This is a genomic window from Rothia sp. HMSC069D01 (assembly GCF_001810135.1).
Classification (GTDB): Bacteria; Actinomycetota; Actinomycetes; order Actinomycetales; family Micrococcaceae; genus Rothia.
Map to the genome: position 1 here is coordinate 98,259 of NZ_KV800108.1, position 96,346 is coordinate 194,604.

A 96,346-nucleotide genomic window follows, 5' to 3' on the forward strand; every position below is an offset into this window, starting at 1 on the left:
GGCGGGAAAGCTTCAAACTTTCCCGCCGCTTTTGCGTTGGTGCCCGAGGTGGGACTCGAACCCACACTCCGAAGAACCTGATTTTGAGTCAGGCGCGTCTGCCAATTCCGCCACTCGGGCGTATCACGCATTTGTGCGTAACACCTTTAGAATTCTAACCCAGGCTGTCTAGAAAATCTAATCTATCTGACGTGTTGAGCAGGCTGAGGCGGGGTGCGGAACATCTACTGAGGGTTTCTGCTGTGCCTCTATGAGGGGGTAAGTCTGGAACCTGCCGCGCATTTGCTGAGGGGCGCGGGAGGGGACGTTGAGTATAAATCCTGGGCGTAAATCCTGAGCTCAGGGTGAACCGGCGCCACTTATCCACAGGTGGAGGCGGGAGAGAAAGCGCGCATCCTGTATCCTTAAAGACTGACTAACCATCCCCGTTCGCCTTCGCGGCTGGGGGCCACCTCAACGTTAAGAAAGTGATCACGGCTCGTGTTCAATTCTCTCTCCGACCGCTTGACGGCAACTTTTAAGAACCTGCGCGGCAAGGGCCGCCTCTCCGAGGCAGACATTGATGCAACCGTCCGCGAAATCCGCCGCGCCCTGCTCGACGCTGACGTCGCCGTCCCCGTGGTCCGCGAATTTACCGCCCACGTGAAGGAACGCGCTCTCGGTGCGGAAGTTTCCGAGGCGCTGAACCCCTCCCAGCAGATCGTCAAGATCGTGAACGAGGAGCTGGTGAGCATCCTCGGCGGTTCGACCCGCCGCATCAACATGGCGAAGAGCGGCCCGACCATCATCATGCTGGCGGGTCTGCAGGGTGCCGGTAAGACCACCCTGGCTGGCAAGCTGGCTCACTGGCTCAAGGGCCAGGGCCACACCCCGATGCTGATCGCATCCGACCTGCAGCGCCCCAACGCGGTGACCCAGCTGAAGGTCGTTGGTGAGCGCGCGGGCGTGCCCGTGTACGCGCCGCACCCCGGTGTGACCAGCGAGTTTGACGTGCCCACCGGCGATCCCGTGCAGGTGGCGCGTGACGGTGTGGCTGAGGCTCGCGCTAAGCTGCACGACGTGGTGATTGTCGATACCGCGGGTCGTCTGGGTGTTGACGCTGAGCTCATGCAGCAGGCACGTAACATTCGTGACGCTATTGAGCCGCACGAAGTTCTGTTCGTCATCGATGCGATGATCGGTCAGGACGCCGTGAACACCGCTAACGCCTTCAACGAGGGTGTGGACTTCACCGGTGTGGTCCTGTCTAAGCTTGATGGTGACGCCCGCGGTGGTGCGGCGCTGTCGGTGGCTTCGGTGACCGGCAAGCCGATTATGTTCGCGTCCACCGGTGAGAACGTCACTGACTTTGAACAGTTCCACCCGGACCGTATGGCGAGCCGCATCCTGGATATGGGTGACATCCTGACTCTGATTGAGCAGGCTGAAGCTCAGTGGGATAAGGCTGAAGCCGATCGCATGGCGAAGAAGTTCATCGATCAGGAAGACTTCACGTTTGAGGACTTCCTGGCTCAGATGCAGCAGATTCGTAAGCTCGGTTCCATGAAGAAGTTGCTCATGATGATGCCCGGTGCGGCTCAGATGCGTCAGCAGCTTGAGGCTTTTGATGAGCGCGAGATTGACCGCGTGGAGGCGATTGTTCGCTCCATGACCCCGCACGAGCGTGTGGCTCCGCGCATCATTAACGGTTCTCGCCGTGCCCGTATTGCTAAGGGTGCGGGTGTGACCGTGTCTGAGGTGAACCAGCTGATGGAGCGTTTCGCTCAGGCTCAGAAGATGATGAAGAAGCTCGCTTCGGGCAAGATGCCCGGCATGCCCGGTGGTATGCAGATGCCCGGTATGGCGGCTGCGGCGGGTGGCGCTCGTAAGAACGCGAAGGGCAACAAGAAGAAGAAGGCTCGCTCCGGCAACCCGCAGAAGCGTGCGGCGCAGGAGGCGGCAGCAGCTAAGGCGCAGCAGGCTCGCGCCGGTGCTGCATTCGGTCAGCAGGCTCAGAACCAGGAGATGGATCTGTCCAGCATGAACCTGCCGAAGGGCTTCGAGAAGTTCCTGCAGTAAGAGCAAATATAAGCCCCTAAAGGGGTGGTACGGGTGCGCACGTGGTGACGGGGCGCACCCGTACCGGTATGGTGCCCGGTTTGGGCATGTAAACGGGTGTGTGAAGGGAAGGTATCAATGGCTCAGAACGAGCAGAATTGGGATCGAGAGAACGCGGATAATCAGCTGAATGAGCAGGTTGCGCCGTGGTCTCAGCGCGCCTTCGCTGATGATGCTGTAGAGGACCCCGCCGGTGAATCTGCTACCGAATCTGCAGACGAGTCTGTAGCTGAGGAGGGCTCGCTGGGCTTCTCCGATGCTCCCGCAGAGGATAGCGACGACGACCTTTCGGGCGACTTTGCGGACGATTTTGCGGACGGCTTCGATAATGATTCGAGCAGCCTTCCCGGGTACATCCCCGTCTGGGCGCGTATCGCCCTCGAGTACGGGGAGCACTCCGCCGAACTGGCGGGCGACCTCGTCTACTCCAGCGAGAGTGACGACCCCGCCGTTGACGACGTTGCCGCAACCATCCTGAACCTCATTCGTGAAGCCCGCAGCATGCACGATGAGGTGAAGGCGGAAGACCCCGATAAGCAGCGCGCCTGGAACGACCGCACGAAGGTCGACCGCCTCGCTGCAGCCCTTGAGAACGAAGAGTGGACCGTCGATAAGCTCACCGGCATGTGGGATGAGGCCCCCGCACCTGCCGGAACCGGCGAATCGGATAGCCCCGAGTACCTGCGCGCCCAGGACGAGGAGCGCACCGCCGAGAAGCAGCGCAATGAGCGCATCGAGCAGACCATGGAGCTGGAGGAGAAGATTCAGCGCCGCCGCATCATGGCTCGTTCCACTACCGATGAGGAGCTGATTGCCGCCCTCATTGAGGCGACCGCCGCCTCCCCAGAGCTGATTGCCTACGAGATGGGTGAGCATCAGGTGCAGCTCTACGTGCTGTGCGCCGTGGACGATGAGGGCTACATGAACGTGCTGGAGGTCGCTGACGGTCACCTGCACGTGGGTACTCCCGTTGAGGATTACGTGGCGCAGCTGGTGGATCAGCTACCGGTTACCGGTGCCGCCCTTGAGGGCGAGGCTACCGTGTGGGAGGAGCTGCCCAATGGACAGGGTGAGCTGGAGTTCCTGGTGGACGGCGACGCCGCCATGCTCGTTGACCTGCCCATTGACATGATTACCGGGCTTCTTTTGGCGTACCTTCCTGCCGGTACTCGGCAGGTTGTTGCCGCGCCGGCGGGGGAGTGGACCCTCATTTCTGCCGACCCGGTGGACCTGATGGCGCTACTGGGCCTGCTGAACTGCAACGCCCTGATTGCTGAGGGCAACGCGAACCAGCAGCACCTGGTGGTCTATGAGGAGCCCGCCCGCGAACCCTACTCGGATGAGGAGTGGTACCTGGAGGCGTTCGGCGAACCCTACGAGAACATCGTGGAGGAGTTCACCTGGCAGCGCGTGCCTAAGCGCCTGAACCGTGCCCTCAGCCGTGAGGAAGTCGCACGTTTTGGCGGCGTGTTGGAGGATCTGCTCTCAGAGCTTCCCGGTAGCGCCCCGGAGCTTTCGGGTTCGAAGATTTTCGGTTCCGATGAGGATGAAATCGAGCAGGGCATCGCTAATGTCATGGCGATGTTTGGGGTGGAAGCTGATTCCATTACCGGTCGCCGCCTGAATGCGTACCTGCGCGATACGAGCAACACCCTGGCGCTGGAGTCGGTGCTGCAGCTGCTGGATGTTCCTACGGAGCTGGCGCTGGTTCCGACCACCGGTTTTGATGTGGCGTCGATTAGTACGGCGCGCATCTTCGGCAACGAGGATGAGGGCTTCGCGCAGCCTGCAGATGCGGCTGATTCGGCTGATGAGATGCAGACTTCTGAAGCTTTGGACGTTACCTTCCCGCTGGATAACTCCGTTGCCGAGGCTACCTTCTCTGAGAACACTTTCCCTGAGAACAGCTCTGCAGAGGAGGATGCATTTGAGGATGAATCCTTTGAAGATGACGAGGAGATTGAGCCCTATCCGGGTAATTTCCCCTCGCCCATGGAGCGTAGCTACCGACTGGTTGCGACCGGTCGCCGCGTGACCCTCGCCGAGTGGATGGATGCCATTAGCGAAGGTCATATTCCCTTCGAGTACACTCATATGTCTTTCCCGGAAGACACTCTTGATGAGGAAGAAGACTTCCTGGACGCTGAGGCGTTTGACGACTTCGAGGGTCCCTACGAACAGGACCGTGATTCCGATAAGGACGACGCGAACCGGCCTACGGGTGGCAGGAATTTCACCCCGGAGGAAGAAGAAGCTATTCTTGCGCATTTGAGGGCTGCCCTCGCACCGCACTCCGCCAAGTCCGCAACAGAACAGCCTGCTGTCTCACAGTCCGAGGCGACCCCGGTTGAGGACGCGCCTTCTGATGCCGCGGGATCTGATGATGCACCGTCTGAGAACGCATCTGCTGAAGATGTTCCGTCTCAGGCAACGCAGGCATCCCCCTCCGCGTGGTCTGTCTCGAAGAAGCCTGCCTCGAAAAAGCGCCTGACTCCGGAGCAGATTCGTGCGAAGACCCGCCGCGTGGGTCTGGTCCTGGGTGCGGATGTGACGGCTCAAAGCGCTATTGCCCTGACCCTGGCGAATGTGGCGCGCCGCCGCCGTGCGCAGGGTAAGGCGAGCCGTAAGTTCTCGGTGGCTGCCGCACTCTTTGCGCTGAATGCCACGGTTGAGACGGCTCTGATTCCGACGATTCTGCATTCTTTCGACGAGATGCAGCGGAAGAAGCATGCCCGCCCGGTGGCGGATGCTGAGCTGGTGCATCCGGGCGACACCGCAGGGGAGCAGCCCTCGACCAAGAAGCGTACTCTGATTGATGACCTACGTGAGGGCCACTACCGCACGGTGGAGGATGCCGCCCCGTCCATGGAGCAGGCACCCTCTGGACTGCGTGAGCGTGCCCTGGGTATAGTGCGTAGCATCAGGCAGCGCGCTGCGAAGAAAACCGACCGCTAAAGGAAAGAAGCCATGAAGGATTCCTATCTGAGCGATGAAGAGCTGAAGGCTTTTATCGCCACCTTGCCCACGCGCCGTTTGGCGGCGGGCGCGCTGATTCGTAATGAGCGCGGCGAGATGCTGCTGGTGAAGCCGAACTATAAGGACGGCTGGATTCTTCCCGGCGGCACCGTGGAGGCTGGCGAGGCTCCCAAGCCCGGTTGCGAGCGCGAGATTGTGGAGGAGCTGGGCCTGGATGTGAAGCTGGGCCGCGTGCTGCTGATTTTCCACGGCTTGTCGCTGGGCGTGTGGGGCGATTCGACCTACTACATGTATGACGGCGGCGTGATTGCGGCGGATACGAAGATTACCCTGCAGGATGCTGAGCTGGTGACCTACGAGTGGGTTGCTCCGGAGAACCTGGAAGGCTACGTACGTCCGTCGATGGTGGAGCGTCTGCGTGAGTGCTACCGCGCCCTGGAGACGGGGGAGACTCTGGAGATGAGCAACCTCGACTCCTAACAACCTCGCCTAGCGGCGGCTACGCTGCGGCTCGCCGGGCGTAGCTATCTGAACCGAGTAACAGCCCAGTGGCCGGGCGCATCACGGGCGCAGAACACTGTTACAGAACGCTGTTTAAAAGTGATGTTCGGTGCCTTGGGCAATTATTTTTCCGTGTCGCTAGCTTAAAATCTTGGGCTCTGATACCCTAGCTGAGTACCCGGCGACGCGCGACCCCTCTCTTCGCGCGCCGTTGTGTCCATAGAGGCGCCGTGAATGGCCCGCCCCACGGGTGCTGAACCGTGTGCCTCGCACCAAATTATGAAACAGGAGTAACCACTAAAGTGGCTGTTAAGATTCGTCTCAAGCGTATGGGTAAGATCCGCGATCCTCGTTACCGCGTCGTGATCGCTGATTCGCGCGTCAAGCGCGACGGTAAGACCATCGAAGAGATCGGTATTTACCACCCGACCGAGCACCCCTCGCGTATCGAGATCAACTCTGAGCGTGCTCAGTACTGGCTCTCCGTCGGCGCACAGCCGACCGAGCAGGTTCTGGCTCTGCTGAAGCTCTCGGGTGACTGGGCTGCATTCAAGGGCGAGAAGGCAGAGTCCAAGGTTCTGCCCGTCGAGGCTAAGGCTGAGTTCGTTGTTCCCGAAAAGGGTTCCGTGATCCTGCCCGAGGCTATCACCCCCAAGGCTGAGAAGGCTGAAGAGGCTGCTGAGGAAGCAGCACCCGAGGCTGAGGCTGAGGAAGCAGCTGAGTAATTATGTTGGCTGACGCACTCGAACACCTGGTTCGAGGGATTGTCGATCGTCCGGAGGACGTGAAGGTGCGCCTGCGCACTCAGCGTCACCGTGAAACCCTTGAGGTTCGCGTGCATCCGGATGACCTGGGCCGAGTTATCGGCAGGTCTGGTCGTACCGCCAAGAGCATCCGTCTGGTGATGGACGCTATTTCTGATGGCGAGCCGATGCGTATCGACATTATCGACACCGACAAAAAGCGACGCTAGCTCGTAAACGCTTGAAGCCCCCGCTCCCGGAATTTTTCCGGAAGGCGGGGGCTTTCTCGCGTACCTGGGTCCCGGTGATAGTTCGGGCGGCAGAATGCGCCCGTCCTAAGTGCCCGGTAGAATAGTGGGAGCCGTGCACGTGCACGGCGTAGGTTTTTAGCTTGTATCCAGCGGAGGAAAATTATGCAGGTTGTGGTGGCTCGTATCGGTAAGCCTCACGGTATTCGTGGTGAGGTGACGGTTCAGCTCTTTACTGATGCCCCGCAGGAGCGTTTTGCCCGCGGTGAGGTGCTCGGTATCGAGAATTTCAAGCCCGGCTCTGCTGCCGCTTCTGTGGCGCCCACCGGTGAGCTGACGGTTGCCGGTGCCCGCTGGAACAAGAAGATTCTGGTGGTCCGTTTTGATGAGGTGACTACCCGCAACCAGGCTGAGGAGCTGCGCGGTAGCCGCCTGGTCTACGAGGTTCCCGAGGATGAGGGCGATGAAGAGGGCTTCTACGAGCAGGAGCTGGTGACCCTGCCCGTGTACCTGCTGGCGGATGTTCCCGAGGGTGAGAGCCCCGTGGATAATCCGGCTGTGGGTAAGCCGCTGGGTAAGGTGACCGGTCTGCAGACCATGCCGGTGCAGGATTTGCTGCTGATTAAGCTGGCTCGTTCGCCGCGTCTTGCATCCGGTGCGGGTGAAGAGATCATGATTCCTTTTGTTGAGGAGATCGTGCCCGAGGTGGTTCCCTCGACCGAGGATGAGCCCGGCTTTGTGCTACTGACCCCTCCGGCGGGTTTGATTGACCTGGTCGAGGACGCTGAGCAGGATTCTGCGCAGGCGACCGAGCAGGCGGGGGAGTAGTCCGTGCGCTACGATGTGGTCACGATTTTCCCCGAGTACCTGGAGCCGCTGAAGCTGTCTCTGCTAGGTAAGGCGCGCGAGAAGGGCCTGGTGGACCTGCACCTGCACGATCTGCGTGAGTACACCTTTGACCGTCACCGTACGGTGGATGACACCCCGTATGGCGGTGGCGCGGGCATGGTGATGAAGGCGGAGCCGTGGGGTTTGGCGCTGGATGAGGTGCTTGCCGCCTCCCCGCTAAACGCCGCTACCGAAGATGCGTCTGAGGGTGCCGAGTCTGAGGGCACTGGGCCCGCCGAACCCGCCGCTGATACCCGCCCGCTGCTGATTGTCCCGTCCCCGGCGGGTGCCGTTTTCGATCAGGCGATGGCGTACAAGCTGGCGGAGGAGAAGCATATTGTCTTCGCTCCGGCGCGCTACGAGGGCATTGATGAGCGTGTGCTGGACTGGGCGCAGGAGAGCTTCCGCGTGATGCCCGTATCCCTGGGCGATTACGTGCTCTACGGTGGCGAGGTTGCGGTCATGGCGATGATTGAGGCTATCACCCGCCTGATTCCGGGCGCGATGGGTAACCCCGCCTCCCTGGAGGAGGAGTCGCATACGGGCGGTCTGCTGGAGTATCCGGTGTACACGAAGCCCGCGGTGTGGCGTGAGCGTGAGGTGCCGGAGGTGCTGCTGTCGGGTAATCACGGTGCGATTGCGCGTTGGCGTCGTGACCGTCAGATTGAGCGCACCCTTGAGCGCCGCCCGGACCTGTTGGAGGCGTACCCGGTGGAGCAGTGGGATAAGAAGGACCGCCGTTTCTTGGCTGAGCGCGGGGTGCATTTTGCGAACCCGGCGAAGGCGGCTCAGAAGAAGGCGAAGAAGAGCCCCGCAACTCCTGCCGATACCGCCCAGCCCGAGGCAAATTCCTAGGCCTCGAATAGGCGCTCGCGAGCGCCTCGTAATCCTCTGAATGGGGGTTAGCGTCATATATCTGTTAGTTGGCGCTAACCTCTATTTTTTGTGCCCGTGAACCGTTATTCTGAGGTTAACCTCGCTAAGAACATAGCTCATCTATAGCTGATGCGAGGTTGTAGCACGCTTTCATCGTTGAAAGCACGTACTCAACAGAAGGAGGACACATGTCCGTTGTTAAGGTTCACCGTCTTGCTGTCGTTGGCGACAATCGTGCTGAGCTGGAGAAGCGCTTTGCCGCTGCCCGCCACATTGCTGACTCTTTCCCCGGCTTTGAGGGTTTTGAGCTGTGGCGCCCCCTGGATGAGGGCGGCGACTATTTCGTGGTGACCCGCTGGGTTGATGAGGCAAGCCACGATGCGTACGCGGCAGCTCGTCGTGAGCGTGACCCGAACACTGTTGTCTCGCACGCTGATGGCACCATGAGCTTCGAGAAGGTGGAATTCGACGACTAACATCTGTGTTTGTCTGCGTCTGACCGGATTTACGGTTGAAGCCCATGTGAGATGAAGAATTTATCTCATATAGTGAGGGGTCGCGCTGACTTTTCTGAATATTGCTTTAAGTGGGTATTAGCCCATGTGGAGGCGATATAAGGGAGGGTCGGCGCGGCCCCTCCTTGATTTTTCGGGGCATAAAATCTGCAGGTATTTCGTGGTGGTTGGATATGTGGGTTCGGTGCTATAAAACACCTGAATTGTGGTCAATAAATACCCTCTATATCCTTCAATCCGAAAGTGACACTTTAATGCAAAAAGGTTATTATTGTTCCCGAGAGCACACTTCGTCCGTGCCGGTAGTTCGGGCGAAGACGGCGATCCCCTCTCAGCTGCATCGCATGACGTAGCTGAGTCACTCAAGGGAAATATTCAGCGCACCCAGGTCAGCGCCTCCTCTGCATAGGAGGTTTGGCAAGGGTGCCGACTCAACTATCACGTATTCACACAAGTGGTGCATGGTGCGGAACCCCGCAATATATGGGATGGGAGCTTGGTGGTTCGAGCGTTCATCGTGGTTGATGACCCTCCTTATCGCGGACAGGAAAGTGCTTTGCTTAGCGGGTGGGCAATTCGGTGGTCCGGACCGAAGCTCACCCGCTCCGCTGTTTAAAAGATTCCTTCAGGCCGTAACGCTTTTCGGCTAGTGCTTTTCGGGTACCGGGCGCTCGCGGAACTCGATTGGCCGCTTCGCCTTGGGCAGCGAGTACATGACGCGCAGGTACGCATCCTCCACCAGCTCTTCTAGTACCCGCTCGGTTATGCCTTCGCCGGCGCCCACGGAAATCCAGTGCCGCTTATTCATGTGCCATGCCGGAATGATGCTCGGGTAGATGCGCTGTAGCACCTCGGATTCTTCCGGGTCGGTCTTCAGGTTCACAATGGGGTAGCCGATACCCTCCGTGTACATGGCGAACATCTTGCCGCCCACCCGGTAGACCGTGTGCTCGGGCCCGAACGGCTGATCGCGCGTTGCCAGCGGCATGGCGAGCGCGAGGCGGTCAACGGCATCTGCGAGGTCTTCGGGTGCCAGAAGTTTGGGGGAGGGGCTTGTGCTCATAGCTTCGATTCTATCCGGTTGTTGGTGGTTCTACAGCGTTGATACCTAAGGGCTGATACAAAAATTGGGGTGCATGCAATGGTTCGCATACACCCCAGAAATTTTTAGCGCTCTACTTATTCATGAGCTTGTGGTCAATTCCCTCGCGGGTAAAGGCCTGAATCGTATCCTGCAAGTCTTCACCCAGGTGGCCCCAGGAATCAGTGTGAGCAATGTACACCCGCTGGGCGCCCAGAAGCTTTGCTGCCTTTGCGGTATTCTCGGCGGTCATGGTTACGCTGAGCTCGGGTCCGAGGGGGCGTGCTGCACCCGCAAAAAGGATAGCGTCATCAACGGGCGCAATGCGCTGAGTAATTTCCTCTACAACGTGAAGTTCGGAGTTGTCGCCAGAAATGTAAACAGTCGGTTCTCCTGCGGCCTGCAGGAGGAAGCCAATAACGGGGCCGGTTACCTCCTGAATTTCGGGGATGTTCGGGCCGTGAAGTGCAGGCATTGCGGTGACGGTAACTTCAGCAGAATCCTTTGCCACGATGAAAGTATTCCAGGGAGCCAGTCCGATGACATTGGTGAGGCCTTCTGCCTGAAGGTTCTTTTCGCCGTCTTCGGTAGTGATGACGTGGCCGACCTTGGGGAGGAGGGCGCGGCCGCTGGTGTCGAGGTTGTCGGGGTGGGTGTCGTGCGAGAGCAGGACTGCATCGATGGGGAGAACCGATTCGGGGGTGATGGGGGCGCCGGCAGTCTTCTTGAGAACGGTAATGCCCATGTCGTAGTCCTGAGGGGCATCAAAGGTGGGGTCGGTCAGGAAGCGCAAACCTGCGTATTCGATCAGGACGGTTGGGCCGGTGATGACGTTAATCGTAGGCATAAAAGTGTTCCTCTCACGGATAAATTATGTTTTTGCCGTGATTAACCATAGGTGTTTTCACGGAAAAATACAAGTGATACCATGAGAAGTATGGAAAAATCTCACCGAACCGCCCACCTTCCTGCGGCACCCGGAAGCCAAGAACACCCCTGCATAGCACTAGCAAATACGCTCTATAAAACACCTAGCGGCAAACAATACGATCTGCTTGAAACCCCAGAAATAGCCACTGAATGGGCGCACGAATACCACATCGTGAATAACTCGTATGAGCTGCAACCCTATTGCGTCAGCAGATTCATCAGCTTTCGATACGTCATCAAAGAACTGTTTGACGCGTACCTAAACCAGCGCCCTCCCTATCCGGGTGCCCTTCACGCCGTCAACAAGACAGCACATGAGGCGCTCACCATGAACGCTCTAGCGTGGGATGCAGAAAACCGGCGGTACACGCGGCGAGTTGAAGACCCCCTCACCCAAGAGGTGGATTACGCCATCGCCCGCATCGCTTATGATGCCATCACATTACTGACCGGCGAAGAAGCAGATAAACTCTCTGAATGCGAAGCACCCGACTGCGACCGCATCATGCTGCGGACCCACGCGCGACGTAGATGGTGTAGCGTGCGTTGTGGTGACCGCATCCGAGCCGCCCGCTCCTATGAACGTAAACGCGCACAGGCTGAAGGTGACTAAAAACCTCGCATGCTGAATGTGGGGAATATTCGACTAAGCCGTCAGTGCGCCGCAGAATCACGCTAAAATAGGTAACTATGGCTGAATTTATTTATCAGATGATCAAGGCCCGCAAGACTGTGGGCGACAAGGTCATCCTTAACGACGTGACGATGTCGTTCTTCCCCGGCGCCAAGATCGGTATGGTTGGTCCGAACGGTGCGGGTAAGTCGACCATCCTGAAGATCATGGCTGGCCTCGACCAGCCCTCCAACGGTGAGGCACGCCTGACTGCAGGCTACACCGTGGGTATCCTCATGCAGGAGCCGCCGCTGAACGAAGAGAAGACCGTTCTGGGCAACGTTGAAGAAGGCGTGGGCGAAATCAAGTCCAAGCTGGACCGCTTCAACGAAATCTCCGCCCTCATGGCTGAGCCCGACGCTGACTTCGACGCCCTCATGGAAGAAATGGGCCAGCTGCAGGAAGCTATCGACGCCGCTAACGCCTGGGACCTCGACTCCCAGCTGGAGCAGGCAATGGAGGCGCTGCGCTGCCCGCCCGCTGACATGCCCGTCACCCACCTCTCCGGTGGTGAGCGCCGCCGCGTGGCACTGTGCAAGCTGCTGCTGCAGAAGCCCGACCTGCTGCTGCTCGACGAGCCCACCAACCACCTGGACGCAGAGTCCGTGCTCTGGCTGGAGCAGCACCTGCAGTCCTACGAGGGTGCCGTCATCGCGATTACCCACGACCGTTACTTCCTCGACCACGTGGCAGAATGGATCGCCGAGGTTGACCGCGGTAACCTGTACCCCTACGAGGGCAACTACTCCACCTACCTGGAGAAGAAGCGCGCCCGCCTCGAAGTTCAGGGCAAGAAGGACGCTAAGCTCGCTAAGCGCCTGAGCGAGGAGCTGGACTGGGTCCGATCCAATGCTAAGGGCCGCCAGGCTAAGTCGAAGGCTCGTCTGGCACGCTACGAGGAGATGGCTGCGGAGGCTGAGAAGACCCGCAAGCTTGACTTCGAAGAGATTCAGATTCCTCCGGGACCCCGCCTGGGTAACGTCGTTATTGAGGCTGAGAACCTGCAGAAGGGCTTCGACGGCCGTTCCCTGATTAACGGCCTGTCCTTCTCCCTGCCCCGTAACGGCATTGTGGGTGTGATTGGTCCTAACGGTGTGGGTAAGTCCACCCTGTTCAAGACCATCGTTGGCCTGGAGCCCCTCGACGGCGGCGAGCTGAAGGTCGGCGAGACCGTGAAGATCTCCTACGTTGACCAGAACCGCGCGAACATCGACCCGGAGAAGAGCCTCTGGGAGGTCGTCTCTGACGGTCTGGACTACATCCAGGTCGGCAACGTTGAGATGCCTTCGCGTGCGTACGTTTCCGCGTTCGGTTTCAAGGGTCCGGACCAGCAGAAGAAGGCGGGTGTGCTCTCCGGTGGTGAGCGTAACCGTCTGAACCTGGCGCTGACCCTCAAGCAGGGCGGTAACCTGCTGCTGCTCGATGAGCCCACTAACGACCTGGACGTTGAGACCCTCGCATCCCTGGAAAATGCGCTGCTGGAATTCCCCGGCTGTGCAGTGGTCGTCTCTCACGACCGTTGGTTCCTGGACCGCGTGGCAACCCACATCCTGGCGTGGGAGGGCACCGATGAGAACCCGGATCAGTGGTACTGGTTCGAGGGTAACTTCGAGTCCTACGAGAAGAACAAGATTGAGCGCCTCGGCCCTGAGGCTGCTAAGCCGCACCGCGTGGTGCACCGCAAGCTGACCCGATAGGGTTTGGTTCGGTAACGAGCCCCGCCTCCTGATGCTGTTATGACGCAGGAGGCGGGGCTTCGCTGTGTCTGCTGGGGAAGGGGTATAGTCCTGCTATCTCACGTGTTGTTCCGCTACGTGGTGGGTTATTCGTCGGTAGAAATAGTTCGCTCAGTGGCGACCGATATATCGTGGCGGATTTCATATTCACGGTTTATAATGAGTATGCACGTAAGTGCAACTGACACATGTGATTACGAAGAGAAGAGCATTATGCTTTCAAAATATAACTGGATGTCCTTGGTTACCGGTCTGTTGCTGATTGCAGCGGCAATCTACATGTTCGCCAATCCCGCTATTCCGCTGGTAGTTCTGGGTTATGTGTTCTCCATTTCGGTGTGGCTTGGTGGCGTGTTTGAACTGGTGCGTTACTTCGGCACGCCAAAGCAGGCACGTACCGGCTGGGACCTGGTTAACGGCATCCTGACCGTGGTGGCTGGTCTGATTCTGCTGAGCGCTTCGGCTGGTGCGCAGGCGACGTACATTCCGACTATTGTGGGCGTGTGGCTGATTGCGTGGGCGCTGATTCGTCTGATGACTGCCCAGGCCATGAAATACCTGAGCTACGCCGCCGGACGCCACCTGCAGCTCTCTGCTATCGGTACCCTGATCCTGGGTTTGCTCGTGCTGCTGTTCCCGATGTTCTTCGGTGCGGTGGCAGTATGGATGGCAGCACTGGGTCTTCTGGTGACCGGTCTGGTATTCGTGGGTGACTTCTTTGTTTCCCGCCGCACCAAGAGCACCGTGCACATTTCCCCGGACGGTGTGATTGACGTCGAAGCCAAATAAGAGCTTCCAAACGGCTTCTAGACCGTACACTAGAACATAAGAAAGACCGTGTGAGACAACCACCTCACACGGTCTTTCTGTATGCTCTAACGTTTGTATCGGAACTTTAGCGGTATTCCGGCAGGCGGAACATCATTTCCTGCGCCACGGTCGCCACCAGCTCACCGGAACGATTGAAAATCGAACCCTGCGCGAGCATCCTGCCACCCTGCGCGCTCGGGGAATCCAGCACGTACAGCAGCCACTCATCGGCACGCGCCGAACGGTGGAACCACATCGCGTGATCCAGCGAGGCGCTCTTGAGGCCCGGCTCCAGCCAGAACTTGCCGTGACGGCGCAGAGCCGGCTCCAGCGGCAGATAATCCGAAGCATAGGCGATAGCGGCGCGGTGCTCCGCCTCCGATGCCTCAGAACCATCAGCACGCACCAGGCGGTCAAAGGTCTTGAACCACACACAGGCACGCGGCTGTGTCGAGGAGGCATCCGCCTGAGTGTACAGGGGCGCGTCCACGTGTCGCATATCAATCGGACGTTCCCACGAGACCGCCTGTGCAATGGGGTGGGGGAGCTGACCCAGGTAGTCGCTGACCATCGGCAATGATTCGGGGTCCGGCACCTCCGGCATGGTCACTGCGGTGTGCTCCGGGCCGCGGCTATCGGACTGAAAAGACATAATCGCCGAGAACATGGGCGCCTCATCCTGGAACACCTGCACGCGGCGGGTCGAGAAGGAACGGCTATCATTCAGGCGCTGAGTGGCGAAGAACAGTTCACGCTCAATATCGCCGGGACGCAGAAAGTAGGCGTGAATCGAGTGGATGTCCTTGCCCTCCACCGTGCGGTCGGCGGCAATAATCGACTGGGCAAGAACCTGACCACCGAAAGTACGCGGCTGTTCGCGGGTGAGCGTCACACCGGTGGACACTTCATCACTACCGAAGGAGGCGGGCGCCGCCTCCACAGGGGAGAGGTCCAGCATCCGCATGAGGTTTTGGGTCACAGTGGGCTTGGTCATGGTTTTATTCTCGCACGTTTTCAATGAACCGGTTTCTGGCGTAGAGTGGGAGAGCATACTCTGAGACAACCACGACAGGTTGATTCGGAACATTGACTAGGAACAATGACCCGGATAGTCGATCCGGAACGTCTGCCTAACACACCATCGCAGATATCACCCACCAACTTGCCACCGAGCAGGCCTACGCCGAAAAGGAGCAGAAATGACTACGCCGTCTGAAACCACCCCTGACAATACCCCCGTGCAGGAGAACGCTCCCGATCAGAACAGCGCACCGAACGCGGCGGCACCCATTGAACTCAAGTACAACCCCCACGAAGGCGTGGAGGAGCCCTACCTGATTCTGCCCGGCGGAGCGCAGGGTGCCGCAGCGGTCAAGGACCTTGCCACCTACATTTCTCGCGCCCTGGCGGTGAACCCGGACGCCGCTATCCGCCTGACTGCGCGCGGCCGCGTGGTGGCGGTGTTCGCCTGCTCCCTGGAGCCGGAGGACGCCTCCTCGGACACCCCGGTCATTATGGGTCTGCGTGCCCTGCACCTGCTGGCTGACTCGACCCTGGACATGACCGTGCAGGCGCAGGCGTTGCTGGACCGTCTGGCGCGTCTGCAGAAGCAGGCAGAAGAACAGGGCAACGAAGAGAACCCGCAGCTGGTGCTGTTCATGCCGCCGGTGACCGTCAACGCTAGCTGGGCAGGTAAGTCAGCCCCGCTCAGCGGCTGGTACGAGGTCGGCACCGTCCCGGTTGAAGAGTTCCACCGCGCCACCGCAGAAGGCCTGGAGGCGGTAGAACGCGCCCTGCCCGAGAACCCCGGCGCTGCTGTGCTTTCTACGGTGCGCTCGCGTATTTGGTCCTCCGATATGGTGCTGGAGTACCTACCTGAGTTCGATACCGTGCTTGTGCCGACCGGCGCGGCATTCGCCCTGCGCGTGTTTGGTTTCATCCCGGAAGGCTTCACGGGCGATCTGCCGCTGTTCGCTGCGCATGTTGGTTCGGAGGAGTGGCTGCGCATTGTGGCGCCCGCCGGTATGGTGCTGGTGCGCCGCGGTTCCGGTTCGCTACTCTAACCCCCCCTCTCTAGGCTTTGCTAGATCTTTCTCAGCTGGCGGTACGGGTTCTGACCTGCGCCGCCAGCTATTTTTGCGTCTCATGACATCATCGGGGGATTTGTAATAATGACTTTCGATAAGGCATTACTTTACGAAAATAGGGTATTCTAGAAAGACTACGCCCTTTCACCGGGGCGTCTTTGACACACCGATTACCAGCCACACCGCACGGGAACTCTTCCGCCGCGCCCTCACCAGGCGCATTCTTCCCGTACGGATCGAAAGTGAGACCTATATGGATCTGATTGCAGTCGACATTGACGGTACCCTTGCCAGCAACCGAGATCAGATGGACAAGTACCTGACCGGTTTCTTCGCAAGCAACCGCCGATTCTTCAAGGCCATCCGCAACGCCACGGTCAATGTTGAAATTGCCGACCGTGTTCGCGAAATCGCGGCAGACACCGGCGCAGAGGTCGTAGTAATTACCGGCCGCGATGGCACCTACATGAAGGAATTGAACCAGTTCATCGCCCGCGCAGGTCTGGAACCCAAGCACGTGTTCGCTAAGCCCGGCAACGACGGCTCCAACAGCCCCGCATGGAAGGACTCCGTCATTGAGTCCCTGATTGCTGACGGCAACCGCATTATCCACGCTTTTGAAGACACCGACCACGAGGTGTACCTGCGCCGCGGCATTCCCGTCACCTGGGTCGCCCCGATTCGCGACTACATTGGCGAATGGCACTACGAGTCGATTGACATTGACCCGGTCGCCTGGGCTGCCGAGCAGCGTGAGAAGGAAGCCGCTCGTGAGCGTCAGAAGCGTCGCCTTGCGGAGGGCGTGCTCGCACACCAGAAGGCCGAGGCGAAGGAACGCCAGGCAAACGTCGCGGCATAAAACCCGCACACCAACTTGAGAGCTGCGGTGGGTAACCCACTCAAACGAATGAGGCGCCGGAAGGATTCAATCCTCCCGGCGCCTCATTCTAATGCTATATGCGTTAATCGAAGCTGATGTACTCGGCTGATTACACAGTTAGTTTACGCGGTGCCGAGCAGTTCACGCAGACGAGTCGCAAAGGGGCCCGCCAGCTTATGGTGCGCCTTCTCCTTCAGATGCACACCATCAGCCATGTCACCCTCAGTCAGGTAAATGGTCTGCCAATCAGCGGTGTCCATGAACAGCACGCCAGTCTCGCGGGCACCCTGCCTTGCCACTTCGTTTGCCACGTGACGCTTATGCGCCACCTGCTTATCCGTCGCCGCATCCTCACTCATCGACACCACGCCGCCGAACACGATCTTCGACGACGGGTACATGCGTCGTAGCTGCTCAATGACCTGAGTTTGGTGAGCGTTCACGTGTTCGCGAGCCTTCGTCTCATCCTCGTGAATGTAAATGTCATTGCCGGAGGCGTCCAGGTAAATCACGCCGGGGTTACCGTTCGGCAGAGCCCAACGGCCACCCATCACACCCTGATAGTAGGAAGGGCACACACCCTCGCGGGCGGTCACAAAACCGATGCCGCCGCAACGGAACAGGTACGGGACGAAACCTGCCTGCTTCAGACCCAAACCAACCCAGGAGGTTGCGGTCACCTGCGAGTCACCAATCACCAGGGCATCCTTAGCGCCAAGAACATTGGTGTTACGCGGCAGACCGTTCGCCTTATCCCAGTAGAGTTCAGCCTTCTCAAACTTGGTGTACAGAACGCCCTTCTTGGATCGCCAGCTCACCGGCAGACCCTCCCAACCGGCAAAGTCGCTGTACCCGCGCTGCTTCCACCAGTGCTCGTAGACGCCGGATTCCACCGCAACCGGACCGTACTTGGGGGTGTACATGACCACGCCACCCTTGAACTGCTGAACCAGCATGTCGGCGGCATCAGCGGAGGTGGGGAACGGCGCCTGAATCTCACCGGTTGCCTGCGCACCCTCCTTGCCGAAGGCGTTCTGCGCGGTGCGTTCCATCTTCTGCGCCGGGGTGGTCGGTTCCGGAGTCGGCTCGGGGGAGGGGGACTCGCTGGGGCTTTCCTGCGCCGACTGGGTAGGCTCGGCGCCCGCAGCAGCGGTAGCGGCAGTGCCACCGGGCGCGATGAAGCCTCCTGCGGAGTACACGCCAAAGGAACCGGCAGCAACCACAGCAAGGATTGTGCCGGTCAGAGAAACTTTCGCGATAGGAGACTTGATAGAAGGCATGCACAACAGTATACGATAGGCGCAACCCCAAGTAGAGAGCTTTTGAGGGATATTCAAATGAAAATACCAAAAAATATGCACCGCAGTGACAAGAATTAGACTCGGTGCGCAAACCGGTGCACAACTCAAAATAGAACCGGCATAAACCCCATATAGAAACGTCCCCTCCCACCCCGAATCTCGGGGTAGAAGGGGACGAATAAAAACTTATGAGAGCAGGTGGCGAACCTGCCTCAGCTCACAAGCATTGTTAGATGTCAGCCGCCTGAACCTTCAGCGCACGAGCCACGCCGTCGCGTGCCTCCGCAATCTGACGGTACAGAGCCGCAGCATCCTCAGGCAGAGAAGCCAGGTACGCCTCGGTACGCTCCAGCAGCTCAGCGGTCGGCTCGCTCGGGTACATGCCACCAATAATCTGCATGGAAATCTCGTGCGAACGCGAACGCCAAATACCCTCAATCTGCTCGAAGTACGGCTCATTGTACTGGGCAATCAGCTCGGGCTTGCCGGACTTGAAACCGGAAATAGCGTAACGCTGAATCATGTTCGACAGCTCGCCGGTCACCATGATCTTGTTCCAGTACTCAGCCTTAGCCTCAGCAGTCGGAATCGACGCGTATGCCTGAGCGGCGTACTGCTGACCGTTTGCGGTGTTGTCGTTCTCCAGCTCCGCAGCAATCTGCTCGGCGGAGAAACGGCCACCGGTAGCCAGGCGGCACACCAGGTTCCAACGCAGGTCAGCGTCAATATCCAGGCTCTCAAGGGTCAGCTCACCCTCGAAGAGACGCTGCACGTTGTCGTACTGCTCCTCGGTGCGGGTCTGGTTGATGAACGCCTGCAGCAGCTGCAGCTGAGCATCCGAGTCGGGCTCTGCAACGCATGCCAGCTCCCACAGACGGTCAGCGGCACGGTGGCGGGTCTCCTCGCGAGCTTCAGGAGCTACGAAGGAGTGCAGAGTAGCGGACAGGTTGTTGATCTGGGTGCGCAGAGCGGTGGAGTTGGTCTCCTTACCGATGTTGTTCAGCACCAGGTCAACGTACTTACGTGCCGGCATCTGAGCGTCACGCACAGTATCCCAGAGCGAACCCCAGACCACGCCGCGAGCCACGGACGAATCAATGTCGCCCAGGTGCTTGATAGCGGTCTCGATGGAACGCTCATCCAGGCGAATCTTAGCGTACGCCAGGTCCTCATCGTTCAGCAGCAGCAGGTCGGGGCGCTTCTTGCCGATAGCCTCCTCAACCACGGTCAGCTCGCCGTCAATGTCCAGCTCGATGCGGTCGGTGCGGGTCAGCTTGCCGTCCACCAGGTTGTAGAAACCAATTACCGCACGGTGCGGGCGCAGGGTCTCGAAGCCCTCAGCGTAGGACTGGCGAATACCCAGCGAAGAGATGTTGCCAGCCTCGTCGTTCTCAATCTCAACGGCGAGAGTGTTCACGCCGGCGGTCTCAAGCCACTTGGCGCTCCACGCACGCACGTCACGGCCGGAGGTGCGCTCCAGCTCAACCAGCAGGTCGTCCAGCACGGTGTTGCCCCAGCTGTGCTTATCGAAGTACACCTTCAGAGCAGCCATGAAGTTCTCCTGGCCAACCCAAGCCACCATCTGACGCAGCACCGAAGCGCCCTTTGCGTAGGTGATGCCGTCGAAGTTCACCTGAACGTCGGCGAGGTCGCGAATCTCGGCCACAATCGGGTGGGTCGAGGACAGCTGATCCTGACGGTAGGCCCAGGTCTTCTCCGAAGCGGAGAAGGTAGCCCACGCCTCCTTGGCATAGCGGGTGTTCTCCGCGGCGGCCAGGGTAGACATGAACTCCGCGAAGGACTCGTTCAGCCACAGGTCGTTCCACCACTTCATGGTGACCAGGTCGCCGAACCACATGTGAGCCAGCTCGTGCAGAACGGTGATAGCGCGGCGCTCACGCAGAGCCTCCGCAACCTTGGAACGGAAGACGTAAGTCTCCAGATAGGTCACGCAGCCAGCGTTCTCCATCGCACCGGCGTTGAACTCGGGCACGAACAGCTGATCGTACTTTTCGAACGGGTACGGGGTCTTGAACTGCTCCTCGTAGAACTCGAAGCCCTGACGGGTCAGCTCAAACATGTCCTCAGCATCCACAAACGGCATGAGGGACTTACGAGCGTACACACCCAGCGGAATCACGCGACCCTCAGAGTTAGTCAGCTCGCTGGTGACCTTCTCGTAGGGGCCAGCCACAATCGCGGTAATGTACGAAGACATGCGCGGGGTCGGCTTGAAGAACCAGGTCTTCGCACGGCCGCAACCGCACTCCTTCTCCTCAACCTTCACCTCGGGCTGGTTAGACACAACCACCCAGTGCGAGGGAACGCGCACAATAAACTCGAATTCAGCCTTCAGGTCGGGCTGCTCAAAGACGGGGAACACGCGGCGGGAGTCCGGCACCTCAAACTGGGAGTACAGGTACACTTCGCCGTCGGCGGGGTCCACGAAACGGTGCAGACCCTCACCGGTGTTGGTGTAGAACATCTCTGTGTCAATGACCAGGGTGTTCTCAGCAGCAAGGTTCGGCAGCTGGATGCGCTCGCCGTCCGCCAGGTCGGTGCTCAGCTCTTCGCCGTTGAGGTTAATGGACTTGACCGAGGAGGTGATGGCGTCAATGAAGGTGGAGGCACCTTCCTGAGCGTCGAAGCGAATTTCAACCTTCGAGGAGAAGACGTCTTTGTCCTTCGGCAGGTCGAGTTCAATACGGTACGAGTGCACGCGCTTAATAATGGATGCGCGTTCGGTTGCCTCATTGCGGGTTAGGTTCAGGCCGGGCATACAGCTCCCTCTCCTTAGATGTGAATAGCGTGCCGTGTTGACACGCCCTGTCATGGTGCGCTGGTTCCCGAGGTGCGCGGCTCCTGCGACGCTGCATACGTAGCGCTGGAGGCGTTCAAGCTTGGGCGCGGCGAATCGGGACACCAAAAAGTGCCATACCCCACAGTCTACCGTATAGGTGGGGGTTTAGAAGGTTCCGCATTACCCGAACCCGCGCGAATTCGATACAGTTAAGACAGAAAAAACCCAAACGGGGAAGCGTATCCCACCTGATGGATGCGCGGCGCACTCTAGCAACGGCGCTCAGAACTGAGAACCGGCGCCTCCCACGAACGCACAAACGCACGTCACACCAAGACAAAATCACCAGGAGAGTACCATGCGCGTACACATCGCAACCGACCACGCTGGCCTCGAACTGAGCCACTACCTAATCGAGTCCCTCACCGCTGCGGGCTACGAAATGATTGACCACGGCCCCGCCGACTATGACCCGCTGGACGACTACCCCTCGTTCTGCATTAACGCAGCCCTTGGCGTGAAGCGTGACCGCGAGGCTGGCCTGGACTCCCTGGGTATTGTGCTGGGCGGTAGCGGCAACGGCGAGCAGATGGCGGCGAACAAGGTTGATGGTATCCGCGCGGCTCTGGCGTGGAACCACGACACCGCGGCACTGGCTCGCGAGCACAACAACGCACAGGTCGTTGCTGTGGGCGGCCGCCAGCACAGCAAGGAAGAAGCACTGGAAATCATCAAGGTCTTCCTGGCTACCCCCTGGACCAACGAGGAGCGTCACGCACGCCGTATCGGTCAGCTGGCTGAGTACGAGCAGACCGGCGACATTGCCGGCAAGCAGATTGACGCTGCCTAAGCTCTAAAATCTGAGGCGCATAGTGCAGGCTATGCGCCTCAGTCGTCTTTGCACCCCATATAATCCGCACTATTTCTAGCCGACAAGTTTTCGAGGAGAACCCGTGCCCGAAGGCCACTCCATCCACCGTATTGCCCGCCAAATCAGTGACGTCTTCACCGGCGAGCGCGTGCAGGTTTCCTCCCCGCAGGGCCGCTACGCCGAGGGTGCCGCCCTGCTGGATGGGCACACCATCACCGGGGCGTACGCGCACGGTAAGCACCTGTTCGTGACCTTCGAGAACGACCTGACCCTGAACGTGCACCTGGGTATTTACGGTAACTGGAGCTTCGGTGGGGATGAGACGTTCACGGGTGCTTCGAGCATTGGCGCGCCCCGCAAGATCGGCGAAAAAGAATACGCGGCGGGGGAGGGGGAACCCTACGCCGGTCCTCCCGAACGGAAGAGTACGGTGCGTTGCCGTATTGTTTCGGAGCACGGCTGGGCGGACCTGGTGGGCCCGACTATCTGCCGCACCCTCACTCCGGAGGAGGTGCGCACCGTCCGCTCCAAGCTCGGCCCCGACCCGCTCAACCCGGATGCCGACCCCGAACAGTTCTACCGCGCCGCACGTAAGAGCTCCCGCCCGATTGGTGTGATTTTGATGGACCAGGCGGCAATCTCCGGCGTGGGCAATATCTTCCGCGCCGAGTCGCTGTACCGCCAGGAAATTGATCCGCTACGCCCCGGCAAGAGCCTCAGTGACGAGGAACTGGAGCGACTCTGGGAAGACAATAAGCACCTGCTGGTCATCGGCGTGCGCGTGGGGCGCATCATCACCACCGAACCCGAAGACCGCCCCGGCGTACCCGAAACCGAAGCGTGGCCCGACCACGCCAACTACGTGTACATGCACCACGGCGAGCCCTGCCGCCGCTGCGGAACGACCATCCGCATGGAGGAAATCGCCGGCCGCAAACTCTACTGGTGCCCCGGCTGCCAGGTCTAAAAACTGCTCAAATATTTGACAGTCCAGATGGAACCTCGATACTATAGTCAAGTTCCATTCCGGGGATGTAGCTTAATGGTAAAGCCTCAGTCTTCCAAACTGATTACGCGGGTTCGATTCCCGTCATCCCCTCGCACAATCCCCCCGACGTTGTCGGGGGGATTTTTTGTGCTCGGGGATGAAGGGAATCGCTTACGCATGCGGATTTATTTCCTCGCGCGCTCGGAATCCGCACGCTCCAGCTCGTCATCCCCTCCACCTCGCATCCACACAAAACACCCTACAAAACCAAGGGAGATAGGGGAGTACGCGCTCAGTGGAAATAAACCGCGCACGAGCCGCTGTGTTGGGCATTTAGCGGGAAAACAGGTAAACTAGGGCACTGACTGTGTTAAACACGCAAGTGCGCAACACGGTCGGTTTCACGGGGCGTGGCGTAGCTTGGCTAACGCGCCTGCTTTGGGAGCAGGAGATCGCAGGTTCGAATCCTGTCGCCCCGACGTGAAACGGTTGCCGCGACGCTACAGGGTCGTGGCGCTCTTTCCACTAAGCAACCGCGGCACACACGATTCGTGCCGCACCGAAACTATATGAGGAGATCACGGACGTGAAGACCGCCGTCGAGAAGCTCAACCCGACCCTCGCAAAGATTGAGGTCGAGGTTCCCTTCGCAGAATTCAAGCCCTACCTGGACCGCACCTACAAGAACCTCTCGGGTCAGATCAGCGTTCCCGGCTTCCGCAAGGGTAAGCTGCCCAAGCAGCTCATCGAGCAGCGTGCGGGCTTCGACTACATCGTCGAGGCATCCCTGAACGACGCTCTGAACGACTACTACGCACAGGCACTGGGCGAGAACGAACTCTCCCCCCTGGCACAGCCCGAGCTGGACGTTCAGTCCCAGCCCTCCACTGAGAACCGTGAGGCAGACCTCAAGCTGACCATCACCGTCACCGTCCGCCCCGAAATCGAGCTGCCCAACTACGAGGGCCTCGAGGTTGAGGTTGACGAGGTAGAGGTCACCGCTGAGGACGAGGTTCAGGCACTGGACGCTCTGCGTGAGCGCTTCGGCACCCTGAAGACCGTTGAGCGCCCCGCAGCTGACAAGGACTTCGTGACCATCGACATCGCCGCAGAAATCGACGGCGAGCAGGTAGACGCAGCAAACGACCTGTCCTACCAGATTGGTTCCGGCACCATGCTCGACGGCATCGACGAGGCTCTGACCGGCCTGTCCGCTGGCGAGGACGCAACCTTCGAGACCAAGCTCTCCGGTGGCGAGCACGCAGGCGAGCAGGCTGTCATCAAGGTCAAGCTCTCCGCAGTCAAGGAGCGCGAGCTGCCCGCAGCTGACGACGAGTTCGCACAGCTGGCTTCCGAGTTCGACACCATCGACGAGCTGAAGGAAGACATCAAGAAGCAGGTTGCAGAGGCTAAGGTTGCCGAGCAGGGCACCCAGGCACGCGACAAGGTCCTCGCAAAGCTCGTTGAGCTCGTTGAGATTCCCGTCCCCGAGAAGGTTATCGAGGACCAGCTCGAGCAGCACTTCAACAACCCCAACGCTGAAGCAGGCCACGACACCGAGGAGCACCGCGCCGAGGTTCGCGAGAACACCGAGACCGCATTCAAGAACGAGATGGTTCTCGACGCTGTTGCGGACAAGGAAGAAGTGACCGTTGACCAGGCTGAGATGATCAACTACATCATCACCATGAGCTCCCAGTACGGCATGGACCCCAACCAGTTCGCACAGATGCTGGACGGCTCCGGCCAGACTGGCGCACTGGTCGGCGAGGTTCGCCGCTCCAAGGCTCTGGCAGCAGTGCTGAAGACCGCAGTGGTCAAGGACACCAAGGGCAACGTTGTTGACCTGTCCAAGTACCTGGGCGAGGGCGAAGAGGCAGCTGCCTAAATCCCCGCCACGGTCTGCAAGAAGCCACTCCGCTAGAGGGTGTGAGCTGATTGCTTGAAATGTGTAGCCTCAGCGGGCATCCACCGAATTACCGGTTGGGTGCCCGCTGAGGCTCTTTTCACCCCAAACTATTCCGCCCTCAAGTTATTCCGTACCGAGGTTTTCGCCTCTGCTTCACCCCCTGGCGAACGAACAACCCGAAGGGAAGCGGGGGAGAGCAACTATCGGTAAGGTAGTAGCAACGAAACTTTTCGCGTGCGCTCCGGCGCGTAAATCGCGCAAAGATGCAGCGAAGACCCATTAGAGAAGAAGAGGAAGAATGTCCAGCTACATGCCTCTGCCCATCGGCGCCTCCCAGGCAGCCGGCGTGGCGCCCGCGCCGTCTATGGCAACCCCCATCGTTGGTGCCCAGGAAGATTACGTCTACAACAGCCTCCTGAAGGAGCGCATTATCTGGCTCGGCTCCGAGGTGCGCGACTCCAACGCTAACCTCATCTGCTCCCAGATGCTGTTGCTCTCGGCTGAAGACCCCGAGGCAGACATCTACCTGTACATCAACTCGCCCGGCGGCTCCGTGACCGCTGGTATGGCAATCTACGACACCATGCAGCTCATCCCGAACGACGTGGTGACCGTGGTGACCGGTATGGCAGCATCCATGGGTCAGTTCCTGCTCACCGCAGGCACCATCGGCAAGCGCTACGCAACCCCGAACGCCCGCATCCTCATGCACCAGCCCCTCGGTGGTATTGGCGGTACCGCATCGGATATCCGCACCCAGGCTGAGCTGATTCTGGACATGAAGAAGCGCCTGGCAGAGATTACCGCTGAGCGCACCGGCAAGAGCCTGGAAACCATCCTGAAGGATAACGACCGCGACAACTGGTTCAACGCGGAAGAGGGCCTGGAGTACGGCTTCTTCGACCACATTGCGACCACCGCCGGTAAGCTGCCCGAATCGAAGAACGCATAAGGGAGATGCACATGAACTACCTGCCGAACGATATCACCACCTCGGCGCCGGCTATGCCGAGCAACCGCTACGTGCTCCCCAGCTTCGAGGAGCGCACCCCCTACGGTTACAAGCGTCAGGACCCGTACGCAAAGCTGTTCGAGGACCGCATCATCTTCCTGGGCACCCAGGTGGACGACGCATCCGCTGACGACATCATGGCTCAGCTGCTGGTGCTGGAGGCACAGGACCCCGAGCGTGACATCACCCTGTACATCAACTCGCCCGGCGGCTCCTTCACCGCAATGACCGCTATCTACGACACCATGCAGTTCATCCGCCCCGAGATCCAGACCGTGTGCCTGGGTCAGGCGGCATCCGCTGCGGCGGTTCTGCTGGCTGCCGGTACCCCCGGCAAGCGTCTGGCACTGCCGAACGCTCGCGTGCTGATTCACCAGCCCGCTCTGAGCGGCCAGCAGGGCGGTCAGGCATCTGACATTGAGATTCACGCGAACGAGGTTATGCGTATGCGTGAGTGGACTGCACAGACCCTGGCGCTGCACTCGGGCAAGACCTACGAGGAAGTTGACCGCTCCATTGAGCGTGACAACATTCTGACTGCGGCTGCTGCTCTGGAGTACGGCCTGGTCGATAAGGTGCTGGAGTCTCGTAAGTTGCGTAAGCCTGCGACCAACACCGCTATTTCCCACACCTAAACTTTAGTTTTGAGGAATATCCCCGAGTATTTTTCGGGGGAGGGGCGGCATTGCCCCGTGTGCGAGCCTTCGGGCTGGTGCGCGGTGCGGTGCCGCTTCTTTTTGTGCACCGTGGGTGTATTTGGTGGGTCTCCGTGTGGTGCTTCAGTAGGTGACTCTGACCTGCACTTTACCCTTGTGAATCACCGTCATATCGGGGTGTGGAAGTTCCTGCCGCCGTCATAAAAGACGCGCTTTGTCATATGCCCGGTAAGTCCGTTCATTTGCGGTGCGTAATTCTTGGTTCCGGGGTGAACTCCGGTAGCCTTAGAAAAGGAGAAAATTCGAGTATTTCATACCGTTTTCTCACTCAAACTAGGGCGCCCACCACCCGCCGGTGCTCCTCCTGAGAAATCACCGCAGACATCAGGTCACTGACCCTTCTGCGCCGATTTCACCACGCCGATCGAAAGGGAATTTTCGTGGCCACAGACGTCATTGTGCCTCCCGAACAGCCCAACGCCAGCATGCGATGCTCCTTCTGCAAGAAGACTCGCGCGCAGGTTTTTAAGATTGTGCTCGGCCCGAATGTTTCTATCTGCGACGAATGCGTGGAGCTGTGCGAAGAGATCCTCGCTGAAGAGCGTCTGAAGGTGAAGGCCCCCGCCGCTGCGCCCGCGCCTCAGCTGGCTACTCCGCGCGAAATTTACAGCTACCTCAACGACTACGTCATCGGTCAGGACGCGGCGAAGCGCACCCTGGCGGTGGCGGTGTACAACCACTACAAGCGCATCCACGATATTGATAACCCGGTGTTGACCTCCCGCATTCTTTCGGCGACCGCGGGGGAGCAAGTGGAGCTGGGCAAGTCGAATATTCTGATGCTCGGCCCGACCGGCTGCGGTAAAACCTACCTGGCGGCAACCCTGGCGAAGAAGCTGGATGTGCCTTTCGCCCTGGTTGACGCAACCACCCTCACCGAGGCGGGTTACGTGGGTGACGACGTGGAGAACATTCTGTTGCGCCTCATTAACGCCGCTGACGGCGATATTGCCAAGGCTCAGCGCGGCATCATCTACATTGACGAAATCGACAAGATTGCCCGCAAGGGTGGCGAGAACCTCTCCATCACCCGTGACGTGTCCGGTGAGGGCGTGCAGCAGGCGCTGCTGAAGATTATCGAGGGCACCGTGGCGACCGTACCCCCGGAGGGCGGCCGCAAGCACCCGGCGCACGCGAACATTGAGATTGATACCTCGAACATTCTCTTCATCGTGGCTGGTGCCTTCGACAATATTGACGACCGCATTGCAGCCCGCGTGGGTGCCGGTGGCATCGGTTTCGGTGCCGAGCTGGGCGGTTCCGTAAAGAACCCGCTGGACCAGATCATGCCCGAGGACTTGGCGCACTACGGCATTATCCCCGAACTGATTGGTCGCCTGCCGGTCATCTCGACCCTGAACGAGCTCAACGAAGAAGAGCTGGCTCGCGTGCTGACCGAGCCGAAGAACGCGCTGCTCAAGCAGTACCGTCACCTCTTCGCCCTGGACGGTGTGGAGCTAATCATCGACGACGCAGCAATAACGGCTATTGCTCGCCTTGCCGCCGAGCGCGGTACCGGTGCCCGCGGTCTGCGCTCTATGATGGAGCAGATTCTGCAGCCGATTATGTTCGACATCCCGGACCGCACCGACGTGGTGTCCATCGTGATTGGTGAGGACACCGTGCTTAACGGTGCGGAGCCTCGCTACGTACTGCAGGCGCCCGACCCCGAAACCGAGACCACCCGCACCGTGAAGGGGGAGGCGAAGACCGCCTCCCTGAAGGCCGCGGACCGTCAGGCGGCATAACCGAATACTTCCAGCCGAACAGGCTAGGGAATAAAGAAGCCGTCGCCCCGGTTATACGGGGTGACGGCTCACTAGCAGGTACTGCTCTCGCTGGCATGTCCTGATGAGCGTGTACCGAAGAATAAGCGCCGGCTCATAGAAGCGGCTGGCGCAACCGTATGAGAGAGGAACACTCATGACTGAGAACGCACCCGCACAGATTGATTTCTGGTTCGACCCGATCTGCCCCTGGTGCTGGATTACCTCCCGCTGGATTGGCGAGGTGCAGAAGGTCCGTAATGTTGAGGTGACCTGGCGTCCCTTCTCCCTGTCCATGCACAACCAGGGCCGCGACCTGCCCGCCGACTACCAGGCAATGATGGACCAGTCCTGGGCGCCGACCCGCCTCATCACCGCTGTGCGCGAGCTGCACGGTAACGAGGTTATTAAGCCCCTCTACGACGCTCTGGGCGAGCAGATTCACCACAACGACAACAAGGCTGATTCCTACCGCGACGCAATCGTCAAGGCGCTGGAAGAGGTCAACCTGCCCGCAGAGCTGGTGGATGTCGCCTTCACCGACCAGTACGATGAGCAGATGCGCGCCTCCCTGGATCTGGCACTGGAGACCATGGGCGGCACCGATGTGGGTGTTCCGCTGATTTCCATTAACGGCACCGCTTTCTTCGGCCCGGTCATCTCCCCGAGCCCCGCCGGTGAAGAGGCTGGTAAGCTCTTCGACGGCGCCCTGGCGCTGGCTTCCTACCCCGGCTTCTTTGAGCTCAAGCGCCCCCGTAACGTGGGCCCGATTTTCCACGGCGAAAAGGGTGAAGCCTAAGAAGCCTGCAATGTGCTGAGATTCCTGCAATGCGCGCAGGCCCGGTAGAGTCTGCGGCTGCAGAGCAAAAAAGTACCGTCCGGTCATGAACTGACCGGGCGGTACTTTTTTATTCACTATGTTGCGCTGAAACGTGCAATCTACGCGCGGTGAGGGTTGCTTGCAGAGGTAGCTTTGCGTGCCTTCTGCGCATTGTGCGTCTTCTGTGCCTTGCGCTGTGCCCTGCGCTCCAGAACCTTCGGGTGCGTTGCCCGCTGCACAATCTTCGTATCACGCATATGGAAGGTGCGGGTTGCCGTGTACTGAACCGCCGCATCCGAGGTGAACGCCAACATTGCGAACACCGCAACGCCCAGCTGGAAGAAAATCGTGGACAGCGGCAGGGAGTGGCGCCCCCACAGCACGCCGCCGGTAATCGCCGCGAAGTTCAGTGCAGTCAACAGCAGAGCCAGTCGGCGCGCCTTCGACGAGCCGCGCAGCGTGCTCCACAGCAGGAACAGGTGCACCGCCGAATAAATCGCCACGAAACCAACCAGCACCGTACCGGTAATGGTCAGCAGCACGTCACTATCCACCTGATCGAAGAGGTCCAGCAACTCAATGTCGTTGCCGGAGCCTTCCTCCAGCAGCTTGGCACGCAGAGCTGGGCGGCTGAGCGCCAGAATGACGCTGTTGATAATGTCTGCGAGGGTCACGGCGATGAGCATACCCGAACCGACCAGCAGGCTCAGCGGCATGCGGTACGCCAGGTCGTGCGCGCTGGAGAGGTGAATTTCTTCCTGCTCCTGCGGCTCCAGACCCTCATTGTTCAGCACGATGACCGGGAGCGCGCCGTCCGTGCGGATCGCGTCGCCGCCGCCGTTACGGGCGTGATAGCCGGAGGAAAAATCGTGCAGAATCTCAACGTGAGTTTCCGGGTGAGCGTACTGAATGGACTCCACAATGTAGTCGCGTTCAAAGTCGGTTTCAGAGTCAATGCGGTGCGTGACCTGCAGGGTGAAGAAGCTGAAACCTACACCGGAGTCGTACGTGCCCGCCGCCAACCAATCCACCTGGTGACCGCCCGGCAGAAGCCAGCCGTCCGGGGTTTTCCAGAAACGCACGTGGTGGCGTTTCTCGGGGTTGCCGTCCACTTCCTTCTGGTAGGCGAAAGCCTGCGTCTTACCAAAAATTTTCAGCGGGGAGACCGGCGCCTCCGCGTAGGAGCGGCGGGTGATGGTGGAGAGAATAATCTTCCAGGAAGAGACGAGGGTGACGTTGTCAGCGCGGGTCCAGCCTGCGTCCTGCATGACCTGGTGAATCTGCTCCTCGGTGCCAATCAGACCGATATTGACCGGGTCACCGAGCAGACCGTCCGGGGTGCGGGTGCGCCCAATAAAGTAGTCGGGCACGTAGATGCGGGTCATGATGGCGTGAAAACGCGGTAGCGTCAGGTACGCGGTGACCGCCCAGAAAATGAAGGCAATGGGGAAACCCCAGAAAGAATGGCCGACCGTATTCGCCAGAATCATGAAGGTCAGCACGAGGGCCGCGATGCCGGCGAAGATGAAGAAGAGAGTGTCCCAGAAATCAACCCACAAGCTGCGCGGGACGAGGTCTTGCGCCGTGCCGCGCGCGTCAATATCACCACGGTAGACCGGTGGTGAGGTAACTGGGGGAGCGACATCGCTACGTATAGGCCGCAGGACGCGTTTTTGGTGGGACATTCCCGCCCTTTCTGCAACATAGTTAGGGTCTTTGAATATCCATAACTATAGCAAGGGGCAGGTTATGTGAAGTACGCATTCCGGGCAGGGCTTAATCGCTTGGCTCGATAGCCCCGCCGCAGAAAAACGCGGTACAACGCGGAGTGCTGGCGTTGCCGCGCGAAAGAAATAAAGGGTGACCCTACTCGGGGAGGGGCTTAGCCTCAACCGCAGCACGTGCGGCGGCAATGGAGCTTTCGTGGTGCAGCATATCGCGGCTTTCACGCATGAGGCGCACCCACTTGCGGGTCAGCTCCTCAAGCTGCTGAGCGGTCAACGAACCGGAGGCGATGCTCGCCTCATCGGTGGCGGCGCTGGTGGAAATATGCTGAAGCCAGAGTTCATACACTTCGTTGGTGTAGCTGGCACGCAGCGCCTGGGCATGTTCACGTGCCTGGCTGATGTACTCGTTCAGGCTCGTGTGATAGTGCTGAAGCTGATCGGGGGAAATGTTGGCTTGTGCTCCTGGCGGCGTGCTCGGGGTTGAGCTCTGCCTCGCCTGGGGTTTGTTCGGTAATCCGGAAGAGGATGAGTATGAATTCATGAGGATATGGGGTGCGCCTACTTTGGCGCGGGTCAGAGTCAGGACGCATCGCTGCGCCTGACGGGTGGTTTATTGTCGTGCGGTTGGTCGGGGTATGTCTTGCTCGTACCGGTGATTTGTCTGTTGCTGAAGTTGAATAGAGGGTTGTTCCCGATGGTAAAACCCTCGCATCAACAATCATACATAAAGTGACAGTCAATCTCATAAGGTTGATTATGCTCTTTGCACATTGATGAACAGAAAAAGGGATTGAAAATCCCACATAATCCCTACAGAACAGCAGACTAAAACCCACATTATTGGGGGAGGAGGTTGTGAAGGTGCTAGGGATGGGTACGGGCACCCGCGGGTACCGAATGTGTAAAGCCTCTAGTCAGAGTCGTAAAAGCGCCATACAAAGCACCGCCCGCAGTCGAGCATCACGCTCTCCGGGTACCTTGCCTGCAGAAACCAACGAACCGCAGACACAGAAAACGGGGCGGTACCGTCAATCGGTACCGCCCCGTCCTCAACACCAACTCGGTGTTATGTCACTAAGCAATGAACGTTAGATTCGATTACTCAGCTGCTTCTTCCACAACGAGTACAACGTCGCGAACCTCCAGCTCGCCCTCAGCTGCCACCAGGGACAGCTCACGAGCGTTACCGGCAGCCTTCAGGTCAGCCAAGCCAGCGGCAATGCGATCCAGCTGAGCCTGAGGAGCCGCAATAGTAGCGGACTCAACCTCGGTGCGCTGCTTGACCTTCGCGTCGCTCTTAGCCTTACGCAGACCACCCAGAGCCTCAGCAACATCCGGCAGGATCTGCTTGAGCGACTCAATCTGAGCCGGGTCAGCGTCCGCCAGGACCCACTGAGCAGAAATGCCAGCAGTCGGGTTCTGTGCGGAGTACTCAGCCAGCAGGGTGCCCTCCAGGATGGGCAGTGCCTGCGGCCACTCGGCGCGGTGTACGCTACCTGCACGCCACCAGGACCAAATCTCTTCGGTCACGAACGGCAGGAAGGGAGCGAACAGACGCAGCAGAGCATCCAGGGTGGTTGCCAGTGCGGCAAGAACAGAAGCCTGCTCCTCTTCGCCGCGAGCACCGTACGCACGGTCCTTAATCAGCTCAACGAAGTCGTCGGTGAAGGACCAGAAGAAGCTCTCGCAAATCTGCAGGGCACGAGCGTACTCGTACTTCTCAAACGCTGCGGTTGCCTCTTCAATCAGGTACGCCAGGCGAGCCAGCAGGGAGCGGTCCAGGGCGTTGATGAGCACGCGGCCCTGAGCCTGAGAAGTAATGACAGACTTCTCGGTAGCGCCCAGGTTCAGCACGAACTTGGATGCGTTCAGCAGCTTGATCGCCAGGCGGCGACCAATCTTCATCTGGCCTTCGTCGTAGGCGGTGTCAGCACCCAGGCGAGCGGAAGCAGCCCAGTAGCGCACAGCGTCCGAACCGTACTTCTCCAGAACCTCGTTCGGGACCACAACATTGCCCTTGGACTTGGACATCTTCTTGCGGTCCGGGTCGAGAATCCAGCCGGAGAGCGCGGTGTTGTACCACGGCACGGAGGACGCCAGGGTCTCCGCGCGAACAGCGGTGGAGAACAGCCAGGTACGGATAATGTCGTGACCCTGCGGGCGCAGATCCATGGGGAAGGTCTTCGCGTGCAGGTCCGGGTTCACACCCCAACCGGTCGCAATCTGCGGGGTCAGAGAGGAGGTAGCCCAGGTGTCCAGAACGTCCGGGTCAGCGATGAAGCCGCCCGCTACGCCGCGCTGATCCTCGGTGTAACCGGGAGCAGCCTGAGATGCGGGGTCAACCGGCAGCATCTCTTCGGTGGGCAGAATCGGGTTCTCGTAGTCCGGCTCGCCCTCAGCGTCCAGCGGGTACCAGACGGGGAAGGGAACGCCGAAGAAGCGCTGGCGAGAAATCAGCCAGTCGCCATTCAGACCCTCAACCCAGTTCTCGTAGCGGCTACGCATGAAGGAGGGGTACCAGTTCATCTCACGGCCGCGCTCGATGAGCTTCTCGCGGCGTGCAGCGTCACGGCCACCGTTGCGGATGTACCACTGACGGGAAGCAACGATTTCGAGGGGCTTGTCACCCTTCTCGTAGAACTTCACGGGGTGGGTAATCGGCTTGGGGTCGCCGTCCATTTCGCCAGCCTCAACCAGCATTTCCACGACGGTCTTCTGTGCGGTGAAGACGGTGGTGCCAGCCATACGCTCGTAGCGCTCGCGGCCCTCAGCGGAGGTGATCCACTCGGGGGTTTCGCGGGAGAAACGGCCGTCGCGACCGATGAGGGCGCGGGTGTCCAGCTGCAGTTCACGCCACCAGGTGACGTCGGTGGTGTCACCGAAGGTACAGATCATGGCGATACCGGCACCCTTGTCGGGCTGTGCCAGCGGGTGCGCCTTAATTTCGACCTCAACGCCGAACAGCGGGGAGGTGACGGTGGTGCCGAACAGCGGCTTGTAACGCTCGTCGTCCGGGTGCGCCACGAGAGCCACACAGGAGGGCAACAGCTCGGGGCGGGTGGTCTCAATCCAGACCTTCTCGCCGTTGGGGCGGTGGAAGCTGATGCGGTGGTACGCGCCGGGGCGTTCCTTGTCTTCCAGCTCAGCCTGTGCCACTGCGGTGCGGAAAGTGACGTCCCACATGGTCGGTGCTTCAGCCATGTAGGCGTTGCCTGCTTCCAGGTCCTTCAGGAAGGCGAGCTGGGAGACCTTGCGGGAGTGCGCGTCGATGGTGCGGTAGGTGCGCGACCAGTCAACGGACAGACCCAGGGTGGTGAAGAGGTTTTCGAAGACCTTCTCGTCTTCAACCGCGAGCTCTTCACAGAGTTCAATGAAGTTGTTGCGGGAGATACGCGGCCACTTTGCCTGGCTGCGGTCGGGCTTGGGGGTGCCGTCTGCCTTCCAGGTGATCAGGTCACGGAAGGAGTCGTTGTCTGCCACGGAGGGGTCGCAGAGAACGCCGTAGTAGTTCTGAACGCGGCGTTCGGTGGGCAGGCCGTTGTCATCCCAGCCGAGGGGGTAGAACACGTTCTTGCCGGTCATGCGCTGGTAGCGTGCAATGACGTCGGTCTGAGTGTAGGAGAACATGTGACCCACGTGCAGGGAGCCGGATGCGGTCGGCGGCGGGGTGTCAATGGAGTAGACCTGTTCGCGAGTGGTGTTCTCGTCGAATGCGTAGGTCTTCTCGTCGGCCCAGCGCTGCGAGAGCTTCTCTTCGAGGCCTTCGAGGGCGGGGCGGTCGGGAACGTTAATCTGTACGGGCGAGTCTGAGCCCAAAATGTTTTCAGCCATAACGGCTATTTTCTCATATTCACGGCATTCTCTCAGCTTCAGGGGAATTCCGCGCTGTGCTGTGCTGTTCGTACCGCTCGATGGCGGCTTCTAGACGCGCCAGGAGGTGCCGGTACCGGCGCACAAATTGTGCCCTGCGCACTGCGGCGCGTACCCCGCTGGAGGCGGTGAGCTCCTGCCAGCTGGCGGGGTCGAGGTAGCTCTGCCCGAGCAGTAGGTGAACTTCGGAACTGTAGGGGAGTCCGGTGGTGGCACGGATGCTGCGCGCCCGCTGCTGGAGGGTGCGGCGCTGCTCTTTAAGGTCGGTGATGTGCTGGTGCGGTGTTGCTGTCATGTGGAGGCTCCCTATATGAGGAGTAATTGGCGATTCAGTGACAAACTCGGTGGAAACGGTAATGGGGGAGAGACCCCCTAATATTGCTGCCCCTGATTACCTGCAGTGTATGCGCGAAAATCTGCAGTATCAATGCCCACGAATCCTTCTCAGCAGAGCGGGCGCGGCGTAGACTGAAGATACACGACCTTTGAGGAGTTGCCAATGAGTTCTCTGAGTATTTTTGGTTTGGGCACGTCTGAAACTGTTCTGCTGATACTGCACCTGGTGCTGGTTGCGTTGTGCGTCTGGCATTTGACGGTGCGTAGCGGCTATGGTGAGGCGCGTATGCGTTTCGTGCTACCGCTGATTATGTTCATGCCCGGCGCTGCGGTTCTTTATCTGCTGTCTGCGCGTGAAGGTACGGTCCCTCCGGACACGATTAAGACCGGCAGTAGCTCGCCCGTGTACTTTGAGCATCGCCTCGGATTCCGTGACGGCGGCAGGAGCCGCTGGGGTCTGCCGCGCCGCCGCAAGTAGCACGCGTGATGGTGTCTGTATCGTTTGTTCTGAACGGCGGCGGGTACCTATCTCACTATCGAAAATTTCAAAATACATGCCCGCGGGTCTGCTCGAACAGAGCACCCGCGGGCATCACTCTACTAGGATTAAAGTATGACTGAGAACACCCACATTCCTGCATCTCCTTTCCTGCCCCATACCGGCGACGGCAAAGTTGCCGTGGTGACCGGCGCCTCCAGCGGTATTGGCCGAGCCACCGTGCAGCAGCTAGTAGCAAGCGGCTGGACCGTCTATGCTCTGGCTCGTCGCACCGACCGCCTCTACACTCTCTACGCGGAAACCGGCGCTCACCCGGTGACCTGCGACGTGACCGACGAGCATTCCGTCCGCTTTGTTGCCGAGCAGATCCTGGAGGAGCAGGGCACCATTGACGCCCTGGTCAATATTGCCGGTGGTGCTATTGGCGTGGATAAGGTTGCCGACGGCAAGCCTACCGATTATTTGAAGATGTACCAGATGAATGTTCTCGGTATTCTGCACATGGTGCGTGCCTTCGCGGAGGCGTTGCGCCTGAACGGTCACGGCACGATCCTGAACCTGACCTCCACTGCAGCCGAGCACGGTTACGAGGGCGGTGCCGGATACAATGCGGCGAAGTTCGGCGCTCGCGGCCTGACGGAGGCGCTCCGCCTGGAAGAAGCGGAATATAACGTTCGCGTGATTGAGATTTGCCCGGGCATGGTGCACACCGAGGAGTTCTCCCTAAATCGTCTGGGTTCCAAGGAAGCCGCCGAGCGCGTCTATGCGGGTGTTGAGAAGCCGCTGACCGCCGAGGATGTGGCGCAGACCGTGACCTTTGCGCTGAACGTTCCGCACCACGTGAACCTTGACCGCATTACGATTCGCCCGGTGGCGCAGCCCAGCCAGTTCAAGGTGATTCGCAAGGAGAGCTAAGCTTTGTGCTCTTGCGTCCGCTGATGCGGGGTTTTGTGTTTGCCTCGCCTGCATTCCTGATTCTTGGGATGCGGGCGAGGCTTTTTTTGTTGGTGCGCCCGGTAGGTCTGTGGCTTGTGTGGAGCTTTGGTCCGGGTGCCATGCGGGGTGGGAATAGGTGGGGGAGAGGTATCAAGGAGTACTTGATGGAACTATAAAGTGGTACGTGAGACTTTAAGGTTTACTATGGTGAAATAGTTGGGGTGAAATTATCCATGGAAAGTATCATATTTTCTTCAAATGCAATCAAAATGTAGGGTTGCCGGCGTTCATATGTCAGTACATGACCACAAAACACCATAATTGGTCTGTATTAACTCTCAACTTTAGGGGTGGTTTTATAACGATTTCATTACAGTTACTTAAAGCGGGCATTAAGAAGGCAGAAGACTCAGAGTTGGGTGTTAGCCTTTTAGCAGTCACACCCATGTGTGAATCTGCGCGCCCCTCAAAGACGGAGGCACACCGCGTAGGTTCACCACCGATAATTCAGAGATCGAGGAAAAATGTCGAAGACTACCCGTCGCGTTTACAAGATCGCAGCAGCGGCAGCCTTTACTGCTGGTTCCGTGGCAGCAATCCCGGCAACTTTCGCGGCAGAAGCACCCGCTGATCAGCAGCAGCAGGTTGTCGACCAGAAGGCAACTGCTCAGACTTCTTCCCTGCCCGGCGGCAACGCAACCGAGACCCCCAAGGCTGAAGCTCCTAAGACTGAAGCACCTAAGGCTGAGGCAACCGAGGCTCCCAAGGCAGAGACTCCTAAGACTGAGGCTACCGAGGCTCCCAAGGCAGAGACTCCTAAGGCAGAGACTCCCAAGGCTGAAGCAACCGAGGCTCCTAAGGCTGAAGCTCCTAAGGCTGAGGCAACCGAAGCACCTAAGGCTGAGACTCCTAAGGCTGAGACTCCTAAGGCTGAAACCCCCAAGGCTGAGACTCCTAAGGCTGAGACCCCTGCTCCCGCAACCCCCGAGCCCACCACTCCCTCCACCCCGGCTCCCGAGGCGAAGCAGGCTAACCCCTTCGTCTCCATCGAGAACGCACGCTTCTCCGGTGATGCGCAGTTTAACACCGTGAGCGTTGTTGGTACCGGCTTCTACGGCGAGAAGGTCGGCCCCGGCGTTCAGGTCAGCATCTACGCGCTGGATGAGAACCAGCAGATTACCGGTGACGCCATCACCACCGTGTCCGTGTCTGCGGACCAGATTCAGGATGGCTCCTTCAAGACTTCCTTCACTGTCGAGGCAAGCAAGCTGCCCGCCGGCGCTTCCTACGCTCTGGTTGCTGTGAGCAACCCTCAGGCTGCTCAGGCTGACCAGAAGCTCGTGGCTCTCTCCTCCTTCAAGGTCACCGAGTCCACCTCTCCCGAGGCACCCAAGAACAAAGAGACCCCCGCTCCCGTGACCCCGGCACCGGAGACCCCCAAGGCTGACGAGACCCCGGCACCCGAGGCTCCCAAGACTGAAGCACCCAAGGAAGAAACTCCTGCTCCGGAAGCACCTAAGACTGAGACCCCCAAGGCTGACGAGACCCCCGCTCCGGAGGCTCCCGCAGCACCCGAGAACGCAACCCTCACCACCGAGGACGCTTCCCTGAACCCGAACGATCAGTACAACGTCCTGACCTTCAACGGCTCCGGCTTCACCCACGAGTCCGTCGCTAACGGTGTGCAGATCGCTATCTTCCGCCTGGATGCAAACGGCAACATCACCGGCGACGCTCTGGCAACCCACGACGTACCCGCTTCTGAAATCGTGAACGGCACCTTCCGCGTCAAGGTCAGCGTTCTTGCTGAACTGCTGCAACCCGGTTACGCCTACGCAATGGTGGCAACCAGCGACCCCAACGGCCCGGTACACCAGGTTGCAGTCACCACCGCCACCGTGAGCGATGCGAACAACCCCGCACCGACCCTGCCGGCAGCTACCGAGGACGAGAGCACCACCGTTCGCGATAACGGCGACGGCACCACCAGCGTCTTCACCGCTGAAATGCGCGAAGACGGTTCGGTTGTCGTAACCGAGACCCGCATGCCCTCTTCTCAGGCACCCAAGGCTAAGGTTGGTAACGCATCCGCTGCTACCTCCTCTAGCTCCAAGGGCCACACTGTAGGCGTCTCCGGCACCAAGGGCTCGGCTCAGGCTTCCTCCTCCTCGAAGCAGCAGCTGGCACACACCGGTGCTGAGGGTGTTGCAGGTATCGCAGGCGTTGGCGCCGCAGCTCTGATTGCTGGTGCCGCACTGATGCTCCTGCGCCGCCGCAGCCTCTAATAGCTCAGCCTCTATAGGCTAGGCTCTGAATATCTGATACTCGCCGTAAGGTGAGTGATTCAAGTGCCGTCAATACTCTGAAAAGGGTATTGGCGGCACTTTTGCGTGCTAGCAGTTTTGTGTTGAGCTGTTTTGAAATGGAGGGGGGTGGCAAAGCGTGTGCGGCAAGCTGGGGGAGAGGTGCGGGTGTTCTCTTTCGTGGTGGAGGTGCGGGGTGGAAGCGCGGGGCGGTGTAACGGAATGATTTTGTCGACTTATTTTGTGCGTGGTTATTGGTACGCACGCTTTTAATCAATGTGCGGGAAAAGGCGCTGTGACCTGCATTTTTTCACTTAAAAGAAATAAATTAAATGCATGAATGTGCAGAATATTTTTATCTCAAATCCATTAAAACTGCATATGCATGCAATAAAACCTTGAGTTTCAAGGGAGAGTTGAAAAATTTTGCCTAGTCCATGCAATTTGAGTGCTCTTGATGATGTTATAGAGAGTAAAAAATATGCTGTGTGGGTTATTGCACAGGAAAATAGTTGGGACGTAAAGCGTCTTTACAGCAATAACAAGAAAAGTATTGTTAGTGTGGAATTACCGATAAATAGAGCGATTCCCTTCGCGGTAACTTCCACCATTACATGAACGTTATGACTAGTCCGTACGTTATAGCGGTCAATCCCGAAGAGACACCCGTCCAGCTTCGATCCGTGGCACCCTCCGGAGGGTATCGTTCACACTCACAGAAGAAGGTGTGTTTCATGCCCGAACCCGCTCACTCAAAAACCCGAGCAACAGCCGCTATTGCTGCTTCCGTCCTGTCCGTCACCGGTGTTGGTGCTGCGCACGCAGATGTGCAGGTGCAGAATACCGGCGGAATGGCTTCACCGACTGCGGTGGAACTCGACAATCCTCCCTCCGCTGTAAACGCAACCCCCATCGAAAACGTTGCTACCCAGAACTCCCCGCAGGTGTACGTCGAGCAGGGTGTTGTCATTAACCCGGCGCGTTCCCAGAGCATTACCGTCACCGGTGAAGGCTTCACCGGCGGTGCCGTTGAACGTTACGGTGTGGCGGTGTACGTGAGCGAATACCGCCAGTACCCCCTCTACGCACTGGGTCGCGGCTCCGCAGTGACGATGACCCTCGTGCCCGAACTCGATGTGGACGGTGGCCGCTTCAGCACCCAGTTGACCCTGCCCGCAGGTACCCTCGACCCCAACCAGCAGTACGTTGTCGCAACTGCCGTGGTTGACCCTGCCAAGGGCTACGCGACGGAGGATCCCTCCTACAACTCCTCCGCACCGCTGGAGCTGCTGCCCGCAAATACTCAGGATGAGCCGCTGAATGCTCAGATTCTCTCGGGCCAGATGGAAATTCCACAGGAGAAGAACCTGGTGGTTTACAAGGTCACCGGTCTGGGTGAAGCGCAGGCATTTGAAGTGATGACCTACGTCTACGCCTTGGATAGCCAGGGTAACCGCATGCTGCTGGCTGTTTCTCCCGCGCGCGCCGACGTTGTGAACGGTACCCTCCTGGATGGCATTGAGGTGCCCGGATCCATGCTGGAAGAAGTTCAGAACGTCCACGAGAATCTGCGTTACGTGCTGAGCGTTGAGGTGGCTCCCTCTGCAGCTAATGGTTACACCGCCCAGGAAGTTGAGGTTCCCTTCATGAATGGTTGGAATGTACAGAATGGCTCCGCTCCGGTTGCCACCGCTGAGCGTGCAATGGCGGAGCAGGCACAGTTCAAGAAGAAGCAGTCTGCAGAGGAAGCGCAGCCCGAGCAGGCTACCCAGCCGACTCAGGGTGTTCAGTCCGAGCAGGTGGCCTCCTCGAATACTGCCGAGCAGTTCGACCACGTGCTGCCCGAGGATGATCCGCGCCGCCACTACGACCTGCCGCGTAACACCCTCTTTGACCGCGTCCATGACACCACCAAAGAAGACACTACCGAAGAACAGACCAACGACACCGCTAACCCCGTGATGACCGCCCGCCTGCACGTAGAAGAAACCGTAGTTCCTGAAAACGACTCAGCTAAGACCCTGACCCTGCGTGGCGAGGGCTTCACCGGTGTCAGCTCGGTACACCTGATGGTTAGTGCTGTCGACGAATACGGTGTGGCAATCGGCGGCGTGATTGCTTCGGCTGATGTCTCTGAGATTGATGCCTCCGGTGCTTTCACTGCCCAGGTGCAGATTCCTGGCTCGGCACTCAAGCCCGGCACTACCTACCGTGTGAGTGCTGTGGCGGAGGATGAGCAGGGTACTGTGCGCATGGTCAATGGCGGCTTTACTGTCGAACGCGATGGCGTGGATAGCCAGCCCGCAGCCCCCCTGCCCACTACCCCTGAGCAGGATGCGCCCACTGTCGAGGCTCCCGCAGCCGACACTCCCGCGGTCGATGCTTCGGTGCCTACTGAGCCTGCGGCTGATCAGGCTTCTGCTACCGAGCAGAAAGCGGGGGAGAGCGGCGCTGAGCAGAAGAATGACGCTCCGGCTAGTGATCAGGGTGCTCCCGCGCAGAATGTCCCTGCACAGAACGCCTCTGCACAGAAGGTTGAAGCGCAGAAGGGCAACGCGCAGAAGGCCGAAGCACAGGCATCTGGCTCCCAGAAGGTTGCCTCCGGTGCCCAGCAGAAGCGCGAGCAGTTGGCGGCTACCGGCGCCTCCAATATGTTGGTCATTAGTGCCGCTGGATCGCTGTCACTGCTTGCCGGTATGCGTTTGAGCCGCCGTCGCCGTAGTGAGATGCAGCTCAGTTCTCGCCGCTAAAACGGGGTAATTATTGCCCCACTAGGCAAAATACGCATATAGATGTAGGGATGTCCGAAATGCAAGATTCGGGCGTCCCTACATCTTTAACTTTTTCTAAGGTTATACCTATAATTTAGAGTGCTGTCATAGACGGTACTATCACTCTTTACCACCTCGTTCACCCGAGGTGAGGAGTCGCTGTGAAGCGCCTCCGGTCACCGATATCAGAGAACCGTTATTCTGCGCCTACTTCCGACCTTTGGGCGCAGGAGTCACACGACGATTCATCACACTCACTCACGAAAATAGGTGACCATGTTTTCCACGCAGCGAACTGCTCGCGGCGCGGCGCTAGTAGCGTCTGCCGCCCTCGGTTTGGGTGGCTCCGTCGCGCCTGCAACTCTGGCCCCCGCCACCTTTGCCTCTGCCGCTCACGCGCAGACTCAGCAGACCCCGAAGCCTGAACTTCCCATCGCCGTTGCCGCCGATGTGGTTAGCCACGACATTACCTTGGACCTGGTTGCTCAGAGCAATGACTACACCCTGCTGTCGTTGACCGGTGTAACCTCTTTGGAGAATCTGAGGGTTCGCCTGTCCGCCATCTCCGTTGAAGATGGCGTTGTGGCGACCATGACCGTACCCGCAGCCCAGATGACTGCCTCAAAGAATGAAGAAGGCAATATTGAGCTGAGCATCCACCAGCGCCTCAACGTTGAGCAGCCGTACATGGTGGAAATTGAGAATCTGAGCAACGGCGAGACTGTCTCCGTTGAGTTTATGCCCGAGTACGGTGTAACAGTCGACGAGATTATGGCTAGTAGCCAGAACATTTTCTTCCCGGACACCCCCGGTGTTCCCCGTGCTAACCGCGTGGAGGCGAATCCTGCCCCCGAGGTGTCCCTGAGCCCCAGCGCATCCCCGAGTGCCGCGAAGGATAGCCCGCGCCCGACGGTCGCCCCGGTACCTTCTGAAGCGCCGTCTGCATCGCAGAAAGTTTCGGCTCGTCCTTCTGCGAGTGCATCTGCTAGCGCCTCGGTGAGTGCGTCTGCCAGTGCTTCTGCTTCGGTGAGTTCTTCTACCAATGATGCGGCACCCGCTGAGGTGACCGAGGATCGTCTGTTGGTGCACTCCCGCTCCGATCGGGCTCCTGCGGAGACCCGTGAGGCGACCCTGGAAATTTCTACCGCAGAGCTGCGCGGATCGGATGAGCTGCAGCCGATTAGCGTGCGCGCTAGGAACGTTGCGGAGAGCGGCCTGGGCTATGACGTGATGGTCTTTGAAATGCCTGCTGACGGCGGTGCCGTGGGTTCACCGCTGGCGACCACGCATGTGAGCCCTCAGCAGGTGACTGATGCTTCTTTCTCTGCTGATTTGAAGGTTCCCGGTACCTCTTTGAATGCGGGTAAGCGCTACCGTGTGGTTGTGGTGGGTGGTAACTCCACTGAGGAGCTGCAGCTCATGGCGACCAGTGCTTTTGGTGTGAGTGTGATTCAGCGTGCGGTTCCTGTTGATCCGGCTCCGAAGCCTACGAATACTGTTGTTCACCCGCAGATTCCGATGATTTCTGATGCGAATCAGCGTGTGAGCCCATCGGCCCCTTCGGGTCGCGTGAGCACTGTGGATTCTTCAGATGCCTCTGCGGATGCTCAAGATTTGGTGACTGATTCTGTTGCTAAGATCCCGTCGGTGGATAGCGCTCTGGGCTATATTATGCAGACGCAGCAGTCGGCGCGTGCGATTACCGCGCAGGCTCGTAGTTCTGTGGCTGAGACTGCGGTGGTTCCTTCGACGATGGTGATGTCTGGTTATGCGGTGATGTTGCCGGGGCGTACCGTGGTGAACCTGTTGGGTTACCAGTCTGCTGAGGGGGAGACGGTGACTGTTGCTTCGCCTCAGGAGAATGTGGGTGCTGCAGGTTCGGGTAGTTTCTATACGCGTAGCTCGAAGTCGCGCGGTGATTCTGCCGGTTCGAAGCTGGAGGCGAGCGCTCAGGATAATGGCCCGCTGCCGGAGGGTACCTTGCCGCTGAGTATTGCTCTGCTGGGTTCGGTTGCCTTTGTGGGTACTGCTGTTGCGGTTAATGTGTATCGTCGCCGCCTTGAGGGTGCTGAGGAGCTGGGTGCTGAGTAGTTTAGTGCATCCGTTTCTTGGTGCTGTTTAGTGCTGTGAGGCGTGTGGGTGGCTCCTTGTGGGGGAGTTGTTGAGTGGGAGGCGCTCTGCGGAGTGCGTGCCGTGTGGGTGCGTGTTTGGTGGGGCGCCTTCTGCATGCCCCTTCTGTGTGTCCGAGTGTTGGCTCTGTTATACAGCGGCTCAATTCTATAGTGGCCCTGTTATACAGTGGCTCTGTTATACAGTGGTTCTGTCGCGCCTTGGGCGGTGTAAAAAAATCTTTTAGTGCACTGCTGGGAATATTTTATGGCATTCGAATTTTACGTTATTTATATCTCAGTAAAGTAATTAATTCCCTTTTATTTCGGTAATTATTGCGACATAAAGTTTTAGCACATGAATGCAATGCAACATTAAGTGCAATATCCGTGTTAGGCTAGGGTGTAACCGACGTACTGGTGCGCAAATACTTGGATAGAAACACCGGGCTTGTGGTGAGCCTTCCCTAGTCCAGGCTTTGCGCCTACATCGATCGAAATGGCGCACATGACTATCACTCGACTTCCGAAACGCATTCATGCTCTTTCGCTTGCAACCGCTTTAGGTGCAAGCGCTTTTGTGCTTCCTGGCGCCTCCGCAGTAGAGGCTGAAGCAATTAACGTGAATGATTGCCTGGCGGCTCTGGTTAATAGCGAATTTAATTCAAGCTGCCCCTACGAAGACCTCGAAATTGAGGTCGATACCATTGAGATTCAGATTCAGTCCATCAAGGACGGTCAGGCAACCATTAAGCTCGCGCCCCTCTATGAGGGCGGCTACGTGGGCGATGCCTCTAGGGTGTACCTGGTAATGCAGTACTACGACGCCACTGGCACGTTGCTTGGGTCTGACACCTACGAGCCCTCCGCAATGCAGGTTGAGCGTGCGGACGACGGCTCGATGCTTGTCACCTTTGAGATGCCGCAGATGCCCCAGGAGGGCTACTACTCCATGAGCGTCATGGACCTGACGACCTCTGACGAGGGCTATGGCGAATTCATGATTTCTGAGGGTTCCCTCGTTCCGCACGCTATCCCGATTGGGGATGACTCTGACGAGGTGATGGTGGACAAGAAGGAAAACGCCCACCAGGTGCCGACCATTGACGAGCTGAAGACGATGGAAAAGCTCCGTGAAGAGGAGCAGAAGAACCAGCAGGATGCAGATCAGAAGGGTAGCAAGGATAAGGTTAAGGCTGAGGTGCCTTCCGAATCTGCTGAAAACCTGAACCTCGAAACCCACACGCAGAAGCTAGAGCAGGTCCCCGGCGGATCGACCTCTTCTCGCGATACTCAGACCCTGAGTGTTGCGGAGCTGAAGGTCGCCTATGCTGAGGTTCGCTCTGATAAGGAAACCAAGCCGGTGACTATCAGTGCAGCGCGTCTGCCCGCGAATGCGGCTGGCTACGACCTAATCGTGGTTGAAACCGATATGAGTGGCAACCATAAGGGTGATGCGCTGTCCATTACACACATCAGCTCTGATCGCATCGTGAATGGCGCGTTCAAGGAAGAGGTTGGCATGCCCGGCTCTCTGCTGAAGACCGGCTCGGTGTACACCGCCTACCTGGTGCGTGCGGACGATACTGAGTATGCGGAAGAAGTTGTCTCGGTGCGATTCAAGGTCAGTGGCGAGGCGACCGGCAACTCAACCTCCTTGACGAAGGATGAGTCGCCCCGCCAGGATGCAAACGCATCGCTTACGCCCAGCGCCAATACAGCCGAGGCGACCGGCGCCACTCAGGGTAGCCCCTCCGCTGCTACTAACGCCGTCTCGACTCGTTCTGATGACACCCAGTCGGGCTCGGGTCAGTCTGCCGCGAGCGCACCCCGCTCCACTCTGGATGCGGTGAGCGCCATGTCCAAGGCAAAGGAAGCGAAGGCTGAGCGTCAGCGTCAGGCTCTGCAGACTTTGGCTCAGGCGCGCACGATGAGCCCGCGTTCGGCTTTTGAACCGACCCGCACTAACCAGATTTCGGCGTATAGCTCGGGTTCTGACCCGGCGTCTATTGCTGTTGCCGCAAACCTGGACGCTCTGACCGATGAAGAAAAGGCGGCTTCGTCGAAATCCGGTAATGGTAATAAGGGTTTTACTCCCGTCATTCACTCGGAGCCTAACACTCGTTCCGCTGCGGTGCACTCGAACACCACCCAGGTGTACTCGAACGCTGACCGTCAGGACGGCGTGAAGGCTGCGGTTTCCACTGCGGCTCCTGCGAGTGAAGAGGTTGCTCAGCACGGTGTTGCCTTCTGGGCTCTTGGTGGCGTTGGTTTGGCGCTCGTGGTTGGTGCCGCCTGGATGGCTCACCGCCGCGGTTTCTTGGGCGGCTAATGCGCTAGTCAGGCGTTTTCTGCCGGCCGTGTATAGTATGTTTTTCGTTTCATGAGGAATGCTCGCCCCCGCTATCTGTAGGTGCAGATAGCGGGGGCGAGTCGCGTGTTCAGGGTGTTCAAAAAAACTCTACCCTCGCGTGAATAAACCTTAAGGTTCGTGATAGGGTTGAAATAACCGATAAATAGATGCGAGCTATTGTCAGGTCTTCACCACCTGAAATACGAAGCGGAGCATGGTACGACAAATCCGGGTGCATGACGCGCCCGAAGGGCTCCACGCGGCACGTGAAGAACAAGCAATAGTGCGCACATTTCCACCACGAAAAGACGCATTGCATGAGTATTTATTCAGCGAAGCACCGTATTGTCACCGCAACCATTTTGGCTGCGGGGCTTCAGTGCGGGCTTGTTGTACCCTCTGTCGCGGCGGAGGCACCCGTCACGACGCACTCTGCCGTGCAAAAAACCGCCACCCTGACCGCAACCCCGAACCAGGCTGAAGACAATCAGCAGGTGCAGGGCGCAGCCTCCACAATCACCATGAAGGCGCAGCTCAAGGACGGCAGCTACCTCCTGCGCTGGACGGGCTTCCCTGAGGGGCTGGAGGCTTCCAGCGTGCTGGTTGACGTGAACTTCTACACCCCTTCCGGTGAGTACGGTGGCTCCGTTCTGGAAAGCCCGACCCTAGCTGAGGGGACCAAGGAGGGGGAGTTTCGCCTCCTGATGAGCCCGGCGACGGACTCTAACGTCGTGTACGTGATTGTTCTGGAGGATACCGCGCACGGTGTCTCCTACGAATTCTTTGTCACCGAGCGGGGGAACCGCCTGGTTGAGGCCGCTGACCCGCGCAACGGTAAGGCAAAGCCTACTGAACCGCCGGTCGACATTGAGCGTGAAGAGGCAGAAACCGCTGAGGCAAGTGCCACCCCAAGTCCCGAGGCGGTAAACCTGCCTTCGCCGACCGCTACGTCGTCCACCGATACGAACGGTGACACGGTTCGCCGTACCGTAGACAACCCGCAGAACAAGGATTCTGGCCAGTACGTTATCTCAGAAGACAATAGCGTGTATGACCCGATGAATCAGCGCAAGGGCAAGGCGCACATGTCTATTCAGGATTCGCAGGGTGACTCTCAGGATGATACGAAGCCTGTCACGGTCCGTGCCACGAACTTCCCCCAGAATGACAAGGGTTACGACCTGATCGTCATGGAAATCGACTCCAACGGCAACACCGTGGGCGATGCGCTCGCCATTGTGCACGTTGGCCCGGAATCTATTTCTGCGGGTGCGTTCGAGGCTGTGATTGGTGTGCCCGGTGCGTCCCTACAGATCGGTAAGACGTACCTGGTGGCGGCTTTTGACGCTGCCGGTGACGGTAACCTTCAGCTCAACACGGTGCGTTTTACGGTGACTCAGGCGTCCTCTGAGGGCGGTGGATCATCGTCCAATTCTTCGTCTGTGAACGAGGAGAAGCCGGTTACTGTACCTTCCGCGTCTGCCTCTGAGACTGCGGATGCACCCGCTGCGGGTTCTAAGTCTAAGACCCGCGGTATTCAGGCTGATACCGCCATGGCTCCGGGTACTAATGACGCCACGATTTCTGTTCCGCGCGCTGCCGGTAGCCCTGCCACCGCGTCTTCCTCGGCGCTGGGGTACCGCACCGGGGAGGCGCAGCCTGTTGAGGTGGTGACCCCCGAGTCTAATTTGCCCTCGGGTACCGATTCGGCGGCTCAGTCTCGCCGTGCCGCGATTCTGAACGGTTCTTCCTCTCAGGTTCGTACTGATCCCGGATCGCCGAATGGTGTGAAGGCAACGGAGGCGCAGATTACCCGCAACATGGATAAGAGTTCGCCGCTTCTGCCGATTTTGGTGACCCTGGGTGGCGGTCTGATTCTGGGTGCTTTGGGTATGTCACGTATGCATGCTTCGAAGAAGGATTAGTCGCGTAGGGGGTGGGGGAGTAGCGGCCCCTGTTGCCTGTTGAAGTGTGCTGGTACGGGGTGGGTTTATTGCCCTGTCAGTGTGCTGTGGGGTGGTTTGTCACAAAACGGTTTCTTGGAACCTGATGTTGAGAAATACTCACGCTATCGATATAGTAAGCCTGTCCTAACAATGTCGATAGTATGGATACACACCAATGAAGATTTTCACATCTGGCACCCGCCTCTCCAAGGGAGCCTGCGCCCTCGCCGTTGCTGGCGCTGTTGCCCTGCCCCTGGCACCCGTTCTCGCCGAGAACATTAATATCGCTGCCCAGAACGTTGCCGCACAGAATGTCGCTGCAGGCGACCAGGCAACCGCCGGCGCATCCTTCGGTTGGGGCGTGCGCGCCTCCTTCCTGTCCTACAACGGTATGCCCCGCGAAATGACCGACGGCGCAGCCTGGGACGCAACCGCAAAGCAGTTCACCTTCACCCCGACCTCCACCACCGTCTCTGAAGACGGCAAGCAGGTCACCCTGCAGGCTGCCGGCCGCCTCTGGTTCACCGGCCACTGCGCCGAAGGTCAGGACCCCGAAACTGGTTGCGCCCTGAACCTCACCTTCTCCAACCCCCGCGTGGAACTGAACCTCGCTGACGGCACCGGCTCCCTCTACATGACCGTGCGCACCAAGAACTACGCCTCCGGCAAGTTCGAGGGCCCCATGGAAGTCAAGATGGCGACCCTGAGCACCGGCACCGCCAAGCAGAGCGAGAAGGACGGCGTGGTCAGCATCAGCGGCATCTCCGCGAACCTGACCGCCGACGGTAACCACGCCTTCTCTGACTTCTACAACGAAGGCGCCAGCCTCGACCCGCTGAGCATCTCCTACAACGGTAGCGCAGCTAACACCCCCAAGAGCGCCTACAGCGTCGCCGAGTCTTACAACACCGGCGCGGGCGTGAACCAGCCCCAGAACACCGCACGTCTGGGCCAGAACCACATCGTGCACGTGGCACCCCCGAGCTTCAGCGGTGACACCACCTACACCGTGCTGACCAGCTCCAACCTGAAGATGACCGACACCGGCGTCCTGAAGGCAATCAAGGGCGTTTTCGCGGTAGACGCTGACGGCAACCGCATGCTCGTCATCGGCAGCGAGACCAACAAGCCCGAGCTGTACACCGTGACCGCCGAGGGTAAGCTCGTCTCCTCCGGTACCTACTCCGACGTAGACCTCGGCGCCAACACCGTCAAGGCAATCGGCTACAACCCCGCCAACAACACCTGGGGCATCCTCAGTATTGACGGTCAGGGCGGCGGCAAGCTGACCATTATTGACGCATCCGGCAAGGCAACCTCGCAGGCTCTGCCGAAGCCCGACTCCATCGACCCGCAGGTTGTGAACGCATACTCGCTCGACGAGTACTACGGCGACTCGTTCTCCAACAACACCGTGACCCTCGCACCGCTGCCCGACGGCAGCTTCGTGTACGCGCCGTCGACTTCCATCTACGATGCGGCCGGCGAAAAGGCGGTTCAGAAGGGTCACCTGCTGCACATGAGCAGCAACGGCGTGTCCCTGGTGCCGAACTCCTCGCCCGAGGGGTACACCACCGCCCTGCCCTCGACCCTGGTTAGCCCCAAGGGCTACATTTACCGTTGGAACAACTGGTACGGCGGTAAGGTGCAGATCCTCAAGTACGAGAACGGCACTTTCAGCGTGGTCCGCGAGTCCGCAACTCTTGAGGGCTTCGAGAAGACCGAGGTCGCCACCATGTTCCTGACCCGTGCGGGCAACGTGGTTGTGGTGGACGCATCCGGCTCCCGCCTGGTGTTCATGGATGACACCCTGAACAAGGTGAACGAGGTCGTGCTCTCCTCGATGCGCAAGACCGACAAGAGCGGCGGCTACAACGCCCTCGAGCTGCCCAACGGCGATATTATCTACCCGACCAGCTTCGAGAACCCGAACACCTACGAGGATCAGCTGTGGCTGAACCGCCTGGCAGCAAACTCGGCACCGGAACAGACCCCGGCACCCGAGCCCACTAAGTCTGCTGAGCCGACCGTTGCTCCCACCGTAGCTCCGACCGTGGCACCGACTGCTGAGCCGACTGCCGCGCCTTCTGCTGAGCCTACCGTCACTGCGGAGCCGACTGTTGCTCCGACCGAGGCACCGACCGCAGAGCCCACTAAGTCTGCTGAGCCGACTGTCGCGCCCACCGTGGCACCGACTGCAGAGCCTAGCAAGACTGCAGAACCGACCGTGGCACCGACCGAGGTTCCCTCTGCAACTGCTGAGCCGACCGTCGAGCCCTCGGCAACTGCAGAGCCTAGCGTGACCGCAGAACCTTCTGCAGAGCCGACTATGGAGCCTTCCGCAACCGCTGAGCCCACCAAGACTGCAGAACCCACCGCAGTGCCTTCGGAGGAGCCCACCTCGCCGTCTCTGCCGACCGCATCCGTGGCACCTTCTGTAGCACCTTCTGCAACTCCGAGCGCATCGGTGAGCGCTTCCCCGACCGCGGTTCCGAGCATTCCCGCCGTGACCCCCTCGGTGAGCGCGTCTGCATCGGCGTCCGCTAGCGCGTCTGCTTCTTCGAGCGCTTCTGCGAGTGCATCGAGCTCCGCAAGCAGCTCCAGTAGCGCTTCGGTGACCGCATCGGCTAGCGAGTCTGCATCTGCGAGTGCATCCGCGTCCGCGAGTGCTTCCGCGAGCGAGTCTGCATCCGCGAGCGCTTCTGCTTCTGAGAGCAGCACCGCCGACCAGAACGCAGCCGGCCACAAGGGCGGCTCCAACGGCGGTTCTGACGCAGGTTCCGGCACCTCCGACAACTTGGGTGTGAGCGGCTCCTCTAACGGTGGTTCTTCCGCAGGTGGTTCCTCGACCTCCGGTAGCTCCTCCTCGAAGCTGGCACAGACCGGCGCATCCGGCGCTATGTTCGCCGCAGCAGCTGGTGCTATCACCCTGGCTGCGGGTACCGCACTGGTCGTGGCTCGCCGCCGCAAGAGCTAAAATTTAGCCTTCGTGCAACACCCCGCTTCGCCACTCGTGTTCATGAGTGGGGGAGCGGGGTGTTCCTTTCATACAATGGAAATATGACTATTCTGAATGTAATCGCAACTTCGCACGGCACTGACTCGGTCGCCGGTCGTGAAGCTATCACGCTGATTCGTGAGCAGATCAAGTTCCTGCTTGCCCAGCGTAATGACGGTGTGGAGTACCGTGTCCACGCCGCATATGTGGATGTGGAATCTCCCAGCGTTGATGATGCCGCAGCCTCTCTGCCCAATGATGAGCCCTGCGTGATCGTGCCGATTCTGCTGTCGACCGGCTTCCACACTCAGGTGGATTTGCGCCGTGCTGCACGCAATAGCGGTATTGAGCGTATTAGTATTGGTGAGTCGCTGGGCCCGGATGCGCGCCTTGCTGCTCTGACTCGCGCTCGCCTGGAGGAAATTGGCTGGACTCCCGGCGATGGCCCCGTGGTTCAGGGGGCTGCCGGTTCTTCTCGTGCTGATGGTCGCGCGGATATGAGCCGTGCGGCTGAGCTGCTGGCTGAGGAATTGCACGTTCCGGTTCATCACGGCTTCGTTGCCGCTATCGATCCGAAGTTCCACGAGGTGGTTGCCGAACATCAGCCTAAGTTTGCCGCGACCTACCTGCTGGCGGAGGGTTTCTTCGCCGGTAAGATGCGCCGTGATGCTGAGTCGACCGGTGTGCCGGTGAAGGTTGCTGCACCGCTGGTGAACGCGCGGGGTGGCGCTTCTGCTGCCGTGGTGGCGGAGTGCTTTATTGACCGCATGGATGCGGCTATTGCGCAGCTGGACGCCGCCTAGCTGTTCGCCCAATTTAGTTTGGGGCTTCTGAAAACCCATACAAAAAACCTCGGGACTGTTACGTCCCGAGGTTTTTTGTGTTGCTGTCTTTGAGTGAGAAGTGTTGAGCGTTTAGGCAGTCTTGAGGTAGACGTCGCCGTCGCGGACCTCTACGGGGTAGACCTTGATGGAGTAGGAGGGGTCGGAGACGCACTCGCCGGTGGTCAGGTCGTAGACCTCCTTGTAGAGGGGGGAGGTGATGGTGGGGTTGCCATTCTTCTCGCCGACGATGCCGCGTGCGAGGACCAGTGCCTGGCTGTGCGGGTCGAGGTGGTCGCCGGCGAAGATGCCGTGCTTGGTCTTGTAGATGGCGTACTGGTAGCCGTCGACCAGGGCGACTTCACCCCAGTTTTCTTCGAGGTCAGATTCGGCGCAGATGCGTACCCAGTTCTCAGCCATGGGGGTTTCCTTTCGAAGTGGTGGTCTGCGCCGCGCGGGGTGCAGGACACAATAGCGGTTCGTGTGTTCTTTGTTTGGAGTTTACCTTATGAAACCCACATTTGGAAATGGGGCACGCGGAGGGTGCTAAAGGTTATTTTTACCCTAAAAGATGATCTCAAATTTCATAGATTAGCCTTACCTAAATTAGGTTTAGATAAGGTAAGAATACCCTATTCCAGCCCGGTATTCCGCGGATTTTTTGGAAAATTTTCCCAAAAAATACGGATTTTCGATGCTTCGACCCCGCGCTAGAGTGTACGATAAAAGTCGTAGTTAAAAACGCCTTTTGACTGCCTGGAAAAAACAACATAATCCCACACAAAAATGTTTCGTAATTTTCAGATGCATTCTAAAGAAGCGGGCGCTTCAACTACTCGGTACGCATCAGGTACGAGCCCAACGGTACGGAAACTAGGAGTTCCAATACCGGGCACGATCCAGCCGCACACTGAGGGTAGATAAGTGCCATGAACTACCTGCATTACAACTAGGAAGGAAAATCCATGTCGCACACCCCCCGCAACATTCTCGTTGTCGGCGCAGGCCCCGCTGCGTGGCGTTTTGTACGCGCGTACCACGAAGGCGCTGAAGCTGCCGGTCGCGCAGCGGACACCATCACCGTCCTCAACGATGAGCCCTACATCCCCTACGACCGCGTTGCTATCGAGAAGATTTTCAAGGACACCGAGAAGGACCTGACCCTCGGTGACCCCGAACTCTGGAATGCAGAGAACATCAACCTGGTCAACAACTGCCACGCAGAGAAGCTTGACCGCACCCGCCGCGTCGTCACCGACACCGAGGGCAACGAGTACCCCTACGACGTGCTGGTCTTCGCGACCGGTTCCCGCGCGGTTCGTATCCCCATTCTTAACTCGGACGCCGCACACGTCTTCCGCACCATTGACGACGTGAAGAACATGGTCTCCGAGGTTAACCGCCTGCAGGACACCCTCGGCCGCGCACCCCGCGGTATTGTCGTCGGTGGCGGTCTGCTCGGCCTCGAAGCAGCTGAGGGTCTGAAGGACCTGGGCGCAGAGCCCACCATTCTGGATGTGGCTCCCTGGCTGCTTTCCGTTGAGGTTGACCAGGGTGGCGGTTACGCCGTGAACGCCCAGATTAAGGCAACTGGCATTGAGATTGAGACCGGCGTGTACATCTCCGGCATCAACAAGGATGCTGACGGCAACGTCGTCTCCGTCTCCATCGCAGATTCTCCCTCCGAGGATGCAGAAATCCGCACCCTGCCCGCCGACATGGTGGTCTTCGGTGCCGGTATTCGCCCCAACGACGAGCTGGCACGCGACGCCGACCTGGCACTGGGCGAGCGCGGCGGTATTCTCGTCAACGACGCATGCCACTCCTCCGACGAGCACATTTGGGCTATCGGTGAGGTCGCCTGCGTACTGGGCCGCACCTGGGGTCTGGTCGCACCGGCTAACGCTATGGCTGACGCTGTGGCAGCTAACCTGCTCAACGACAACGAAGAAGCTCAGGTTGAAGAGTTCGACATCGCAACCAAGTTGAAGTTCTCCGGCGTTCAGGTCGCTGGCTTCGGTGACCGCCGCGGCACCACCGAGGGTTGCCTCGAGGTTCTGTTCGCAGACCCCGCACGCGGCATGTACCAGAAGATCGTGACTAGCGGCGACGCAAAGACCCTGCTCGGTGGCGTGTTCGTCGGTGACACCGCTCCCTTCGACTCCCTTAAGCCCCTGCTCGGCCGCGAACTGCCCGCTGAACCGAACGTTTACCTGACCGCAGCTGGCGGCGGCGACGGCATCCCCGACACCGAACTGCCCGACGACGCAATCCTGTGTTCCTGCAACAACATCAGCTTCGGTGCTGTCCGCGAGGCTATCGTTGACGGCAACCACGATGTTGCATCCCTGAAGTCCTGCACCACCGCGGGTACCCAGTGTGGTTCCTGTGTTCCGATGCTGCAGAAGACTCTGGAACAGCAGATGAAGAAGATGGGTCTGACCGTCTCCAAGGCACTGTGTGAGCACTTCGACTTCTCCCGTGCAGAGCTGGCTGAGGCTGTACGCCTGACCAGCCTGGATGACTTCGACTCCGTGCTGGCACGCTTCGGCCGCGGCGGCGACGGCTGTGCAATCTGTAAGCCGACCGTTGCGTCGATTCTCTCCTCCTTCCGCAACTCCTACGTCCTGGACGCTGGCCGCGGTGGTATTCAGGAGACCAACGACCGTGCGCTGGCAAACATGCAGAAGAACGGTACCTACTCCGTCGTTCCGCGTATTCCCGCAGGTGAGATTCCCGCTAAGAAGCTGGGCGTCATCGCAGAGGTCGCTGAAGAGTTCGGTCTGTACGTGAAGATCACCGGTGCGCAGCGTATCGGTATGTTCGGTGCTCGCCTGGAGCAGCTGCCCTACATTTGGGAGCGCCTGGTGGATGCCGGCTTCGAGTCCGGTCAGGCATACGGTAAGTCCCTGCGTAACGTGAAGTCCTGCATGGGTTCGACCTGGTGCCGCTTCGGCGTTCAGGACTCTACCGGCATGGCAATCCAGCTGGAGAACCGTTACCGCGGTCTGCGTTCCCCGCACAAGTTCAAGTTCGGTGTTTCCGGTTGTAACCGTGAATGTGCTGAGGCGCAGGGTAAGGACGTTGGTCTGATTGCAACCACCAACGGCTGGAACCTGTACCTGGGCGGTAACGGTGGTGCGAACCCCGCTCACGGTCGCCTCTTCGTCAAGGACGCCTCCAGCGAGGACATCATCCGCTACATTGACCGCTACCTGATGTACTACATCCGTACCGCAGACAAGCTGCAGCGTACCGCTCGCTGGCTTGAGGACCTGGATGAGGAGCACGGCGACGGTCTGGCACACCTGCAGTCCGTCCTCATTGAGGACTCCCTGGGCGTGTGCGAGGACCTGGAGCGCGACATGCAGCGTCACGTTGACTCTTACGAGGACGAGTGGGCAGCAACCCTGCGTGACGAGCGCCGCCTGCGCCGCTTCCGTGCCTTCATCAACGAGCCCAACGGCAGCGACGAGGGTTCGCACCTGTACGTGCTGGAGCGCGAGCAGATTCGCCCCGCAACCCCCGAGGAAATTGCGGCGGCAGAAGCTGGCGAGTCCGACACCGTCCTGCTGACCGGTACCAAGATTCCCGTGGGTAAGCCCAGTGACCTCAACCCGGTCCCGGCAGCATAGTATGTGCCCGAAGATTCCTCCGTTCCCGCCCCGCGAGTTCGCCACTATCGACGAAGTACTCGCGGGCGGGGCGCCCGGGCACAGCCTGGACGATAGCGTGACGGAACGCGGAATTCTTCTGCCCGGCGAGCCTGCTGAGAACCCCGGCAAGGTCTACATTGTGGGTGGCGGCCCCGGTGCCGCTGACCTGCTGACCCTGCGTGCGGCACGTGCCCTGAGCGAGGCGGACGTGGTCCTTCTGGATCACCTCGCCCCGCAGGAGTACGGCGAGTACGCACCGAACGCCCTCATCGTTGATGTGGGCAAGGTTCCCGGTAAGCACGCTGTTCCGCAGTCCCGCATTCAGCAGCTCATGATTGATTACGCGCTCTCGGGTAAGACCGTGGTGCGTTTGAAGGGCGGCGACCCGTACGTGTACGGTCGCGGCGCTGAAGAGCTGGATGCGTGCATCGCCGCCGGCCTGGAGGCTGAGGTTATCCCCGGCATTACCAGCGCCATTGCGGTTCCTGCGCGTGCTGCGATTCCGGTGACCCTGCGTAAGGTATCCTCGATTTTCACCGTCATTTCTGGTCACTCCGGCCTGTCGGAGACCGAAGTGTCGGCGGTTGAGGCGACCCTGCGTGCCCAGGGCACCGTGGTGCTGCTGATGGGCGTTCGTACCCTGCCCGATACGGTGGCGTCTCTGCTCTCTCGTGGGATTGAGGCTGACACGCCGCTGGCAACCATTGAGAACGGTTTCTCTGAGAAGGAGCGCGTGACTGTCACGACCCTTGAGAACGCTCAGGTAGATTGCGCATCGGTTAAGGCGCCGGCTATTACCGTCATCGGTGAGGTCGTGCATTATGCTCGCGATAATCAGAACCGCTTTGTGAGCGAGGTTCACGAGCGTCTGCGTGAGCGTTCCACCTCCTAGAGGCGGTGCGCCAGATAGTATTGCACGGCCCCGCATCCTTGGTTTTCCTAGTTGCCAAGGGGCGGGGCTGTTGCTGTACCGGGTTATATTGCTGCGCCGGAACGCCGCGGCACAAAAACATACGAAAGCGGGGCGGGTATCAGTTGATACCCGCCCCGCTTTCATCAGGGGCGCTGCGCTCAAATCCTAATCTTGGAGCTTAGAATCTCAGAGCCTAGACCTTGAAATCGCTGCTGCTACCGGAGCTAGAGCCACCGGAGCTACCGGAGCCGCCACCGCTGGACTTGCCTGCAGAAGAAGATGCGGAGGGACCCTCAAAGACCTTGCGGAATCGGTCGCTGTACTCCGACACAAAGTACTCGCGGCTGGTCACGCGCCACTTGCCCTCGGCGTACACCACGTAAATCACGACATCCAGGGTGCTTGCCTTCTGAGGCTCACCCGTGCCCTTCTGGTAGATGGTGTATTCCTTGACAACATCCCGGCAGGGGAACGCCACAACAGCCAAATCGGAAGAGGCAAGAGCCTTCGCATCGAGATCGTCACGGATGCTCAGCTTGCTCTCGTAGTCCTTAGTCCAACCGCCCGCAGCGTAGAGCTTAGCGATAGCCTTCAGGTTGTTGACCAGACCGCTGTCAGCGCCGTGGACCAGACCCTTGAGGTACTGCAGGTCGCCGTTGTACATCGCGGCAATATACGCGCTCTGGTAAGCAGCCAGGGTCTTGTAGGCGCCCTCGAGGGAGACGGTACGCTGAGCCACAGTATCAATGACCGGGATCGGAACGTTCTTCGCGGGGGAGGTGTCGGTCGGCTCAACATAGTGCGCAATGGCGGGCTTGTACTCGTACTTGACGTCGCCAATGTACTTCTTATAGTCCTTCAAGAACTCGTCAGACGGAATAATCTTCGCGCTGTTACGGCTTGACGAGGACGAAGACGAAGCGGATGCCGAAGCCGAGGCAGACTCAGAAGGCGAAGCCGACGCAGACGCCGAGGGAGAGGCGCTCGGGGAGCCGGAGAAAGTGTCGCCGCTACCGGTGGGGCGAATATCCTTGTTGAAGGCGCATCCTGCTAGAGTCAAAGCACCGGCGGTCAGACCGCCAAAAAGAACGGTGCGGCGGGTCAATCCGTTTCGGTCGTTAGCAGAGAAGCTGGTGTGTGCACTCGGCCGGAAGGACATGGTATCTCCTGAAAGTGGTTGATCGAGGTAACTCGCAACGCTGCGATGCGTACGAGAGACTCTTCCTCATCGTTTTGTATGGTGCGCGGTACAGGGGGGGGTACCGGGATACGGGTGTGCCGGAGCGTGAACTGCGGCGGTATGAAGTATCCACTTCTTACTATAGAAGATTGGTTTTAAAACTTCGTCAAAAAACCCTGGACATTGTCTTTAAGACGCAATAACCCAAAGTCGGTGAGGTGCAGGGGGAACTGTGCCTCAACGACTTTGGGCTAGCGCGTATGAAATTGGTGAGATGGGGCGGCTCTCGACCGGGGGTATTAGACCCCTGCGGATTTAGACCTTAGTGGAGCCGCGACCCGAAGAACCGCTAGAACCGGCAGAGCTGGAACCTCCGGAGCCAGAAGAGGCGGAAGAGCCCTTGCCGCCATTCAGACGCTCGTTCAGATAGTCGTTGCCGATTCGCCACCACTTACCCTCGGTGTAGAGCATCACGTGCGGAATGGCTACCTGAGTAATCGCCGGTATCTTGCGTTCGGAGCCGTCCGGTTGATGGATGGCGGTGGCAGAGTACTTGGCGTCCACCATGATTTCTACGTAGCCGTCACCGTTCTTCAGGGCAGTTCGCGGCTCCGTATTCCGCATGGAAATAGTGCACGTGAAGTCCATGTACCAGCCGTTCTGCTCATACAGTTCCTTGACTGCTTTAACCTCGTCGATGGCGCTCTTGTCTGCCGGGTAGGTCAGCTCAATCGCCTGATCTGCATAGTGACCATCCTTGAGCGCGGCAATCTGAGCACTGTAGTAGGCACGCAACGTCTCGTAGGCGCCCTGGAAGGTCGGTTCTTCACGGTGCGGAACGGTCTTGAGGGGCTTAGGTACGTTCTTCGCCGGGGAAGAATCCGTTGCGGACTGGTACTCGCCCATGTACTCGCCGGTCAGCTTCAGGGGGCCGGGGTACTTTTCCCAACCCTCGACAAGCGCATCCTTAGATACGGGTACGCGTGCCGCGCTGGACGAGCTGCTCTTAGCGCTTGCCGAAGCGGTTGCCGAGGAAGTAGCGGTAGCAGACGGCGAACTAGACGCAGAAGCGGAAGCGCTCGCGGAAGGAGTGGGGGAGCCGACCTTCGCTTTTGCCTCTTCGCTCAACGGGCGAATATCGGAGGCGCAACCAGCCATGAGGGTTGCCGCGCCACCGAGTAGCAGGGTGCGGCGGCTGACAAGGCGGGAAGTAGCGGAACGGGTGCTCGAAGAGGGCGAGAGCATCGGTGAACTCCTTGATTTATCGTGATCTAGTCCGAGGGCGGGCTCGGGGCACCCGGCGGCGGGCGCGTGGTTGTATGGCGTGTTGGGTGAGGCTACATAGAGGGGTGAAGCCATGCGTTGTCTGCCGTGGTTTCTGGCCCTGTCAGGTTTAAACTCTGTCCGGAAGGAGCCTCAGGTGCGTACATGCTGCTGTGGAGCGAACGGATACGCGGTGAACTCATCGTTGAGACTGCTGTCTTCACGCCCCGGTGAGAGGGCAGATGCTATCGAATCATCATTGATGTGTTGCACGATTCATTTTAGACTATTTTGAACTCAAAATGCACGAAAAGGCACCTTAGTAATTCCTGGGAGCCTATAGGTCGCTCAAGATATCAATCACTGTAAAGTATTACGAGTGCATTCTATTGGTGGGGAGCTATTTGATGGAAACGGCTGGTTGGTGAAGGGGTGCACGCATATCTAATTAAGTGATTTCAGTCATAATTATGGCTTGAGCAGTCGAAGGAACTGTGCCTTGATATTTCCCGAGGGTGGGGGAGGGGGCTGTGACTATCCCAGTCTTCGGGCATCGAGAAAGCCTTGAGTACCGCGGGAAAAATACTCGAATCGACAAGGGGAAACCCGCTCGGCAATCCCCAAATATGCACTCTATTCACCCGCTATGCATTGCTGAACCATCCGGAAAAACCGGTTCCCACACGGAATACTGAGGGGATGAAAACTTGCAGAGGTGAATATCTAGTGGAATTACATCGGTGTTCACCCCATATCTTGTGGTTGTACCGACACTAATCCCGCAGGCTCCCTTGAAAAAATCGAAACCCACTTAAAGCAACACGCAAGGAATGTAAAAACATACATCCTTAAACACGCCCGAGTGCGGGGTGGGGCAAGACCCCTTAAGCCCCCTACTCGCTCTAGATATCGCCGAACGAAGAACCATTCTGTTTTGCGCCTCCAGTATCGGTGCATTAGAAAAGTGCTGTTCAAACCCACACCCCGCGGGGTTGCATACAGACACAAAAGCCACATAAACTATTAGTGTTTGCAACGACCCGGCCATCACCGGCGAGCAATTCGGAAGAACGGACCGCACCTGCGGACACCCGCCAATCGCTGCGGCGAGGGTGTCTTAGCGGAAGAGATGTAGTCCCAGTAGAACCGGACGGTTAAGCCCGATATAGCTGTAATAAGCGACTGATACCCGCCCAACGCGCCGCTCTTCCGGTGGCTAGGTATCGCGGACATACACCGCGGCACCCCGTAGCCCCGGGAGGGTTCGGTGCGTTGAGCTGTTAAATCAGTAAGCAAGGTGGTACCGCGCCGCATCCTGCCCCCGGCACAGCCCGGATCAGTCAGTGATGCCCAGGCGTCCTTGCACCCGTCATGTCAATCCTCACCCGCTGAAACGATGGGACGACGAGTGCTACGTACCCTGTCGCCCCAACCTCTCAGCGTTGAGAACAACAGATAAGGGCGCACAAACACATGTCCCATGTTTACCCCAAGGCGAGCGCCTTCGAAGCCGCAGGAAGCGGCGTCACCGCATCGCCCAAGTTCCCCGCACTCGAAGAGGCAGTCCTCGACTACTGGAAGAAGGACAACACCTTCTCCGCATCCGTCGAGAACCGCCCGGCAGGCGAAAACGGCGAAAACGAATTCGTCTTCTACGACGGCCCTCCCTTCGCTAACGGCCTGCCCCACTACGGCCACCTGCTCACCGGCTACGCCAAGGACCTCGTCGCACGCTACCAGACTCAGCGCGGCCACAAGGTAGAACGCCGCTTCGGCTGGGACACCCACGGCCTGCCCGCAGAACTCGAGGCAATGAAGCAGCTCGGCATGACCGACAAGCGCGAAATCCTCGAAATGGGCATCGACAACTTCAACGACGCTGCCCGCGCATCCGTGCTCAAGTACACCAACGAGTGGGAAAAGTACGTCACCCGCCAGGCACGCTGGGTCGACTTTGAAAACGACTACAAGACTCTGAACGTTGAGTACATGGAGTCCGTCATCTGGGCGTTCAAGCGCCTCTACGATAAGGGCCTGACCTACCAGGGCTTCCGCGTGCTGCCCTACTGCTGGAAGGACGAGACCCCCCTCTCCAACCACGAGCTGCGCATGGACGACGACGTGTACAAGGACCGCCAGGACCAGACCGTCACCGTCGCATTCCGCCTCACCGCAGACACCGCCCTCGGTGCTGACGAGAAGGTCGCCGCAGAACTCGACGGCGTCGAAGCACTCGCATGGACCACCACCCCCTGGACCCTGCCCACCAACCAGGCGCTCGCAGTCGGACCCGAGATTGAATACTCCGTCGTACCCGGCGCAGGCAAGTTCGAGGGCCGCTCCTTCCTAATCGCCTCCGAGCTGCTCGGCTCCTACGCTAAGGACCTCGGTTACGAAGGCGACCAGCCCGAAAAGGACGCAGACGCAGCCGTCACCGCACGCTACACCGGTTCCCAGCTAGAGCACGTGCGCTACACCCCGCTGTGGGACTACTTCGCAGACGCCGAAAAGTGGGGCACCGAAACCTCCTGGCAGATCCTCGTTGCCGACTACGTCACCACCGGTGACGGTACCGGCATCGTCCACCAGGCACCCGCCTACGGTGAAGACGACCAGAAGGTCTGTGAAGGCTACGGCATCCCCGTGATTCTCTCCCTCGACGAAGGCGCAAAGTTCCTGAACCTCTTCGCCGAGCCCACCGCCTCCGGCTCCACCGCCCTGGCTGAGATTGCAGGCGTGCAGGCATTCGACGCGAACCGCACCATCATCAACGCCCTCAAGGCAGACGATGTGCTGATCCGCGAGAAGTCCTACGTGCACTCCTACCCGCACTGCTGGCGCTGCCGCACCCCGCTCATCTACCGTGCAATCACCTCCTGGTACGTGAAGGTCACCGACTTCAAGGACCGCATGTACGAGCTGAACAAGCAGATTAACTGGATCCCGGAAAACGTGAAGTACGGCCAGTTCGGCAAGTGGGTTGAGAACGCACGCGACTGGTCCATCTCCCGTAACCGCTTCTGGGGCTCTCCGATCCCCGTGTGGGTTTCGGACGACCCGAACTACCCGCGCATGGACGTGTACGGCTCCCTCGAAGAGCTCAAGGCAGATTTCGGCCGCCTGCCCCTGAACAAGGACGGCGAACCCGACCTGCACCGCCCGTACATTGACGAGCTGACCCGCCCGAACCCGGACGACCCGACCGGCAAGTCCACCATGCGCCGCGTGGAAGACGTGCTCGACGTCTGGTTCGACTCCGGCTCCATGCCCTACGCACAGGTGCACTACCCCTTCGAGAATCAGGAATGGTTCGAGAACCACTACCCGGCTGACTTCATCGTCGAGTACATCGGTCAGACCCGCGGCTGGTTCTACGTGCTGCACGTACTGGCGACCGCGCTCTTCGACCGCCCCGCGTTCAAGAACGTCATCAGCCACGGTATTGTGCTCGGCTCGGACGGCCAGAAGATGTCCAAGTCCCTGCGTAACTACCCGGACGTCTCCGAGGTCCTCGACCGCGACGGCTCCGACGCGATGCGCTGGTTCCTGATGTCCTCCCCGATCCTGCGCGGCGGCAACCTGATCGTGACCGAGCAGGGCATCCGCGAGGGTGTTCGCCAGGTCATGCTGCCGCTGTGGAACGTCTACCACTTCTTCGCCCTGTACGCTAACGCCGCCAACAACGGCGAAGGCTACAGCGCAAAGCTCAAGTACGACTCGCAGCACGTGATGGACCGCTTCATCCTCGGCAAGACCCGCGAACTCATCGAGCAGGTCACCGCAGCGATGGACTCCTACGACATCTGGAACGCCTGCGAATCCCTGCGCCAGTACGCCGACGCACTGACCAACTGGTACGTGCGCCGCTCCCGCGAGCGCTTCTTCAACGAAGACACCGACGCATTCGACACCCTCTACACCGCACTGGTGACCGTGTCGAAGGTCGCCGCGTCCCTGCTGCCGCTCAGCAGCGAGGAAATCTACCGCGGCCTCACCGGTGAACGCTCCGTGCACCTGGCTGACTGGCCCGAGGCATCCGCCTTCGCTGACGAGTCTGACCTGCTGGCTCTCATGCAGACCGTGCGTGAGGTCTGCTCCGCCGGTTCGGCACTGCGCAAGGAAAAGAAGATCCGCGTGCGCCAGCCGCTGCAGAAGATGACCGTGGCGATTGCACCCGAGCAGTTCGCAGCCCTGGGTACCGCTTTCGGTGAGAAGGGCGCGGAGTACTTCGCGAACATTGTCGAGGATGAGCTGAACCTGCGCCAGGTGGAGCTGGTCAGCGCCGACACCGTCGACCCCGCCGACTACGGCATCTCCCAGCAGCTGAAGGTCAACGCACGTGCGGCAGGTCCGCGCCTGGGCAAGCAGGTGCAGGTTGCCATTAAGGCATCCAAGTCCGGTGACTGGACCGTGACCGAGGACGGCACCGTCCTGGTCGGCGTGGCAGCTCTGGACGGCGGCCTGGCTCTGGAAGAGGGCGAATACGAGCTGGCAACCGTGGTTGCCGCTGACGCTGAGGGTGCTGAGCACACTGCGGCTGCGGTTCTGCCCGGCGGCTTCCTGGTCCTCAACATTGAGCTGACCGACGAGCTGGTTGCCGAGGGTATCGCCCGAGACACCATCCGCGCTATTCAGCAGGCACGTAAGGACGCCGACCTGAACGTTGCGGACCGCATCAACCTGAGCATCGCGGCACCGGAGGAAACTCTGGCAGCTCTGCGCGCCAACGAGGCACTGGTGACCGGCGAGACCCTCGCCGTGTCCCTGCAGCTGAGCGAGGCAGACGAGCTGAGCATTAGCGTCGCCAAGGCATAAAACGCCTGAACCGTACGGCCGTCCCGCCCCCTTGATTGGGCGGGGCGGCCCGTCGTCTATCCCGCCGCACGGTTATCCCGCCGCACGGTGGGCCCCCGCCGGCACCGGCCGGCTATCCCAGTGAGGAGAACAATGAGCGAGAAGAATTACCCCGCAATTCCCGACCCCGAGGGCGTGGAGCGGGTCTACGGTGAACTGCTGGCGCGAGCACCCGAAAACAAGATGGCGCCGCGCCTGGACGCCGTGGCGCGCGCCGTCGAAATCCTCGGCGACGTGCACCGTGCCGCGCCGGTCATCCACATCACCGGCACGAACGGCAAGACCAGCACCGCCCGCATGATTGAGGCGCTGCTGCTCGGCCACGATCTGCGCGTGGGCCGCTTTACCAGCCCGCACCTCGAAAGCGTCACCGAGCGTATCTGCGTTAACGGCGCGCCCGTACCGGATGCCACCTTTGTGCGTATTTGGAAGGAAATCGCCCCTTACCTGCAGATTGTGGACGCGGAGATGACCTCCCGCGGCGAGCCCGCCCTGACCTTCTTCGAGTCCGTTACCGTGCTTGCCTTCGCGATTTTCGCGGATGAGCCGGTGGATGTGGTGGTGCTTGAAGTCGGTATCGGCGGCACTTGGGACTCCACGAACGTTGCCGACGGCGTGGTTTCCGTGGTCACCCCGATCGGTCTGGACCACACCGATATGCTCGGCGAAACCCTCGCCGAGATCGCAACCGAAAAGTCCGGCATTATCAAGCCCGGCGGCTTCCTGGTTTCTGCCGCACAGGACCCGGAAGCGGCGGATGTGCTACTCGCCTCTGCCCGCGAGAAGGAAGCATCCTTCGCCTTTGAGGGCGTGGAGTTCGGCATTGTCTCCCGTGAGCTTGCGGTCGGCGGTCAGCTGCTGACCCTGCGCGGCCTGGCGGGCGAGTACCCGGATGTTCCGCTGTCCCTGCACGGTGCGCATCAGGCACAGAACGCCGTGGTGGCTCTCGCCGCCGTGGAGGCATTCTTCGGCGGTCAGCGTCAGCTACCCGAGGACGTGGTGCGTACCGCGTTTGAGACGGTGCGCTCGCCGGGCCGTCTGGAGGTTGTGCGCACCGAGCCGCTGACCATCCTGGATGCGGGCCACAACCCGCACGGCGTGCGTGCTTCCGCGGCTGCGCTGACTGAGGCGTTCAAGCTGTCGCACCTGCATTCCGTGGTCGGTATTTTGGGTGAGAAGGATGCTCTGGGCATGTTTGAGACCATGCGCGAAGAGTACGTGGACGCTTCGGACGGCACGTTCCGCCTGTACTTGGCGGCGTCGGATTCGCCGCGTGCGATTGCGCCGGAGCGTCTGCACGAGCTCGCCCTGGACGCTGGTCTAGACGAAGACTCGATTGAGGTGTTCGAGCACCTGGACGAGGCGATTGCCACCGCCATGGAGAACGCCCTCTTCGAGCAGGAGTCGGCGGGCGTGCTGATTACCGGTTCGATTACGGTCATCGGTGAGGCGCGTACCCTGCTGGCTGCGCATGAGCAGGCGAAGACCCCCGGCGCTGAGGCTGAGGAGCTGCCGGATGAGCTGGGCGCCGAGGGTGCTTATGCGGGTTCTGCGGGTGCGGCGTCGGCTTCGACTCTGGCTGCCGCTGCGGCTGCGGCTGCCTCTGCTGAGCCGGATGAGCTGCTGGACGGCATCATGGCTGAGCTGGGTGGCGAGTCTGCGGCGGGTTCTTCGCTGGAGGATTCGCTGGGTCTGCCGCTGGGTGACTCGTACACCGATGATTTCTTCGGTGACGATGATTCCGAAGACGAATAAAGCCCACTGAGGTTATTGATGAGAAGGCGGGGTGCCGCCCCCTAGTTGGTTTTACCGGCTGGGGGAGCGGCGCCCCGTTTTTTGTGCCCCGCCTTTTCGCGCCTCTGCCCTCGTGCTCCCACTCGAACGCATGATTTCTCACGTGTTCCCATGGGCTCTCACCTAACCCCAATCGCCCGAGTGCAACCGGTATCTTCCGCCTCCACCCACCCATAAATCGAAAATAACGAAAAATTGTGGGCACCGGGGGCGCAAAACCGGGCACGCCTTGGCGTCACGGTGCTATATTCGCTGAGGCGCCGGCCCCAACGCCTGAGGCCGCACCAACACACCCGCACACATACGCATACCAGCGACGGTATGCCACATAGTGAAAGGCACCCATCATGCCCGCACCCTTCAACGATTTGATCGGCACCGATTCGTTCACGGAGACGCTGCGTCAGGAGAACCTCGCCACCTGGCTTTCCGCCACGAATCACCGTTTTGTTGCTGAGCTTTTTGACGGCTCAATCGCCCCGCAGGTCATGGCGGGGTACCTGGTGCAGGACTACCGTTTCCTCGATACCTTCCTCGCCCTGATTGGTGGCGCGATTGCTAACGCTGATACTCTCGCGGGTCGTCTGCGCCTCTCCAAGTTCGCGGGCGAAATTGCCGGCGATGAGAACACCTACTTCCTGCGTTGCTTTGAGACTCTGGGCGTGACCGAACATCAGCGTGACTCCATGCCCGATACGGAGGCGACCACCGGCTTCAAGCGTCTCTTCCTCGACGCGGCGGCTAGCGGCAGCTACGCGGCGATCCTGTCGGTGCTGGTGGTTTGCGAGGGCCTGTACCTGGATTGGGCGTCGAAGGCTCCCGCCAAGCGTCCCGAATCGTTTGTGCACCACGAGTGGATTACCCTGCACGACTACCCGGAGTTCCGTGAGCTGGTTGATTTCCTGCGCCGCGAACTGGACCGTGTGGGCCCGTCGGATGCGCAGCGTGCCCGCGAGTTCTTTAGCCGCGCGGTGGAGCTGGAGCAGCAGTTCTTTGACGAGTCGTACACCCACCCGCTGCCCTAACGCACTGCCCTCACGTGCCGTCTGTGCGCTCCACGGTAGTTGCCGTGGGAGCCGCCGCGCGTCGATAAGGCGAATGCCATAGAAAACATGCGCACCATGCCCCGGAAGGTCCCGCCCGCCGCTACGTTGCGGGCTCCTTCCGGGGCTTTTGTGTTTAAGGTACGTCACAAAAATGCGCCTATTTGCATGATCTGAGGCGTCATATAGTAAATGTAGAAGCTAATGGCGTGCTATTGAGCAATGTGAGAGGCTAGGATAAATGGGGTACTGCTTCCGGGGTGCTGGCTATGCCGCGCCGGTGAGTATCACCGTAAAACACTATCTAAAGGAGTCGTATGAGTACCGCCGCATCGAGTACTACCGAGCCCACCCACGCTGAAAAAGAAGCGCAGCACGGGCACGCGGGAACCCCGGGCAGCTACTCAGACCGACAGCTCGGATTCTGGCTGGTTGGCGCCGGCCTGATCGCACTCATTTCTTCAGCGATTCTGGTGTACGAGCGCCTGCAGATTTACATTGATGCCGGCCACTCCACGGTCTGCGATATCAACGCCCTGCTCAGCTGCGGCACGGTGATGCGCACCCCGCAGGCGGAAGCTTTCGGCTTCCCGAACCCGTTCATTGGTCTGGTGGGCTTCTCGATTGTGGTGACTATCGGTGCCGCAATCATGGCGGGTGCACAGTTTAAGAAGTGGTTCTGGGTGTGCATGAACATTGGTTTGGCTGCGGCGACCGCCTTCATTATGTGGCTGTGGTACCAGACGACGTTCCAGATTAATGCCCTGTGCCTGTTCTGCATGATCGTGTGGGTTATGACCATCACGCTTTTTGTAAAGACCACGGTCCGCAATATTTCGGCGGGTGTTATTCCGGCGTCGCAGTCGATGCGTGAGAGCGCTCGCGGCTGGTCCTGGTTTGCGATTAGCCTGTGGCTGATCCTGATTTTCGGCATTATTGTGATCCGCTTCTTTGAGGTCATTGTGAATATGATGCGCTAAGCGTTCATCTCTGAGCTTGGTTTGAGGGCTGATGCCCCGAACGTGCAACGCCCCGGTGCCTGTTGGTGCCGGGGCGTTGTTGCGTCTGCGGGTGGGTGAGGCTGCGCAGAATACGCCGGGCTGATCGTGCCGGGCAGAATACGCCGGGCTGGGGCGCCGGGTAGCGGGGGAGGCGCCGGTGACTTTGCCGGCGGCGGTCAGCGGGGAGGCGGCGCCGGTGCGTATAATGGTCAGGTATATTCTTGAGCGGCGTCAGCTGGAGCCGTCCGCGGGGTTTGCCTGCGGCGTTGACTGCCTGCCGTTCTGCTGGACACTAGATTCTTGATACCCCTTCGAGGAGAACCGTGAAGACTGCCGGAATTGCCGCAATGGGCGCTGCTGCCGTTATTTTTCTGACTGCCCTGCTGTTGCTGACCGCCGGTCACTTCTCGCTGCTGTGGGTGATTCTGCTGGTGGTTTCTCCGTTTGTTTTCATTCTGGGTGTTCCGTTCGCGACCGGTTCCGGTCCGGAGTACCTGCCGACCGACCCGAAGCTTGCTCAGCAGGCTCGTGAGGCGCGCGATGCGGAGCTGGGTCTGAACTAGTCCCTTCTCTGAAAGTTTTTTGAAGCCGGGTGATGCGTAGTGGCACGCCCGGCTTTGCTGTACCCGCTAGACGACTGCCGCAATGTGCCCCGCTGCAATGTGTCCCGCGTATCCTGCCGGGAGGTGGAGCCCAGATAGGATGGGCGGGGTGGCTTAGAGGTACCCTCTACCGGGTATAATGGAACACGGTGTCTTGTGCGCCCCGCACGCGCATAAAGATCCCCACCAACGCATCGAGGGAGAGTACCCGAAGAGCGCCGGCTATAAGCCGCGGAGCATAACTGTCGCACCGCGCGGGCCGCCCGCCTCGGCGAAGAAACCCGAAGACCGGCAGGGCACCCAGGAAGGGTGTGAGCGTGCCGTGCTCGAGAGCGAGGTGGCTGTGACCGTCGCGGCGCGCTCTGCGTTCCGCCCGCTCGCCCCCTACGGCAGAAGCACTGAACGAGATAGTGCCCGCGATGAACGCGCACCGTAGGGTGAGGCTTGAGCCGCGGTGACAGCAACTAGGCTTTGCGCTGTATGCGCGCTGTTAAAATCCTTGCGGTGCGGAGCAGGGTGTAACGAAAGAAGATTAATGTCTGACGAGAAGAACGTCGAACTTGGGGTTTTTGAGGCGCTGAATGCCCTCGCGGAGGAGAAGAACGCCTCTGCAGAGACCCGTGAAACTCTGCGTAAGAATGTTCGTGAGAGCTCTGACGCCCAGCAGGGTACTGAGCGCCGCCGTCCGGGTCGCCCGAAGAAGGAGAAGGCTCCTGAGGTTCCCCTGGATGAGGCGATTGCTGCTGGCCTGACCAACCTGCGTAACGCTAAGGCTAAGCACGCGCCGGCACCGAAGGTTGCCGCTCCCGCTACGTCTGAGACCGAGGTCGCTTCTACCCTCGATAGCCTGTTTGAGGCTGCTGAGAAGAAGGCTGCTGAGCCTGCTGTCGTGGAGAACACCGCGAAGGTTGAGACCGTTGAGAAGACCGCTAAGGTGGAGGAAGTTGTTGCCCCCGCCGCTGAGTCTGTTGAGCCGGTTGCTGAGAAGAAGGCGGCTGAGCCCGCTGCCGAGTCTGCCGTTGAGGCGAAGGAAGAGACCGCCAAGGTTGAGGTCGTAACCTCCGCACCGGCTGAGAAGGCTGAAGCTCCCGCTGAAGAGCCTGCCGCAGAGCAGCCCGCCGAGGCTGCTGCAGCTGTTGAGGAATCCGCAACCGAAGAGGCTGCACTCAAGGCACCCGCAGTAGAAGAGTCTGCTGAGGAGCCTGAAGTAGCTCCCGAGCCCGTAAAGACCATTAGCGACCTGCAGCGCGAAAAGCTGCAGGAGCTGCGCTCGCGTACCCCCATGGGTGCGATGCCGCTGTTCATGGCACCCGAGCCGGAGGAGCTGAGCGAGCTCGCTGTTGCCGCCAAGCTGGAGCGTGAGGCACGCCGCGCCGCTGCCGAGGAGCAGAAGCGTAAGGAGCGCATGGAGCGCCGCCGTGAGGAGGCTGCCGCTGAGGCTGAGGTGACGAGCCACCGTCGTCGTCGCCGTCGCCGCGGTACCGAAGATATTGAGATTGAGGGCGGCGTTGATGACGACGTTGAGACCGTCACCAAGGTGCGTGCGCCGCGACTGGCTGACTCTCACGCATCCAACACTGTGACCGGTGTGCGCGGTTCTACCCGCCTGGAGGCGAAGCGTGTGCGCCGCCGCGAGTCCCGCTCCCTGGGCCGCCGCCGCCACATCGTGACTGAGGCTGAGTTCCTGGCTCGCCGCGAGTCTGTGGACCGTCAGATGCTGGTTCGTCAGAAGGACGGCCGCATCCAGATTGGTGTGCTTGAGGACGGCGTGCTGGCTGAGCACTTCGTATCCAAGACCCAGCAGGATTCCCTGATTGGTAACGTGTACCTGGGTAAGGTTCAGAACGTTCTGCCGTCCATGGAAGCTGCGTTCGTTGACATTGGACGCGGCCGCAACGCTGTGCTGTACGCGGGCGAGGTCAACTGGGATGTCACCGGTCTGGACGGTGCGCCCCGCAAGATTGAGAACGCCCTGAAGCCCGGCGATTCGGTTCTGGTGCAGGTCACCAAGGACCCGATTGGTCACAAGGGTGCCCGCCTGACCAGCCAGGTTTCCCTGCCCGGCCGCTTCCTGGTGTACGTGCCGGGTGGTTCGATGACCGGTATTTCCCGCAAGCTGCCTGACACTGAGCGTGCTCGCCTGAAGAAGATTCTGAAGGACAAGCTGCCCGAGGGTGCTGGCGTGATTGTTCGTACCGCGGCGGAGGGTGCTTCTGAGGAGGAGCTGACCCACGACATTAACCGTCTGCGTGCGCAGTGGGAAGAGATTCAGGAGAAGGCTAACTCCCGTAAGGTGCTGGCTCCGGAGATGCTCTACCAGGAGCCTGACCTGATGATTAAGACCGTACGTGACGTCTTCAACGAGGACTTCACCGCGATGATCGTTCAGGGCGAGAACGCCTGGGATTCCATTGAGGCGTACGTGACGTACGTGGCGCCGGACCTGGTCTCCCGCCTGCAGAAGTGGGATTCCGCGGATGACCTCTTCGATCACTACCGCATTAACGAGCAGCTGGCGAAGGCACTGGACCGTAAGGTGTACCTGCCTTCGGGTGGTTCGCTGGTGATTGACCGCACCGAAGCCATGACTGTGGTGGACGTGAACACCGGTAAGTTCACCGGTAGCGGCGGCAACCTGGAAGAGACTGTCACCAAGAACAACCTGGAAGCTGCTGAGGAGATTGTCCGTCAGCTGCGTCTGCGCGATATTGGCGGCATTATCGTCATTGACTTCATTGACATGGTGCTTGAGTCGAACCGTGACCTGGTTCTGCGTCGCCTGATTGAGTGCCTGGGCCGTGACCGTACCAAGCATCAGGTGGCTGAGGTGACTTCGCTGGGTCTGGTTCAGATGACCCGTAAGCGCCTGGGTACCGGTCTGCTTGAGGTCTTCTCGGAGCCCTGCGAGCAGTGTGCCGGCCGTGGCCTGGTGGTTCACGATCAGCCGCTGAGCGGTCGTAGCGGTGGCGCGTCGGATTACATCCACCGCCATGAGCGTAATGACCGTAAGCGTAGCCGTGCCGCTGCCCGCGAGGATTCTCGTGACCAGCAGAAGCAGGATGCTCTGGAGTCGAAGAAGGCTGAGCGCCGTAACGCTATGGCTGCGGTGGCTGCCGCATCCGCTCAGAGCGAGGACGTTTCGGAGGAGACTGCTTCGACCCGTAAGAAGCGTAAGCGTCGCAAGCGTTCGCGCCGCGCGGAGACCGCTGAGCTTTCGCTTGAGCAGGAGATTCAGGGTATTGCCGAGGCTGCCAGCGAGCAGGCTCACGCGGAGGTTGCTCAGCGTGAGGACAAGGTCGCTGAGGTCACCGAGGGCAACTGGATTGGTGAGCAGGGTGGTTTCTCCCTGGAGCAGCTGGCGAGCGCGTTTGACCGTGTGGAGGAGTCCGCTGAGGATTCCTCGAAGGATTCTGCTGAGGAACGTTCTGATCAGGACCGTTCTGAGGAGCGTCGTTCGTCCAAGCGTGGCGAGAAGAAGTCTTCTCGTAACCGTAAGCGCCGCGAGCTGACCGATGCGGATATTGCCGCTGTTGAGGATTCCGGCGCGGGTGCGCTGGAGGACGAGCACCACGTCGACCCGGAGCTCGACCCGCGCTTTAGCCGCTCCTCGGATCGTTTCGAGGCGATTCGCGCCGGCGAGGCGAAGGCTCGTGCTTCTCAGAAGGCTGGCCGTCTTGCCCGCACTGAGGGTGAGTCGTTCCGTTCGGGCCGTGAGGATCGTTCGGAAGAGCGTCGTTCGTCCAAGCGCCAGAACGCTGATTGGAAGAACGCTGAGCAGCAGAACGCTGAGGCAACCTCCGCTGAGGTAAACTCGGGTGTGCAGAAGGCTCAGGAGTCCAAGCGTGTTGAGCGTGAGGACCTGCGCATCGAGGATGTTCGTGAGACTCCGCGTGCCTCCCGCCGCCGTGCTCGTCGTGCCGCTGATGAGAAGCGTGCCGAGAAGGCAGCTGAGCAGAGCGTGGCATCCGAGCAGGCACCCGCAAAGGCTGATAAGATTGAGAAGTCTGAGTCTCGCCCGGTTGTGACCGGCGTGATTGGTGCTCCGGCTGTGACCGGTGTGGTGGGCGCAGCTCCCGCAGCGGTTGAGGCTCCGGTTGAGGATCAGACGCCTGCGGCTCAGGTGCCCGGTTCGACCCCGCGTAAGCGTCGCACTCGCCGTGCGGCTTCGAGCGCCGGTGCCGGTGCTCAGGTCGTGACCGTGGACGCTTCCGAGCGTGCTGAGGGTTCCGTGGTTGCTTCCGCTTCTGTTGCGGATGTGGCTCCGGTGGCTGATGACGCTTCGGCCCCTGTCTTGTTCGGCATTGGCGTTGCCGCTGCCGACATTAAGCGTGAAGGTAAGGACGATTAGTCTTTAGCTTCCGATCATCGGAATTCCGATGGTGTGTGTATATGAGATAGCCTCGGTAGGGCGAGCCGGAACTTCCCTACCGAGGCTATTTTTTTCTGTGCGTGTGCTGCGTCATTTTAAAGGCGCTACTAAGAGTGCGGTGCAGTATTAGAGGAGCATCACGTGGTGTCTGCGGATAATCCGTAAATTTATCTATTGCGCGGCGCGTAGATCATGCCGTATCCTTAAGGACTGGTGTTTATCTCAGTGAAGCCCTATCGACGCAGGGCCAGCGGGAGACACCGCTCCCACCCGCATCGTCTTCGGCGTGGTCGAGTATTCGGCTGAGTCGAAACGTGCGGGAGAGAGACACCACCGGTGAGCCTCGCGTGTTGGCTTCGGCGGGCAATCCCGCCGGAACGCACGGGCCGTTCCTCCTTATTCGCGGTCATTCGACTGGCGGGGGAGGGCGCACAGCAATGAAAGCGCAGGCTGCTCATTCGTGTGAGATCCAAGAAGCAAGTTGTCGAGAAAAGTGAGTCCCATAGTGGCATACGCGATTGTACGCGCTGGCGGCCGCCAGGAGAAGGTTTCCGTAGGCGACCTCGTTACCCTTGACCGTGTTGCAGGCGAGCCCGGCAGCACCATCGAGCTGCCCGTGCTGCTGCTCGTCGACGGTGACAAGGTCACCGCTGATGCAAAGTCCCTGGCTTCCGCCAAGGTTGTTGCTGAGAAGGTTGAGGACCTGCGCGGTCCGAAGATTGTTATTCAGAAGTACAAGAACAAGACCGGTTACAAGAAGCGTCAGGGCTTCCGCGCCGAGCTGACCACCGTCAAGATTACCGCTATCAACGCGTAATCGAAACGACCGGAATTCAAACCCTAAGGTAGGAATACAGAATGGCACACAAGAAGGGCGCAAGCTCCACCCGTAACGGCCGTGACTCGAACCCCCAGTACCTCGGTGTTAAGCGCTACGGCGGCCAGTCCGTCAACGCAGGCGAGATTCTCGTTCGCCAGCGCGGCACCCACTTCCACCCCGGCCTGAACGTTGGCCGCGGTGGCGACGACACCCTGTTCGCTCTGGCAGCAGGCACCGTCGAATTCGGTACCCGCAAGGGCCGCAAGGTCGTTAACATCCTGGCAGCAGCTGAGTAATACTCACCGCTAGGGCAGAGGGGGTAGGCGTTAGTCTACCCCCTCTCGCTATGACCTCGAATGCCGTGGATGCCCGCCTGTGCTGGGCTCCACGATGAGGCGCACCCCAACCCGGTCGCGCCTGCCGCCGCATCCGCAGCATGATGGGTGTGTGCCGTGCGGTGGCGAAGTGAAGATTTTCCAAGATAAGGAGAACCCGTGGCAGAATTCGTGGACCGCGTGGTCTTACATGTATCTGGCGGTCGCGGAGGTAACGGCTGCGTCTCCGTGCGACGTGAAAAGTTTAAGCCCCTGGGCGGCCCTAACGGCGGTAACGGTGGTAATGGTGGCGCGGTGATTCTGCGCGTGGATAACCAGACCACGACCCTGCTGGAGTACCACCACAGCCCGCACCAGCACGCCCCGAATGGCGATATTGGTCGTGGCGATATGCACCACGGCTTTAACGGTGAGGACCTGATTCTGACCGTGCCGCAGGGTACTGTGGTGAAGGACCGCGAGGGTAATGTTTTGGCTGACCTGCTGCGTGTGGGCGACGAGTACGTTGCTGCCCGTGGCGGTATGGGTGGTCTGGGTAACGCTGCGTTGGCTTCGGCTAAGCGTAAGGCTCCCGGTTTTGCTCTGCTGGGCACCCCCGGTGAAGAAGCTGATATTGTTCTGGAGCTCAAGTCCATTGCGGATGTGGCTCTGGTGGGTTACCCCTCGGCGGGTAAGTCTTCGTTGATTGCTGCGATTTCTGCGGCGCGTCCGAAGATTGCTGACTACCCGTTCACCACTTTGATCCCGAACCTGGGCGTGGTGCAGGCGGGCGATGTTCGCTACACCGTCGCGGATGTTCCGGGTCTGATTGAGGGCGCTTCGGAGGGCCGCGGTCTGGGTCACCGCTTCCTGCGCCATGTGGAGCGTTCTTCGGCTCTGGTGCACGTGATTGACTGCGCTACTTTGGAGCCGGGCCGCGACCCGATCAGTGACTTTGAGGTGATTCGCGGCGAGCTACAGAACTATGAGGTTGACCCGACTGCGGGTGTGACCGTGCCGCTGCATGAGCGTCCGCAGATTGTGGTGCTCAATAAGATTGACGTTCCTGAGGCTCGTGAGCTGGCTGAGTTTGTTCGCCCCGAGTTTGAGGAGATGGGCTTCAAGGTCTTCGAGATTTCGACGGCTTCCCATGAGGGTTTGAAGCCCCTGATCTTTGCGATGGCACAGCTCGTTGAGGAGGACCGTGTGGCTCGTGCCGCTGCCGAGAAGGAAGCGGAGCGCGTGGTTGTTGAGGCTCCTGTGGTTCGCCCGAAGGGCTTCCGCGGTAAGAAGAAGCAGGAGTTCACTATTCGCCGCGAGGAGCGTAACCTTGAGCCGCTGTTCCGCGTGATTGGTGAGAAGCCTGAGCGTTGGATTCAGCAGACTGACTTCAATAATGATGAGGCTGTCGGCTACCTGGCGGACCGCCTGGCGCGCCTGGGCGTTGAGGATGAGCTGTTCAAGGCTGGTGCTCGCGCCGGTGACGCCGTGGTGATTGGTGAGAACGACAACTCGGTGATCTTCGATTGGGAGCCGACCATGGTCGGTGGCGCTGAGCTGCTGTCCTCCCCGCGTGGTACGGACGCTCGTCTGGAAGAGATCATTCGCCCGACTCGTGCGCAGAAGCGTGTGGAGTACAAGGAGCGTATGGACGCGAAGGCGGAGGCTCGTGCCGAGCTGGAGTCCGAGCGCGCTGCAGGCGTGTGGACCGAGTCGGTTGAGTACCGCAAGAAGCTGAAGGAAGGCAAGGTCGACGAGAATATCGACATGCCGAACGTCGAGGACTAATAGCTGAAGCGTTAGCTGTTGCCTAGACAGCTGTTTCATAGACAGTGAGTGGTGCCGCGTACCGGGGTTTGGCTCCGGTGCGCGGCGCTTTCTTTTGCGTGCGGTGCTTTCTTGTAGGTTCTGTGGTTGCCGCTCGAGCCGGATGTGCGTGTCAGAACACGCGGGTGAGCCTGTGGAGAACTTGTGGTTGGGCGTGCTGGCTGGGTATTCCACTGGCGGCTTAGCTCACCCCCGTCATTTCGGTGTTTTTGACCGTAAGCAGGTAGCATAGAGGGGAATGTACGCGGGCACCGTTTTCGGTGTTGCGTACCTTCTGTGTACCTGCCCGCATCCGCACCTGTGGTGGCTCTTTAAGTTGCCGTGGTGCGGTCTCTGTCCCAGCAAGGACGGCATTTGTGACTGACCAACCTGTTCACCTTGATTTTGGTGCCCCGAGCACCGAGTCGATTCCCCCGCGTACCCCCGGTCGGGTGCGTCTGGGCGTGATGGGTGGAACTTTTGACCCGATTCACCACGGACACCTGGTGGCGGCTAGTGAAGTTGCCGCCGTGTTCGACCTGGACGAGGTCGTTTTCGTTCCGACCGGTCAGCCCTGGCAGAAGGTGGGGGAGCGGCACGTGAGTGACGCTGAGCATCGCTACCTGATGACGGTGATTGCGACCGCGTCGAACCCTCGTTTTACGGTGAGCCGTATTGATATTGACCGTGGCGGCGCCACCTACACCTTTGATACGCTTAACGAGCTGCGTGCCCTGCGCCCGGATGCTGACCTGTTCTTCATTACCGGTGCGGACGCGATCAGCCAGATTATGACCTGGCGCAATGCCCATAAGCTGTGGGATTTGGCGACTTTTGTGGGCGTGACCCGCCCCGATCATGAGCTGGATCCGCCGCTGGCTGAGGGTCGTCATATTACGACCCTGAAGATTCCTGCGATGGCGATTTCTTCGACCGATATTCGTCGCCGCGCAGCTGAAGATGCCCCCATCTGGTACCTGGTGCCGGATGGTGTGGTGCAGTACATTGCTAAGTACGGCCTGTACAAGAAGGACGCTTTGACGGCGTACCGTGACGGCTTGCCTCACGTGAAAGATGAGTCTGGGCAGGCACCCCAATCTACGAATAATGAGGGAACACATGAGTGAAGCTACGGGTTCGAAGCCCTATAGCGAGGACGAAGCGTACCTCTACGAGACGTACGTGACCGAGGACGGCATTGAGGTGCCGCCGCCTACTAAGGTGATGGGTCCGCGCCGTCTTGCCCGTTACCGTGAAGAAGTTGCCGAGTACCTGCGTGCGAACCGCCGCGGTGAGCCCGCGAAGCCTGTTGCGAACATGGGCTCCGTGATTCATACGGACGCTATTGACCCGCAGGTTTTGGCTGTTCAGCGTCGTTTTGCGGCGTTGGCGGCTCAGGGCAAGATTGACACTGAGGCGAACGATGAGGAGAAGCTGCATGAGCCTGCTCCTCTGACCAGTAGCCTGCGTGTTCTTCGCCCCGAAGAGATCGCGCAGAACCGTGTGGATGCGACTAGCCCCTCCGCGGTGGATAACCCGATGACTTCTTCGATCCCGGTCATTGCCGTGGTTAAGGAGGAGAAGCCGGAACCCGAGCTGCACCAGTACTTGGTGCGCGATGAGCCGAAAGTTGAGGAGCTGGACAGCTCCGTCGCTGAGGTTGAGGAGACCGAGGTCGCTTCCGCTGAGGGAAAGACCGCTGAGGAAGAGACCGTTGAGGCTGTCGAGGTTGAAGAGTCTGCTGACGAGCTACCCACCCGTGTGAGCGCCGTGAACGCGCAGGGTCTTGACCTGAGCGTGCTGGATAGCGCCTCCGCAGGGGATACCGTGGATTCGGTGGACGGCGACCCGACTGTTGCTCTGAGCCCGGATGAGGTTGAGGAGCTGCTGCAGCGCATGGTGGATCGTCAGGATCCCGAAGAGTCGGCTGCTCTGGTTGAAGAGGTTACCGAGGACGCTGAAGAGTCTGAGGAAGCCGCAGAAGACGGCGAGTCCAAGTCTGCTGAGTCCAAGTCTGCTCCGGTACCTTCCGCTGAGGCTTCCAAGGAGTCCGCTTCTAAGGGCGCTGTTGAGAAGGCTGAAGAGGTTCTGCAGCCTGCGCAGAAGGCCTCCCTGGCGTGGCTGTGGATTGTGCTGTTGCTCGCCCTGGTCGTTGTTGGTCTGATTATGATTTTTGGCCCTAAGTAGGCCGTGAACAATGCACCCCTGTTGCGGGGTGCTGCCGGCGGGTGTTCTGCCGGCAAGGAAGGAAAATATGACTGCTGCACAGTCCTCGATTGAGGCTCTGCGCATTGCCGCCCGCGCTGCGGAGGAGAAGCAGGGAACGAACCTGTTCGCTGTGGATGCATCCGACGCGATGGGTCTGATTGATGGCTTCCTGGTGGTTTCTGCCCACAATGAGCGCCTCGTGAACGCTGTTGCGGATGAGGTTGAGGACGCTCTGCGTGAGCAGGCTGACTTGAAGCCTGTCCGCCGTGAGGGTCGTTCCTCGGGTCGTTGGATTCTGCTGGACTTCGGCGATATTGTCGTGCATGTTCAGCATGAGGAGGACCGCGAGTTCTACGCTCTGGATCGTCTGTGGGCTGAGGCCCCGCGTATTGAGCTGGGGGTTGAGAACGAGGCTCCCTTCGACATTGAGGGTGAGACTGAGGAAGATGCTGCACGCATCATTCCCGCTCAGGATGAGGCATAGGCTTCTGCTTGATTTTTAGCTGATGAGGGGTGGGCTCTGCTGGCGCTGTATGGTGCCGCGGGGTCCGCCCTTCTTGCTTAGCCTTTGGCTTACCCGCCGGGAACTTTTTGGATTTTTGGGTGCGCTGGTTTGCATCGCTGTCCGTGGTGTGTGTAATATATTCATGTTGCCTCGTTGAGGTCACTAACAGAATATGGGGATATGGCGCAGCTGGTAGCGCACCTGCATGGCATGCAGGGGGTCAGGGGTTCGAGTCCCCTTATCTCCACGTTTTCCTCGGTTGAGGAGCTTGTCGCCCGGTTCTTGTGAATCGGGCGATTTTGCTATCTGCCGATAACTCTCGATAGTCAACAACACAGTTCATAGTTGAGGAGTCACTCATGGGAGCGCACGCACATCACGGCCACGGCGGGCATCACGGGCATCACCACGACCATTCGCATGCCCCGAGCCCGGAGGACGCCGCCTCGATGCGTCCGCGCCTGCTGATTGCGTTCAGTCTGGCGGTCGTTATTGTGTTGGCGCAGGCGATTGGTTCGTTGGTCACGGGAAGTCTTGCCCTGCTGACCGATACGGCGCACGCCATTACGGACGCGTCCGGACTGCTGGTGGCGCTCACGGCGGCTTCGCTGATGACGCGCCCGGCAACGTCCCGCCGTACGTGGGGTTTCCGCCGCATTGAGGTGCTTGCCGCCCTCGGGCAGTCGGTGCTGCTGCTGGCGGTGGGTATCTACACGGCGGTGGAGGGCGTGCATCGCCTGTTCGCCCCGCCGGAGGTGCCCGGCACCGAGCTGCTGATTTTTGGTGTGGTTGGCCTGGTGGCGAACGCTATTGGTATTGCGGTGCTGGCTACGGCGAGGAACGCGAACTTCAATATGCGTGCCGCGTTCCTGGAGGTGCTCAATGACGCCCTGGGTTCGCTGGGTGTGATTGTGGCAGCTATCGTGATTTGGCTGACCGGCTTCTACCAGGCGGATGCCCTTGCCGGCCTGCTCATCGCGGCGCTGATTGTGCCGCGTGCGATGCGTTTGATGAAGCAGACCACGGCGGTGCTCATGGAGTTCACCCCGGACGGCCTGGACCTGGACGCGATGCGTGAGCACATGCTGCGCGTTGACGGCGTTGTAGAGGTGCACGATGTGCACGCCTCGATGGTGGCGACCGGTCTGCCAGTGGTGACCGCGCACGTGGTGGTTGCCGATTCATGCTTCCATGACGGGTCTGCGGTGACGATTCTGGACCATATCCGTTCGTGTGTGGCGAGCCATTTTGAGGTGTCGGTTGAGCACTCGACCTTCCAGCTGGAGACCGCCGAGCTGGGTGGTCGTGAGCCGGCTTCGATTCGCCACCCGTAGGCTGGCTCGCGTAGGTTTTGCCTCGCGTAGGTTTTGCCTCGCGTAGATTTTGCCCATGCTTCGCCGGCAGGTCTGCCCGCCGCGGTAGATAGAGCAGAAATAGCAAGCCAGAACAGGTACCAGAACCAGAGATAGCGGGGGAGAGGCAACCGTTATATTTGGTGGCTCAACTATGCAAAAGATACACTCTTTAGGGAGCAAAAGGTGCTCCTCACCCGCACACTTTGACAGGTCCGCTGGCTGGCTCTTTAGTTTGGCAGTCGCGGTAGCCTGCAACGATGAGCGCCTCAGCCCAGCTGAAACGGAATAGCTGAAACGGAACAGCGGGCGGGCGCATCCTGGAATTTTTGACGAGAACAACCACGATTAGCAGCAGATACGGAACACTATGCATTCACCTATTGCCACTTACCTGACCGAGACCCTCGAGTCGGTCGCTTCTGATACCTCCGGTGAGTTGGCAAACTACATTCCGGAACTTGCCGCCGTGGACCCGGACAAGCTTGCCGCGTCTATCGCCATGGTTGATGGTGAGCAGTACGCCGCCGGTGACTCCGATGTGGAGTTCACGATTCAGTCGATTTCTAAGCCGTTCGTGTACGCCCTCGCGCTCGCGGACCGCGGCTATGATGATGTGCTTGCGAAGGTGGGCGTGGAGCCTTCCGGTGAGCCGTTCAACGAGCTGTCCCTGGAGGACGGCTCCGGTAAGCCGCTGAACCCGATGATTAACGCGGGCGCGATTACTACCCATTCGCTGGTGGGTCCTCCCGGTGCGACTCAGGGCGAGCGCATGGAGCGCGTCATTTCTGGTCTGTCTGCGTTTGCGGGCCGTCGCCTGTCGGTGAATGAGCGCGTGTACGAGTCTGAGCTGGAGCACGCGCACCGCAACTACGCGATTGCGCACATGCTGCGCGGCCACGGCATCCTGACCGGTGACCCGACCGTGGCGGTGCAGGGTTATACCCGCCAGTGCTCGCTGATGGTGACGGTCAAGGATTTGGCGTTGATGGCGGCAACTTTGGCGAACTATGGTGTGCATCCGGTGACGGGTGAGCAGGTGGTTCCTAAGACTGTGGTGCGTCAGGTGCTGAGCGTCATGTTCACGTGCGGCATGTATAACTCTGCGGGTGACTGGGCGACCCAGGTGGGTGTGCCGGCGAAGAGCGGCGTGGGCGGCGGCATCATTGGTGCGGTGCCCGGTCAGCTGGGTGTGGCGACGTTCTCGCCGCGCCTTGACGGTCACGGTAACAGTGTGCGCGGTGTGGAGCTGTTCGAGCAGTTCTCGGATGACATGGGCATGCACGTGATGAACGTGCCGACGGTGGCTCGTTCGGCGTTGCGCGCGAACTACCAGATTGGTTCGGGCGATGAGTCTATGCGTCTGATTCAGTTGCAGGGCCGCATCCGTTTTGCGGGTGTGGAGCGCGTGATTCGTGAGATTGTGGAATCCCCGATGGAGGGTTCCAAGGTTGCCCTGGATGTGACTCGCGTGTACGCGGTGGATGAGGTCGCTCAGAGCATGCTCCTGGAGCTGATGCGTCGCCTGCGGAATGACGGGTACAAGGTATACCTGATTGATAATGACGAGACAATCACGAATACGGATGCGCTGCGCAGCATGGGTGTGAAGGTTCTGACGAACCCGACGGCAGTGACTTCTGCTGAGTCGGATGCTGAGCGTGTGGCTGAGGCGGACGCCGAAGAGGCTGCGGAGGCTGCGGCTCTGGAGGCACTGAATGCGCTGGACTCTGCTAAGGCGGAGCAGCCGGAAGCTTCGGAAACTGAGTAGGTTTCTCTCCGCGTACTTGATCGTATCTGCGTACTTGGCAGTACGATTGCGTGAACTTTATATATTGAGGCCCCTTTCCCGGGCGCGTTGTGAACGTGTTCTGGGGGAGGGGCCTCGCTGTACTTACCTAGAGTTGCACCTTGCGCTGTAGCTGGAGCTGTACCTGGATTGCCTGGCGGGGGTAGCTTAGTGCGCTGAGCGTGGTCTTCGGTGAGTGAGGGGACTGAAAGTACGTAGAGGTTCTTTAATGGCGCAGTTGTTAATCATTAAGTAATATTTTGAATTTTTCGATAGCTAACAGTGGTCTCATCATACACTCGTAATATGAACACTGTTCCACACCCAGAAACACCTATCGCTCCTCGTCAATCCGCTATCGTCAACCCCGTTACTGACCACATGGTATCGGGCGCCTCTGCCCGCGCCTCCATGGGGCGACGGGAACTCTTACAACACGTTGGTACCTTTGGCCTGGGCGCGGTGAGCTTCGGCGTGCTGGGTCTTGGCCTCACCGGTTGTACCCCGTCGAACACCCCATCGAGCAGCCCGTCCGGTAGTGCGTCGGCGAGCCCTTCTTCGACCCCTTCGGCAAGCTCGGCGGCTGCCCCCTCCGCATCTGGCTCCGCAACGGGTACCCCATCCCCGACTGCCGCGGCATCTAAGACCGCTTCTGCGACTGCGACCTCGTCGAACCCGGTTCCCGAAGCTCGTGCCTGGACCGGCCCGCAGACCGGCCTGCCCGGTGAGGGCAAGTATATTGCGTGGACGGTCGATGACGGCGCCGACCCGGAGGTGGTACGCGCCTACGCGGAGTTCGCACACCGTACCGGCACGCGCCTCACCTTCTTTATCAACGGTCAGTACCCGGCGTTTAGGCAGCATCGTGACCTGTTGTTGCCGCTGGTGAAGAGCGGCCAGTTGCAGATTGCGAACCATACGTATAGTCATGCGGCGTTGACGAGCCTGACGGATGAGCAGATTGTTCAGGAGTTGACCCGTAATGATGAGGAGATTAGGCGCCTGTTTGGGGTGTCTTCGAAGCCGTACTTCCGCCCGCCGTACGGGTATTATGATGCGCGCGTGTTGGCGGCTGCGGCGTCGTGTGGTTTTACGCGCCCGGTTCTGTGGTACGGGTCGTTGGCGGATTCGTCTAATATTTCTTCGGCTGAGGTGTATGCCTATGCGGAGAAGTATGCGTTGGCTCAGCATATTGTGATTGGGCATTTGAATTATCGGGGTGTGGTGTCTGAGCTGGACCGTATTCGGGCGTTGTTGGATCGGCGCGGGTTGAAGACGGTGACGATTCGCGACTATTACGGGTAGTGCGGGGGAGCCCCGGCGAGGGGTTCCGGTGGGTATACTGGGAGGCATGATGAAGCTTCCTCAGAACCCTCTCCTTCGGCAGGTGCACCGCTTCCGTGAGTCGCTACTGCTTCTGCTGTACTATTCGCTGTCTTTTCTGGGTGTGCGGTGGGTGCGCACGGGGCATCCGCGTGTGGCGGCGGTGTGGTCTGTGGGTTTGTGGCTGAACTTGGTGCTGCGTGGCATGGGCCAGGTGGTGCGTATGCTGGTGCCGGTCCTGCAGGATGCGGAGGCGCGCCGTGCTCGCGCTGAGCGTGCCCGCGCCTACCAGCCGCGCTAACCTCACCGGCTGAGCTAACAGAACTGACAGAACGAGGCTGATACGACGAAGCCCCCTTGCCCCGGTTCAACTAAGAACCGGCACAAGGGGGCTTCGCCGCATCTGGGGGGGGGCGCCAGCCAGGGGCGCTAGTCGTCCTCGTGGGAAAACTCGTTGAGAATCTCGGGGGTCTGCATCGCAAACTCATCAGGTTCTGCAGCCTCGGGCGAGAAATCCAGATAGTAGTTGCCCTCAGAGGTGCGGCTGATGGTGACGTAGGTTCGACCGTAATCGAGCAGTTCGCGAATGCCGACCTTGGTACCCTCGTCGAGACCCATGCGCTTACGAATATAAGAGCCAAGTTCGGAATTCGGGATGGTTGACATGTCCTTACCGCAGCGGTCGGAACCACTGGCAACGCGCATGATGAGGTCTTCGCCGTCATCGCAGTGCACCACAATGGGGGTGTTCTTCACAGGGAAGAAGTTGGACCGCCCAATGTTCGCGGGAACCGCAAAGTAGGCTTCATCCTTATTGGCTCGGATATCTCGCAGACCCCAGTTAATGCCGGAACCGCAGTTGTACGAAGAACCCTTACCCGCATGGCTGTAGAGGTACAGCTTGATGGAGGAGAAGTCCTTCAGCCGTTCCTCACGTTCCGTCTCAGGCTCGGGGAGCGGAGGAACCGGAGGCAGGGACTTATTCGCCAGGACGTCCGCAGGCGCTTCAGGGAAGGTGAAGAGAGAATCAACCACAGGGTCGGTGCAGCTCAGCGAAGCGCCGAAAAGCGTATCGATATAGTTCTCCGCATACTCCACCGACACCGGCACAAGAATGTTTTCCTGCTGACATTCCGAAGGGTCACGACCAATGTTGAGACCATCCGTCGACAGGTTAGCTGAGCCAGCATAGGCAATATCGAAAGAGCCGTTCTGCGCCCAAGCGTAGAGCTTGGTATGCACCAGGGGAGAGACGCGAGGATCTGGGTAACGAATATCCAGGTACCCGCGACTAGCCTTGACCCAGCCCTTGAGGATTTCATGAGTCGTAATGCTCACTGCACCGTCTCGTGCCATGCCAATCAGAAGATGAATCTTAGGCGTGGTCGAGGTCGGGGTAAACTTGCTCATCTCACCCCAATGACCACCCTCCTTAGAGCGTCGTCCGGGGGTAAAGTCAGCCTGATACAGGGCGCTGAGAATGGTAGTTCGCGAGATATACCCGGTAACCGCCCACAGCTCGTGCCCGGCGCAATCGTCCTGAGGATACGGCGATTGGAGAACAAGCTCAGCGAGGTTGTCGCCCATGAGTGACGAATAAATTTCCACGGGAATACGTCCTTCTTTTACCTAGAAAAGAGTGTCTTCTTTATCTGCCTCGAGCCTATCTTCCATAGCCTGAATGCGCTTCTCTACATCAATATTCGGTTCAATGCTCTCGTAGGGGATTCCTTCAAGAGTCTTGAAAAGAGCCTCGAACACGACCTGCGCACCGTCCGGAGGAACCGCCATGCCAATCTGGCGACGTACGTTCTCCTTGCTGCCGATGAACTTGTACCAGTCAGGGAAAGTCTGCAGGCGTGCGCGCTCGCGGTTGGTGAGTGCGCGGGGCTCTTCCCAGTGGTAGATGTGCGTTCCGCCGCCACCGGAGCCGGTGACGGTGTACGCAGGCTTATTGGGGTCCAGACGCTTATAAATCTGGCTGAGCTTAGCGCCACGCACGTTGAGACGTAGCTCCTCGGGCATATCGGTAGCGTTGAAAGCGTTCTCGCCGGGCTTGATGTAGGCGAGGCGCTGCTTCACCACCTCAGACTGACGGGTCGGCTCGTTGTTGGTTGCCCACTCGGGGATGGGCGGTTCGGTAATCGCCTGTTTAGAGGTGCGCATCTTTGAAGGTTCAAGAGTGGTAGGAGCTGGAACCTTGAACTCTGCACCCTTCGCGGCAATGTCATTACGCAGGCCTACGATAATGATGCGGTGTCGAGCCTGGGGGAGGCCGTACTCTTCGAAGCGGTATTTGTGAGCGACAACGGTGTACCCTGCACGCTGCATTTCACGCAGGATGTAGGGGAACGCAAGGCCTTCATTAGCACCGGAGAGACCACCCACGTTTTCTGCCACGAACCATTCAGGCTTGTGACTCTTGAGCACGTTGATTCCGTAGGAATAGAGGGGACCGTAGGTACCGTCTAGGCCCTTCTGCTTTCCTACGAGGCTGAAGTCATTGCAGGGAAAACCGAACGCAAAACCATCAATCGGGGGTAGCGCGTCGGTATCGAGCTCACGGACATCACCAACGTACACGGTCTCTTCAGAAGCACCGGGAGTGTTTTCGCGGTAGGTATCTGCAGTCGTGGGGTCGTAGTCATTAGCCCAGGCATGCTTAACCTTGATTCCGGGAACCTTATCGGCAGCGTTGTGCGCGCCCAGGGCAATGCCGCCGGGGCCACAGAAGAGCTCACCCATTTTGTAGGTTGTGGGTGAGGATGATGTGTGCTTCTCAGCCATAAGGTTCTCCGAGTGTCGAAAATATCAAGTACCTACGTGTACTCGTAGGGTGTTGAGGTGTACCTGAAAATTTTAAATAAAAACACCAATTTTAGCAGCTTTGCCCGTATCTTGGATTCAGTGACGGGCTAGGCAGAGCATAGTTAGGGCGTTGTGCGTGCAATAAAGAGTCTACAAACCGAACTTGAACATACCTGGCTCATAGTAATGACGAAAACCTGTGCTGACGTGTGAGAACGAGTGCTAAACTCACAGAGGAAGCTAAACAACGGCTCCTGTAATCACTCACATCTCTATTTTTCAATGAGGAGAAAAATGGCTGAGGAAATTTCCAAGCCGGAACAGCAGATTTATGACACTGCTGCGCGTGAACTCATCTCGTATGAAGATGCATGCCGCCAGGTAATTGACGGTATGGTTGCCGCGGGTATTCCGGAAGACGCAATCGTTCCTGTCTACGAGAAGGCACTTCGTAGCATTCAGGAACGTGAAGCCGCGAACGCCAAGGGCGAGTTCGATGAGGCCGCTACGGCCAAGGAAGACTACCACCACTGGTACGATGCTGCAAAGCCCGATACTGCCGGATGGAGCCACCTGCGTAGGAAGCTTACCGAGAAGATTGGCGAGGACGGCACGTCCACTATTCACCAGGAATCCGGCAAAGTTGTCGGTCTTCTTGCCGATCCCGCTACGAAGAATCTGACCCACAAGGGCCTTGTTGTCGGCTACGTGCAGTCCGGTAAGACCGCGAACTTCTCGGCGGTTATCACTAAGGCAGTTGATGAGGGTTACCGTTTCGTCATTGTTTTGGCGGGTATGTACAACAACCTGCGTCGTCAGACTCAGGAACGTTTGGATGGCGATGTTGTTGCCGCGCTCCAGAATGCTGGGAAGTCTGTTTTCCCTCTGACCAGTGTCAAGGGCGATATCTCTTCGGATTCTGGCCTTCTCCTCAACGCTCTGCGCACTAAGGATAGTGTTGTTTTTGCAGTGGTGAAGAAGAACTACAGTCGTCTGGGCAACCTGCTCAAGCAGCTGGAAGCCGCAAACCGTGAGGGTCTGCTGGATGATACTCCCGTACTCATCATTGATGATGAGTCTGACCAGGCAACGCCCAACACTGCGAAGGAAGATGAAGCTTACTCCGGTATTAACCGACTTCTCCGTCAGATTTGGGACCAGGTCCAGCAGGGCTCCTATGTTGCGTACACCGCGACTCCCTTCGCAAACGTTCTGATGGACCCGAATGATGAGGACCGCTACACCGAGTATCTAGAGCCGGTTAATCCTGAGGAATCCGAGGGTGAGACCATCGAACGTTACCCGGGCCTGTACCCCTCCGACTTCATCTACGCTTTGGAGCGCCCGAATGGCTACATTGGTGCGTCCCGTATTTTTGGTACCCCTCTGTGGGCTACCGAGGACGAAGACGGCACCCTTAACGACGGTGTAGATATTGATGCATTGCGCGATATCGATACTGAGGAAGCCAAAATTCTGCGTCCTCCTACTCGTAAGGACGGCGGGGACTACATGCCTGAGATGGTTCCCAGCCTTGAAGATGCGGTGCTGTGGTTTATGATTGCCACGGCTCTTCGTCGTCGTCGTGCTCAGAAGAAGCAGCACAGCTCAATGCTGATTCACCTTTCGCACAGGGTTGACACTCACTTTGAAGCGGTGAAGGTGATTGAGGATTACATCTCAGCGCTGAAGGAAAACTACGGTAAGCCTGAGATTAACGATGCTATGCAGAGTCTGTACGAGCGCGAAGTTGCTCGTATGCAGGCTATCCGCCCTGAAGAGATTTACCCCGAATGGGATGAGCTGAAGCTTGCTGTGGGTCAGGTTGTCCGCGAGACCAAGTGCATTGTGGATAACGGTTCCTCGGAAGAGCGTCTGGAATACAGCGCAGATTCACCGGCCACCTATGTCGTTATCGGCGGTAATACTCTCGCCCGTGGTCTGACCCTTGAAGGCCTCATTAGCTCGTACTACCTCAGGACGAGTAAGACCTACGATGCTCTTCTGCAGATGGGCCGCTGGTTTGGTTTCCGCCCCGGCTATGATGACCTGATTCGTCTGTGGACCACTGCAGATCTTCAGGACTATTACCGTCACCTTGCCGGTGTGGAAGATGAGATTCGCGAAGAAATTCGTATCGTCGGTAGCACCCCTAAGACCGTTGGCGTGAAGATTCGTACTCACCCCAAGGCGCTACAGGTTACCGCTGCGAACAAGATGCGTCACGCCAAGGCGCTCACCGTCGATTACAGCGGCAAGCTCCATCAGCTGACTCGCTTCGAGGAGAAGAACGCCGAAATCCTGAACCACAATATTCAGGTATTCGAGTCGCTCATTGGCTCTATCTCGAGCACTCATGAGGTAGTGCAGGATAAGAACAACGGTAGCTACCTCTTCACCGGCGTGCCTGTAGATGTCGTGCTGTCCTACTTCAAGGACTTCAAGGCCCACTCCTCGCACTACGAAGCTGGCTCGGACAAGCTGGTTGAGTGGATTGAGAAGTACGCCGACCAGGACTGGAATGTTGTCGTCTACTCCGGTACCCAGAAGGATATGCCGCAGCAGAACTTTGCTGGTCTGGACATTCGTATGGCAACTCGTAGTGCGTACGACATCCCGGCTGATGACGGTATCGCGGACCTGGGTGCTCTTGCTGTGGGTGAGACTCCGATTCTGGACTTCAAGATTCTCGCTAACGCAGGAAAGCTAAACGAAGACACTCTCGAGGCCCTGAAGGTTTCTAAGAGCCGCGCAAAGCAGTTGGCACTACGCTTCGTCGAAGGAAACGTTCCTCTTTTGGTGATTTACGTGGTCAACCCCCACTCGAAGGCTAAGCCGGGCGCTCGCCGTCGTGACCTTGACGCTGTGGCACCGGTCATTTTGCACGCGGTGGTTCTTCCCCAGGTTGCAGGTTCCGACTACAACAACTTCATTTCGGTTGTTCCTGAACAGGTTGAGACTCTGGCGCTTGATGAGGAAGAACTGGATGAGAACAGCTCAATCCTGGCTGCAGCTGAAAGTGATGATGAGGGCGACTACAAGGAGTAACATCAGGTAGCTTCTTCACCGCCCAAAGAGGGTATAGGTTTCGGGGTGGCATTTCACCGGATAATGCCACCCCGGAGCTTTATTCCCTCAGCAACACACGCCCCATACGATTCAATAGTGCCCACAACTTCTACAGGGCAAGGAGATAACATCGTGAGCCTTAACTGGTTCCCCCTTCCTAAAAACACTGGTTCGATATCCGCTCGAGGTGCCTCGCGTACCCTCGGCCGACCCAATCTGAGCCCGCTTGCTCTGGTCACCCGAGAGATGGCCCAGAACTCATGGGACGCACGCCTCGAAGGGCACATGCCGGAGTTCGGTTGCTTGGTTCGGCACGCCAACCAGGGTGTACTGAATACCCTGAGGAACGAGGTGTTCGCAGCTGGTTTTGAGATCCATAGCAAGTACACCGGTCTCGACCAGACTTTTAACCGCGGCGACGTCTACTTCTTGGAATTTTGGGACCGCGGCACCGTCGGTCTTGACGGTCCGGACCGCCCGGATGAAGCCGTTGAGGAGGGGGAGAGCCAGAACTTCGTAAACCTCACGATGAACCTTGGTAGCGATAACAAGGGTCAAGGTAACGGTGGCTCATACGGCTTCGGTAAAACGGCTGCTTTCAATATGAGCGAGTCTCAGTCCGTTATTTACTGGTCTGCCTTTAAGACCAAAACTGGCGAGATTGATTACCGACTTATTGCTGTCGCTCTTGGCAAGGAATATACGTATGGCGGTCGAAACTACACCGGTCGTCATTGGTGGGGATATGAGGGACCCACGGTTAAGGGAACGGGTAACATTCTCCCGCTGACGGGAGAACCTGCTCGTCGGCTGGGTGAGGCTATTTTCTCTCGTCACTTTAATGACGGAGAAACCGGCACCTCAATTCTTATCGTTGATGCAAAGCCTGCAGAGCTTATGGAAGTATCAGACGATGAAGGTAAGATTCTGGACGACCCGGGTCGAATTATTGAGCGTTCCCACGAAAAGATTCAAAATATCGTGATGTACCATCTTTGGCCCAAATTGGATGTTGAAGATGGAAATAGGTCTATGGATATCAGGATTAACAATGATCCTGTCTTAATTCAGGACCTTAAGAATAAGCCTGAATATAAGGGAATCGAGCAGCTGTGCGCAGCTCTTATTGATGTTCGCAAAATGGCTGAGCTTCAAAGGATGAATTTTGATGCTGAGTCATTTGACGGTGTTTTCCAGTACAAGAGCTTTGTTTTTAAGCGAGCAAGGGATTCCTACAATATCGGATACCTAAGAATTGCTCGAGGTGCGTACGATATTAACGCTGAAAGGTCCATCTATCCGCAAAACACGGTGTGCTTGATGCGTAATGAGGCTGAATTGGTTGTCCAGTACCGAAAGGTAAATGACCTGGACGATTCAAAGGCCACCTGGTACGGCGTATTCAAGCCCGACCTTGAAACGGATGTTGCCTTCCGAGAGGCTGAACCTCCGGCCCATGACGAATGGAACCCGAGCTCTCTCGAAAATGCTAAGCACAAGAACATTGTTGTTTATGCTGCTTCGAATATCACTAAGAGCCTGAAGAGTCTTTTCGAATCGAAGGACACTAAGCGCGATAGCGGGTCACTGGGTTCTTTGTCGAAGATTTCGCAGAAGCTTGCTCGATTCAATCCGATTATGTCCTCCGGAGGTGGTGTCGTTACTGAGCTGACGGAGGAGGACGAAGGCAAGAATAAAAAGCGCCCTGGTGGCGTTGTTCGTCGCGCCTCGGTATCGATTGAGTCTGCAGCAATGACTGGTGTTCACCCGCAGGACCCTGATTACGTGCAGTATTTCATTAGCTTCTCCTGCAGTAGTGCTTGGAAGGCTGGTCAGCGTATCGGTATCAAGGTCTCTATTGCAACCGGTGATGAGAGGACTCTGGAGTACACGGACTCGCACGACCTTGAGCCTTCTTGGAGCGAAGGATGGGGCCCTGACGCTAATGACACCCAAAAGGCGGGTCATGTTTATGTGCAGTGGGACGGCCCTGAAGATTCCGAGGAGAGCCAGGGCTCCGTGGTCATCACGTTGCGTAAGGGTAAGACCTATATTTTTGAGGTGGAGGGCTAATAGCTATGGCAGGTAAGCGTGTAAAGGCATATCCTCATCTCACCCTTTTCCCGCATGAAGTGGAATGGGGCGAATGGGATATCCGTAATCAGAACGGCGAAATTGTTGACCCGGATAAGTTGCCCTCCACCTGGGATTACGACACTGATCTGGAACTCTCCATCTCCGTCAAAGTACGGCTTGAAGGAATCCGTCGAGTGCTGGGCAATGAGGAGTCTCTGCCTCGACTGATTTGTGAGGTCCAGTGTCGACCGACCCACTGGAGCGTCATTGAAGAGAGCCGAGATGTTCAGCTTGATTCGGAATCATTTGTCGCGGTTGTTAGCGCCAAGATTCCTGGACGTAAGGTTGCGGGAGAACTAAAGCTCCGAGCAGCTCTAGTGGCGGGTGCCCTAAATATCGATGGATATAACACCGATGAAACCGCCTATATTGCTGTGCAAGAGGACAGCCTGTCTTTGAGTGCTAAGGGTGCTGGTATGCCGTTCTCGCAGCTTGATTTTTCTCGAGTGCGAGAGTGGGATAAAAATGCTCCCTGGGTTGTAAGGTGCAATGCCAGTAATCCGGAAGCGTTGTATTCACGATGCGTGCGAGTATTTGTGAATACGAAACACCCGGTTTGTAAGGCTTTGGTGCGAGGGGATGAAAAGGATTATGAAATTCTAGAACCCGCTATTTCTCGAGATTTCTTGGCAACTCTTGTGCGAGAAATTTATGTTGCTCATTTGAACGAGAATTCTTTGTATACGTCGCAGAAAGAACTCACTGAAGGAAATTGCGAAGAGTTTCAAATCGTTACGCAGAGGATTATTAAAGAAAATTTCTCAATGACGATTCCGGAACTTATTGACGCGCTGAAAAGGGATTGGAATTCCGTGCAGAGCAAGATTGACGGTATTACCGGGTACATGCAGAAGGGATGGAAGTAGGTATGGTTCATCAGAGCGTAGAGCCTGCCCAGCAGGACACTAGCCCTGAGAATACTCAGGCGCCTGCAGAGCAGGAAGAACAGTATCTTTACTACCGCCTGGAAGAATTTCTAGCGGGTATAGAGTTGCAGGAATGGAAAAACTCTGGGGTTCCGCTACGCAATGTAGATTGCGGAGAAATCGACACGAATCTAGAAATCCTCAATATTGGCGGCAACGAGATTCCGATGCCGACTCTAAAGAGTCTCCGCAGAATTGTAGATAAAGAGCTCGAGAATCTTAAGGCTTTTGCTGATGATCGGGATAAGTGGAAGTACGAGTACTCCCACCGTATCGGTAAAGCTCTGCACAAGAACCTGCACATGATTCGTGGTGAAGCTGAATCTATTGAGGTGTGGCAGTTTATCGGTCTGAGGGTTCTTCCTGCGGCTGCTTTTGCACGTTTTGCCCCCTCGAAGGAAGTTCGACATATCGGTAACCTGCGCCGTCACGTGCTACGTCGAACCTGGCTGACCTACGACCTCCTGGGCGAGGTTATGGATGAGGGAGGCTACCTCACGGAAGATGACCTCAACCAGATTCTTGACCGAACCTCCATCTCGACGAACCGCGATTTGGCGTTGGCTCTCGCTCGAGCCCTAAACTCTGTGGGCGCCCCCAGCGATTACGGTTTGGAGAGGGGAGTCTCTGCCCGTGATATCAAACGTAAAATCGCGGAAGAGCTCACGGTGCGTATGGGCGTTGAGATGGTGCAACACAAGTCGTACGAGGATATGTGCGCACTCCTTGAGGACATCAAGAACGAGGTTATCGAGGCCTTCAAGCTTCAGGAAGGTATTGAGGAAGAACAGTATGAAGATACCTGGGATTCTGACCCTGAAACTGTAGAAGACTACGAGTCAGAAGATGTAGAAATCGAAGAGTCGGAAGACGTAGAGGTTGAAGAGTTGGAAGACTCTGAAGATCTGGATACTGAGACTGACGAGTACGACGAAAGCTACTACGAGGATTTCTCGGACGAGGAATCTGAAGAGGAGGAAGAGTCTGCAGATCTCGAGGTTGCTGAGGATATGGAATCCCCGGAACCTGAAGCTGAGGAATCTGATGCTGAGGAGTCTGAGGCTCAGGAACCTGGGGAACCTCAACCGTTCTTTGTGCCGGTTAACGAATTCCGCGAATCAAACCTCTTTAGCTCAACGCAGTACGGGTACTACGTTGACGAGGAACCCGAGGAACGTCCGTCACGTCTTCGAACTCCGCAGAGCAAGCTCAAGGCCAAGCTGGAACAAGCAAGCCACGAGGTAACCACAGACGAAGAAGCTCATGAGACGGCTTCTGAAGCTAAGACTCACAGGAGTAAGCTCACGCCTCCCAAATCTAAGATGGGACAGTTCTGGGACAACATGCCCTGGAAGCGCTAAAAAGTAAGAAGCCCCCTTGCCCCGGTTCAACTAAGAACCGGCACAAGGGGGCTTCGCTATATCTGAGGGGCAGAAGCCTAATGCTTCTTCTTCGGCTCGCACGCCACGCCGTCACCGTCTTTATCTAGACCCGGGCGGTAACCCGGCTCGCCACGATGCAGGGGCGCCGCACCCGCAGCAATAGCCGCATCACAATTCTTGTAATAAACACTCGACTGCGCCGGAGCCTGCTGCACCGGCTGCGCGGGAGCCTGCTGAGCGGGAGCCTCAGCCGCCGGAGCCTGCGCGGGTGCCTGCTGGACGGGCGCCTCCGTAGCTACCGGCGCCTGCTGAACAGGCTCAGCCTGTTGCGCGGGTGCCTCAGAAACTGGAGGTGCCGGAGCCTCCGCGGAAGGTGCCTCAGTAGCCGGTGCCTGCACGGGAGCCTCAGTAGTCGGAACCGGAGACGGGGTTACCGTCGGGGTAGGAGACTCCGAAGGAGTCGCAGACGCACTCGGAGAAGAACTAGGAGTAGCTGAAACCGAAGGGCTAGCAGAAACAGACGTCGACGATGACGCAGAAGGCCCAGGCTTCGGAGCGCGAACAGACGAAGAGCAACCAGTCAGCAGCAGAGCACCCGCAAGAACACCAGCGGTCGCGGTGTGAATTTTCAACACAATATTCCTTTAGAAGTGAGTGGACAAGCGTGTTCACCGTAGAACACACACTCCAGTGTAAATGAAAACGGCCCCATTCGCAGGCAATATTGAGCCACCCAAACATTTCTGACAAGGGAAGATGTAACGTGTGGGCATAGTAAAGCCCCCTTGTACTAGAAATAGTACGAGGAGGCTTCGCTATATCTGGGGCTGCATTAGCCGGGGCGCTAGGGGAGTAGCACCCCCGCCGCGCACTTCTCAGCGGCTACTAGGAGCAGTTGCCGTTCACATCGCAGGACGGACCCGCCTCCGCAGCATTGTTACCTGCTGCGTCATCAGCCGCGCCCGCCAGCGGGTTCAGGAACTCAACCTGATGAGTCTGCTCCCACACCTGACGCAGCGCCTGCACCAGCATCTCCGCAGGCTGCGCACCACTGACCGCCCACTTCGACTCAATCAAGAAGAACGGCACACCATTAATGCCCAGCTGGCGCGCCAACTGCTCGTCAGCACGCACATCCGCCGCGTAACGGTCGCTCTTCAACACCGCCTCAACCTCGGCAGTATCCAGGCCAATCTCAGAAGCAATATCCAGAATCGACTCGTGATCCTGCACCGAACGGCCCTGCGTAAAGTACGCCAGCTTAAACGCCTCCTCCGCCGCCGACGCCAAGCCCTGCTCCGCCGCATAGTGAATCACACGGTGCGCATCAAACGTGTTACCGTACCGCGCCTGACGCCAATTGAAATCCAAACCCACCTCGCGGGCACGCTCCGCCAACGACTCCTGGCTCGCAATCGCCTGCTCCAACGGCATCTGATACTTGCCAGCAATCATCTCAGGCAACGAACCTGCCGGATGCTCCGTAGCCGACGGGTCCAGCTCAAAACTATGCCACACCACCTCAACCTCGTCACGGTGCTCAAACTCGGCGAGCGCCAGCTCCAGGTTACGCTTGCCCACGTAGCAGAAGGGGCACACAATATCGGACCAAATATCAATACGCATGTTATCTATTCCTCTCATACTCGGATGCGGCACACTGCCGCCTGTACGCTCACCTAACACCCCGGTTGCCGCGCTTATTCCCCAGCGTTTATTGGCTCTTCATAATTGGGGGTGTAGTTGGGGTCTGAATCCGCCGGTTTCGAGGAGGCAGCGGGTGATGTAGTGGGTGAGGTTACGGAACCCGAGGGCGGAGCCGCGTAGGTGTTCGAGGCGTCCGTTGATGGCTTCGGTAGGGCCATTGGAGGTGTGGGGGTGGTCGAAGTAAGCCAGGATGTCCCCGGCTCGGCGTTTGAGTGTCCTGCCCAGCGTGATGAGCTCGGTCAGACCCCTCGGTACACGCGTGGAGGTCAGGGTGTTGATTTCGGCTTCCATCAGGGCCTTACCCGCGTCCGTGTCGGGCGCGCGGTAGGCGTCGATGATGTTCTGGTAGGCGCTCCAAGTGACCTCGAGCGCGACGTGCTCCTCACCGGAAAACAGGTTGAGTAGTTGGTGCTGCTGGCGTGGCGTGAGCAGGCATGAGCGGGTGTGTAACATCCTGCGGGCCTTGTACAGGGGGTCGGTGGCACGCCCGCGCCGGTGGTGGAGTTCTTGCTGAATGCGTCTGCGACACTCATCCAAGGCGTTGCCAGCCAGGTGCACGACGTGGAAGGGGTCCATGACCGCCCTCGCGCCGGGGAGTTCTTCAGTGGCTGCGCTTTTGAACCCGGTGAATCCATCCATCGCGACGATCTCGATGCGGCTTCGCCACGTGTCGGGGCGGGAGGCCAGCCAGGTTTTGAAGACCTGCTTGGAGCGACCCGGGACCATGTCCAAGAGTCGGGAGGGGCCGCTGCGTTCTCGGATGGGTGTCAAGTCCAAGATAACGGTGACGTATTTGTCTCCGTAGGGGGTGTGGCGCCACACGTGTTCATCCACCCCGATGACACGCACGCCATCGAACCGAGTTGGATCATTGATCAGTAGACGCTGGCCTTCACCCAGGACAGCGGTGTTGGCGGTATTCCAGGACACACCGAGGGCCTGGGAGATACGCGCCACCGTCAAATGATGAACGACCAGCCCAGTGAGCGCCCAGCGCACCGCCGCACGCGAGAGCTTGGCGCGCGGATCGGCCGCTTGGCTCATATCTTGACGCCACACATGGGCGCACTCCTGGCACCGGTAGCGGCGCACGCTCACGTGCAAGATCGTGGGGCGCCACCCGTAAGGCTCGTGCGCCAAGCGCCTGATCACCGTGTCACGCGACTCGCCCTGGCATCCGCAGCGTCGACACCACCGGTCCTCACCAGCAATCCGGCAAGCCAACACTGCATGGTCTGGCCACATGCGCTGGCCCGTCACTTCCAGGCCCAGGTCATCCAGGCGCGTGAACGCGCTCAGGTCAGGGCGATCAAAGATAGTATTGGCCATGTCGAGGTCTTTCAGATGGACGGTGTAGCAATCTCCATCATCGGAAGACCTCGACCCCTACCCGGCCACGACACGCCCAACCCCGCCCACAACACCTACACCCTCAAATGCGAAGAGCCCGTTTATTCCCGCGTGTTTATTTTCGCCGGGTACGGCAAAGCCCCCTCGTACCGGTCCGCATGGGAACCGGGTCAAGGGGGCTTAGCACACGCGATATACGCGGCCCTATCGGCGGGTAGCCGCCGGTGCGGTCGTGGCAGTAGCCGCGGGAGCAGTCGTAGCCGCAGGTGCGGCGGTCGCACGAG

68 protein-coding genes and 4 tRNA genes are annotated in these 96,346 nt (G+C 59.0%); 54 read left to right on the forward strand and 18 right to left on the reverse strand.

The annotated features are described in order from the left end of the window. Window positions 1–37: 37 nt before the first annotated feature. Window positions 38–120, reverse strand: a tRNA-Leu gene (locus tag HMPREF2710_RS04920). 360 nt (window positions 121–480) lie between these two features. Here HMPREF2710_RS04920 and ffh point away from each other — a divergent pair. From ffh to HMPREF2710_RS04960, 8 genes are all read left to right on the forward strand, one after another. Continuing rightward, window positions 481–2,058: a signal recognition particle protein gene (gene ffh, locus HMPREF2710_RS04925; protein WP_070599836.1), complete on the forward strand. Its 1,578-nt coding sequence runs from the start codon at window positions 481–483 to the stop codon at window positions 2,056–2,058. 117 nt (window positions 2,059–2,175) lie between these two features. Further along, window positions 2,176–5,052, forward strand: coding sequence for a hypothetical protein (locus HMPREF2710_RS04930; RefSeq protein WP_070599838.1), 2,877 nt, complete (start codon window positions 2,176–2,178; stop codon window positions 5,050–5,052). A gap of 12 nt (window positions 5,053–5,064) precedes the next feature. Continuing rightward, complete coding sequence (locus tag HMPREF2710_RS04935) at window positions 5,065–5,553, forward strand: NUDIX domain-containing protein (RefSeq protein ID WP_005505687.1); 489 nt, start codon at window positions 5,065–5,067, stop codon at window positions 5,551–5,553. A gap of 323 nt (window positions 5,554–5,876) precedes the next feature. Next, window positions 5,877–6,299: a 30S ribosomal protein S16 gene (gene rpsP / locus HMPREF2710_RS04940; RefSeq protein WP_005505689.1), complete on the forward strand. Its 423-nt coding sequence runs from the start codon at window positions 5,877–5,879 to the stop codon at window positions 6,297–6,299. A gap of 2 nt (window positions 6,300–6,301) precedes the next feature. Next, a complete protein-coding gene (locus HMPREF2710_RS04945; protein ID WP_005505691.1) occupies window positions 6,302–6,547 on the forward strand; it encodes an RNA-binding protein in 246 nt (81 codons plus the stop codon). Between the two features lie 183 nt (window positions 6,548–6,730). After that, on the forward strand, window positions 6,731–7,393 hold the full coding sequence (gene rimM, locus HMPREF2710_RS04950; RefSeq protein WP_070599840.1) for a ribosome maturation factor RimM: 663 nt from the start codon (window positions 6,731–6,733) through the stop codon (window positions 7,391–7,393). Between the two features lie 3 nt (window positions 7,394–7,396). Then, complete coding sequence (gene trmD / locus HMPREF2710_RS04955; RefSeq protein WP_070599842.1) at window positions 7,397–8,308, forward strand: tRNA (guanosine(37)-N1)-methyltransferase TrmD; 912 nt, start codon at window positions 7,397–7,399, stop codon at window positions 8,306–8,308. Between the two features lie 209 nt (window positions 8,309–8,517). Further along, on the forward strand, window positions 8,518–8,805 hold the full coding sequence (locus HMPREF2710_RS04960; protein WP_070599844.1) for an antibiotic biosynthesis monooxygenase family protein: 288 nt from the start codon (window positions 8,518–8,520) through the stop codon (window positions 8,803–8,805). Between the two features lie 685 nt (window positions 8,806–9,490). On the opposite strand, the gene HMPREF2710_RS04965 is transcribed toward HMPREF2710_RS04960, so the two are convergent. After that, the gene (locus HMPREF2710_RS04965) at window positions 9,491–9,907 is read right to left on the reverse strand and encodes an MmcQ/YjbR family DNA-binding protein (RefSeq protein ID WP_070599846.1); all 417 of its coding nucleotides are present in this window, start codon (window positions 9,905–9,907) and stop codon (window positions 9,491–9,493) included. A 112-nt stretch (window positions 9,908–10,019) separates the two neighbouring features. Continuing rightward, window positions 10,020–10,772, reverse strand: coding sequence for an MBL fold metallo-hydrolase (locus HMPREF2710_RS04970; RefSeq protein WP_070599848.1), 753 nt, complete (start codon window positions 10,770–10,772; stop codon window positions 10,020–10,022). Window positions 10,773–10,862: 90 nt separating this feature from the next. On the opposite strand from HMPREF2710_RS04970, the gene HMPREF2710_RS04975 reads away from it, so the two are divergent. From HMPREF2710_RS04975 to HMPREF2710_RS04985, 3 genes are all read left to right on the forward strand, one after another. Continuing rightward, window positions 10,863–11,468, forward strand: a complete 606-nt coding sequence (locus tag HMPREF2710_RS04975; protein ID WP_065423960.1) for a CGNR zinc finger domain-containing protein — start codon at window positions 10,863–10,865, stop codon at window positions 11,466–11,468. Window positions 11,469–11,545: 77 nt separating this feature from the next. Continuing rightward, entirely contained in the window at window positions 11,546–13,225 is a 1,680-nt protein-coding gene (gene ettA / locus HMPREF2710_RS04980; RefSeq protein ID WP_070599850.1) for an energy-dependent translational throttle protein EttA, read from the forward strand. A gap of 252 nt (window positions 13,226–13,477) precedes the next feature. Further along, a complete protein-coding gene (locus HMPREF2710_RS04985; RefSeq protein WP_246824530.1) occupies window positions 13,478–14,053 on the forward strand; it encodes an HdeD family acid-resistance protein in 576 nt (191 codons plus the stop codon). A 106-nt stretch (window positions 14,054–14,159) separates the two neighbouring features. Here HMPREF2710_RS04985 and HMPREF2710_RS04990 read toward each other — a convergent pair whose 3' ends face one another. Beyond that, complete coding sequence (locus tag HMPREF2710_RS04990) at window positions 14,160–15,068, reverse strand: acyl-CoA thioesterase (RefSeq protein ID WP_049345634.1); 909 nt, start codon at window positions 15,066–15,068, stop codon at window positions 14,160–14,162. Between the two features lie 205 nt (window positions 15,069–15,273). Between HMPREF2710_RS04990 and HMPREF2710_RS04995 the strand changes: the two genes are divergently transcribed. Next, window positions 15,274–16,137 carry a DUF8185 domain-containing protein gene (locus HMPREF2710_RS04995; protein ID WP_049345632.1) on the forward strand — a complete coding sequence of 288 codons (864 nt, stop codon included), beginning with the start codon at window positions 15,274–15,276 and terminating at the stop codon, window positions 16,135–16,137. 277 nt (window positions 16,138–16,414) lie between these two features. Further along, window positions 16,415–17,020 carry a phosphatase domain-containing protein gene (locus tag HMPREF2710_RS05000; RefSeq protein ID WP_005508133.1) on the forward strand — a complete coding sequence of 202 codons (606 nt, stop codon included), beginning with the start codon at window positions 16,415–16,417 and terminating at the stop codon, window positions 17,018–17,020. 143 nt (window positions 17,021–17,163) lie between these two features. Here the strand turns inward: HMPREF2710_RS05000 and HMPREF2710_RS05005 are convergent, their stop codons facing one another. Both HMPREF2710_RS05005 and pepN read right to left on the reverse strand, forming a co-directional pair. Beyond that, complete coding sequence (locus tag HMPREF2710_RS05005) at window positions 17,164–18,321, reverse strand: SGNH/GDSL hydrolase family protein (protein ID WP_246824531.1); 1,158 nt, start codon at window positions 18,319–18,321, stop codon at window positions 17,164–17,166. A gap of 250 nt (window positions 18,322–18,571) precedes the next feature. After that, window positions 18,572–21,121 carry an aminopeptidase N gene (gene pepN / locus HMPREF2710_RS05010; protein ID WP_070599855.1) on the reverse strand — a complete coding sequence of 850 codons (2,550 nt, stop codon included), beginning with the start codon at window positions 21,119–21,121 and terminating at the stop codon, window positions 18,572–18,574. A gap of 379 nt (window positions 21,122–21,500) precedes the next feature. Here pepN and HMPREF2710_RS05015 point away from each other — a divergent pair, with 379 nt between their 5' ends. From HMPREF2710_RS05015 to HMPREF2710_RS05055, 9 genes are all read left to right on the forward strand, one after another. Beyond that, a complete protein-coding gene (locus HMPREF2710_RS05015) occupies window positions 21,501–21,992 on the forward strand; it encodes a ribose-5-phosphate isomerase (protein WP_005505713.1) in 492 nt (163 codons plus the stop codon). A gap of 103 nt (window positions 21,993–22,095) precedes the next feature. Next, on the forward strand, window positions 22,096–22,980 hold the full coding sequence (locus HMPREF2710_RS05020; RefSeq protein ID WP_070599857.1) for an Fpg/Nei family DNA glycosylase: 885 nt from the start codon (window positions 22,096–22,098) through the stop codon (window positions 22,978–22,980). A gap of 61 nt (window positions 22,981–23,041) precedes the next feature. After that, window positions 23,042–23,112: transfer RNA gene (locus tag HMPREF2710_RS05025), tRNA-Gly, on the forward strand. 293 nt (window positions 23,113–23,405) lie between these two features. Continuing rightward, window positions 23,406–23,480: transfer RNA gene (locus HMPREF2710_RS05030), tRNA-Pro, on the forward strand. A gap of 107 nt (window positions 23,481–23,587) precedes the next feature. Then, entirely contained in the window at window positions 23,588–24,889 is a 1,302-nt protein-coding gene (tig, locus tag HMPREF2710_RS05035) for a trigger factor (protein WP_070599859.1), read from the forward strand. Between the two features lie 319 nt (window positions 24,890–25,208). Next, window positions 25,209–25,862, forward strand: a complete 654-nt coding sequence (locus HMPREF2710_RS05040; protein WP_005505718.1) for an ATP-dependent Clp protease proteolytic subunit — start codon at window positions 25,209–25,211, stop codon at window positions 25,860–25,862. Window positions 25,863–25,867: 5 nt separating this feature from the next. Then, entirely contained in the window at window positions 25,868–26,557 is a 690-nt protein-coding gene (locus HMPREF2710_RS05045; RefSeq protein ID WP_012903382.1) for an ATP-dependent Clp protease proteolytic subunit, read from the forward strand. Between the two features lie 461 nt (window positions 26,558–27,018). Further along, window positions 27,019–28,386 (forward strand): ATP-dependent Clp protease ATP-binding subunit ClpX, encoded by a 1,368-nt coding sequence (clpX, locus tag HMPREF2710_RS05050; RefSeq protein WP_070599862.1) that lies wholly within the window; start codon window positions 27,019–27,021, stop codon window positions 28,384–28,386. 175 nt (window positions 28,387–28,561) lie between these two features. Beyond that, complete coding sequence (locus HMPREF2710_RS05055) at window positions 28,562–29,203, forward strand: DsbA family oxidoreductase (RefSeq protein WP_070599863.1); 642 nt, start codon at window positions 28,562–28,564, stop codon at window positions 29,201–29,203. 140 nt (window positions 29,204–29,343) lie between these two features. Here HMPREF2710_RS05055 and HMPREF2710_RS05060 read toward each other — a convergent pair whose 3' ends face one another. The 4 genes from HMPREF2710_RS05060 to HMPREF2710_RS05075 form a co-directional block, all read right to left on the reverse strand. Next, window positions 29,344–30,909 carry an LssY C-terminal domain-containing protein gene (locus HMPREF2710_RS05060; protein ID WP_070599865.1) on the reverse strand — a complete coding sequence of 522 codons (1,566 nt, stop codon included), beginning with the start codon at window positions 30,907–30,909 and terminating at the stop codon, window positions 29,344–29,346. Window positions 30,910–31,090: 181 nt separating this feature from the next. Further along, complete coding sequence (locus HMPREF2710_RS09370) at window positions 31,091–31,492, reverse strand: hypothetical protein (protein WP_138187173.1); 402 nt, start codon at window positions 31,490–31,492, stop codon at window positions 31,091–31,093. A 557-nt stretch (window positions 31,493–32,049) separates the two neighbouring features. After that, a complete protein-coding gene (gene valS, locus HMPREF2710_RS05070) occupies window positions 32,050–34,782 on the reverse strand; it encodes a valine--tRNA ligase (RefSeq protein ID WP_049363081.1) in 2,733 nt (910 codons plus the stop codon). Window positions 34,783–34,801: 19 nt separating this feature from the next. Then, window positions 34,802–35,116 (reverse strand): hypothetical protein, encoded by a 315-nt coding sequence (locus tag HMPREF2710_RS05075; protein ID WP_070599869.1) that lies wholly within the window; start codon window positions 35,114–35,116, stop codon window positions 34,802–34,804. A 204-nt stretch (window positions 35,117–35,320) separates the two neighbouring features. Here HMPREF2710_RS05075 and HMPREF2710_RS05080 point away from each other — a divergent pair, with 204 nt between their 5' ends. The 9 genes from HMPREF2710_RS05080 (at window position 35,321) to HMPREF2710_RS05120 (ending at window position 51,874) form a co-directional block, all read left to right on the forward strand. Beyond that, on the forward strand, window positions 35,321–35,635 hold the full coding sequence (locus HMPREF2710_RS05080; RefSeq protein WP_005508144.1) for a hypothetical protein: 315 nt from the start codon (window positions 35,321–35,323) through the stop codon (window positions 35,633–35,635). A 135-nt stretch (window positions 35,636–35,770) separates the two neighbouring features. Beyond that, window positions 35,771–36,571, forward strand: coding sequence for an SDR family oxidoreductase (locus HMPREF2710_RS05085; protein ID WP_049363086.1), 801 nt, complete (start codon window positions 35,771–35,773; stop codon window positions 36,569–36,571). A 545-nt stretch (window positions 36,572–37,116) separates the two neighbouring features. Then, window positions 37,117–38,877 (forward strand): LPXTG cell wall anchor domain-containing protein, encoded by a 1,761-nt coding sequence (locus HMPREF2710_RS05090; protein WP_070599871.1) that lies wholly within the window; start codon window positions 37,117–37,119, stop codon window positions 38,875–38,877. Between the two features lie 752 nt (window positions 38,878–39,629). Next, window positions 39,630–41,645, forward strand: a complete 2,016-nt coding sequence (locus HMPREF2710_RS05095) for an adhesin (RefSeq protein WP_070599873.1) — start codon at window positions 39,630–39,632, stop codon at window positions 41,643–41,645. Between the two features lie 297 nt (window positions 41,646–41,942). Next, window positions 41,943–43,757, forward strand: a complete 1,815-nt coding sequence (locus HMPREF2710_RS05100; protein ID WP_070599875.1) for a propanediol dehydratase — start codon at window positions 41,943–41,945, stop codon at window positions 43,755–43,757. 597 nt (window positions 43,758–44,354) lie between these two features. Further along, a complete protein-coding gene (locus tag HMPREF2710_RS05105) occupies window positions 44,355–46,106 on the forward strand; it encodes a hypothetical protein (RefSeq protein WP_246824532.1) in 1,752 nt (583 codons plus the stop codon). 338 nt (window positions 46,107–46,444) lie between these two features. Then, complete coding sequence (locus HMPREF2710_RS05110; protein ID WP_070599879.1) at window positions 46,445–48,052, forward strand: enoyl-CoA hydratase; 1,608 nt, start codon at window positions 46,445–46,447, stop codon at window positions 48,050–48,052. 196 nt (window positions 48,053–48,248) lie between these two features. Next, window positions 48,249–51,050 (forward strand): HtaA domain-containing protein, encoded by a 2,802-nt coding sequence (locus HMPREF2710_RS05115; RefSeq protein WP_070599881.1) that lies wholly within the window; start codon window positions 48,249–48,251, stop codon window positions 51,048–51,050. Window positions 51,051–51,133: 83 nt separating this feature from the next. Continuing rightward, window positions 51,134–51,874 carry a sirohydrochlorin chelatase gene (locus tag HMPREF2710_RS05120; RefSeq protein ID WP_210388903.1) on the forward strand — a complete coding sequence of 247 codons (741 nt, stop codon included), beginning with the start codon at window positions 51,134–51,136 and terminating at the stop codon, window positions 51,872–51,874. A 111-nt stretch (window positions 51,875–51,985) separates the two neighbouring features. Here the strand turns inward: HMPREF2710_RS05120 and nirD are convergent, their stop codons facing one another. Then, on the reverse strand, window positions 51,986–52,312 hold the full coding sequence (gene nirD, locus HMPREF2710_RS05125; RefSeq protein ID WP_005505749.1) for a nitrite reductase small subunit NirD: 327 nt from the start codon (window positions 52,310–52,312) through the stop codon (window positions 51,986–51,988). A gap of 545 nt (window positions 52,313–52,857) precedes the next feature. Between nirD and nirB the strand changes: the two genes are divergently transcribed. Continuing rightward, window positions 52,858–55,527: a nitrite reductase large subunit NirB gene (gene nirB / locus HMPREF2710_RS05130; protein ID WP_070506130.1), complete on the forward strand. Its 2,670-nt coding sequence runs from the start codon at window positions 52,858–52,860 to the stop codon at window positions 55,525–55,527. A gap of 1 nt (window position 55,528) precedes the next feature. Continuing rightward, window positions 55,529–56,440, forward strand: coding sequence for a uroporphyrinogen-III C-methyltransferase (gene cobA, locus HMPREF2710_RS05135; protein WP_049352392.1), 912 nt, complete (start codon window positions 55,529–55,531; stop codon window positions 56,438–56,440). Window positions 56,441–56,654: 214 nt separating this feature from the next. On the opposite strand, the gene HMPREF2710_RS05140 is transcribed toward cobA, so the two are convergent. Together HMPREF2710_RS05140 and HMPREF2710_RS05145 are read right to left on the reverse strand one after the other, a co-directional pair. Continuing rightward, window positions 56,655–57,620 carry a DUF6318 family protein gene (locus HMPREF2710_RS05140; RefSeq protein WP_070599885.1) on the reverse strand — a complete coding sequence of 322 codons (966 nt, stop codon included), beginning with the start codon at window positions 57,618–57,620 and terminating at the stop codon, window positions 56,655–56,657. Window positions 57,621–57,956: 336 nt separating this feature from the next. Next, a complete protein-coding gene (locus HMPREF2710_RS05145) occupies window positions 57,957–58,886 on the reverse strand; it encodes a DUF6318 family protein (RefSeq protein WP_070599888.1) in 930 nt (309 codons plus the stop codon). Between the two features lie 1,491 nt (window positions 58,887–60,377). Here HMPREF2710_RS05145 and ileS point away from each other — a divergent pair. From ileS to HMPREF2710_RS05230, 17 genes are all read left to right on the forward strand, one after another. Further along, window positions 60,378–63,719: an isoleucine--tRNA ligase gene (gene ileS, locus HMPREF2710_RS05150; protein ID WP_070599889.1), complete on the forward strand. Its 3,342-nt coding sequence runs from the start codon at window positions 60,378–60,380 to the stop codon at window positions 63,717–63,719. Window positions 63,720–63,851: 132 nt separating this feature from the next. Further along, window positions 63,852–65,513 carry a bifunctional folylpolyglutamate synthase/dihydrofolate synthase gene (locus HMPREF2710_RS05155; RefSeq protein ID WP_070599891.1) on the forward strand — a complete coding sequence of 554 codons (1,662 nt, stop codon included), beginning with the start codon at window positions 63,852–63,854 and terminating at the stop codon, window positions 65,511–65,513. A gap of 386 nt (window positions 65,514–65,899) precedes the next feature. Continuing rightward, window positions 65,900–66,577, forward strand: coding sequence for a TenA family protein (locus HMPREF2710_RS05160; protein ID WP_070599894.1), 678 nt, complete (start codon window positions 65,900–65,902; stop codon window positions 66,575–66,577). Window positions 66,578–66,912: 335 nt separating this feature from the next. Further along, on the forward strand, window positions 66,913–67,575 hold the full coding sequence (locus HMPREF2710_RS05165) for a vitamin K epoxide reductase family protein (protein ID WP_012903408.1): 663 nt from the start codon (window positions 66,913–66,915) through the stop codon (window positions 67,573–67,575). A 344-nt stretch (window positions 67,576–67,919) separates the two neighbouring features. Further along, a complete protein-coding gene (locus HMPREF2710_RS05170; protein WP_012903409.1) occupies window positions 67,920–68,159 on the forward strand; it encodes a hypothetical protein in 240 nt (79 codons plus the stop codon). 574 nt (window positions 68,160–68,733) lie between these two features. Next, window positions 68,734–72,546 carry an Rne/Rng family ribonuclease gene (locus HMPREF2710_RS05175; RefSeq protein ID WP_083303490.1) on the forward strand — a complete coding sequence of 1,271 codons (3,813 nt, stop codon included), beginning with the start codon at window positions 68,734–68,736 and terminating at the stop codon, window positions 72,544–72,546. Between the two features lie 526 nt (window positions 72,547–73,072). Then, window positions 73,073–73,384: a 50S ribosomal protein L21 gene (gene rplU, locus HMPREF2710_RS05180; RefSeq protein WP_005505764.1), complete on the forward strand. Its 312-nt coding sequence runs from the start codon at window positions 73,073–73,075 to the stop codon at window positions 73,382–73,384. Between the two features lie 41 nt (window positions 73,385–73,425). Further along, window positions 73,426–73,683 (forward strand): 50S ribosomal protein L27, encoded by a 258-nt coding sequence (gene rpmA, locus HMPREF2710_RS05185; protein WP_005505766.1) that lies wholly within the window; start codon window positions 73,426–73,428, stop codon window positions 73,681–73,683. 198 nt (window positions 73,684–73,881) lie between these two features. Further along, complete coding sequence (gene obgE, locus HMPREF2710_RS05190; protein WP_070543682.1) at window positions 73,882–75,489, forward strand: GTPase ObgE; 1,608 nt, start codon at window positions 73,882–73,884, stop codon at window positions 75,487–75,489. 395 nt (window positions 75,490–75,884) lie between these two features. Beyond that, window positions 75,885–76,634, forward strand: a complete 750-nt coding sequence (gene nadD, locus HMPREF2710_RS05195; RefSeq protein ID WP_049362728.1) for a nicotinate-nucleotide adenylyltransferase — start codon at window positions 75,885–75,887, stop codon at window positions 76,632–76,634. Then, entirely contained in the window at window positions 76,627–77,694 is a 1,068-nt protein-coding gene (locus HMPREF2710_RS05200; RefSeq protein ID WP_049362730.1) for a hypothetical protein, read from the forward strand. Before nadD ends, HMPREF2710_RS05200 begins: the two co-directional genes overlap by 8 nt. 67 nt (window positions 77,695–77,761) lie before the next feature. Beyond that, complete coding sequence (gene rsfS, locus HMPREF2710_RS05205) at window positions 77,762–78,199, forward strand: ribosome silencing factor (protein WP_005505774.1); 438 nt, start codon at window positions 77,762–77,764, stop codon at window positions 78,197–78,199. Between the two features lie 195 nt (window positions 78,200–78,394). Next, window positions 78,395–78,467 (forward strand) — tRNA-Ala (locus HMPREF2710_RS05210). A 112-nt stretch (window positions 78,468–78,579) separates the two neighbouring features. Continuing rightward, window positions 78,580–79,554 carry a cation diffusion facilitator family transporter gene (locus HMPREF2710_RS05215; RefSeq protein WP_070599897.1) on the forward strand — a complete coding sequence of 325 codons (975 nt, stop codon included), beginning with the start codon at window positions 78,580–78,582 and terminating at the stop codon, window positions 79,552–79,554. A 388-nt stretch (window positions 79,555–79,942) separates the two neighbouring features. After that, the gene (locus tag HMPREF2710_RS05220; protein WP_070599900.1) at window positions 79,943–81,343 is read left to right on the forward strand and encodes a glutaminase; all 1,401 of its coding nucleotides are present in this window, start codon (window positions 79,943–79,945) and stop codon (window positions 81,341–81,343) included. 399 nt (window positions 81,344–81,742) lie between these two features. Continuing rightward, a complete protein-coding gene (locus tag HMPREF2710_RS05225) occupies window positions 81,743–82,666 on the forward strand; it encodes a polysaccharide deacetylase family protein (protein ID WP_371326372.1) in 924 nt (307 codons plus the stop codon). 46 nt (window positions 82,667–82,712) lie between these two features. Beyond that, window positions 82,713–82,985 (forward strand): hypothetical protein, encoded by a 273-nt coding sequence (locus HMPREF2710_RS05230; protein WP_231840305.1) that lies wholly within the window; start codon window positions 82,713–82,715, stop codon window positions 82,983–82,985. A gap of 128 nt (window positions 82,986–83,113) precedes the next feature. On the opposite strand, the gene HMPREF2710_RS05235 is transcribed toward HMPREF2710_RS05230, so the two are convergent. Then, the gene (locus tag HMPREF2710_RS05235) at window positions 83,114–84,292 is read right to left on the reverse strand and encodes a restriction endonuclease PLD domain-containing protein (protein ID WP_138187176.1); all 1,179 of its coding nucleotides are present in this window, start codon (window positions 84,290–84,292) and stop codon (window positions 83,114–83,116) included. A gap of 21 nt (window positions 84,293–84,313) precedes the next feature. After that, the gene (locus HMPREF2710_RS05240; protein ID WP_070599905.1) at window positions 84,314–85,471 is read right to left on the reverse strand and encodes a DNA cytosine methyltransferase; all 1,158 of its coding nucleotides are present in this window, start codon (window positions 85,469–85,471) and stop codon (window positions 84,314–84,316) included. 315 nt (window positions 85,472–85,786) lie between these two features. On the opposite strand from HMPREF2710_RS05240, the gene HMPREF2710_RS05245 reads away from it, so the two are divergent. From HMPREF2710_RS05245 to HMPREF2710_RS05260, 4 genes are all read left to right on the forward strand, one after another. Then, window positions 85,787–88,540 (forward strand): Z1 domain-containing protein, encoded by a 2,754-nt coding sequence (locus HMPREF2710_RS05245; protein ID WP_070599907.1) that lies wholly within the window; start codon window positions 85,787–85,789, stop codon window positions 88,538–88,540. 153 nt (window positions 88,541–88,693) lie between these two features. Continuing rightward, window positions 88,694–90,634, forward strand: a complete 1,941-nt coding sequence (locus HMPREF2710_RS05250) for a hypothetical protein (protein ID WP_070599908.1) — start codon at window positions 88,694–88,696, stop codon at window positions 90,632–90,634. Window positions 90,635–90,639: 5 nt separating this feature from the next. Continuing rightward, window positions 90,640–91,563, forward strand: coding sequence for a hypothetical protein (locus HMPREF2710_RS05255; RefSeq protein ID WP_070599910.1), 924 nt, complete (start codon window positions 90,640–90,642; stop codon window positions 91,561–91,563). 2 nt (window positions 91,564–91,565) lie between these two features. Beyond that, on the forward strand, window positions 91,566–92,984 hold the full coding sequence (locus tag HMPREF2710_RS05260) for a DUF6339 family protein (protein ID WP_070599911.1): 1,419 nt from the start codon (window positions 91,566–91,568) through the stop codon (window positions 92,982–92,984). Between the two features lie 77 nt (window positions 92,985–93,061). Here the strand turns inward: HMPREF2710_RS05260 and HMPREF2710_RS05265 are convergent, their stop codons facing one another. From HMPREF2710_RS05265 to HMPREF2710_RS05275, 3 genes are all read right to left on the reverse strand, one after another. Further along, window positions 93,062–93,640: an excalibur calcium-binding domain-containing protein gene (locus tag HMPREF2710_RS05265; protein ID WP_083303493.1), complete on the reverse strand. Its 579-nt coding sequence runs from the start codon at window positions 93,638–93,640 to the stop codon at window positions 93,062–93,064. 250 nt (window positions 93,641–93,890) lie between these two features. Continuing rightward, a complete protein-coding gene (locus HMPREF2710_RS05270; RefSeq protein ID WP_070599913.1) occupies window positions 93,891–94,631 on the reverse strand; it encodes a DsbA family oxidoreductase in 741 nt (246 codons plus the stop codon). 99 nt (window positions 94,632–94,730) lie between these two features. Beyond that, window positions 94,731–96,041, reverse strand: a complete 1,311-nt coding sequence (locus HMPREF2710_RS05275) for an ISL3 family transposase (protein ID WP_049353248.1) — start codon at window positions 96,039–96,041, stop codon at window positions 94,731–94,733. Window positions 96,042–96,346 lie beyond the last annotated feature (305 nt).

Excerpts from the sequence above, each read along its gene's own strand:
- HMPREF2710_RS05075 (WP_070599869.1), bottom strand. The coding sequence starts at position 35,116 with ATGACAGCAACACCGCACCAGCACATCACCGACCTTAAAGAGCAGCGC.
- ileS (WP_070599889.1), top strand. The coding sequence starts at position 60,378 with ATGTCCCATGTTTACCCCAAGGCGAGCGCCTTCGAAGCCGCAGGAAGC.
- HMPREF2710_RS05225 (WP_371326372.1), top strand. The coding sequence starts at position 81,743 with ATGGTATCGGGCGCCTCTGCCCGCGCCTCCATGGGGCGACGGGAACTC.
- rimM (WP_070599840.1), top strand. The coding sequence starts at position 6,731 with ATGCAGGTTGTGGTGGCTCGTATCGGTAAGCCTCACGGTATTCGTGGT.
- HMPREF2710_RS04970 (WP_070599848.1), bottom strand. The coding sequence starts at position 10,772 with ATGCCTACGATTAACGTCATCACCGGCCCAACCGTCCTGATCGAATAC.
- HMPREF2710_RS05015 (WP_005505713.1), top strand. The coding sequence starts at position 21,501 with ATGCGCGTACACATCGCAACCGACCACGCTGGCCTCGAACTGAGCCAC.
- nirD (WP_005505749.1), bottom strand. The coding sequence starts at position 52,312 with ATGGCTGAGAACTGGGTACGCATCTGCGCCGAATCTGACCTCGAAGAA.
- HMPREF2710_RS04930 (WP_070599838.1), top strand. The coding sequence starts at position 2,176 with ATGGCTCAGAACGAGCAGAATTGGGATCGAGAGAACGCGGATAATCAG.
- cobA (WP_049352392.1), top strand. The coding sequence starts at position 55,529 with ATGTGCCCGAAGATTCCTCCGTTCCCGCCCCGCGAGTTCGCCACTATC.
- HMPREF2710_RS05275 (WP_049353248.1), bottom strand. The coding sequence starts at position 96,041 with ATGGCCAATACTATCTTTGATCGCCCTGACCTGAGCGCGTTCACGCGC.
- HMPREF2710_RS05240 (WP_070599905.1), bottom strand. The coding sequence starts at position 85,471 with ATGGCTGAGAAGCACACATCATCCTCACCCACAACCTACAAAATGGGT.
- HMPREF2710_RS04935 (WP_005505687.1), top strand. The coding sequence starts at position 5,065 with ATGAAGGATTCCTATCTGAGCGATGAAGAGCTGAAGGCTTTTATCGCC.
- HMPREF2710_RS04985 (WP_246824530.1), top strand. The coding sequence starts at position 13,478 with ATGCTTTCAAAATATAACTGGATGTCCTTGGTTACCGGTCTGTTGCTG.
- HMPREF2710_RS05270 (WP_070599913.1), bottom strand. The coding sequence starts at position 94,631 with ATGCGTATTGATATTTGGTCCGATATTGTGTGCCCCTTCTGCTACGTG.
- HMPREF2710_RS04945 (WP_005505691.1), top strand. The coding sequence starts at position 6,302 with ATGTTGGCTGACGCACTCGAACACCTGGTTCGAGGGATTGTCGATCGT.
- HMPREF2710_RS05145 (WP_070599888.1), bottom strand. The coding sequence starts at position 58,886 with ATGCTCTCGCCCTCTTCGAGCACCCGTTCCGCTACTTCCCGCCTTGTC.
- HMPREF2710_RS05060 (WP_070599865.1), bottom strand. The coding sequence starts at position 30,909 with ATGTCCCACCAAAAACGCGTCCTGCGGCCTATACGTAGCGATGTCGCT.
- HMPREF2710_RS04975 (WP_065423960.1), top strand. The coding sequence starts at position 10,863 with ATGGAAAAATCTCACCGAACCGCCCACCTTCCTGCGGCACCCGGAAGC.
- HMPREF2710_RS05045 (WP_012903382.1), top strand. The coding sequence starts at position 25,868 with ATGCACATGAACTACCTGCCGAACGATATCACCACCTCGGCGCCGGCT.
- ettA (WP_070599850.1), top strand. The coding sequence starts at position 11,546 with ATGGCTGAATTTATTTATCAGATGATCAAGGCCCGCAAGACTGTGGGC.
- HMPREF2710_RS05090 (WP_070599871.1), top strand. The coding sequence starts at position 37,117 with ATGTCGAAGACTACCCGTCGCGTTTACAAGATCGCAGCAGCGGCAGCC.
- HMPREF2710_RS05200 (WP_049362730.1), top strand. The coding sequence starts at position 76,627 with ATGAGTGAAGCTACGGGTTCGAAGCCCTATAGCGAGGACGAAGCGTAC.
- HMPREF2710_RS05155 (WP_070599891.1), top strand. The coding sequence starts at position 63,852 with ATGAGCGAGAAGAATTACCCCGCAATTCCCGACCCCGAGGGCGTGGAG.
- HMPREF2710_RS05080 (WP_005508144.1), top strand. The coding sequence starts at position 35,321 with ATGAGTTCTCTGAGTATTTTTGGTTTGGGCACGTCTGAAACTGTTCTG.
- HMPREF2710_RS04995 (WP_049345632.1), top strand. The coding sequence starts at position 15,274 with ATGACTACGCCGTCTGAAACCACCCCTGACAATACCCCCGTGCAGGAG.
- HMPREF2710_RS05100 (WP_070599875.1), top strand. The coding sequence starts at position 41,943 with ATGTTTTCCACGCAGCGAACTGCTCGCGGCGCGGCGCTAGTAGCGTCT.
- HMPREF2710_RS05140 (WP_070599885.1), bottom strand. The coding sequence starts at position 57,620 with ATGTCCTTCCGGCCGAGTGCACACACCAGCTTCTCTGCTAACGACCGA.
- HMPREF2710_RS05110 (WP_070599879.1), top strand. The coding sequence starts at position 46,445 with ATGAGTATTTATTCAGCGAAGCACCGTATTGTCACCGCAACCATTTTG.
- HMPREF2710_RS09370 (WP_138187173.1), bottom strand. The coding sequence starts at position 31,492 with ATGAATTCATACTCATCCTCTTCCGGATTACCGAACAAACCCCAGGCG.
- HMPREF2710_RS05215 (WP_070599897.1), top strand. The coding sequence starts at position 78,580 with ATGGGAGCGCACGCACATCACGGCCACGGCGGGCATCACGGGCATCAC.
- rsfS (WP_005505774.1), top strand. The coding sequence starts at position 77,762 with ATGACTGCTGCACAGTCCTCGATTGAGGCTCTGCGCATTGCCGCCCGC.
- HMPREF2710_RS05085 (WP_049363086.1), top strand. The coding sequence starts at position 35,771 with ATGACTGAGAACACCCACATTCCTGCATCTCCTTTCCTGCCCCATACC.
- HMPREF2710_RS05165 (WP_012903408.1), top strand. The coding sequence starts at position 66,913 with ATGAGTACCGCCGCATCGAGTACTACCGAGCCCACCCACGCTGAAAAA.
- HMPREF2710_RS05095 (WP_070599873.1), top strand. The coding sequence starts at position 39,630 with ATGCCCGAACCCGCTCACTCAAAAACCCGAGCAACAGCCGCTATTGCT.
- HMPREF2710_RS04990 (WP_049345634.1), bottom strand. The coding sequence starts at position 15,068 with ATGACCAAGCCCACTGTGACCCAAAACCTCATGCGGATGCTGGACCTC.
- HMPREF2710_RS05005 (WP_246824531.1), bottom strand. The coding sequence starts at position 18,321 with ATGCCTTCTATCAAGTCTCCTATCGCGAAAGTTTCTCTGACCGGCACA.
- HMPREF2710_RS05000 (WP_005508133.1), top strand. The coding sequence starts at position 16,415 with ATGGATCTGATTGCAGTCGACATTGACGGTACCCTTGCCAGCAACCGA.
- HMPREF2710_RS05175 (WP_083303490.1), top strand. The coding sequence starts at position 68,734 with ATGTCTGACGAGAAGAACGTCGAACTTGGGGTTTTTGAGGCGCTGAAT.
- HMPREF2710_RS05230 (WP_231840305.1), top strand. The coding sequence starts at position 82,713 with ATGATGAAGCTTCCTCAGAACCCTCTCCTTCGGCAGGTGCACCGCTTC.
- HMPREF2710_RS04965 (WP_070599846.1), bottom strand. The coding sequence starts at position 9,907 with ATGAGCACAAGCCCCTCCCCCAAACTTCTGGCACCCGAAGACCTCGCA.
- HMPREF2710_RS05120 (WP_210388903.1), top strand. The coding sequence starts at position 51,134 with ATGACTATTCTGAATGTAATCGCAACTTCGCACGGCACTGACTCGGTC.
- HMPREF2710_RS05160 (WP_070599894.1), top strand. The coding sequence starts at position 65,900 with ATGCCCGCACCCTTCAACGATTTGATCGGCACCGATTCGTTCACGGAG.
- nirB (WP_070506130.1), top strand. The coding sequence starts at position 52,858 with ATGTCGCACACCCCCCGCAACATTCTCGTTGTCGGCGCAGGCCCCGCT.
- HMPREF2710_RS05220 (WP_070599900.1), top strand. The coding sequence starts at position 79,943 with ATGCATTCACCTATTGCCACTTACCTGACCGAGACCCTCGAGTCGGTC.
- HMPREF2710_RS05260 (WP_070599911.1), top strand. The coding sequence starts at position 91,566 with ATGGTTCATCAGAGCGTAGAGCCTGCCCAGCAGGACACTAGCCCTGAG.
- pepN (WP_070599855.1), bottom strand. The coding sequence starts at position 21,121 with ATGCCCGGCCTGAACCTAACCCGCAATGAGGCAACCGAACGCGCATCC.
- valS (WP_049363081.1), bottom strand. The coding sequence starts at position 34,782 with ATGGCTGAAAACATTTTGGGCTCAGACTCGCCCGTACAGATTAACGTT.
- rpmA (WP_005505766.1), top strand. The coding sequence starts at position 73,426 with ATGGCACACAAGAAGGGCGCAAGCTCCACCCGTAACGGCCGTGACTCG.
- HMPREF2710_RS04960 (WP_070599844.1), top strand. The coding sequence starts at position 8,518 with ATGTCCGTTGTTAAGGTTCACCGTCTTGCTGTCGTTGGCGACAATCGT.
- HMPREF2710_RS05040 (WP_005505718.1), top strand. The coding sequence starts at position 25,209 with ATGTCCAGCTACATGCCTCTGCCCATCGGCGCCTCCCAGGCAGCCGGC.
- HMPREF2710_RS05055 (WP_070599863.1), top strand. The coding sequence starts at position 28,562 with ATGACTGAGAACGCACCCGCACAGATTGATTTCTGGTTCGACCCGATC.
- HMPREF2710_RS05245 (WP_070599907.1), top strand. The coding sequence starts at position 85,787 with ATGGCTGAGGAAATTTCCAAGCCGGAACAGCAGATTTATGACACTGCT.
- HMPREF2710_RS05255 (WP_070599910.1), top strand. The coding sequence starts at position 90,640 with ATGGCAGGTAAGCGTGTAAAGGCATATCCTCATCTCACCCTTTTCCCG.
- HMPREF2710_RS05115 (WP_070599881.1), top strand. The coding sequence starts at position 48,249 with ATGAAGATTTTCACATCTGGCACCCGCCTCTCCAAGGGAGCCTGCGCC.